General features: G+C 68.4%; 98 protein-coding genes and 1 tRNA gene (2 of these 99 only partly in view). 51 read left to right on the forward strand and 48 right to left on the reverse strand.

Going from position 1 to position 115343, the window contains the following annotated elements; all coding sequences use genetic code 11:
* The 7 genes from rimM to ASF43_RS13980 form a co-directional block, all read left to right on the forward strand.
* Nucleotides 1–406: the 3' portion of a ribosome maturation factor RimM gene (gene rimM / locus ASF43_RS13950; protein ID WP_056181967.1), read on the forward strand. Its footprint begins 173 nt before the window's first position; 406 of the gene's 579 nt are visible here — the last part of the coding sequence; its start codon lies off the left edge, out of view; its stop codon occupies nt 404–406.
* Nucleotides 407–410: 4 nt separating this feature from the next.
* Nucleotides 411–1169 carry a tRNA (guanosine(37)-N1)-methyltransferase TrmD gene (gene trmD / locus ASF43_RS13955; protein WP_056181970.1) on the forward strand — a complete coding sequence of 253 codons (759 nt, stop codon included), beginning with the start codon at nt 411–413 and terminating at the stop codon, nt 1167–1169.
* 115 nt (nt 1170–1284) lie between these two features.
* The gene (gene rplS / locus ASF43_RS13960; RefSeq protein ID WP_056181972.1) at nt 1285–1674 is read left to right on the forward strand and encodes a 50S ribosomal protein L19; all 390 of its coding nucleotides are present in this window, start codon (nt 1285–1287) and stop codon (nt 1672–1674) included.
* 83 nt (nt 1675–1757) lie between these two features.
* Complete coding sequence (locus tag ASF43_RS13965) at nt 1758–2459, forward strand: CoA pyrophosphatase (RefSeq protein WP_235578248.1); 702 nt, start codon at nt 1758–1760, stop codon at nt 2457–2459.
* A 33-nt stretch (nt 2460–2492) separates the two neighbouring features.
* Nucleotides 2493–3479 (forward strand): CobD/CbiB family protein, encoded by a 987-nt coding sequence (locus ASF43_RS13970; protein ID WP_056181974.1) that lies wholly within the window; start codon nt 2493–2495, stop codon nt 3477–3479.
* Nucleotides 3476–4543, forward strand: coding sequence for a histidinol-phosphate transaminase (hisC, locus tag ASF43_RS13975; RefSeq protein WP_056181977.1), 1068 nt, complete (start codon nt 3476–3478; stop codon nt 4541–4543). The genes ASF43_RS13970 and hisC overlap by 4 nt, the downstream gene beginning before the upstream one ends.
* 184 nt (nt 4544–4727) lie before the next feature.
* Nucleotides 4728–6497: a methyl-accepting chemotaxis protein gene (locus ASF43_RS13980; RefSeq protein WP_082497854.1), complete on the forward strand. Its 1770-nt coding sequence runs from the start codon at nt 4728–4730 to the stop codon at nt 6495–6497.
* Here the strand turns inward: ASF43_RS13980 and ASF43_RS13985 are convergent.
* From ASF43_RS13985 to ASF43_RS14000, 4 genes are read right to left on the reverse strand one after another with little or no spacing between them, the layout of a single operon-like run.
* Nucleotides 6494–7102, reverse strand: a complete 609-nt coding sequence (locus ASF43_RS13985) for a 3'-5' exonuclease (protein ID WP_056181980.1) — start codon at nt 7100–7102, stop codon at nt 6494–6496. The two genes, ASF43_RS13980 and ASF43_RS13985, sit on opposite strands and share 4 nt — an antisense overlap.
* Before the next feature lie 9 nt (nt 7103–7111).
* Complete coding sequence (rsgA, locus tag ASF43_RS13990) at nt 7112–8029, reverse strand: ribosome small subunit-dependent GTPase A (RefSeq protein ID WP_056181982.1); 918 nt, start codon at nt 8027–8029, stop codon at nt 7112–7114.
* Nucleotides 8030–8032: 3 nt separating this feature from the next.
* Complete coding sequence (locus ASF43_RS13995; RefSeq protein WP_200932536.1) at nt 8033–8374, reverse strand: 4a-hydroxytetrahydrobiopterin dehydratase; 342 nt, start codon at nt 8372–8374, stop codon at nt 8033–8035.
* 16 nt (nt 8375–8390) lie between these two features.
* Nucleotides 8391–9689: a M48 family metallopeptidase gene (locus ASF43_RS14000; RefSeq protein ID WP_056181988.1), complete on the reverse strand. Its 1299-nt coding sequence runs from the start codon at nt 9687–9689 to the stop codon at nt 8391–8393.
* A 37-nt stretch (nt 9690–9726) separates the two neighbouring features.
* Here ASF43_RS14000 and orn point away from each other — a divergent pair, with 37 nt between their 5' ends.
* The 7 genes from orn to ASF43_RS14035 all read left to right on the forward strand — a co-directional run bounded on the left by orn (nt 9727) and on the right by ASF43_RS14035 (nt 21128).
* On the forward strand, nt 9727–10308 hold the full coding sequence (gene orn, locus ASF43_RS14005) for an oligoribonuclease (protein WP_056181991.1): 582 nt from the start codon (nt 9727–9729) through the stop codon (nt 10306–10308).
* 228 nt (nt 10309–10536) lie between these two features.
* On the forward strand, nt 10537–12276 hold the full coding sequence (locus tag ASF43_RS14010) for a DEAD/DEAH box helicase (RefSeq protein ID WP_056181995.1): 1740 nt from the start codon (nt 10537–10539) through the stop codon (nt 12274–12276).
* Nucleotides 12277–12627: 351 nt separating this feature from the next.
* Nucleotides 12628–14004: a TIGR03013 family XrtA/PEP-CTERM system glycosyltransferase gene (locus ASF43_RS14015; RefSeq protein WP_056181997.1), complete on the forward strand. Its 1377-nt coding sequence runs from the start codon at nt 12628–12630 to the stop codon at nt 14002–14004.
* A gap of 48 nt (nt 14005–14052) precedes the next feature.
* Nucleotides 14053–16164, forward strand: a complete 2112-nt coding sequence (prsK, locus tag ASF43_RS14020) for an XrtA/PEP-CTERM system histidine kinase PrsK (protein ID WP_056182000.1) — start codon at nt 14053–14055, stop codon at nt 16162–16164.
* On the forward strand, nt 16164–17528 hold the full coding sequence (gene prsR, locus ASF43_RS14025; protein ID WP_056182002.1) for a PEP-CTERM-box response regulator transcription factor: 1365 nt from the start codon (nt 16164–16166) through the stop codon (nt 17526–17528). The genes prsK and prsR overlap by 1 nt, the downstream gene beginning before the upstream one ends.
* A gap of 19 nt (nt 17529–17547) precedes the next feature.
* Nucleotides 17548–20340: an XrtA/PEP-CTERM system TPR-repeat protein PrsT gene (gene prsT, locus ASF43_RS14030; RefSeq protein WP_235578249.1), complete on the forward strand. Its 2793-nt coding sequence runs from the start codon at nt 17548–17550 to the stop codon at nt 20338–20340.
* A gap of 11 nt (nt 20341–20351) precedes the next feature.
* Nucleotides 20352–21128 carry a serine protease gene (locus ASF43_RS14035; RefSeq protein WP_156373311.1) on the forward strand — a complete coding sequence of 259 codons (777 nt, stop codon included), beginning with the start codon at nt 20352–20354 and terminating at the stop codon, nt 21126–21128.
* Nucleotides 21129–21146: 18 nt separating this feature from the next.
* Here ASF43_RS14035 and aspS read toward each other — a convergent pair whose 3' ends face one another.
* The 10 genes from aspS to ASF43_RS14085 all read right to left on the reverse strand — a co-directional run bounded on the left by aspS (nt 21147) and on the right by ASF43_RS14085 (nt 33901).
* The gene (gene aspS, locus ASF43_RS14040; RefSeq protein WP_056182008.1) at nt 21147–22955 is read right to left on the reverse strand and encodes an aspartate--tRNA ligase; all 1809 of its coding nucleotides are present in this window, start codon (nt 22953–22955) and stop codon (nt 21147–21149) included.
* Between the two features lie 77 nt (nt 22956–23032).
* Nucleotides 23033–23662: a DUF502 domain-containing protein gene (locus tag ASF43_RS14045; protein ID WP_056182010.1), complete on the reverse strand. Its 630-nt coding sequence runs from the start codon at nt 23660–23662 to the stop codon at nt 23033–23035.
* A gap of 11 nt (nt 23663–23673) precedes the next feature.
* A complete protein-coding gene (locus ASF43_RS14050) occupies nt 23674–24024 on the reverse strand; it encodes an FmdB family zinc ribbon protein (protein WP_056182014.1) in 351 nt (116 codons plus the stop codon).
* A gap of 80 nt (nt 24025–24104) precedes the next feature.
* Complete coding sequence (locus ASF43_RS14055; RefSeq protein ID WP_056182015.1) at nt 24105–25550, reverse strand: sodium:solute symporter family protein; 1446 nt, start codon at nt 25548–25550, stop codon at nt 24105–24107.
* A 42-nt stretch (nt 25551–25592) separates the two neighbouring features.
* Nucleotides 25593–27164 carry a ubiquinone biosynthesis regulatory protein kinase UbiB gene (gene ubiB / locus ASF43_RS14060; RefSeq protein WP_056182018.1) on the reverse strand — a complete coding sequence of 524 codons (1572 nt, stop codon included), beginning with the start codon at nt 27162–27164 and terminating at the stop codon, nt 25593–25595.
* 2 nt (nt 27165–27166) lie between these two features.
* Nucleotides 27167–27706 (reverse strand): SCP2 sterol-binding domain-containing protein, encoded by a 540-nt coding sequence (locus tag ASF43_RS14065; RefSeq protein WP_056182021.1) that lies wholly within the window; start codon nt 27704–27706, stop codon nt 27167–27169.
* A 50-nt stretch (nt 27707–27756) separates the two neighbouring features.
* Complete coding sequence (locus tag ASF43_RS14070) at nt 27757–28746, reverse strand: Tim44 domain-containing protein (RefSeq protein WP_056182024.1); 990 nt, start codon at nt 28744–28746, stop codon at nt 27757–27759.
* Nucleotides 28747–28779: 33 nt separating this feature from the next.
* The gene (gene ubiE, locus ASF43_RS14075) at nt 28780–29511 is read right to left on the reverse strand and encodes a bifunctional demethylmenaquinone methyltransferase/2-methoxy-6-polyprenyl-1,4-benzoquinol methylase UbiE (protein WP_056182026.1); all 732 of its coding nucleotides are present in this window, start codon (nt 29509–29511) and stop codon (nt 28780–28782) included.
* A 105-nt stretch (nt 29512–29616) separates the two neighbouring features.
* Nucleotides 29617–30039 carry a gamma-butyrobetaine hydroxylase-like domain-containing protein gene (locus tag ASF43_RS14080; protein WP_056182028.1) on the reverse strand — a complete coding sequence of 141 codons (423 nt, stop codon included), beginning with the start codon at nt 30037–30039 and terminating at the stop codon, nt 29617–29619.
* Nucleotides 30040–30049: 10 nt separating this feature from the next.
* Nucleotides 30050–33901, reverse strand: a complete 3852-nt coding sequence (locus ASF43_RS14085) for an FAD/FMN-binding oxidoreductase (RefSeq protein WP_056182030.1) — start codon at nt 33899–33901, stop codon at nt 30050–30052.
* A 188-nt stretch (nt 33902–34089) separates the two neighbouring features.
* On the opposite strand from ASF43_RS14085, the gene ugpB reads away from it, so the two are divergent.
* From ugpB to ASF43_RS14125, 8 genes are all read left to right on the forward strand, one after another.
* Nucleotides 34090–35400: a sn-glycerol-3-phosphate ABC transporter substrate-binding protein UgpB gene (gene ugpB / locus ASF43_RS14090; RefSeq protein ID WP_056182033.1), complete on the forward strand. Its 1311-nt coding sequence runs from the start codon at nt 34090–34092 to the stop codon at nt 35398–35400.
* A gap of 87 nt (nt 35401–35487) precedes the next feature.
* Complete coding sequence (ugpA, locus tag ASF43_RS14095) at nt 35488–36369, forward strand: sn-glycerol-3-phosphate ABC transporter permease UgpA (RefSeq protein WP_056182035.1); 882 nt, start codon at nt 35488–35490, stop codon at nt 36367–36369.
* A gap of 16 nt (nt 36370–36385) precedes the next feature.
* Nucleotides 36386–37237 carry a sn-glycerol-3-phosphate ABC transporter permease UgpE gene (gene ugpE, locus ASF43_RS14100; RefSeq protein WP_056182037.1) on the forward strand — a complete coding sequence of 284 codons (852 nt, stop codon included), beginning with the start codon at nt 36386–36388 and terminating at the stop codon, nt 37235–37237.
* A gap of 9 nt (nt 37238–37246) precedes the next feature.
* The gene (locus ASF43_RS14105) at nt 37247–38308 is read left to right on the forward strand and encodes a sn-glycerol-3-phosphate import ATP-binding protein UgpC (protein WP_056182040.1); all 1062 of its coding nucleotides are present in this window, start codon (nt 37247–37249) and stop codon (nt 38306–38308) included.
* Nucleotides 38308–39054 carry a glycerophosphodiester phosphodiesterase gene (gene ugpQ / locus ASF43_RS14110; protein WP_056182043.1) on the forward strand — a complete coding sequence of 249 codons (747 nt, stop codon included), beginning with the start codon at nt 38308–38310 and terminating at the stop codon, nt 39052–39054. Before ASF43_RS14105 ends, ugpQ begins: the two co-directional genes overlap by 1 nt.
* A 172-nt stretch (nt 39055–39226) precedes the next feature.
* Entirely contained in the window at nt 39227–41035 is a 1809-nt protein-coding gene (locus ASF43_RS14115; protein ID WP_082497856.1) for a cyclic nucleotide-binding and patatin-like phospholipase domain-containing protein, read from the forward strand.
* Entirely contained in the window at nt 41023–44952 is a 3930-nt protein-coding gene (locus ASF43_RS14120; protein ID WP_056182047.1) for a non-ribosomal peptide synthetase, read from the forward strand. Before ASF43_RS14115 ends, ASF43_RS14120 begins: the two co-directional genes overlap by 13 nt.
* A complete protein-coding gene (locus ASF43_RS14125) occupies nt 44949–45677 on the forward strand; it encodes a TVP38/TMEM64 family protein (RefSeq protein ID WP_056182049.1) in 729 nt (242 codons plus the stop codon). Before ASF43_RS14120 ends, ASF43_RS14125 begins: the two co-directional genes overlap by 4 nt.
* Here the strand turns inward: ASF43_RS14125 and ASF43_RS14130 are convergent.
* Genes ASF43_RS14130 through ASF43_RS14145 form a run of 4 tightly spaced genes read right to left on the reverse strand, consistent with a single transcriptional unit; the run spans nt 45661 to nt 49641 of the window.
* Nucleotides 45661–46710: a VWA domain-containing protein gene (locus ASF43_RS14130; protein WP_056182050.1), complete on the reverse strand. Its 1050-nt coding sequence runs from the start codon at nt 46708–46710 to the stop codon at nt 45661–45663. The genes ASF43_RS14125 and ASF43_RS14130 overlap by 17 nt on opposite strands.
* 25 nt (nt 46711–46735) lie before the next feature.
* Nucleotides 46736–47716 carry a DUF58 domain-containing protein gene (locus tag ASF43_RS14135; RefSeq protein WP_056182053.1) on the reverse strand — a complete coding sequence of 327 codons (981 nt, stop codon included), beginning with the start codon at nt 47714–47716 and terminating at the stop codon, nt 46736–46738.
* Nucleotides 47697–48707, reverse strand: a complete 1011-nt coding sequence (locus ASF43_RS14140; RefSeq protein ID WP_056182056.1) for a MoxR family ATPase — start codon at nt 48705–48707, stop codon at nt 47697–47699. The genes ASF43_RS14135 and ASF43_RS14140 overlap by 20 nt, the downstream gene beginning before the upstream one ends.
* Nucleotides 48708–48738: 31 nt before the next feature.
* Nucleotides 48739–49641, reverse strand: coding sequence for a S1C family serine protease (locus ASF43_RS14145; protein ID WP_056182059.1), 903 nt, complete (start codon nt 49639–49641; stop codon nt 48739–48741).
* 150 nt (nt 49642–49791) lie between these two features.
* On the opposite strand from ASF43_RS14145, the gene ASF43_RS14150 reads away from it, so the two are divergent.
* From ASF43_RS14150 to ASF43_RS14175, 6 genes are all read left to right on the forward strand, one after another.
* Nucleotides 49792–50649, forward strand: a complete 858-nt coding sequence (locus tag ASF43_RS14150; protein WP_056182060.1) for a TatD family hydrolase — start codon at nt 49792–49794, stop codon at nt 50647–50649.
* Between the two features lie 56 nt (nt 50650–50705).
* Complete coding sequence (locus ASF43_RS14155; RefSeq protein ID WP_056183405.1) at nt 50706–51512, forward strand: hypothetical protein; 807 nt, start codon at nt 50706–50708, stop codon at nt 51510–51512.
* Nucleotides 51513–51516: 4 nt separating this feature from the next.
* The gene (locus ASF43_RS14160; RefSeq protein WP_056182063.1) at nt 51517–53286 is read left to right on the forward strand and encodes a GspE/PulE family protein; all 1770 of its coding nucleotides are present in this window, start codon (nt 51517–51519) and stop codon (nt 53284–53286) included.
* A 126-nt stretch (nt 53287–53412) separates the two neighbouring features.
* On the forward strand, nt 53413–53901 hold the full coding sequence (locus ASF43_RS14165; protein WP_056182066.1) for a tripartite tricarboxylate transporter TctB family protein: 489 nt from the start codon (nt 53413–53415) through the stop codon (nt 53899–53901).
* 10 nt (nt 53902–53911) lie between these two features.
* Nucleotides 53912–55423 (forward strand): tripartite tricarboxylate transporter permease, encoded by a 1512-nt coding sequence (locus ASF43_RS14170; protein ID WP_056182068.1) that lies wholly within the window; start codon nt 53912–53914, stop codon nt 55421–55423.
* Nucleotides 55424–55531: 108 nt separating this feature from the next.
* The gene (locus ASF43_RS14175; protein ID WP_056182070.1) at nt 55532–56329 is read left to right on the forward strand and encodes an SDR family oxidoreductase; all 798 of its coding nucleotides are present in this window, start codon (nt 55532–55534) and stop codon (nt 56327–56329) included.
* Between the two features lie 138 nt (nt 56330–56467).
* Here ASF43_RS14175 and ASF43_RS14180 read toward each other — a convergent pair whose 3' ends face one another.
* Nucleotides 56468–57379, reverse strand: coding sequence for a DMT family transporter (locus ASF43_RS14180; protein WP_056182073.1), 912 nt, complete (start codon nt 57377–57379; stop codon nt 56468–56470).
* 83 nt (nt 57380–57462) lie between these two features.
* On the opposite strand from ASF43_RS14180, the gene ASF43_RS14185 reads away from it, so the two are divergent.
* Together ASF43_RS14185 and ASF43_RS14190 are read left to right on the forward strand one after the other, a co-directional pair.
* Nucleotides 57463–58455, forward strand: a complete 993-nt coding sequence (locus tag ASF43_RS14185) for a quinone oxidoreductase (protein WP_056183407.1) — start codon at nt 57463–57465, stop codon at nt 58453–58455.
* Nucleotides 58452–59318, forward strand: coding sequence for an NUDIX domain-containing protein (locus ASF43_RS14190; RefSeq protein ID WP_235578250.1), 867 nt, complete (start codon nt 58452–58454; stop codon nt 59316–59318). Before ASF43_RS14185 ends, ASF43_RS14190 begins: the two co-directional genes overlap by 4 nt.
* A gap of 3 nt (nt 59319–59321) precedes the next feature.
* Here ASF43_RS14190 and ASF43_RS14195 read toward each other — a convergent pair whose 3' ends face one another.
* The 4 genes from ASF43_RS14195 to ASF43_RS14210 form a co-directional block, all read right to left on the reverse strand.
* Nucleotides 59322–60986, reverse strand: a complete 1665-nt coding sequence (locus tag ASF43_RS14195; RefSeq protein WP_056182076.1) for a Na/Pi cotransporter family protein — start codon at nt 60984–60986, stop codon at nt 59322–59324.
* A gap of 35 nt (nt 60987–61021) precedes the next feature.
* The gene (gene lspA, locus ASF43_RS14200; protein ID WP_056182078.1) at nt 61022–61525 is read right to left on the reverse strand and encodes a signal peptidase II; all 504 of its coding nucleotides are present in this window, start codon (nt 61523–61525) and stop codon (nt 61022–61024) included.
* The gene (gene ileS, locus ASF43_RS14205) at nt 61525–64350 is read right to left on the reverse strand and encodes an isoleucine--tRNA ligase (protein ID WP_056182081.1); all 2826 of its coding nucleotides are present in this window, start codon (nt 64348–64350) and stop codon (nt 61525–61527) included. Before ileS ends, lspA begins: the two co-directional genes overlap by 1 nt.
* Nucleotides 64351–64455: 105 nt before the next feature.
* On the reverse strand, nt 64456–65502 hold the full coding sequence (locus tag ASF43_RS14210; protein WP_056182085.1) for a bifunctional riboflavin kinase/FAD synthetase: 1047 nt from the start codon (nt 65500–65502) through the stop codon (nt 64456–64458).
* Between the two features lie 174 nt (nt 65503–65676).
* On the opposite strand from ASF43_RS14210, the gene ASF43_RS14215 reads away from it, so the two are divergent.
* Nucleotides 65677–66234 carry an HNH endonuclease gene (locus tag ASF43_RS14215; protein ID WP_056182088.1) on the forward strand — a complete coding sequence of 186 codons (558 nt, stop codon included), beginning with the start codon at nt 65677–65679 and terminating at the stop codon, nt 66232–66234.
* A gap of 66 nt (nt 66235–66300) precedes the next feature.
* On the opposite strand, the gene ASF43_RS14220 is transcribed toward ASF43_RS14215, so the two are convergent.
* Nucleotides 66301–67416, reverse strand: coding sequence for an acyl-CoA dehydrogenase family protein (locus ASF43_RS14220; RefSeq protein ID WP_056182090.1), 1116 nt, complete (start codon nt 67414–67416; stop codon nt 66301–66303).
* A gap of 13 nt (nt 67417–67429) precedes the next feature.
* Complete coding sequence (locus ASF43_RS14225) at nt 67430–68608, reverse strand: acyl-CoA dehydrogenase family protein (protein ID WP_056182092.1); 1179 nt, start codon at nt 68606–68608, stop codon at nt 67430–67432.
* Nucleotides 68609–68716: 108 nt separating this feature from the next.
* On the opposite strand from ASF43_RS14225, the gene purN reads away from it, so the two are divergent.
* The 5 genes from purN to ASF43_RS14250 all read left to right on the forward strand — a co-directional run bounded on the left by purN (nt 68717) and on the right by ASF43_RS14250 (nt 73454).
* The gene (gene purN, locus ASF43_RS14230; RefSeq protein WP_056182095.1) at nt 68717–69319 is read left to right on the forward strand and encodes a phosphoribosylglycinamide formyltransferase; all 603 of its coding nucleotides are present in this window, start codon (nt 68717–68719) and stop codon (nt 69317–69319) included.
* Nucleotides 69320–69343: 24 nt separating this feature from the next.
* Nucleotides 69344–70618, forward strand: a complete 1275-nt coding sequence (locus ASF43_RS14235; protein WP_056182097.1) for an RsmB/NOP family class I SAM-dependent RNA methyltransferase — start codon at nt 69344–69346, stop codon at nt 70616–70618.
* 122 nt (nt 70619–70740) lie between these two features.
* A complete protein-coding gene (locus tag ASF43_RS14240) occupies nt 70741–71955 on the forward strand; it encodes a fatty acid desaturase (protein WP_056182100.1) in 1215 nt (404 codons plus the stop codon).
* Between the two features lie 174 nt (nt 71956–72129).
* A complete protein-coding gene (locus tag ASF43_RS14245) occupies nt 72130–72522 on the forward strand; it encodes a hypothetical protein (protein WP_056182103.1) in 393 nt (130 codons plus the stop codon).
* A complete protein-coding gene (locus ASF43_RS14250) occupies nt 72519–73454 on the forward strand; it encodes a succinylglutamate desuccinylase/aspartoacylase family protein (protein ID WP_056182104.1) in 936 nt (311 codons plus the stop codon). The genes ASF43_RS14245 and ASF43_RS14250 overlap by 4 nt, the downstream gene beginning before the upstream one ends.
* A gap of 2 nt (nt 73455–73456) precedes the next feature.
* On the opposite strand, the gene ASF43_RS14255 is transcribed toward ASF43_RS14250, so the two are convergent.
* The 6 genes from ASF43_RS14255 to ureE form a co-directional block, all read right to left on the reverse strand.
* Nucleotides 73457–74272, reverse strand: coding sequence for a transglutaminase family protein (locus ASF43_RS14255; protein WP_056182107.1), 816 nt, complete (start codon nt 74270–74272; stop codon nt 73457–73459).
* 127 nt (nt 74273–74399) lie between these two features.
* Nucleotides 74400–74487: transfer RNA gene (locus ASF43_RS14260), tRNA-Ser, on the reverse strand.
* 27 nt (nt 74488–74514) lie between these two features.
* Nucleotides 74515–75177, reverse strand: a complete 663-nt coding sequence (gene ureG, locus ASF43_RS14265) for an urease accessory protein UreG (protein WP_056182110.1) — start codon at nt 75175–75177, stop codon at nt 74515–74517.
* A 17-nt stretch (nt 75178–75194) separates the two neighbouring features.
* Complete coding sequence (locus tag ASF43_RS14270; RefSeq protein WP_056182113.1) at nt 75195–75884, reverse strand: urease accessory protein UreF; 690 nt, start codon at nt 75882–75884, stop codon at nt 75195–75197.
* A complete protein-coding gene (locus ASF43_RS14275; RefSeq protein ID WP_056182115.1) occupies nt 75881–76711 on the reverse strand; it encodes an SHOCT domain-containing protein in 831 nt (276 codons plus the stop codon). Before ASF43_RS14275 ends, ASF43_RS14270 begins: the two co-directional genes overlap by 4 nt.
* Before the next feature lie 50 nt (nt 76712–76761).
* On the reverse strand, nt 76762–77316 hold the full coding sequence (ureE, locus tag ASF43_RS14280; protein WP_056182118.1) for an urease accessory protein UreE: 555 nt from the start codon (nt 77314–77316) through the stop codon (nt 76762–76764).
* Nucleotides 77317–77388: 72 nt separating this feature from the next.
* Between ureE and ASF43_RS14285 the strand changes: the two genes are divergently transcribed.
* Together ASF43_RS14285 and ASF43_RS14290 are read left to right on the forward strand one after the other, a co-directional pair.
* Nucleotides 77389–77613: an AbrB/MazE/SpoVT family DNA-binding domain-containing protein gene (locus tag ASF43_RS14285; RefSeq protein WP_056182121.1), complete on the forward strand. Its 225-nt coding sequence runs from the start codon at nt 77389–77391 to the stop codon at nt 77611–77613.
* Nucleotides 77610–78011 carry a type II toxin-antitoxin system death-on-curing family toxin gene (locus tag ASF43_RS14290; RefSeq protein ID WP_056182124.1) on the forward strand — a complete coding sequence of 134 codons (402 nt, stop codon included), beginning with the start codon at nt 77610–77612 and terminating at the stop codon, nt 78009–78011. Before ASF43_RS14285 ends, ASF43_RS14290 begins: the two co-directional genes overlap by 4 nt.
* A 3-nt stretch (nt 78012–78014) precedes the next feature.
* Here ASF43_RS14290 and ureC read toward each other — a convergent pair whose 3' ends face one another.
* Genes ureC through ASF43_RS14310 form a run of 4 tightly spaced genes read right to left on the reverse strand, consistent with a single transcriptional unit; the run spans nt 78015 to nt 80973 of the window.
* Nucleotides 78015–79733, reverse strand: a complete 1719-nt coding sequence (ureC, locus tag ASF43_RS14295; protein ID WP_056182127.1) for an urease subunit alpha — start codon at nt 79731–79733, stop codon at nt 78015–78017.
* 2 nt (nt 79734–79735) lie between these two features.
* Nucleotides 79736–80041: an urease subunit beta gene (locus ASF43_RS14300; RefSeq protein ID WP_056182129.1), complete on the reverse strand. Its 306-nt coding sequence runs from the start codon at nt 80039–80041 to the stop codon at nt 79736–79738.
* Nucleotides 80042–80050: 9 nt separating this feature from the next.
* Nucleotides 80051–80647: a HupE/UreJ family protein gene (locus tag ASF43_RS14305; protein ID WP_056182132.1), complete on the reverse strand. Its 597-nt coding sequence runs from the start codon at nt 80645–80647 to the stop codon at nt 80051–80053.
* Nucleotides 80648–80670: 23 nt separating this feature from the next.
* Nucleotides 80671–80973, reverse strand: a complete 303-nt coding sequence (locus tag ASF43_RS14310; protein WP_056182134.1) for an urease subunit gamma — start codon at nt 80971–80973, stop codon at nt 80671–80673.
* A gap of 220 nt (nt 80974–81193) precedes the next feature.
* Between ASF43_RS14310 and ASF43_RS14315 the strand changes: the two genes are divergently transcribed.
* Both ASF43_RS14315 and ASF43_RS14320 read left to right on the forward strand, forming a co-directional pair.
* Entirely contained in the window at nt 81194–84709 is a 3516-nt protein-coding gene (locus ASF43_RS14315) for an ATP-binding protein (RefSeq protein WP_082497857.1), read from the forward strand.
* The gene (locus ASF43_RS14320; RefSeq protein ID WP_056182137.1) at nt 84690–85700 is read left to right on the forward strand and encodes a response regulator transcription factor; all 1011 of its coding nucleotides are present in this window, start codon (nt 84690–84692) and stop codon (nt 85698–85700) included. The genes ASF43_RS14315 and ASF43_RS14320 overlap by 20 nt, the downstream gene beginning before the upstream one ends.
* 112 nt (nt 85701–85812) lie before the next feature.
* Here ASF43_RS14320 and ASF43_RS14325 read toward each other — a convergent pair whose 3' ends face one another.
* Nucleotides 85813–87282 (reverse strand): glycosyltransferase family 39 protein, encoded by a 1470-nt coding sequence (locus ASF43_RS14325; RefSeq protein ID WP_200932529.1) that lies wholly within the window; start codon nt 87280–87282, stop codon nt 85813–85815.
* 202 nt (nt 87283–87484) lie between these two features.
* Between ASF43_RS14325 and ASF43_RS14330 the strand changes: the two genes are divergently transcribed.
* Nucleotides 87485–88513, forward strand: coding sequence for a glycosyltransferase family 2 protein (locus tag ASF43_RS14330; RefSeq protein ID WP_056182143.1), 1029 nt, complete (start codon nt 87485–87487; stop codon nt 88511–88513).
* A complete protein-coding gene (locus tag ASF43_RS14335; protein WP_235578251.1) occupies nt 88510–89511 on the forward strand; it encodes a lysylphosphatidylglycerol synthase transmembrane domain-containing protein in 1002 nt (333 codons plus the stop codon). The genes ASF43_RS14330 and ASF43_RS14335 overlap by 4 nt, the downstream gene beginning before the upstream one ends.
* Nucleotides 89512–89557: 46 nt before the next feature.
* Here ASF43_RS14335 and ASF43_RS14340 read toward each other — a convergent pair whose 3' ends face one another.
* Both ASF43_RS14340 and ASF43_RS14345 read right to left on the reverse strand, forming a co-directional pair.
* Complete coding sequence (locus tag ASF43_RS14340; RefSeq protein WP_056182148.1) at nt 89558–91240, reverse strand: phosphoethanolamine transferase; 1683 nt, start codon at nt 91238–91240, stop codon at nt 89558–89560.
* Entirely contained in the window at nt 91237–91944 is a 708-nt protein-coding gene (locus ASF43_RS14345) for a phosphatase PAP2 family protein (RefSeq protein ID WP_056182152.1), read from the reverse strand. Before ASF43_RS14345 ends, ASF43_RS14340 begins: the two co-directional genes overlap by 4 nt.
* A gap of 63 nt (nt 91945–92007) precedes the next feature.
* Here ASF43_RS14345 and ASF43_RS14350 point away from each other — a divergent pair, with 63 nt between their 5' ends.
* Together ASF43_RS14350 and ASF43_RS14355 are read left to right on the forward strand one after the other, a co-directional pair.
* Nucleotides 92008–92691: a response regulator transcription factor gene (locus ASF43_RS14350; RefSeq protein WP_056182155.1), complete on the forward strand. Its 684-nt coding sequence runs from the start codon at nt 92008–92010 to the stop codon at nt 92689–92691.
* A complete protein-coding gene (locus tag ASF43_RS14355; RefSeq protein WP_056182158.1) occupies nt 92688–94028 on the forward strand; it encodes a histidine kinase dimerization/phospho-acceptor domain-containing protein in 1341 nt (446 codons plus the stop codon). Before ASF43_RS14350 ends, ASF43_RS14355 begins: the two co-directional genes overlap by 4 nt.
* 25 nt (nt 94029–94053) lie before the next feature.
* Here the strand turns inward: ASF43_RS14355 and ASF43_RS14360 are convergent, their stop codons facing one another.
* From ASF43_RS14360 to ASF43_RS14390, 7 genes are all read right to left on the reverse strand, one after another.
* Nucleotides 94054–95337: a phosphatidylserine/phosphatidylglycerophosphate/cardiolipin synthase family protein gene (locus ASF43_RS14360; RefSeq protein WP_056182160.1), complete on the reverse strand. Its 1284-nt coding sequence runs from the start codon at nt 95335–95337 to the stop codon at nt 94054–94056.
* Between the two features lie 185 nt (nt 95338–95522).
* A complete protein-coding gene (locus ASF43_RS14365; protein ID WP_056182163.1) occupies nt 95523–98333 on the reverse strand; it encodes an EAL domain-containing protein in 2811 nt (936 codons plus the stop codon).
* A gap of 68 nt (nt 98334–98401) precedes the next feature.
* Nucleotides 98402–100039: a FecR domain-containing protein gene (locus ASF43_RS14370; RefSeq protein ID WP_056182166.1), complete on the reverse strand. Its 1638-nt coding sequence runs from the start codon at nt 100037–100039 to the stop codon at nt 98402–98404.
* A gap of 98 nt (nt 100040–100137) precedes the next feature.
* Complete coding sequence (locus ASF43_RS14375) at nt 100138–100614, reverse strand: DUF6152 family protein (protein ID WP_056182171.1); 477 nt, start codon at nt 100612–100614, stop codon at nt 100138–100140.
* 23 nt (nt 100615–100637) lie between these two features.
* Entirely contained in the window at nt 100638–101060 is a 423-nt protein-coding gene (locus tag ASF43_RS14380) for a hypothetical protein (RefSeq protein WP_056182173.1), read from the reverse strand.
* A 2-nt stretch (nt 101061–101062) separates the two neighbouring features.
* Nucleotides 101063–101995: a response regulator transcription factor gene (locus ASF43_RS14385; protein ID WP_056182175.1), complete on the reverse strand. Its 933-nt coding sequence runs from the start codon at nt 101993–101995 to the stop codon at nt 101063–101065.
* Nucleotides 101977–105363, reverse strand: coding sequence for an ATP-binding protein (locus tag ASF43_RS14390; RefSeq protein WP_056182178.1), 3387 nt, complete (start codon nt 105361–105363; stop codon nt 101977–101979). Before ASF43_RS14390 ends, ASF43_RS14385 begins: the two co-directional genes overlap by 19 nt.
* 117 nt (nt 105364–105480) lie before the next feature.
* Here ASF43_RS14390 and xth point away from each other — a divergent pair, with 117 nt between their 5' ends.
* Nucleotides 105481–106251, forward strand: a complete 771-nt coding sequence (xth, locus tag ASF43_RS14395) for an exodeoxyribonuclease III (RefSeq protein ID WP_056182179.1) — start codon at nt 105481–105483, stop codon at nt 106249–106251.
* 47 nt (nt 106252–106298) lie between these two features.
* On the opposite strand, the gene ASF43_RS14400 is transcribed toward xth, so the two are convergent.
* From ASF43_RS14400 to ASF43_RS14410, 3 genes are all read right to left on the reverse strand, one after another.
* Nucleotides 106299–107753: a VWA domain-containing protein gene (locus ASF43_RS14400; protein WP_056182182.1), complete on the reverse strand. Its 1455-nt coding sequence runs from the start codon at nt 107751–107753 to the stop codon at nt 106299–106301.
* Nucleotides 107754–107809: 56 nt separating this feature from the next.
* Nucleotides 107810–108625 (reverse strand): AAA family ATPase, encoded by an 816-nt coding sequence (locus ASF43_RS14405; RefSeq protein WP_235578252.1) that lies wholly within the window; start codon nt 108623–108625, stop codon nt 107810–107812.
* Between the two features lie 73 nt (nt 108626–108698).
* On the reverse strand, nt 108699–109736 hold the full coding sequence (locus tag ASF43_RS14410) for an aliphatic amidase (protein WP_056182185.1): 1038 nt from the start codon (nt 109734–109736) through the stop codon (nt 108699–108701).
* A 164-nt stretch (nt 109737–109900) separates the two neighbouring features.
* Between ASF43_RS14410 and urtA the strand changes: the two genes are divergently transcribed.
* The 6 genes from urtA to fmdA all read left to right on the forward strand — a co-directional run.
* Complete coding sequence (gene urtA, locus ASF43_RS14415) at nt 109901–111154, forward strand: urea ABC transporter substrate-binding protein (protein ID WP_056182187.1); 1254 nt, start codon at nt 109901–109903, stop codon at nt 111152–111154.
* 124 nt (nt 111155–111278) lie between these two features.
* Nucleotides 111279–112193, forward strand: coding sequence for an urea ABC transporter permease subunit UrtB (urtB, locus tag ASF43_RS14420; protein WP_056182189.1), 915 nt, complete (start codon nt 111279–111281; stop codon nt 112191–112193).
* Between the two features lie 156 nt (nt 112194–112349).
* A complete protein-coding gene (gene urtC, locus ASF43_RS14425; protein WP_056182192.1) occupies nt 112350–113558 on the forward strand; it encodes an urea ABC transporter permease subunit UrtC in 1209 nt (402 codons plus the stop codon).
* A 17-nt stretch (nt 113559–113575) separates the two neighbouring features.
* The gene (gene urtD / locus ASF43_RS14430) at nt 113576–114319 is read left to right on the forward strand and encodes an urea ABC transporter ATP-binding protein UrtD (RefSeq protein ID WP_056182195.1); all 744 of its coding nucleotides are present in this window, start codon (nt 113576–113578) and stop codon (nt 114317–114319) included.
* A 13-nt stretch (nt 114320–114332) separates the two neighbouring features.
* On the forward strand, nt 114333–115022 hold the full coding sequence (gene urtE, locus ASF43_RS14435; protein WP_056183415.1) for an urea ABC transporter ATP-binding subunit UrtE: 690 nt from the start codon (nt 114333–114335) through the stop codon (nt 115020–115022).
* Between the two features lie 22 nt (nt 115023–115044).
* Nucleotides 115045–115343 carry the 5' end (the start) of a formamidase gene (gene fmdA, locus ASF43_RS14440; RefSeq protein ID WP_056182198.1) on the forward strand. It continues 931 nt past the right edge of the window, so the window shows 299 of its 1230 coding nt (coding positions 1–299); its start codon is at nt 115045–115047; the stop codon falls past the right edge of the window.

The following is a 115343-nucleotide window of genomic DNA, read 5'->3' on the forward strand; positions in this document are numbered from 1 at the left end:
GCCTTTTGCCGGCACCTTGCTGCTGCGCGTACGTGAGGCCAGGGAACACGGCGGTGGCGTGGTGGCCTCGATCGATGGCATCGACGACAAGGACGCAGCCGACGCACTGAAGGCCTCGCGCCTGTTCGTGTCGCGCACCAGCTTCCCGACGGCCGACCAGGACGAGTACTACTGGGTCGACCTGATCGGCCTGGACGTGGTCAACCGCGAAGGCGTGGCGCTTGGCACGGTGCGCGAGCTGCTGGCCACCGGTCCGCAGACCGTTCTCGTGCTGGATGCCAGCGAGGCAACGGCCGATGGCGCCACTAAGACCGTCGAGCGCATGATTCCCTTCGTATCGGCCTTCGTCGATGGCGTGGACCTGCCTGCGCGGCGCATCACCGTGGACTGGCAGCCCGACTACTGAAGCCATGCGCTTCGACGTCGTCACTTTGTTCCCTGAGCTTTTCGCGCCGTTTTTGTCGAGCGGCGTGACGCGCCGCGCGTTCGAGTCCGGCCAGGTCGAGCTGCGGTTATGGAACCCGCGGGACTGGGCCGAGGGCAACTACAAGCGCGTGGACGACCGCGCCTTCGGTGGTGGCCCGGGCATGGTCATGATGGCCGAGCCGCTGGCCCGTTGCCTGGACGCCATCGCCGCCGACCGGCGCGACGTTGCGCCGGTCGTCCTGTTCGCGCCTGTCGGCGAGCCGCTGCGCCACGCCGCGGTGGCCCAGTGGTCGGCCAGTGCCGGTGCCGTGTTGCTATGCGGCCGCTACGAGGGCATCGACCAGCGGTTGGTCGACCGCTACGTGACGCACTGCATCAGCCTGGGCGACTTTGTTCTTTCGGGTGGCGAGATCGCTGCGCTGGCCTTGCTGGACGCGGTGGCGCGACTGCAGCCCGGCGTGCTGAACGACCAGGACAGCCACCAGTTCGACAGCTTCCACCCCGCGCTCGACGGGCTTCTCGACTGTCCGCACTACACGCGGCCCGAAGACTGGCGCGGCGCCGCCGTGCCCGAGGTGCTGCTGTCGGGCCACCATGGCCGCATCGCGCGCTGGCGCCGCGACGCGCAGCTGCGGCTGACGGCCGCGCAGCGCCCCGATCTGCTGGCCGCGGCCCGGGCAGCGGGGCGGCTTACGAAGCAGGATGAAGCCGTTTTGGCGCAAGCGCCCACAGCCGGGCTATAATCGCGGGCTTTTCGATCCTCTGGCCGGCCGCCTGCGCATGTCGCTGCAGGCAAGTGCGAAAGCCACGCGGCAGTCTTTGCCGCAACGAGCGCGGACATGATCGGGCAAGGAAAACATGAACCTCATCCAAACTCTCGAGCAGGAAGAAATTGCTCGCCTTGGGAAAACCATTCCCGCATTCGCACCTGGCGACACCGTGATCGTCAGCGTCAACGTGGTCGAAGGCGCACGCAAGCGTGTCCAGGCCTACGAAGGCGTGGTCATCGCCAAGCGCAACCGCGGCCTGAACAGCGCGTTCACCGTGCGCAAGATCTCCAGCGGCGAAGGCGTGGAGCGTACGTTCCAGACCTACAGCCCGTTGATCGCCGGCATCGAAGTCAAGCGCCGCGGTGATGTGCGCCGCGCCAAGCTGTACTACCTGCGTGAGCGCAGCGGCAAGTCGGCTCGTATCAAGGAAAAGCTGGTGCTCAAGAGCGCCGCTCCCAAGGCCGCCGCAGCCCAGTAAGCCACCGACCTTCCGGTCGCCAGGCTCCAGCCGCTACCAGCTTGATGCTTGTGGCGGCTTTTCTTTTTCCGACGTGAGCGCCTGTGTCTGATCTTCCCCTGACGCCTCTGTCCAAGATCCCGAACTTCGACCCGCGCCACGCGCCGTCGCTCGGCACGGACGCACATCTGCCGGCCGTGCCGGCGGACCGTCTGACGCCGCAGGCCCTGCGCCAACGGTTTCGCATGCCGCCGGTCTGGGAGCCCGAAGTGCGCCAGGAGCCGCGCTTCATCGACCGTGCGCCGGCGCGCGCCGCCGTGTTGATCCCCATCGTGCAGCGAGGCGATACGCCAACCGTTCTGCTGACCGAGCGCTCGCTGCAGCTGGCCAACCACTCGGGCCAGATCGCGTTCCCGGGCGGGCGCATCGACAGCACCGACGCCGACGCCGAAGCGGCTGCACTGCGCGAGGCCGAGGAAGAGGTCGGCCTGGCGCCCGCATTCGTCGAGATCATCGGCGCCCTGTCCAACTACGTGACGGGCACGGCGTTCGTGGTGACGCCAGTCGTGGCACTCGTGCGGCCCGGCTTCACGTTGACGCCCAACCCGGACGAAGTGGCCGATGCCTTCGAGGTGCCGCTGGCCTATCTGATGGACCCGGCCCACCACCACAGGCACATGCTGGACTGGGAAGGCCAGCGCCGCCAGTGGTTCTCCATGCCGTTCCAAGACGGCGCCGCCGAGCGTTTCGTGTGGGGCGCAACCGCCGGGATGCTGCGCAATTTCTACCGTTTCCTGCTCGCCTGAGCGCGGCGGGGGCGCCGCTATGATGGGCGCCCCATGAGCTTCTTCGCCATATTCAGCGCGCTGCTGCTGGAGCAGGTTCGGCCACTGGCACGCGACAACGCGATCCACACCTGGCTGCGCTCGTGGGTGCGCTGGACCAGCACCAACTTCGATGCCGGCAAGCCGTCGCACGGATGGGTGACCTGGGGCCTGGCCGTGCTGCTGCCCTCGCTGCTGACGCTGGGCCTGCACTGGCTGTTGGTCTGGGCCATGGGCTGGCCGGTGGCCGTGCTGTGGAGCGTGGCCGTCCTGTACGCGACGCTCGGCTTTCGCCAGTTCAGCCACCACTTCACCGAGATCCGCAATGCGCTGGACGCGGGCGACGAAATGCAGGCGCGCGAGTCCCTGGCGTCGTGGCAGCGCGTCGATGCGAGCGAGCTGCCGCGCAGCGAGATCGTGCGCCATGTCATCGAATATTCGGTGCTGGCCGCGCACCGCCACGTGTTTGGCGTGCTCGCCTGGTTCTCGGTGCTGGCCGCCTTCGGCTTCGGCCCCGCCGGTGCAGTGTTCTACCGCTTGAGCGAGTTTGCAGCCCGCTACTGGCGCCATCGCAGCCGCATGCAGCAGCAGCCCGCCAGCACCGCGCTGCAGCAGGCCGCGGGCGCGGCCTGGACGGTGATCGATTGGCTGCCGGCGCGTGCCACCGCCATGGGCTTTGCCATCGTCGGCAGCTTTGAGGACGCGATCGACAGTTGGCGCCACCATGCGCAGCAGTTCCCCAACGACAACGATGGCGTGATCCTGGCCGCGACCTCGGGCGCGGTGAATGTGCGGCTGGGGGGCGAGGCGCTCAAGGCCAAGCCGGCGCCGAACGCGGTGCAGACCTTCCAGGCCGATGTGGAGCAGCTCGATTCCCTGGCCACCCCGGGGCGCGAGCCCGAACTGGGCCATTTGCGCAGTGTCGTGGGCCTGGTGTGGCGGACCGTCGTCATGTGGCTGGGCCTGCTGGCGCTGCTGACGCTGGCGCGGCTGCTCGGATGAGCTTCACGAGTCCGCACGTGCAGGGCCTGGCGCCCTACACGCCAGGCGAGCAGCCAGCCATCGAAGGCCTGGTCAAGCTCAACACCAACGAGAACCCGTACCCGCCGTCGCCACGCGTGCTGGCGGCCATCGATGCGGCGATGCGCAGCGGCCTGCAGCTGTACCCCGACCCGGCATCGCACGCGCTGTGCGCCGCCATCGCGCGCACCCACGCGGTGGCAACCGACCAGGTGTTCGTCGGCAATGGGTCGGACGAGGTGCTGGCCTTCGCGTTCGACGCCTTCTTCCGGCACTGCGCACCACTGCTGCTGCCCGACATCACGTACAGCTTCTACGCTTCTGTGTGCCGGCTCTACGGCATCACGGCGCAGACCGTGCCGGTCGATGCCGGCCTGCGGCTGGACCTGCCGGCCTTCGCGGCCACGGCCGGGCAGGACGTGGCCGGCATGGTCGTCGCCAACCCGAACGCGCCGACCGGCATCGCGCTGCCGCTGGCGGACATCGAGCAGCTGGCCCGACTGCATCCACAGCGCGTGCTGCTGGTCGACGAGGCCTATGTGGATTTCGGTGCGGCATCGGCCATCGCGCTCATCGATCGCTGCCCCAACGTGCTCGTCGTCCAGACTCTGTCCAAGTCACGCGCGCTGGCCGGGCTGCGCGTGGGTTTCGCCATCGGCCAGCGTCCGCTGATCGAGGCGCTGGAGCGCGTGAAAAACAGCTTCAATGCCTATCCTTTGGACCGACTGGCCCAGGCCGGCGCCATCGCCGCGTTCGAGGACCAGGCGTACTTCGAGCAACAGCGCCAGGCTGTCATGCACACCCGCGAAGGCCTGCTCCTGCAATTGGAGGACCTGGGCTTCGAGGTGCTGCCCTCGCAGGCCAACTTTCTGTTCGTGCGCCACCCCGCGCACGACGCGGCCGCGCTGGCCACCGGCCTGCGCGCGCACAAGGTGCTGGTGCGGCATTTCGCGCAGCCGCTGCGCATCGCGCAGTACCTGCGCATCAGCATCGGCACGCCGGCGCAGTGCGAGCGCCTGCTGCAGGCTCTGGCCGCCATCGTCTGAAAACCGGGGCCTGCGCGGCCTGTGCGCCCGACGATCTGGGCACCCACACGGGGCGATAGGGCCGACCGCCTGTAGGCCCAACCCGACCGGCAAGCGGCTGCGGTGCCCAGGCTGGCAGCAACGCGCCTATTCTGAATCCGGCTCGTGCCCGGGGATGGCGTGGGCGCAACCACCGGGGACGGACATGAACAACATCAAGATCGTCACGCGCCTTAACCTGATCATCGGCTTCATGGCCACCTTGCTGATCGGCATCGGACTGACCGGCATCCTGGCGCAGCAGCGCTCGAATACGGCCCTGAGGACCACCTACGAAGACCGGCTGGTCCCGCTGGGCCAGATCTCGGACCTGGGGCGTGGCACCGACAGCAACCGCATCGCCGTACTCACGGCGCTGGCGTCACCGGGTGCCGACAATTTCAAGCGCGCCGCCGATACGCTGGCTGCCGAGCAAGGTACCGGAGACAGCCTCTGGAAGGCCTACATCGCCAGCTACCTCACGCCGACCGAGGCCGAACTCGTCAAGCGGCTGGAGCCTTTGCGCGAGCGCTACCACCGCGAGGTGCAGCAGCCACTGATTGCCGCGCTGCGTGCGCAGGACGCCGCGACGGTGCAGACCCTGTTCGCGGCCAGCAGCACAGTGGGCAACGCATTGCGCACCACATTGAACGACCTGGAGGACCTGCAGCTCAGCGTGGCCAAGGAAGAGTACGAGGCGGCCACGCAGCGCGCGGCCAGAATGCTGCTGATCTTCGCCATCGTCATCACGCTGGGCGTGGCGCTGGCCGTCGGCATGGGCTGGATGCTCGCACGCGGGCTGTCGCGTTCCATGGCGCAGGCCCTGGGCGCCGCGCGCGAGATCGCGGGTGGCAACCTGGCCATCGAGATACCGGTCCAGGGTCGCGACGAGATCGCGCAGGTGCTACGCGCGCTGGCCGACATGCGCAGCAGCCTGGCCACCGTGGTGGCCGGCGTGCGCAGCAATGCCGAGGGCGTGGCCACCGCCAGCGCCCAGATCGCCAGCGGCAACAACGACCTGTCGGCACGCACCGAGCAGCAGGCCAGCGCGTTGGAGGAGACGGCCGCATCGATGGAACAGCTCAACGCCACCGTGCGCCAGAACGCCGACAACGCGCAGCAGGCCAACCAGCTCGCGATGCGCTCGGCCAGCGTGGCCGAGCAGGGCGGTGCGGCCGTCACCGATGTGGTGGCCACCATGCGCGAGATCCATGCCAGCAGCGGCAAGATCGTGGACATCATCGGCGTGATCGACGGCATCGCGTTCCAGACCAACATCCTGGCGTTGAACGCGGCCGTGGAGGCGGCTCGCGCCGGCGAGCAAGGCCGGGGCTTTGCCGTCGTGGCCAGCGAGGTGCGCAACCTGGCGCAGCGCAGCGCCGCCGCGGCCAAGGAGATCAAGGCCTTGATCACCGAGAGCGTGGGGCGCGTGGGCGCAGGCACGCAACGCGCCGACGGCGCTGGCGCCACCATGCAGGAGACGGTGGACGCGATCCGCCGCGTGAACGACATCATGGCCGAGATCAGTGCGGCCAGCCGCGAGCAATCCGCCGGGGTCAACCAGGTCGGCGAGGCCGTGACGCAGATGGACCAGATGACGCAGCAGAACGCCGCGCTGGTAGAGCAGATGGCCGCGGCCGCCAGCAGCCTGAACCAGCAGGCGCAGGACATGGTGCAGGCCGTGGCCGTGTTCAGACTGTCGCCCGGCGTGGCCGCTGCACCTGCTGCCGCTCACGCGACGAGCCAGGCGCCCACCCCCAAGCCTGCGCCCGCGGCGAAGAAGCCTCCCGTGTCGCCGCCGCCCAAGCGCGTGGTGCGTGCGGCGTTGGCGCCGGCACGCCAGCTGGCTGGTGCAGCGCTGGCCACCGCCGGTGTGACCACCACGGCAGGCGCCATGCGTCCCAAGGCGGAAGAGGGCGACTGGGAGGCGTTCTAGCGTGCGCCGCTGACCAGGCCCAGCGCCTGTGCCACGCGGATCGCCGCCCACGCGTCGTTGGCGGCGTAGCGCAGCTGGCCCTCGCTGAGCATGCGGTTGGCCCAGTTGGAGGTGCTCTGCTTGTGCGACTTGGTGAAGCGCTGGCCGAACACGATGGCCACGGCAGTCTTCACGCCCACACTCTGGCGATAGCCGCGCTGGCGGAACACGATGCCCAGGTCCAGCACCGACTGCGGCTCGATGCCCAGCTTGGCGCGGATCTGCGTGCGGTCGCCATCCAGGCCGAAGCCCACCTTGGTCACGTCCGCCTGGGCCAGCAGCTGCGCGGCCACGGCGCGGCATTGCGCGTCGTGCAGCTGGAACACCCAGGCCCGCTCCAGCGTGGCCAGTTGCAGCGTGTGCGGGCCGGTGGAGACTTCATTTTTCACGAACGTGGGCTTGGACTCGGTATCGAAGCCCAGCCAGCGCTCGGATGCGAGCAAGGGCAGGACGCGCGTGGCGTCGGCGGCGGTCGCCACCAGTTCGATCTGCGGCGCCTGCAGGCCCGCGAACAGCGGGAGCAGCGCGATGGCTTCGCGACTGGGCGGCAGGAGGGGGGCTGGCATGGGCGCGCTTCAGTACCGCGGCGGCTGGCTCAATTCGTCGAACAGCTCGCGGTAGATGGCGTGGCGCCGCGGTGCGATGGATGCATGCTCGCCGACCGCTGCCAGCACGGCGCAGCCGGGCTCGTGCAGATGCGTGCAGTTGTAGAAGCGGCACTGGTCCGCGTGGGTGGCGATGTCGGGCATCAGGCCGGCCAGCTGGCGCGGCTCGATCTGGTGCAGGCCGAATTCCTGAAAGCCCGGCGAGTCGATCAGGGCGGTCTCTCGGGCCGTGTCGACCCAGTACCAGGTCGTGCTCGTCGTCGTGTGCTTGCCGGATTTCAGCGCGTACGAGATCTCCTGCGTCAGCGCCGCGGCGGCTGGCACCAGGCTGTTGACCAGCGTGCTCTTGCCAGCGCCGGACGGGCCCATGACCAGGGTGGCCTTGCCCTGCAGCGCCGGTGCCAGCCCGGCAGCGCGGTCGACGCGCAGGTTGGCGCCCACGACCGGGTAGCCCATGGCGCGGTAGGGCGCCAGGCGGGCCCAGGCGCGCGCATACGGCTCGGCCAGGTCGCTCTTGTTCAGCACGATCAGCGGCGCGATGTGCTCGGACTCGGCCGCGATCAGCACGCGCGCGAGCTGGCTTTCGGACATCTCGGGCTCGGCCGCGACCAGTACCAGCACCTGGTCGAGGTTGGCGGCGAACGATTTGGTGCGGATTTCGTCCTGCCGGTGCAGCAGGTTGCGGCGCGGCTGCACGGCCTCGATCGTGCCCTCGTCGCTCTGGCCGGGCGCGCCGGCGAGCCAGCGCACGCGGTCGCCAACGACGGCCTGGCTCTTCTTGCCGCGTGGATGGCAGATGCGGCGGCTGCCGTCCTCGGACTCGACCAGGCAATGCCGGCCATGGGCTGCGACGACCAGGCCCGACTGCAGCGCGATCGCCGCGCTCATGGGTTAGACCAGCAAGGCATCGAAGCGCGCCGCACAGTCGAAGTCGGTCTCGGAGATGCCGTGCACGTCGTGCGTGTTCAGCGCCACGACGCAGTGGTCGTACTTCACCAGCAGCTCGGGGTGGTGGTCCTGTCCGTGCGCGACGAAGGCCACGGCGTTCACGAAGGCCATCGTCTCGAAATAGTTGGCGAAGCGGTAGGTCTTCTCGATGGCCACCTTGTCCCCATCGCCGCGCAGGGTCCAGCCCTCCAGTTGCGCGAGCCGGGTCACGATCTCGGTGGCGCGCAAGGCGCTGCGCGTGGCGGTGGACCAGTCCCTGGTCTTGAGCATGCTGGGCATAGGAATCTCCTGCGCGGTTGGTTCAGGCGGCAGCCTGCTGCATGCGCGCCAGTCGCTCGGAGGCCGGCGGATGCGAGTAATAGAACTGCACGAACACCGGGTCGGGCGTCAGCGTGGAGGCGTTGTCTTCATAGAGCTTGAGCAGCGCGGCCGACAGGTCGGTGCCGCTGGTCTGCGCGACGGCGAAGGCGTCGGCCTGGAACTCGTGCTTGCGCGAGAGCTGGGCCGACAGCGGCGAGACGAAGAAGCCGAACACCGGGACCACCACCATGAACAGCAGCAGCGCCAATGCGTCGTTCGGCGTGGGGCGACCGTCGGGCAGCACGGCCAGGTTGGGCCCCACGCCGAGGCCGGTGTAGAACCAGGCCTGCCCCGACAGCCAGCCCAGAAGTGCGAAGCCGGCCAGGCTCAGCGCGAACATGGTGACGATGCGCTGCAGCACATGCTTGTGCTTGAAATGCCCTAGTTCATGGGCCAGCACGGCGTCGACCTGCGGTGGCGACAAACGGGCCAGCAAGGTGTCGTAGAACACCACGCGCTTGGCCGCACCGAAGCCGGTGAAGTAGGCGTTCGCATGGGCGCTGCGCCGGCTGCCGTCCATCACGAACAAGCCCTTGGCGGCAAAGCCGCAGCGCTGCATTAGAGCTGTGACGCGGGCCTTCAACGTCTCGTCGTCGAGCGGCTGGAACTTGTTGAACAGCGGCGCGATGAAGGTCGGGTAGACCATGAGCAGCAGCAGGTTGAAGCCCATCCAGGCGGCCCAGGCCCACAGCCACCAAAGTCGCCCGGCCGAGCCCATCAGCCAGAGCATCAGCGCGGCGATCGGCAGGCCGATCAATGCGCCGACCAGGCTGGACTTCAGCAGGTCGCCCAGCCACAGGCGCCAGGTCATCTTGTTGAAACCGAAGCGCTGCTCGATCACGAAGGTCTGGTAGAGCGTCATCGGCAAGTCCAGCAGACCGCCGACCAGTGCGAAGGCGGCCAGCAACGCCAGCTGCTGCCACATGCCCGCGCCGAGCCACGCCAGCAAGGCGTGGTTCAGTGTGTCCAGGCCACCCAGCAGCGTCCAGCCCAGCAGGACAGCGGCGCCAAAGGCCGACTCGAGCAGGCCGAAGCGCGTCTTGGCGATCGTGTAGTCCGCCGCCTTCTGATGGGCAGCCAAGGGAATGGTGGCGGCAAAGACTTCGGGCACCGACTGGCGGTGCCGGGCCACGTGGCGGATCTGGCGGCTGGCCAGCCAGAATTTGACGACCAGGCCCAGGACCAAGACCAGGGCGAACAGCGCGGTAAAGAGGTCCGCGGCGGGCAGGGCAGAAGGCATGGCCGGGCAGTGTAGGCCATCGGTGACAATCGCCGACATGGACGCTGTGAACACCCCCGAGCCCGTCGTACTGGGCAAATCCGACAAGAATCTTGTGTGGCTGGACTGCGAAATGACCGGGCTGGACCCGGAGGTCGAGCGCCTGATCGAGATCGCCGTCGTGGTCACCGGCCCGAATCTGGAGCCCCGCGTTGAAGGCCCGGTGCTGGTGATCCACCAGTCCGACATCCAACTCGACAAGATGGACGCCTGGAACAAGGGCACGCATGGCCGCAGCGGCCTGATCGACAAGGTGCGCGCGTCGACGACGACCGAGGCCGAGGCCGAGACCGCGATCCTGGAGTTCCTGGCGCGCTACGTGCCCAAGAACACGGCGCCCATGTGCGGCAACACCATCGGACAGGACCGGCGTTTCCTGGTCAAGTACATGCCCAAGCTGGAAGCCTTTTTCCACTACCGCAGCCTGGACGTCAGCACGCTCAAGGAGCTGGCCAAGCGCTGGCGGCCCGAGGTCTATGCCGCGTTCAAGAAGCAGCAAAAGCACACGGCCCTGGCCGACGTGCACGAGTCCATCGACGAACTGGCGCACTACCGGAAGCACTTTCTGCGGCTCGATTGAGCACCATTGCACGCTGCGGTGCAGCATGAATGGCGCAGGCATGCCATAATCGCGGGCTTGGCGCACCTGGACGTGCAGCCAAGTTTGTGCATCTCCCCTCACACTTTGGGCCCCGCGAGTAGGGCCCTCCGGCAATCAGATTGCCGGTTTCGTTTGAAGGTGGATGTTTGTTCCACCGATTACGAAAGGCGTTTGGCGCTTCGCGCCAGCCTTCGTGTGAGAGAACCGATGACCGACTCTTTTGAAGACCGGGCCGACGCGCCCATGCTTGCTCCCCAGGAAACTACGAGCTTCGACGAAGCCATGACGCCAGCCGCGCCCGCCGGAGCCGCATTCGCAGCGCTGGGCCTGGCCGACGCGCTCGTGCGCGCCGTGGCCGACATGGGCTACACCGAGCCGACGACCGTGCAGCAGCAGGTCGTGCCGCTGGCCATGGGCGCCAATGCCGACGGCAGCCAGCGCTCGCAGTTCAACGACCTGATGGTCTCCAGCCAGACCGGCAGCGGCAAGACAGCAGCCTTCCTGCTGCCGGTGTTGCACACCCTGATCCGCCGACAGGAGGAAGCCGAAGCCCAGGAGCGCGCCGAGCGCGACCGCCTGGTTGCCGAGGCTATCGCCCGCGGTGAAGAGCCACCCAAGCGTCCGAAGCGCAAGGACCCGACCAACGCGCGCCATTTCAAGGCAGCGACGCCCGGCGCGCTGGTGCTGTGCCCCACGCGTGAACTGGCCCAGCAGGTGGCGCACGATGCCATCGAGCTCGTCAAGCATTGCCGTGGCCTGCGCATCGCCAGTGTGGTGGGCGGCATGCCTTATCAGTTGCAACTGGCCAAGCTGCAAAACGCCGACCTGGTCGTGGCCACGCCCGGCCGTCTGCTGGACCTGCAACGCTCCATGCAACTCAAGCTGGACCAAGTGAAATTCCTGGTCGTCGACGAAGCCGACCGCATGCTGGACCTCGGCTTCTCCGATGATCTGGCCGAAGTCAACCAGCTGACCATCGAGCGCCAGCAGACCATGATGTTCAGCGCGACCTTCGCGCCGCGCATCCAGCAACTGGCCCGTCGCGTGATGCGCGAGCCGCAGCGGGTGCAGATCGATTCGCCGCAGGAAAAGCACCAGAACATCAAGCAGGTGCTGTTCTGGGCCGACAACGCCCAGCACAAGCGCGCGCTGCTCGACCACTGGCTGCGTGACACCACGATCCAGCAGGCGATCGTGTTCGCGAGCACCCAGATCGAGTGCGACGGTCTGGCCAACGACCTGCAGCAAGCCGGCTTCGATGCCGTCGCGCTGCATGGCGCACTGAGCCAGGGTCTGCGCAACCGCCGCCTGATGGCGCTGCGCCAGGGCCACGTGCAGATTCTGGTCGCCACCGACGTCGCCGCGCGCGGCATCGACGTGCCCAGCATCAGCCACGTCTTCAACTTCGGCTTGCCGATGAAGGCGGAGGATTACACGCACCGCATCGGCCGCACTGGCCGTGCTGGCCGCGACGGCCTGGCCGTGACCTTCGCCGAGTTCCGCGACAGCCGCAAGATCATGGACATCGAGCAGTACAGCCAACAGCCTTTCAAGGCCGAGGTGATCGCCGGCATGGAGCCGCGCGGTCGCGTGCCCGAGTTCCGCAAGCCGGCCTTTGGCCGTGGCGGTCCGCGCGAACGTGCGGGTGGCGGCGGCTTCGGCGCTGCCCGTGGCCGGGGTTTCGGCGCGCCGCACGGCGGCGACCGTGACCGTGGATTCGGCGGTTCGGGCGGTGGTGACCGCGGCGAACGCGGTGGGTTTGGCGCCTGGCAGGGCAATGAACGCGGCGGTTTCGGCAGCCAGGCACGTCCTGCGCCTGCGGAAGGCCGTCGTCCGCCGATGCGCGCGGGCGCCGTGGCCGGCCCGGGCGCTGGTCGCCCCGCCGGTGGCGGCAAGGTGTTCGTGCCGCGCGACGCCAAAAAGCGCGTCAACAAGACCGTGCGCTGAGTCGTCGCGTTCTGCTCGGGCCTGCGTCGTGGGCTCGGGCAGACGGTGCTTGCAGGCGCGCCAAGTCCGCGCGTCTGCGAAACCCAGAATTGCTCGAATTTTTTAGTGAAATATGTTTTATTTCGTCCAGAATTTGAACAAATAAGGATTCCTGGAGTGGGCGCGCGCGATGTACCAGGGTCGTCGCGTCGTACAGTCGCCCAGGGAACGCTATCACCGGGAATTTCGGATGAGTCGACTTCGAGGAGTGAAGAGGGAAACGCGAGACGTCTTGGGGCTGGCAGCAGCAACGCTGCGTGGTCGCTTGGGCACAATTCCGGCTGACGGAGGCCTTGCCTTCAACGCGCTCGCATGATCAAGATCTTCAACCACTATCTGCACAGACGGACGCTGTTGCAGATATTTCTAGACTTTTCAATCGTGGTGGCGGCCGTCATGGCCGAACTGGCATGGCGCCGTGCCGAGCTCACGTCCATCGTCCCGGTTCTGGGCTATGCCGCGTTGCTTGCCTCAGGCATGCTGGTCATCAACACCAGCATGGGTTTCTACCAGCGGGTGCACAACCGCTCGCTGAACCAGTCGCGCGCCCGTGCGGTGCTGGCCATCGTGATGGCAGTGCCTGTCACCTACGCGGTGTTCGGGCTGCTCCCCTTGGGCATCGATGGGCGCCAGTCGCTGGCGCTTGCGGCCATGGTGGGCCTGGTGCTGGCGGTGTTGCACCGCATCTATGTCGCGCACTCGACTCCGCAGTCCATGATGCGCCACCGGGTGCTCGTGTTCGGCACGGGCCCCCGTGCTGCATTGGTGGGGCGCACGCTCAAGAAGGACGACCCGCACGTCGACGTGGTGGGCTACTACGCCAGCCCCAACGAGGCGGAAGCGGAGGTCTCGGCCTGGGGCATCCTGTCCAAGAACAAGTCGCTGACGGATACGGCGCTCGAGCTGGAGGTCGACGAAATCGTCGTGGCGCTGGTCGAGCGGCGTGGCGGCAGCATGCCCTTGCGCGAGTTGCTGGACTGCAAACTGCACGGCGTGCGGGTCGTGGACATCGCCACCCATTTCGAGAAAACGAAGGGCCAGATCCGGCTGGATTCCGTGTCGGCCGGCTGGCTGGTGTTCGGCGATGGCTTCAGCCAGGGCGGCTTGCGCACCATCGTCAAACGCATCTTCGACATCATCTGCGCGCTGATCCTCATCGTCATTTCGTCGCCGGTCATGTTGATCACGGCCGCGTTGATCAAGATGGAAAGCAAGGGGCCGGTCTTCTACCGGCAGGAGCGTGTCGGCTTCAACGGGCGGCTGTTCAATGTCGTGAAGTTCCGCAGCATGCGGACCGATGCTGAAAAGAACGGGCCGCAGTTCGCAGCCGCCAAGGACGACCGTGTGACACGCGTCGGACGTTTCATCCGCAAGGTCCGCATCGACGAGCTGCCGCAGTTGTTTTCCGTGCTCAACGGGGACATGAGCCTCGTCGGCCCCCGGCCCGAGCGCCCTTTCTTCGTCGACCAGCTGACCCGCGAGATCCCGTATTACGCCGTTCGCCAAAGCGTGAAGCCTGGCGTGACGGGTTGGGCGCAGGTCCGCTACCACTATGGCGCGACGCTGGAAGACTCGGCGGAGAAACTGCAGTACGACCTGTACTACGTCAAAAACCACTCCCTGTTCCTGGATCTCGTGATTCTGTTCGAGACTGTCAGTGTGGTGCTGATGGCCAAGGGTGCGCGGTGAGCCGCGCTGCGGCGATGAAGATGAAGGTCCGCTTGCGGTGAGCTGGCCTTGGAACATCCCAACTTCCTGCTGACCGTCTGGGGCTACGCCCTCGCAGGACTGGCATTCGTCCTGTTCGCCGTGGTTCTGGTACGTCGGCGTGCCCTGTGGGTTGCGGACGAGGGCTCTTCCCCCCTGATGCTGGGCGCCGTGGTGAGTTCTGCGGCCTGGGCCTGGCTGGGTCTGGCTGGCTTGTTCAACCCCAGTACTTCGGTCCTGCAATTGGCCGCGAGTCTTGCGGACTGGCTGCGTTATGCCTGCTGGATCGGCGTGCTGCTGTTGCTGTGGCGGCCTCGCACGGGCCAACCGCTGCTGCGCCGCCTGGGCTCGACGGGCTGGGTTGCGGTCGGGCTGGTCGGCGGCAGCCTGGTGGCGCAGTTGCTCAACTTCTTCGATCCGCGCTGGGCCGAAGCCACGGGCCCCTGGGTGTTGCTGGGCGCCATGGCCATGCCGGTGCTCGCGCTGTTCCTGTTGGAGCAGGTCTACCGCAACGTTGCGGAGGACGCACGTTGGAGCATCAAGCCTCTGTGCCTGGGGCTGGCCGGCAGCTTTCTGTTCGACCTCTATCTGTTCTCGCAGGCAGTGCTGTTCAGCCGCCTGGACCTGGATGCCATGAGCGTGCGCGGCCTGGCGCACGCCTTGCTCGTGCCGCTGCTGTGGTGGTCGGTGACGGGACGCGGCGATTGGATCACCAAGGTTCGCGTGTCGCGCACGGCCGCTTTTCATTCGGCAACCTTGCTGCTGGCCGGCATCTACCTGATCTTCATTTCGGCGGTCGGCTATTACGTACGCTACTTTGGGGGTGACTGGGGCCGCGCGCTGCAGGTGGGCCTGGTGTTCCTGGCCTCCGTCGGGCTGATGATCCTTGCGATGTCGGGCGTGATGCGTTCACGGCTTCGCGTCATGGTAGGCAAGCACTTCTTTCGCTACCGCTACGACTACCGCGAAGAATGGCTGCGCTTCACCCAGACCCTGTCGGATCGACAGTCGACGCAGGGCATGGGGCAGCGCGTGATCCGCGGCCTGGCGGATATGCTGGAAAGCCCGGCCGGGTGCCTGTGGGTCCGCGAGCCGGGTGAGTCAGACCTGCGTTGCGCTGCCACCTGGAACATGCCGTCGACCGAAGACAAGGAGGCCGCCGACTCTGCGTTCTGCCGCTTCCTGTCGGACAGCGGATGGGTCATTAACCTGGAGGAGTACCGGTCGTTCCCCCAGCGCTACGGCGATCTCGTCCTGCCTGCCTGGTTGCACGAGGTTCGCCAGGCCTGGCTGGTGGTGCCGCTGACCGTTGGTGACGGCTTGACGGGTTTCGTGGTGCTTGCGAGCGCGCGGGCCGAGGTCGACGTGAACTGGGAGGTCAACGACCTGCTCAAGACCGCCGGGCGCCAGGCCGCCAGCTTCCTGGCCCAGATGCAGGCGACGGAAGCCTTGCTGGAGGTGCGCAAGTTCGACGCGTTCAACAAAATGTCGGCCTTCGTCGTGCATGACCTCAAGAACATCGTGACCCAGCTGTCGCTGATGATGAAGAACGCCAAGCGCCTGCACGGCAATCCGGAGTTCCAGCAGGACATGCTCATGACCGTGGAGAATTCCTTGGACAGAATGCGACAGCTGATGCTCCAATTGCGCGAAGGCGCGACGCCAACGGGAACCGTGCATGGCGTGGACCTGGCGGCGATCGCCCAGCGCATCGCCCGCGTGGCTGAAGGCCGCGATCGGCACCTGCAACTCCAACTGACGGAACATGTCGTGGCCCGGGGGCACGAGGAACGGCTGGAGCGCATCATTGGTCACATGGTCCAGAACGCGTTCGACGCGACGGACGCACCCGGCCGCGTCTGGCTCACGTTGGGTCGCTCCGCCGGGATGGCATTGGTCGAGGTGGGTGACACAGGGCGCGGAATGTCCAAGGATTTCGTGCGAGACCGTTTGTTCAAGCCCTTCCAGACCACCAAGCAGGCGGGCATGGGCATCGGAGCCTACGAGAGCTTTCAATATGTACAGGAACTGGGTGGGAAAATTGTGGTGGACAGCGAACTTGGCAAGGGAACGGTGATCAAGATCCTGTTGCCCCCGTTTGGTGTTCACAAGACGTCCGACCTGCACGCCGTGGAGAACTGATGAGCACAGAAAAGATGCGCGCCTTGTTGATCGTCGAAGACGATCCTGCGCTGCAAAAGCAGATCAAGTGGTCGCTGGACCGGTTCGAATCGGTGACGGCCCTGGACCGCGAGAGCGCGCTCGTGCAAATGCGCCGCCACATGCCCGCCGTGGTGACCATGGACCTTGGCCTGCCACCGGACGCCGACTCCGTGTCCGAAGGGTTCAAGCTGCTCGAGCAGATCCTGGCCGTGGAGCCGGACACCAAGGTCATCGTGCTCACCGGGCAGAACGACCAGGCCAATGCGCTGCGTGCAGTGGCACTCGGGGCTTACGACTTTTTCGCCAAGCCGTTCGAGCCCGACCTGCTGAACCTGACGGTGGACCGCGCTTTTCGGCTGTTCGAACTCCAGAAGGAGAACCGGCGCCTGCAGTCCATGCAGCAACCGAACGCGCTCGCCGGCTTGATCACACGCGATCCTGAGGTGCTGCGCATCTGCCGGACCATCGAGAAGGTGGCTTCCAGCACCGCCACCGTCATGCTGCTGGGCGAGAGCGGCACCGGCAAGGAGGTGCTGGCGCGCGGCGTGCACCAGGCCTCGCCACGGCGCAACGGCAAGTTCGTGGCCATCAACTGCGCTGCCATTCCGGAGAACCTGCTCGAAAGCGAGCTGTTCGGGTACGAGAAGGGTGCCTTCACGGGCGCAGCCAAGACGACGCTGGGCAAGATCGAGACGGCCAATGGCGGCACCCTGATGCTGGACGAGATCGGCGACTTGCCGTTCCCGCTGCAGGCCAAGCTGCTGCGCTTCCTCCAGGAGCGCACGATCGAGCGCGTCGGCGGCCGCCAGGAAATCCCCGTGGACGTGCGCATCGTGTGTGCCACGCACCAGGACCTCAAGGCCCTGAGCAAGGAAGGCCGCTTCCGCGAAGATCTGTACTACCGGCTTGCCGAGATCGTCGTCAACATCCCGCCACTGCGCGCCCGCATCGGCGACGCGGCCCTACTGGCGCATGCTTTCGTGCGGCGCTTCGCGCAGGAACAGAACCGTGGTTCCATCAGCCTGGGCGAGGACGCCGTGCGCGCGATCGAAGCCCATCCGTGGCCCGGCAACATCCGCGAGCTGGAAAACTGCATCAAGCGCGCCGTGATCATGGCCGACGGCAACCAGATCGTGCGCGACGACATCGGTCTGCCCCCGGTCGAGGACGACGAGGCGCTGGATCCGTCGCTGGATTTGCGCACCGTGCGCGACAAGGCCGAGCGCATCGCCATCATTGCGGCGCTGGGCCGCGTCAACGGCAACATCGTGCGCGCTGCCGAGTTGCTCGGTGTCAGCCGCCCGACGCTGTACGACCTGATGCACCGCCTCGGGCTCAAGTAAATAACGTTCAAGACCCTCGATGGGAACCGCCACCATGTCACTTAAGAACATCCCTTTTGCCGCCACGACGGCCGCTCTCGCGACCGCCCTGTTGCTCGTGGCTTGCGGCGGCGACGACCCGCAGACGCTGCTGGCATCGGCCCGCGAGTACATGGCCAAGAACGACCACAAGGCTGCGGTCATCCAGGTCAAGAACGCGCTGCAGAAGCAGCCTGATTCCCCTGAGGCACGCTTCCTGCTCGGCTCGGCATTGCTGAGTTCCGGCGACGTGGCCGCAGCGGAGATCGAGTTGCGCAAGGCGCGCGACCTGAAGCATCCTGACGACCAGGTGGTGCCAAAGCTGGCGCAGACGCAACTGCTGCAGGGCAGGTTCAAGAAGCTGATCGAGGAATTCGGCAACACCAAGCTGTCCGCGCCCGCCGCGGTGGCGGAACTGCAAACCGCTTTGGCCAGCGCGTATGCCGTCGAAAACAACCAGGCGGCGTCCCAGGCCGCGCTGAAGACGGCGTTGGAGGCCGATCCGAACAACTCGGCCGCCACGCTGATCCAGCTACGCCAGAAGCTCGTGCAGGGTGACATCGACAGCGGGACGGCGCAGCTGGACGCGCTGATCGCGCGCGACCCCAAGAACGCAGAGGCCTGGAAGCTGCGCGGCGACCTGCTGCAGTCCGTGAAGAACGCGCCCGACGAGGCGCTGGTGGCGTACCGCAAGGCGTCCGAGGTGCGGCCGGATTTCATCCAGGGCCATATCGGCGCGCTCAACCTGTTGATGCGCCAGGGCAAGCAGGAGGAGGCCGACAAGGAGATGGAGGCGCTGAAGAAGGTCGCGCCCAACCACCCGGAGACCCGCTACCTGGAGACGCAGATCGCCTTCGCTAAGAAGGACTACCCCAAGGCCCGCGAGCTGGCGCAGCAGCTGCTCAAGGTCACGCCGAACAATCCGCGCAGCCTGGAAATGGCTGGCGGTATCGAGCTGGCGCTCAATTCGCTGGTGACGGCCGAGGAACACCTGAGCAAGGCGGTGCAGGCAGCGCCCACGCTGGGCCTGGCACGACGCTGGCTCGCCATGACGTACCTGCGGTCCGGGCAACCGGCCAAGGCGCAGACGGTCCTGGCCAGTGTGGTCAACGACAAGACCACCGACACCAATCTGCTGTCGCTGGCCGGCGAAATCCATCTGGTGAACGGCGACGCGAAGAAGGCCGAGGAGTACTTCGCCCGGGCTGCCAAGCTCGATCCCGACGACCAGCGCAAGCGGACCGTGCTGGCTGTGACGCAGATGGCCAGCGGCCAGTTCGACTCCGGCCTGGCACAGCTGCAGGACATTGCGGCCTCCGACAAGGGCACCTCGGCCGACCTGGCGTTGATCAGCACGTACATGCGCAGGAACGACCTCGACAAGGCGCTCAAGGCCATCGACTCGCTGGAGAAGAAAACACCGAACACGCCCATCGCGGGGCAGTTGCGTGGGCGGGTGTACTTCGCGCGCAACGACCTGGAAGGAGCGCGCAAGAGCTTCGAGGCTTCGCTGGCCACGAACCCCAATTACTTCCCGACGATTGCGAGCCTGGCCGGCGTCGACGTCGCCATGAACAAGCCCGACGATGCGCGCAAGCGTTTCGAGGATCTGCTGTCGCGCGAGCCGAAGAACGCCCGGGCGATGATCGCACTGGCAGAACTGCGCGTGCGGGAGGCGGGCGACCACAAGAAGGAAGTCGTGGACCTGCTGTCGCGCGCGATCGCGGTCGACCCGAACGAGGTGGCGCCGCGCGTGATGCTGGTGGATTACCTGTTGCGCCAGCAGGACGCCACGCAGGCGGCGTCCGTCGGCCAGGCCGGTGTGGCCGTGCTCGGCAACAATGCGCAGATGCTGGACGCGGCAGGCCGTGCGCAGATGGCAGCAGGAGACACCAACCAGGGGCTGACCACGCTGGCCAAGTCGGCCTCGCTGCAACCGCAGGCCTGGGCCCCGCTGCTGCGGCTGGCCGATGCGCAACTGGTGGCCAAGAACGCGACGGCGGCCGAGCAAAGCCTGCGCAAGGCACTGGACCTGCAATCTGACCTGGTCGACGCGCAACGCCGTCTGATCGGCATCCGTTTGCAGCAGGACAGGCTCAATGACGCCGTGGCCCTGGCGCGCACCGTCCAGAAGCAGCGCCCCAAGGAGCCCATCGGTTTCCTGCTGGAAGGCGACGCCCGCATGGACAAGAAGGACCTGGACGGCGCTGTGGCTGCGTTCCAGGCCGGGCTCAAGACCGTCGCGTCGCCCGACCTGCTGATCCGCTCGCACGTGGCGCTGCGCCAAGCAGGCAAAAATGCCGAGGCCGACCGGGTGATCGGCAACTGGCTGCAGACCCAGCCCAAGGATGTCGCGGTCCCGATGTATCTGGCGGACCAGGCGCTGAACGACAAGAAGTTCGCGGAGGCCGAGAAGCAATATCTGCACGTGGTGAAGGTGCAGCCGAACAATGCTGTGGCCTACAACAACCTGGCCTGGGTCACGTCTGAGCTCAAGAAAGACGGTGCGATTGCGTATGCCGAGAAGGCGAACCAACTCGCGCCGAACCAGGCCGCGTTCATGGACACCATGGCCATGTTGCTGGCTGAGCAGAAGGAATACAAGAAAGCCATCGAACTGCAGGGCCGCGTGGTGGGCCTGCAGGCCAATCCGCTGTTCAAGCTCAACCTGGCCAAGATCTACGCCAAGGCAGGCGAGAAGGACAACGCCCGCAAACAGCTCGATGAGATCGCGAAGCTGGGCGACAAGTATGCCGGCCAGGCCGAGGTCGAAAAGCTGCGCGCCACGCTCTGATGTCGTCTCGCATGCGGCAACGGCTCGCCCTGGCGTGCTGCGCGCTGGGGCTGTTGGCGTCTGAGGCCCGGGCGCAGTTCATCGAGCTGATCGAGAAGACCAAGCCGTCGATCCTGATCGTCGGCACCTACAAGGCGACGAACAGCCCCCGCTTCGCGTTGCGCGGCACCGGCTTTGTCATCGGCGACGGCAATCTCGCGATCACGAACGCCCATGTGCTGCCGCAGCCCGGCGAGGCGTCCGATGGGTCCGACCTCGTCGTGCAGGTCCGCCGCGGCAGCGACTTACAGATGCGCGCCGTCACGGTGCTGGAGATCGACCGGCCGCGTGACCTGGCAGTGCTGCGTTTCGACGGTGCACCGGCGCCCGCGCTGGCATTGGGGGACTCCGACGCGGTCAAGGAGGGGCAGACCATCGCGTTCACGGGCTTCCCGATCGGTGGCGCACTCGGTTTCTCGCCGGTCACGCATCGGGGCATGGTGTCGTCGATTACGCCCATCGTGCTGCCGGCGGCCAACGACCAGCGGCTCAGCGCGCGCTCGATCCGCAGCGTGCGCGAGGGCGCGTTCAACATCTTCCAGCTGGACGGCACGGCCTACCCGGGCAACAGCGGCGGGCCGGTGTTCGACCCGCAGACCGGAGCCGTCATCGGCGTCATCAACATGGTGTTCGTGCGCGGCAGCCGCGAGACGGCACTGACCCAGCCTTCGGGCATCACCTACGCCATTCCGGCCAACTTCATCGGCCCATTGCTGCAACGCCAGCAAGGGCAAGGCCAGCCGCGCTGACCCTGCCCGGCGGCCGTGTCAGGCGGTCGTCGTGCCCAGCGGGTTGCGCAGCCGGATGTGCAGCTCGCGCAGCTGCTTCTCGTCCACCGGTGCCGGGGCCTGCGTCAGCAGATCCTGGGCGCGCTGGGTCTTGGGGAAGGCGATCACGTCGCGGATCGACTCCGCGCCGGTCATCAGCGTGACGATGCGGTCCAGGCCGAAGGCCAGGCCGCCATGCGGCGGGGCGCCGTACTGCAATGCGTCCAGCAGGAAGCCGAACTTCTGCTGGGCTTCCTCGGCACTGATCTTCAGCGCGTCGAAGACCTTCTGCTGCACGTCGGCACGGTGGATACGGACCGAGCCGCCACCCATCTCCCAGCCGTTCAGCACCATGTCATAGCCCTTGGAGATGCACTTCTCGGGCGCGGTCACCATCCAGTCCTCGTGGCCGTCCTTGGGCGCCGTGAAGGGGTGGTGCACTGCGGTGTAGCGCTGGGCTTCTTCGTCGAACTCGAACATCGGGAAGTCCACCACCCACAGCGGTGCCCAGCGGCTCTCGAACAGGCCGGTCTTCTTGCCGAACTCGCTGTGGCCGATCTTGATGCGCAGCGCGCCAATCGCGTCGTTGACGATCTTCTCCTTGTCGGCGCCGAAGAACAGCAGGTCGCCGTCCTGTGCGCCGGTGCGCGCCAGCACTTCCTGCAAGGCCTTGTCGTGGATGTTCTTCACGATGGGCGACTGCAGGCCGTCGCGGCCCTTGGCCAGCTCATTGACCTTGATGTAGGCCAGGCCCTTGGCGCCATAGATCTTCACGAACTCGGTGTAGCCGTCGATCTCGCCGCGCGACAGGCCGCTGCCTTCCCTGGCGCCACCGGGCACGCGCAGGGCCACGACACGGCCGCCCTTGGCGTTCGCTGCCGCCGAGAACACCTTGAAGTCCACATCGCCCATCACGTCGGTCAGCTCGGTGAACTCCAGCTTGACCCGCAGGTCAGGCTTGTCGGAGCCGAAGCGCCGCGCGGCTTCCTGGTAGGTCATGACCGGGAACTCACCCAGGTCAACGCCCAGCGTGTTCTTGAACACCGTCACGATCATGTCCTGGAACATGGCCCGAATGTCCTCCTCCGTCAGGAACGAGGTCTCGATATCGATCTGCGTGAACTCGGGCTGGCGGTCGGCGCGCAAGTCCTCGTCGCGGAAGCACTTGGTGATCTGGTAGTAGCGGTCGTAGCCGGCCACCATCAGCAGTTGCTTGAACAACTGGGGCGACTGCGGCAAGGCAAAGAAATGGCCGTCGTGCACGCGGCTCGGCACCAGGTAGTCGCGCGCGCCTTCGGGCGTGGACTTGCCCAGCATCGGCGTCTCGATGTCGATGAAGCCGTTGGAGTCCAGGAACTTGCGCACCTCCATCGCCACGCGGTAACGCAGGATCAGGTTCTTCTGCATGTAGGGCCGGCGCAGGTCCAGCACGCGGTGCGTGAGGCGCGTGGTCTCGCTGAGGTTCTCGTCGTCGATCTGGAAGGGCGGGGTCACGGACGGGTTCAGCACCGTGAGCTGGTGGCACAGCAACTCGATCTTGCCGCTCTGGATGGTGTCGTTGGTCGTGCCATCGGGCCGTGCGCGCACCAAGCCAGTGACCTGGATGCAGAACTCGTTGCGCAGGCCCTCGGCAGCCGCGAACATCTCGGGACGGTCCGGGTCGCAGACCACCTGCACATAGCCTTCGCGGTCGCGCAGGTCGACGAAGATCACGCCGCCATGGTCGCGGCGACGGTTGACCCAGCCGCACAGGGTGACGGTCTGGCCCATCAGGGTTTCGTTGACGAGGCCGCAATAGGTGGTGCGCATTTGAGATTTCATATCGAGGCTGGTGGTCGGGGCGCCTGGGGTGGCGCCGGTTTCAACGGTGGCGCCGGCGGTCAGGCTCAGCGCAGGGTGGGCTTGGGGGCCGGGGGCGTCGCTGGCGCCACCACACCCATGGAGACGATGTACTTGAGCGCATCGTCCACGCTCATGCGCAATTCGACGCAGTCGCTGGCCTTGACCAGCACGAAGTAGCCGCCGGTGGGATTGGGCGTCGTCGGCACGTAGACGCTCAGGTACTCATCCGGTGGCAGATGGTTGGCCGTGTCGCCGCGCGGCGCCCCTGTCACAAAGGCGATGGTCCACATGCCGGCATGCGGCCACTGCACGAGCACGGCCGTACGGAAGGCATTGCCGTTCTCGGAGAACACGGTGTCCGAGACCTGCTTTACGCCCGAATACACCGAGCGCACGATCGGAATGCGGTGCAGCAGGTGGTTCCACCAATCCACCAGCTTGCGGCCAAAGAAGTTGCTGGCCGCGGCACCCACGGTCAGCAAGATGCCAAGCGCCAGCAGCACGCCGAAACCGGGCACGTGGAAGCCTAGAAGACGGTCCGGGTGCCACGCGGCGGGCAGGATCAGCAGGGTCTGGTCCAGCGTACTGATCACCCATTCGAGCACCCAGGCGGTGATCACCGCGGGCACGACGACGAGCAAGCCGGCAACCAGCCATTTGCGCAAGGCGGTCATGGATCGGTGGGTCAGCTGGTGCCGGAGGAGGGGGTGGGGCTGGCGGCAGGCGCGGCCGCCGCGGGTGCGCTGCTGCCCTCGGGCTTGGCCGTGGAGTCAGCCGGCTTGGTGGCTGCGCTGTCCGCGGCGGCCGGGGCCTCCTTGCCAGCGTCCGTCTTGGGCGCGGGCGCGCCACCGTTGTTGTTGCGAAAGTCCGTCACGTACCAGCCCGAGCCCTTGAGCTGGAAGCCGGCGGCGGTGACCTGCTTGCGAAACGAGGCCGCGCCGCATTGCGGGCAATCGCTCAGCGGGGCGTCGGAGATCTTCTGCAGCACGTCCTTGGCGAAGCCGCAGGACTCGCATCGGTAAGCGTAAATTGGCATGGCGAAGAGGTGTTGCGTGGGCTCGGAAAAACCCTCGATTATAGGCCGCGGCCTGCGCCGGCCGGGCTTGCGCCGCAGGATCAGGCGCTCGTCACGAGCGGGTGGTGTGCGGCATGCCGGTTGGCGATCCACTGAGGTGCGAGCGATCCGATCAGCATGCCAGCCAGCGAGGCCAGCACGCCAGCTAGCTGGGGCGGGAAGACCTCTGCCGCCGGCGTGTACATGACCAGCAGCCAAGTGCCGATGCCGGCCACGATGGCTGCGATCGCACCCTGGGTGCTCGCGCGTTTCCAGTACAGGCCGAACAGCAGCGGGATGAAGGCGCCGACCAGTGGCACCTGGTAGGCGCCGGACACCAGTTCATAGATCGAAGTGCCTTCCATGGCAATGGAATAGGCCAGCACGCAAGCGCTGAACACCAGCACCGTGATGCGCATGGTCAGCAGCTCCTGCTTGTCGCTGGTACGCGGCACGAACTGGCGCCAGATGTTCTCGGTGAAGGTGACCGAGGGCGCCAGCAGCGTGGCCGAGGCCGTGGACTTGATGGCCGACAGCAAGGCGCCGAAGAAGAGCACCTGCATCACGAACGGCATCTTCTCCATGACCAGCGTCGGCAGGATCTTCTGCGGGTCGTCCGCCAGCAGCGCCTGGGTCTGCTCCGGCATGATGATCAGCGCGCTGGCGACCAAAAACATGGGCACGAAGGCGAACAGGATGTAGCAAGCGCCGCCGATCACCGGCCCCTTGGTCGCAGCCGACACGCTGTTGGCCGACATCACGCGCTGGAACACGTCCTGCTGTGGGATCGAGCCCAGCATCATGGTGATGGCCGCTGCAAAGAAGAACAGCATGTCGTGCAGGCTGGGCTCGGGCCAGAACTTGAACAGGTCGCGGCTGAGGGCCAGGTCGATGACCTTGTCGGCGCCACCGGCCATCTGGCCCGCGAACACGGCCAGGATCGCCAGGCCGGCGACCAGGATGATCATCTGGATGAAGTCGGTCACGGCCACGGACCACATGCCGCCGAACAGCGTATAGGCCAGGATGGAGACCACGCCGATGACCATGCCCATCGCCACGCTGATGGCCCCGGCCGACAGCAGATGGAACACCAGGCCCAGCGCCGTGACCTGGGCCGAGACCCAGCCAAGGTAGCTCAGCATGATGATGAGCGAGCAGGCCACCTCGACCACGCGGCCATAGCGCTCGCGGTAGTAGTCGCTGATGGTCAGCAGGTCCATCTTGTAGAGCTTGGCGGCAAAGAACAGACCGACCAGGATCAGGCAACTGCCGGCACCGAACGGGTCTTCGACCACGCCGTTCAGCCCGCCTTCGACGAACTTGGCCGGGATGCCCATCACGGTTTCCGAGCCGAACCAGGTCGCGAAGGTCGTGGTCACGATCATGACCAGCGGCAGGTTGCGCCCGGCGACGGCGAAGTCCGCGGTGGTCTTCACGCGGCGCGCGGCCCACAGGCCGATGGCAATGGTGGCAAGCAGGTAGACAAACACCAAGGTCAGCAGCACGATCCCATCTCTCCCATCAACAGTGCCCGCACGCGGGCGATTTCAGAACAGCCGGATCCTGAACCACAGCTGCATGGCCAGCAAACCCAAAGCAAAACCGATGCCGCCGTAGATGATGGCCTGCAGAAGTCGATTGGTGCGCCGTTGCTCGGCGAGCAGCAACTGCATCTGCTGGTCGTTGCGCTGGGACCGGCTGCCCTGGCGCAGGAACTCGACCAGCAGCCGCGGTATTTCGGGCAGGAGCTTGGCGTAGCGCGGTGCCTCGTCGCGCAACTGGCGCAGCAGCGCCTGCGGCCCGATCTGGTTCATCATCCACTTTTCGAGGAATGGCTTGGCCGTGCTCCACAGGTCCAGCTCCGGGTCCAGGTCGCGGCCCAGGCCCTCGATGTTGAGCAGCGTCTTTTGCAGCAGCACCAATTGCGGCTGGATCTCGACCTGGAAGCGTCGCGAGGTCTGGAACAGCCGCATCAGCACCATGCCCAGCGAGATCTCGCGCAGCGGCCGGTCGAAGTAGGGCTCACACACGGCGCGGATCGCAGCCTCCAGCTCATCCACGCGCGTGTTGCGCGGCACCCAGCCTGACTCGATGTGCAGCTCGGCCACGCGCTTGTAGTCGCGCCGGAAGAAGGCCGTGAAGTTCTGCGCCAGGTACTCCTTGTCGTGCTCGGTCAGCGTGCCGACGATGCCGAAGTCCAGCGAGATGTAGCGGCCGAAGGTCGCGGGCTCCAGGCTGATCTGGATGTTGCCGGGATGCATGTCGGCATGGAAGAAACCGTCGCGGAACACCTGCGTGAAGAAGATGGTCACGCCGTCGCGCGCCAGTTTGCGCATGTCCACGCCGGCCTCGCGCAGGCGCGCGGTCTGGCCAATCGGGACGCCCTTCATGCGCTCCATCACGATGACCTCGGGCGTGCAGTAGTCCCAGAACATCTCGGGGATCAGCACCAGGTCCAGGCCCGCCATGTTGCGGCGCAGTTGGGCCGCGCTGGCCGCCTCGCGCACGAGGTCGAGCTCGTCGTGCAGGTACTTGTCGAATTCGGCCACCACTTCCAGCGGCTTCAGGCGCTTGGCCTCGGCAGAGGCCCGCTGCACCCAGCCCGCCAGCATGCGCATCAGCGCCAGGTCTTGCTCGATGGTGGGCAGCATGCCCGGGCGCAGCACTTTAACGGCGACCTCGCGTTCGCCGCCCTTGCGGTCACGCAGCACGGCGAAGTGCACCTGGGCAATGGACGCGCTGGCCACGGGCACCTGGTCGAACTGCACGAAGATCTGGTCCAGCGGTTTGCCGAATGCGCGCTCGATGCTGGCCACGGCCACGGCGGACGGGAAGGGTGGCACACGGTCCTGCAGGCGTGCCAGTTCGTCGGCGATGTCGGCGGGCAGCAGGTCGCGCCGTGTCGACAGAACCTGGCCGAACTTCACGAACAGCGGCCCGAGCCGCTCCAGCGCCTCGCGCAGCCGCTGGCCGCGCGGTGCACTCAAATCCCGGCCCAGCGACAACAGACGCGTCAGGGCGCGCAGCCAGGGTTGGCGAAAGCTGGAGAGGACGAGTTCGTCGAGGCCGTAGCGCAGTCCGATCCAGACGATGGTGACGCCGCGCGCCAGACGCCGCATGTCTAGAGCCGGCCGCGCCGGCCCGCGGCCAGCCCGACGAATTTCTGCAAGGCCTCGGAGACGGTGCGGGCGACCTGGCCGATGGCGTGGGCCGGTGCATCGCCGACCAGCCGGGACAGGTCTTCCTCCAGGTCCCAGCGCACATGCTCGGCCAGCCAGTTCACGTCGGCGGCCAGTTGCACATCACCTTCGATGCGCACGCCAGGCTTGTCGCCGCGCAGTGCGGCCTGCGCCAGCGCGGCGAGCGATTCCTCGGCGACCGTCAAGGTCAGGTCGGGCAGGACGCCGGCCGGAGCCAGGTCCACCAGGCCGGCGGGCGTGGCCTGCAGGCGCAGCGTGAACTGGCGCCACTGCAGCAGCACCGTGCGGCCCTGGTGGCGCAGCAGGCGCTCCATGGCCTCGGGCTCCTGCATGAGCACATGGTTCAGCAGCAGGACGAGGCGTTGGTGGAACTCCTGCACGGCCCAGGCCGGGGGTTGCAGCGATCCGCCGACACGGCCCGCGAGGTCGCCGAGAAAAGAAAAAGGGGACGATGTTGCCATGGTCCCCGATTATTCCTGCAATGCGGCTTGCGCCGCCGCTTGCTGAAAGCTTATTGCAGCGCTTGCACGCCTGCGACCAGCCAGCCCACGTTGCCACTCTTGGGCTTGGTCATGTTCCAGACTTCGCGGAACGGGCTCGGGCCGGCCGAGGGCTCCTCGCGGATCATGCCGGAGAACTCCACGCTGGCCATGTAGTCGTCGCCTAGGTCCTCGATGCCCAGCAGCTTGGCGTCCAGCATCACGACGTCGGTCTTGTTGGACGGGCCGCCGGTGTGGGCCTCGCGTTCCTTCAACTGCGCCTGGATTTCGCCCAGCATCGTGTCCGTCATCATGGCGCGCAAGGATGAGATGTCGGCGCGGTCCCAGGCGGACTGCAGCGTCACGAAGTTGCGCTTGGCTGCGACGAGGAAGCCATCGGTGTCGAAGCCTGCGGGGATGCCCCAGTTCTGCGAACCCGTCAGCCCCGAGCCGATCATGCTGCCGCCCGTGGCCGTGCTGTCGAACGCCGTGGCGCTGCGCTCCCAGGGCCGGGCCGAGGCATCGTTGCCGACGTTCTCAGGGCGATAGGACGGCGGCACCCGCGGCGTGGCTGCCGTGCCGGCGGCCGCACCCTGGAATGCGAACGGGCTGTTGCCAGCCTGCGCCGGCTGCGCGCGTCGACGCATGAACCAACCGATGGCGACCATCGCGACGAGCACCAGCAAGGCGATCAGCATGAACTGGCCGAAGGCCTCGCCCAGGCCCAGCGACGATGCCAGCCAGGCCAGGCCCAGGCCGGCGGCCAGCCCGCCCAGCATGGCGCCCCAAGGGCGCTTGGGCGCAGCAGCTGCCGCATTGGGCGCGGCCGCAGCCTTGCCCGGCACGGCGTTATTGGCCGACTGCGCGGGGGCGGCCGGTGCCTGCGGCGCGGCCTCGCGCTGCGTCACGTTGTTCGACTGCTTGCCGAAGGACTTGCCGCCACCCATGCGGCGCTGGGCGTCGGCGTCCGTGCCCAGCGTGAGCATCAGCGCGCCAGCCAAAAGAAATGTCCAGATCTTCATCGAGGTCTCCTGTCAGTAATCAGATCGAAGTCGTCAGCATTTGATGCCGACATGCAGCGCCACAAGGCCGCCCGTCATGTTGTGATAGTCCACGTGACCGAATCCCTGTGCCTGCATCAGGCCTTTGAGCGCCTGCTGGTCTGGGTGCATGCGGATGGATTCAGCCAGGTAGCGGTAGCTGGCATCGTCGCCGGCCACGGCCTTGCCAAGTTGCGGCAACACCTTGAAGGAATACCAGTCGTAGGCCTTCTCGAGCGGCTTGGCCACCTTGGAGAACTCCAGCACCAGCAGCTTGCCGCGTGGCTTGAGCACACGGCACATCTCGGCCAGCGCCTTGTCCTTGTGCGTCATGTTGCGCAGGCCGAAGGCCACGCTGACCAGGTCGAAGCTGCCGGACGCGAAGGGCAGGGCCTCGGCGTCGCAGACCATGCTCGGCACCACGATGCCTTCGTCGAGCAGCCGGTCACGGCCGGTGCGCAGCATGGCTTCGTTGATGTCGGTGTGGACCACGACACCGGTCTTGCCGGCCTTGCGCGCGAAGGCGCGCGTGAGGTCGCCGGTGCCGGCCGCGATGTCCAGCACACGGTGGCCTTCGCGCACGTTGGCCACCAGGGTCGTGTAGCTCTTCCAGACCCGATGCATGCCCATGGACATCAGGTCGTTCATGAGGTCGTACTTGGGCGCGACCGAATCGAACACGCTCTTGACGTGCCGGGCCTTGTCCGCTTCATCGACCGACTGAAAACCGAAATGGGTGGAAGACATGATTGCGTCCGATGCTAGGGCTAAAGCGGTGTACAGGCGGGCACAACCCTGCGCCTGTTCAGGGATTGTGTGGGGGTTCGCGCAACAGCGCGGGCGGGCGCGAGGCTAGTGGCTGGCGCAGCCGTGGCCGCCATGCCCACCCTTGGGCGGCATGGGCGTGTCGCGGTTCACGCCGGCGGCCTGCAACCGGGCCGTGTAATCGGCCCACAACTGCTCCTGTTCCTTGCCCAGGAAGTACAGGTATTCCCAGGTGAAGATTCCAGAGTTGTGGCCGTCGGAAAAATCCGGCTGCACGGCGTAGTTGCCGACCGGGTCCAGCCCCAGCAGCGTCACCTCGCGCTTGCCGGTCTGCAGCACTTCCTGGCCTTGCCCGTGTCCCTGCACCTCGGCCGACGGCGAATACACGCGCATGAGTTCGAAGGGGATGCGAAAGCGCGCGCCGTCGGAGAACGCGATCTCCAGCACCCGCGAGTGCCCGTGCACGGTGATGTCCTCGGGCGTCGGCGATCCGGGCTTCAGGCCTGCCATGGGGTTCCTCTCAAACGAGCACGCGCTCGATGCCGCCGCCGTTGGCGGCGGTCACATAAGTCTGCAGCCAGTCCTCGCCCAGGATCTTGCGCGCCATCTCCACCACGATGTAGTCGGCCTCCAGCAGGCCACTTTGCAGATCGTTCTGGTAGCGCGACAGGCCTTGCAGGCAGCTCGGGCAGCTGGTCAGGATCTTGAGGTCGCCTTGCGCGCCCGCGGCGCGCAAGGCGACCTCGTTCTTCTGCAGCTCCTCTTCCTTGCGGAAGCGGATCTGCGTGGAGATGTCTGGCCGCGTCACGCCCAGCGTGCCGGACTCGCCGCAGCAACGCGCGCTCTGCGTGACCTGGTCGCCGAGCAGCGCCTTCACGGTCTTGATCGGCTCCTGCTGCTTCATGGGCGTGTGGCATGGGTCGTGGTACAGGTAGGCGCCGGCCTGGCCGAGCGTGATGCCCTTTTCCAGCAGGTATTCGTGGATGTCGACGATGCGGCAGCCCGGGAAGATCTTGTCGAACTGGTAGCCCTGCAACTGGTCATAGCAGGTGCCGCAGCTCACCACCACGGTCTTGATGTCCAGGTAGTTCAGGGTGGTGGCCACGCGGTGGAACAGCACGCGGTTGTCGGTGATGATCTTCTCGGCCTTGTCGAACTGGCCCGAGCCGCGCTGCGGGTAGCCGCAGCACAGGTAGCCCGGCGGCAGCACGGTCTGGACACCGGCATGCCACAGCATGGCCTGCGTCGCCAGGCCCACCTGGCTGAACAACCGCTCCGAGCCGCAACCCGGGAAGTAGAACACCGCCTCCGAATCCGTGGTCGTGGACTGCGGATTGCGGATGATGGGCACGTAGTCCTTGTCCTCGATGTCCAGCAGTGCGCGCGCGCTGCGCTTGGGCAGGCCGCCCGGCATCTTCTTGTTGATGAAGTGGATGACCTGCTCCTTGACCGGTGCCGGGCCCACGGTGGCCGGCGGCGCCTTGGTCTGCTTGCGCGTGAATCCGCGCAGCAGGTCGTTGGCCAGGCGCTGCGCCTTGAAGCCCACGTCGACCATGGCCGAGCGCATGAACTTGATGGTCTGCGGATTGGTCGCGTTCAGCATCAGCATCGCGGCCGCGTTGCCAGGCCTGAAGCTCTTCTTGCCCATCTTGCGCAGCAGGTTGCGCATGTTCATGGTCACATCGCCGAAGTCGATCTTGACCGGGCAAGGCGTCAGGCACTTGTGGCAGACCGTGCAATGGTCGGCCACATCCTCGAACTCGGCCCAGTGCTTGATGCTGATGCCGCGCCGCGTCTGCTCTTCGTACAGGAAGGCCTCGATCAGCAGCGAGGTCGCCAGGATCTTGTTGCGCGGGCTGTAGAGCAGGTTGGCGCGTGGCACGTGCGTGGCGCAGACCGGCTTGCATTTGCCGCAGCGCAGGCAGTCCTTCATGCTGTCGGCAATCGCGCCGATGTCGCTTTGCTGCAGGATCAGCGACTCGTGGCCCATGAGCCCGAAGCTCGGGGTGTAGGCGTTCGTCAGGTCGGCATGCAGCGTGGCGTCGCGCAGCAGCTTGCCCTTGTTGAAGCGGCCTTCCGGGTCCACCCGGCGCTTGTAGTCGGCAAACGGCGCGACCTCGTCCTCGGTCAGGAACTCGAGCTTGGTGATGCCGATGCCGTGCTCGCCCGAGATCACGCCGTCCAGCGCGCGTGCCAGCTGCATGATGCGCGCCACGGCCTCGTGGGCGGTCTGCAGCATCTCGTAGTTGTCGCTGTTGACCGGGATGTTGGTGTGCACGTTGCCGTCGCCCGCGTGCATGTGCAGCGCCACCCAGACACGGCCCTTGAGCACGCGCTGGTGGATGGCCGAGCATTCCTTGAGGATCGCGGCGAACGCGCTGCCGCCGAAGATCGCCTGCAGCGGCGCGCGGATCTGCGTCTTCCAGCTGGCGCGCAGGCTGTGGTCCTGCAGCTGCGGGAACAGCGCGTCCACGTTCTGCAGCCAGCCCTGCCACAGGCCCCGCACGTCGCGCAGCAGCGTCAGCGCCTGCGCGACGCGGTCTTCCAGCAGTTCGGCCGAAGGGATGTCCGCCGCGTCGTCGCCCTTGCCCAGCGGCAGCTGGCCGGCGCTGAAGAAGTCGGTCAGCGCATCGCACAGCGCCAGCTTGTTGCGCAGCGACAGCTCGATGTTGATGCGCTCGATGCCGTCCGTGTACTCGGCCATGCGCGGCAGCGGGATCACCACGTCTTCATTGATCTTGAAGGCGTTGGTGTGCCGGCTGATCGCGGCGGTACGCTTGCGGTCCAGCCAGAACTTCTTGCGCGCCTCCGGGCTGATCGCGATGAAGCCTTCGCCGCTGCGCGAGTTCGCGATGCGCACCACCTCGGATGTGGCCCGCGCCACGGCGTCGGCGTCGTCGCCGGCGATGTCGCCGAACAGCACCATCTTGGGCAGGCCCTCGCCATGCGCCTTGGACTTGGTCGCATAGCCGACCGCCTTGAGATACCGGTCGTCCAGGTGTTCCAGGCCGGCCAGCAGCACGCCCGAGCGCTTCTGCTCGGCGAACATGAAGTCCTTGATCTCCACGATGCTGGGCACGGCGTCCTTGGCGTTGCCGAAGAACTCCAGGCACACCGTGCGCGTGTGCTGCGGCATGCGGTGAACGATCCAGCGCGCGCTGGTGATCAGGCCGTCGCAGCCTTCCTTCTGGATGCCGGGCAGGCCCGACAGGAACTTGTCGGTCACGTCCTTGCCCAGGCCTTCCTTGCGGAACACGCGGCCGGGGATGTCCAGGCGCTCGGTGCGCACGGGCGTCTTGCCATCGGCCTCGAAGTAGCGCAGCTCGAAGCTCGCGCGCTCGGCGTCGTGGATCTTGCCCAGGTTGTGGTCCAGCCGCGTGACTTCCAGCCATTGCGCGTCGGGCGTCACCATGCGCCAGGAGGCCAGGTTGTCCAGCGCCGTGCCCCAGAGCACGGCCTTCTTGCCACCGGCGTTCATCGCCACGTTGCCGCCGATGCACGAGGCCTCGGCCGAAGTCGGATCCACCGCGAACACGTGGCCACCGCGCTCGGCCGCGTCGGCCACGCGCTGCGTGACCACGCCGGCCTCGGTCCAGATGGTGGCCACGGGCTCGGCAACGCCGGGCAGGGTGACCATCTCGACCTCGGTCATCGCCTCCAGCTTCTCGGTGTTGATGACGGCACTGTTCCAGGTCAGCGGGATCGCGCCGCCGGTGTAGCCGGTGCCGCCGCCGCGCGGGATGATGGTCAGCTTGAGCTCGATGCAGGCGCGGACCAGGCCGGCCATCTCGGCCTCGCTGTCCGGGGTCAGCACCACGAACGGGTATTCCACGCGCCAGTCGGTGGCGTCGGTCACGTGCGACACGCGCGAGAGGCCGTCGAACTTGATGTTGTCCTTGGCCGTCAGCTTCTGCAGCACGCGCCGCGCGCGGCGGCGCAGTGCGGCGATTTCGCTGAAGTCGGCATCGAAATTGGCAACGGCCTGGCGTGCCACGTCCAGCAGCTCGCCGACCAGCACGTCGCGCGTCGGGTCGGCCTGCGGCGTGCGCCGGCTCTCGGCTGCCGCCAGCCGGTGCTGCATGGCCTGCACCAGCAGCGCGCGGCGCTTGGGGTTGTCCAGCAGGTCGTCCTGCAAATAGGGGTTGCGCTGCACGACCCAGATGTCGCCCAGCACCTCGTACAGCATGCGGGCCGAGCGTCCAGTGCGGCGTTCGTCCCGTAGCGACTGCACGAGATCCCACGCGCGCGCGCCCAGCAGGCGCACCACGATTTCGCGGTCGGAGAAGGAGGTGTAGTTGTACGGAATCTCGCGCAATCGCTGCGTCGGGTCCGCAGGGGCGAGCAGTTGGTTCAGCGTGGTGGGGGCGTTCATCGGGGTGGAGCTCTGTGGCGGCCGGCCCTCGGACGCGGGCGGGCGTGGATGTTACCGCAGCGCAACAATCGGCGAGGGGAGTAGCGCGCAGGGCGGCCCATGGAAACCCGCATACCGGCATGACAGTCATTGGGCTTAAATCAAAATGTCATATTCGACGTCTAGCCTGTCGAGTTTTTGGAGAACCAATGAAACTGAACGTCCGCAGCCTCGCCATCGCAGCTGCCATCGCCGCCGCGCTTCCCGCGCAGGCGCAAACAGAGATCCAGTGGTGGCACGCCATGAGCGGCCCGCTTGGCGAATGGGTCAACGACCTGGCCAAGCAGTACAACGCCAGCCAGAGCGAATACAAGGTGGTGCCTACCTACAAGGGCCAGTACGACGAGACGCTGACCGCCGGCGTCGCCGCCTTCCGCTCGGGCAATGCGCCGCACATCCTGCAGGTGTTCGAGGTCGGCACGGCGACCATGATGGCGTCCAAGGGTGCGATCAAGCCGGTCGGCGAAATCATGAAGGAGGCTGGTGTCAAGTTCGACCAGAACGCCTACATCTCCGCCGTCGCCGGTTACTACACGGCACCCAACGGCCAGATGCTGAGCTTCCCGCTGAACAGCTCCACGACCATCTTCTATTACAACAAGGACGCCTTCAAGGCCGCCGGCCTGGACCCGAACAAGGCGCCGACCACCTGGCCCGAAGTCGCGGTCGCGGCAGCCAAGCTCAAGGCCAGCGGCCACAAGTGCCCTTTCACCACCAGCTGGGTGAGCTGGACGCAACTGGAGAGCTTCTCGGCCTGGCACAACACGCTGTACGCCACGCTGAACAACGGCTTCGGCGGCACGGCCACGCGCCTGGCCTTCAACTCGCCGCTGCATGTGCGCCACTTCGAGAACCTGGCCAACATGTCGCAGCAGGGCCTGTTCGTCTACAAGGGCCGCAACAACACCCCCGATGCCTCGTTCCCCGCGGGTGAGTGCGCCATGATGACCGGCTCCTCCGGCCTGTACGCGCGTGTGGCCAAGGACGCCAAGTTCGCCTACGGCATCGCACCGCTGCCGTATTACCCCGATGTGCAGGGCGCACCGCAGAACACCGTGATCGGTGGCGCCAGCCTGTGGGCCATGGGCGGCAAGAAGCCGGCCGAGTACAAGGGCGTGGCCAGCTTCTTCAGCTTCCTGTCCAACGCCGAAGTGCAGTCGGCCAGCCACAAGCGCACGGGTTACCTGCCGGTCACCATGGCCGCGTATGAGCTGACCGAGAAGTCCGGCTTCTACAAGCAGAACCCTGGCACCGACGTGGCCGTCACGCAGATGATCCGCAAGACCACGGACAAATCGCGCGGCATCCGTCTGGGCAACTTCCTCCAGATCCGCACCATCGTGGACGAGGAAGCCGAGCAGATCTGGAGCGGAAAGCAAAGCGCCAAGCAGGCGCTGGACAACGCCGTCAAGCGCGGCAACGAACAGCTCGAGCGTTTCGAGAAAGCCAACAAGGGCTGATTGCGGACGGGGCCGCCGCGCCCTGTACACTCGCCCGCCGCGGCGCCTGGGGGGCCGCGGCTGATCCTTCCTAGAACACACAACACCATGGAAAAACGCGTCCTCTTCCGCTCGGCCTGGCTGCCCTGGCTCCTGGTCGCGCCGCAGATGGCCGTGGTGCTGGTGTTCTTCTTCTGGCCTGCCAGCCAGGCCATCATCCAGTCGCTGCAGAGCGAGGACGCATTCGGCACGTCCACCACCTGGGTCGGGCTCGCCAACTTCGTGACGCTGTTCGAAGACGCGGCCTACATCGAATCCTTCAAGATCACGGCGCTGTTCTCCGTGCTCGTTGCCGGCCTGGGCATCGCGGTGTCGCTGGTGCTGGCCATCTTCGCCGACCGCATCCTGCGCGGCGGCCTGGTCTACAAGACCTTCCTCGTCATTCCGTACGCCGTGGCCCCCGCTGTGGCCGGCGTGCTGTGGGTGTTCATGTTCTCGCCCAGCATCGGCATCGTGGCCTACGGGCTGCGCGGCATGGGCTTCGACTGGAACCATCTGCTGAACTCCAACCATGCGCTGACGCTGATCGTCGTGGCCGCGGTCTGGAAGCAGATCTCCTACAACTTCCTGTTCTTCCTGGCCGGGCTGCAGTCCATTCCCAAGGCGCTGATCGAGGCCGCCGCCATCGATGGCGCCGGCCCGTTGCGGCGCTTCTTCTCGATCCAGCTGCCGCTGCTGTCGCCCACCACCTTCTTCCTGCTGGTCATCAACATCGTCTACGCCTTCTTCGACACCTTCGCCATCGTGCACGCCACCACTGAAGGCGGCCCAGGACGTGACACCTCCATCCTGGTCTACAAGGTCTGGCACGACGGCTTCAAGGCGCTGGACCTGGGCGGCTCGGCCGCACAGTCGGTGGTGCTGATGTTCATCGTCGTGGTGCTGACGGTGATCCAGTTCCGCTACGTCGAGAAAAAAGTCAACTACTAACTGAGCACGTCGCACCATGGTTGAACGCCGCCCCCTGCTGACGCTGCTGTCGCACCTGGTCCTGGTGCTGGGCATCCTGATCGTCGCCTTCCCGATCTACCTGGCCTTCGTGGCCTCCACGCACACGCGCGACGAGATCGTGCAGGTGCCCATGCCCATCACGCCGGGCGCGCACATGGTGGAGAACTACAAGGCCGCCCTCACGGGCAGCGGCTCCACCCAAGGCTCGGCTGCGCCGGTCGGCCGCATGATGTGGGTCAGCCTGGTCACGGCGCTGGTCATCAGCCTGGGCAAGATCGCCATCTCGCTGCTCTCGGCCTTCGCCATCGTCTACTTCAAGTTCCCATTCAAGAAGATCGTCTTCTGGATGATCTTCATCACCTTGATGCTGCCGGTGGAGGTGCGCATCCTGCCCACCTACAAGGTCCTGTCGGACCTGAACATGCTCAACACCTACGCCGGGCTCACGGTGCCGCTGATCGCCTCGGCCACGGCCACCTTCCTGTTCCGGCAGTTCTTCCTGACCGTGCCGGACGAGCTCGTGGAGGCCGCCCGCATCGACGGCGCCGGGCCGATGCGCTTCTTCAAGGACATCCTCGTGCCGCTGTCGCAGACCTCGATCGCGGCGCTGTTCGTGATCCAGTTCATCTACGGCTGGAACCAGTACCTGTGGCCTCTGCTGGCCACGACCACCGAAGACATGTACCCGATCGTCATCGGGATCAAGCGCATGATCGCCAGCGGCGACGCCGCGACCGACTGGAACATCATCATGGCCACCGCCATCCTGGCCATGCTGCCGCCGACGCTGGTCGTGGTGCTGATGCAGAAATGGTTCGTCAAGGGCCTGGTCGACACCGAAAAATAAGCAGCAAGCATGGCTTCCATCTCTCTTCGCAAAGTCCTCAAGCAGTACGGCCACGGCCCCAAGGCCGTGCAGGTGATCCACGGCGTGGACGCCGAGGTCAAGGACGGTGAATTCGTCGTCATCGTCGGCCCGTCGGGCTGCGGCAAGTCCACGCTGCTGCGCATGGTCGCCGGTCTGGAGGAAATCAGCGGCGGCGAGATCGCCATCGGCCCGCGTGTGGTCAACGACGTGGAGCCGGCCGACCGCGACATCGCGATGGTCTTCCAGAACTACGCGCTGTACCCGCACATGACGAACTTCGAGAACATGGCCTATGGCCTGAAGATCGCCAAGGTGCCCAAAGACGAGATCCGTGCGCGCGTCGACAAGGCCGCCAAGATCCTGGAGCTCGGCCACCTGCTGGACCGCAAGCCGCGCCAGCTCTCCGGCGGCCAGCGCCAGCGCGTGGCCATGGGCCGCGCCATCGTGCGCCAGCCCCAGGTGTTCCTGTTCGACGAGCCGCTGTCCAACCTGGACGCCAAGCTGCGCGCCCAGACCCGCCTGGAGATCCAGAAGCTGCACCGCGAATTGGGCATCACCTCGCTGTTCGTCACGCACGACCAGGTCGAGGCCATGACGCTGGCGCAGCGCATGATGGTCATGAACGCTGGCCGCATGGAGCAGTTCGGCACGCCCGACGAGGTCTACCACCGTCCCGCGACGACCTTCGTCGCCAGCTTCATCGGCTCGCCGCCCATGAACCTGCTGGAAGGCACGGCCCAGGGCAACAGCTTCACCGTGGCCGGGCAGACCCTGCCGCTGCCGCAGGGCGCACCGCGCGAAGGCGCCCTGGTCATCGGCCTGCGCCCCGAGCATGCCGAACTGCGCAGCGACGGCGGCTGGCCTCTGACCGTGGAAGCCGTCGAGATGCTGGGCGCCGAGCGCCTGGTCTACGGCCGGGTGGGCGATGGCCTGTTCACCGTGCGCCTGGACGCCATGCTGCCCGCGCCCCAGGTGGGCGACCGCGTCATGGTTTCGGCACCGCCGGCGCAGCTGCACTGGTTCGACGCCGCCACGCGGCAGCGCCTGTAATGGCCGCCGCGCGCGACTGGCCATACCCGGCCTGGGTCGCGCACCGTGGCGCCGGCAAGCTCGCACCCGAGAACACGCTGGCCGCCTTCCGCCTCGGCGCCAGCTTTGGCTACCGCATGTTCGAGTGCGACGCGAAGCTCAGCGCCGACGGCGTGCCCTTCCTGCTGCACGACGCGACGCTGGAGCGCACCTGCAACGCAAGTGGCGTGGCTGGCGAGCGCGACTGGGCCGAGCTGGCGCGGCTGGACGCCGGCTCCTGGCATTCGCGCGCCTACGCGGGCGAGCCCCTGGCCACGCTGGAAGGCGTCGCTCGCTTTTGCCAGGCCAACGCCAGCCTGCTGAACATCGAAATCAAGCCCACCCCGGGCGCCGAGGCCATCACCGGCGCCACGGTGGCCGACCATGCGGCCCGCCTCTGGGTCGGCCAGGCCGTGCCGCCGCTGCTCACCTCGTTCCAGCCTGCTGCGCTCGCGTCAGCGCAGGCGGCCCAGCCCGGGCTGCCTCGCGGCCTGCTGCTGGACAGCCTGACCGAGGGCTGGCTGGCGTCGGCGCAAACCCTGGGCTGCGTGGCCGTCGTGTGCCGCCATAGCCTGTGGACGACGGACGTGGTGGCCCAGGTGCGCGCGGCGGGCCTGCGCATGCTGAGCTACACCGTCAATGACGCGCCGGAGGCACAGCGCCTGCAGGCGTTGGGCACGGACGCTGTCATCACCGACCGCGTCGATCTGTTCGCACCCGGCCGCTGACGCTCGCGCCACGCGACCCCGTTGCCAGCGATGGCAATGTGCATTTTTCCGCACAAAAGATTGCTAGTATTTGCTAAGGTCCGCAAGCAGATGGGGCGCACAACCAGGGCGGACGCTTAGCCAATCCCTGTGATCTGCGCTGCCTGGCGATCTGAGAAATGGATGGGCCTGCATGGTAGTAGCCGCAAAATTCCGGACCCGCGCCTTGCAGGTGCTGCGCGACAGCCGTGTCTTCGGCCAGCTGGACGAGTCCGTGCTGAACGACCTGGCTGGCTTCTTCGAGTTGCAGGATGTCCGCGGTGGGCTGCAGGTGCTGCGCGAGGGCGACCCCTCGGACAGCATGTTCTTCGTCCTGAGCGGGCGCCTGCGCGTGTCGCGCCGCAATCCCGATGGCAGCCTGCTGCTCTACAACGAGATCAGTGCGGGCGAGAGCGTGGGCGAGACCGGCATGATCCTGCACCAGCCGCGCACGGCCGATGTGACGGCGGTGCGCGATTCCACGCTGGCTGTGCTGCACCGTGCCAACTTCGAGACGGTGCTGCGCCTGCAGCCGCTGGCCGTGAACCGCGTGTTCTCGCAGGCCATCTACAACCACCTGCGCCATGGGGCGCAGATCGCGCAGCAGCATTACGCTCTTTCCTTCGTGGTCGTGCCCTTGCACGTGGGCGCCGGTGCCGACGTGGTCGCACGCGGCCTGGCCAAGGCCCTGGGGAACAGTGGGCGCGTCCATCTGCTGCCGCCCAGTGAGGCACAGGCGCACAGCGGGCTGGGCAGCCTGGATGCAGGCGACGACGACATCGGCCGGCGCAATGACGACCTGGAGGAGCAGTTCGACTATCTGGTCTACGAGGCCGAGCCGGTCGCGTCCTCGTGGACGCGGCGTGCCTTCCGCCAGGCCGACCAGGTGATCTTCGTGGCCAACGCCGGTGCTTCGATGGAGGTGGGCGAGCTGGAGCAGCGGCTCACGCGCGAACCCGGCTTTGCGATGAAGCGCAAGCACCTGGTGGTGCTGCATCCGGCCAACACGCCCAAGCCGCACGAGGTGCGGCGCTGGCTGCAGGGCCGCAGCTGCGAGCGGGTCTACCCGCTGCGCACGGGCCATGACGGCGACTTCGGCCGGCTCGGCCGCTTCCTGACGGGCACCGCGACCGGCGTGGTGCTGGGCGGCGGCGGCGCGCGTGGCTATGCGCACCTGGGCGTGCTGCGCGCGCTGTCCGAGGCCGGCATTCCGATCGACATGATCGGCGGCAACAGCATGGGCGCGCTGGTCGGCGCCCAGTACGCCTGCGACGTGCCGCTGGACGAGATCAGGCGGCGCACCCAGGCCTTCGCGGCGGGCGGCGAGACCATCACCGTGCCCCTGATCTCGCTGGTGGCCGGCCGCCGGGTCGAGCGCGACCTGCAGAAGATGTTCGGCGACATCGCGGTCGACAGCCTGTGGCGGCCATTCTTCGCCGCGGCCTGCAACCTGTCCAAGGGCTGCACCACGGTGCAGGACTCCGGGCCGCTGTGGCGCGCCGTGCTGGCCAGCAATTCGCCGGCCGGCCTGTTCCCGCCGGTGCTGTACAAGGGCGACCTGCTGGTGGACGGGGCCATCCTGGAAAACGTGCCGGTCAGCGCCATGCGCATGCGCCTGGGCACGCCGCTGGAGAAGCGGCGCGGCAACGGCACCATCATCGCGATCGACGTGGATGTGCAGGACGACCTGGGCGTCGACCCCGCACTGGCGCGCCTGTCGCGCCGCACCGCGCTCAAGGGCCTGCTGACGCGCAAGCGCATCACGCCGGGCATCACCGAGATCCTGTACCGGGCCGGCCACATCGGCGGTTTGAACCAGCGCGCCAGCACGATCGCGCAGGCTGACCATTATCTTGAGCCGCCAGTTGCCGATTACTCCATGATGGAACACAAGAGCGCTGCCGAGATCGTGGAACGCGGCTACCAGCATGCCGTCAAGGAGATCGCCAAATGGCCGCGTTGACGGCTGCCACCCCTACGGCACATGGCCAGGCGCCGGCCGAACGCCTGGCCCTGTCGCTGAGCCAGCGCGAGGTCTGGCTGGACCAGCGGGCCTGGCCCGGCAGCGCCCACCTGAACATCGGCGGTGGCGCCTTCCTGGTCGGGCCGCTGGACCTCACCATCTTCCGCCGGGCGCTGGCGCGGCTGGTCGCCGAGAACGAGGCCCTGCGCCTGGCGCCCTTGGCCGATGGCAGCCAGCGCTTGCTGCCGGTGGCCGACCCGGCGCTGGAAGTCATCGACTGCAGCACTGCCGACGACCCCAAGCAGGCCATGCGCGACTGGTGGCAGCAGCGCATGACCGAGCCCTTCGTGCTCGATGGCCGGTCGCCGTGGCGGTTCGCGCTGTTGCGTGCGTCGGACAACTTGCACGGCCTGACCATCCAGTTCCACCACCTGGTCATGGACGGCTGGGGCACCTCCCAGGTCATGCGGCGCTGGAGCGAGATCCACAACGCGCTGGCCCGCGGCGAGGAGCCCGGCCGCTCCGACGTGCCGGGCTACAGCGCATTTATCGAAGAGTCCAATGCCTACCGTGCGTCGGCCGGTTTCGAGCGCGACGCGCGCTACTGGCGCGAGCGCATCCCCACGCTGCCCACACCGATGATCGAGCGGCGTTTCAGCCAGGCCCGGCCCGACTCGCTGCCCTCGGCCAGCCTGGCCTTCCACCGCGTGCCGCGCGTGGACTACGAACGGCTGCGGCGCTATGCCGTCGAGCAGAACCAGACCGTGTTCAACCTGGTCCTGGCCGCGCTGGTGCTGTATTTCGCGCGCATCGGTGACCGGCGCGAGGTGGTGGTCGGCGTGCCCAGCCTGAACCGGGGCGGGCGCCGCTACACCGACACGCTGGGCATGTTCGTGGGCGTGGTGCCGATCCGCATCGAGGTCGCGCCGGACATGCCGCTCAACGAGCTGCTGTCCGGCGTGGGCACGGCCATGCGCGCGGCGCTGCGGCACCCGCGCTACCCGCTGAGCGAGCTGGGGCGCGAACTGCAGATGATCCGCGCCAACCGCGACGGGCTGTTCGACGTGCTGCTCTCCTTCGAGCGGCAGGACTACGCCGTCGCCTTCGGCCAGGCCCAGCTGGTCGAATCACGCCAGCTGTTCTCGGGCGTCGCGCGCTTTCCGCTGGGCGTGACGGTCTGCGAGTTCCATCCCGAGCAGGACGTGGAACTGGCGCTGGAGGCCAGCGCCGCCTGTTTCGAGGCCGGCGAGGTGGAGTTGCTGGGCCGCCGGCTCTGGCATCTGGTCGAAGGGCTGATGGACGCGCCGGCCGGCACCAGCGTGGGCGACGTCGAGCTGCTGCCGCCCGAGGAGCGCTGGCACGTGGTGTCGGGCCAGCACCAGGACGTGGCCTGCCACGACGTCACGCTGCCCTTCGTGAGCCTGTTCGAGTACCAGGCCTCGCTGCGGCCCGACGCCGTCGCCCTGGTCTGGGACGGCGGCACCATGGATTACCTGGGGCTGGACCGCCGTGCCAACCGCCTGGCCCGCCAGCTCGTGCTGCAGGGCGTGGGCCGCGACACCGTGGTCGCCATGGCGGTGGACCGCTCGCCCGAGCTGGTGCTGGCGCTGCTGGCGATCGCCAAGGCCGGCGCTGCGTTTCTCCCGCTGGACGTGGACGCACCGCTGGCCCGCCTGGCGGCCATCCTGCAAGAGAGCGCGGCCGCGGCGCTGGTGATCCCGTCGCGGCACGCCGATCGGCTGGGCGGCCTGCATGCGGGCGCCGTGGTGCTGCCACCGCTGGCCGTCGAGGCCTTCGACCCCACCGTGCCCGACCTGCCGCCGGCCCAGCCCGCGCCGGGCGACCTGGCCTACGTGATCTTCACATCCGGCTCCACCGGCCGGCCCAAGGGCGTGATGATCGAGCACGGCATGCTGGCGCGGCGGCTGATGTGGCTGTCGCGCGCCTACGACGTGGACTGGCGCGACCGCTCGGGCCAGGGCACGCAGGCCACGTTCGACCCCTCGCTGATCGAGCTGCTGCTGCCGCTGACCCACGGCGCCAGCATCGCGCTGCCGCCGCCAGGCCGGCTGCTGCCCGAGTCGCTGGCCGACTTCGCCGTGCGCCACGGCGTCACCTTCATGGCCTTCGTGCCGTCCACGCTGGGCCGCTTCCTCGACGCGGCGGCGGGCCGGCCCGGGCTCAAGCTGCGCGTGGCCTGCTGCGGCGGTGAGGTGCTGGCGCCCGAGCTGGCGGCTCGCTTTTGCGCGCAGACCGGCGCGCGGCTGTTCAACGTCTACGGCCCGACCGAGGCCACCATCTTCGCCACCGCCTGGGAGTGCGAGACGCACCGCCACCACTCGGCGCTGCCGATCGGCCGGCCGATCGATGACACCCGCATCTACGTGCTGGACACGGCGCAGCGCCCGATGCCGCTGGGCGTGCCCGGCGAGATCTTCATCGGCGGCGACGCGGTCGCGCGCGGCTACCTGAAGCGGCCCGACCTGGATGCCGTGGCCTTCCTGCCGGACCCGTTCAGGCCCGGCGGGCGCATGTACCGCACCGGCGACCGCGGCTGGCTGGGCAGCGACGGGCAGTTGCATTTCATCGGGCGGCTGGACCGCCAGGTCAAGCTGCGGGGCTATCGCATCGAGTTGGGCGAGATCGAGTCGGCGCTGCTGGCCATCGACGGTGTGGCCCAGGCCGCGGCACAGCTGTGCGAAGTGCGCGGCAAGCCCACGATCCATGCCTGGGTCGGCGCGCCCGATCAGCGCGCCGCCCGGCCGCCCGAAGGCGCTCAGCACCGCAGCGCGCAGCGCGAAGGTACTCCAGTGAGCGCCGAGCGTCTGCACGCCCAGCTACGCGCGCGCCTGCCCGACTACATGCTGCCCTCGGGCATCAGCGTGCTGCCCGAGTTGCCCAGCAGCAGCGTGGGCAAGACCGACTACGCGCGCCTGCCCGAGCCCGTGGCCGCGCCGGCCGCCGTCTCGCGCGCGCCCATGAACCAGATCGAACGCGACCTGCTGGCGCTGTGGCAGGACGTGCTGGCCGTGGCGACGCTGGGCGTGCACGACAACTTCTTCGACCTGGGCGGCGACTCGCTGGCCGCCGTCAACATGATGGCCGGCCTGGAAAAGCTGCTCGGGCGCAAGGTGCCGCTGTACCTGATCACCGAGCACCCGACGATCGAGGGCCTGGCCATCGCGCTGCAGCAGCACAGCGGTGCGCCTGGGCTGCTGCGCCACCTGAGCACGGAATCGGCCCGCGTGCCGCTGTACCTGGCGGCGTCCGGCCACGGCGACCTGCTGCGCTTCCAGAGCCTGGCCAAGGCCATGGGCGATACGGGCAACCTGTACATGCTGCAGCCGCCGCTGCAGACCAGCATCCAGACCATCGTGGAGCTGGCCGAGCTGTACGCCGACCGCATCCAGGCGCAGGCCGTCAGCAGCGGGCACGAGGGCGGCTACGTGGCCGGCTTCTCGGTGGCCGGCATGGCGGCGCTGGAGACGGCGCGGCTGCTGCAGCAGCGCGGCTGGCCGGTGCGCGGCCTGATCCTCTTGGACACCACCTTTCCGAGTTCGCTGCTGGGCGGTACGGCCGCCTGGCGCGCGCTGGGCTGGGTGGTGCGGCACTTCCATATCCAGGACCTGAGCATGAACGGCCGCCGCCTGGGCGCCATGTTCAACGACCCGGGCTTGCTGAGCCAGGTCATGGCGCTGCGCGGCTACAAGCCTGTGGGATTCGACGGGCCGACGCTGCTGGTGCGCTCGACCGGCCTGGGCGCGTGGGACCGCTGGCTGTTCCGGCCCTGGCGCCAGCTCATGGGCAGGCAGCTGACCGAGGTGCAGGTGCCCGGCATGCACGGCACCGTGTTCGACGCCCAACATGTGCGCGAACTGGCCGGCGCACTGGCCCGCGGCACGGGAACCATCGCATGAGCGCAGCGCCGGCCGACGACGCGCGCAAGGCGCTGCGCGGCCGCCTCGTCTGGCTGGTGCTGGCGCTGCTGGCCCTGGTGGCGCTGGCCGCGGCCTGGACCTGGTCGCCCATGCGCGCATGGCTCGACGTGGACCGCATCGTCGACACGCTGCAGCGCCTGGGCCAGGCGTTCGGGCCGGTCGCGGCCGTGGCCGGGTTCGGCCTGGCCGTCACGCTGGCCGTGCCGCTGACCTTCCTGTCGCTGGTGACCCTGGTGGCCTTCGGGCCCTGGGCCGGCTTTACCTGCTGCATGCTGGGCGCGCTGATCGGCGCAGCGGCCAGCCATGGCCTGGGCCGGCTGCTGGGCCACGAGGTGGTGCAGCGCCTGGGCGGGCCGCGCGTGAACGCCATCAGCCAGCGCTTGGCCAGCCATGGCCTGCTGGCCGTGATCGCCATCCGCGTGGTGCCGGTGGCGCCGTTCGCCATCATCAACATGGTGGCCGGCGCCTCGCACATCAGCCTGCGCGACATGCTGCTGGGCACGGCGCTGGGCATGGCGCCGGGCACGCTGGTGATGGCGTTCTTCGTCGATCAGATCGTGGCCGCACTGCGCACGCCCGGGCCGCTGACCTACGCGCTGCTGGGGCTCACGCTGTTGCTGCTCGTGGGCGCTGGCTGGGGCGCCAGGCACTGGGTGCGGCGCGTCGAGGCGCAGCGCGCGGCTGCTGCTAAAGGATCCGGTTGAACCAGGCCAGCGACAGCCCGGCCGAGAGCAGGGCCAGCGCGGCGCCGGCCAGCGCCAGCAGGGCGGAGATTTCCGTTTCCTTCTTCACCACCGTGAGCCGCGAACTCAGGGTCTCGTAGACCTTCTTGAGGTTTTCGGCCGTGCCGGCGTAGAAGTACTCGGCCTGGGTGCGCGTGGCCACGGCCTTGAGCGTCTCCTCGTCCAGCCGCACGCGCATGGACCAGCCCTCGAAGCCGATGGTCTCGCCGTCCACCGTGCCCACGCCCACGGTGTAGACGCGCACGCCACGGTCGGCGGCCATCTTGGCCGCCTCCAGCGTGTCCACGCCGGTGGTGCGCTGGCCGTCGGTCAGCAGGATCACGGCGGCCGAGGTGTAGGAGCCGGGGGCCACGGGCACGAATTCCTTCTTCGGCTCCTTGTCGGTGCCGGCCTTGTCCAGCGCCACGCCGCGCGGGCGCTCGCGGCCGTAGGTCATGGCGCCCACGTCGATGCCCGCGTCCGGGAACAGCTCGGCCAGCGACACCACGATGGCGCTGCCGATGGCGGTGGCACGTTGCAACTGGAACTTGTCGATGGCCGTGACCAGATCCTCGCGGCTCAGCGTGGCCGGTTGCACGACCTGGGCCGTGCCGGCAAAGGCCACGATGCCCACGCGCACGTTGCGCGGCAGATCGGCGATGAAGGCCTTGGCGGCGTTCTGCGCGGCCACCAGCCGGTTCGGCTGCACGTCGGTGGCGCGCATGCTGCCCGACACGTCCATGGCCAGGATGATGGTCTCCTGCTGCGACGGCAGGCTGATCACGGCCATGGGCCGCGCGGCCGCCACGATCAGCGCCGTCAGCGCCAGCAGGAACAGCACGGGCGGGATGTGGCGCTTGATGCTCTGGCCGGTGCCCATGGCTTCGCGCACGATGGACAGGCTGGCATAGCGCAGCGCCGCCTTCTTCTTGCGCCTGAGCAGCCACACATAGAGCAGCACCAGCAGCGGCGCGAGCAGCAGCAGCCAGAGGAATTCGGGCCAGAGAAAGTGCATGGATGCTCTCCTTTCGCTCAGCCGGTCAGGCCGCGCGGGCGGTGGCCGGTTGCAGATGGGTGGGCAGGCCGCCCGCGCCGCTGGACAGCTGGCTGCGGCGCTTGCGCAGGTCGGCAAAGCGCATGATGGCATCGACCAGGTCGGCGTCGGTCGACAGCTCCAGCGTGTCGACGCCGGCCTGTGTCAGCGACTGGCGCAGCTCGGCCTCGCGCTGGGCGGCGATGCGCGCGAAGCGCTTGCGAAAGCCCGGGTCCGAGGTGTCGACCATGAGCTGCTCGCCGGTCTCGGCATCGCGGATCGGGATCAGGCCCAGGTCGGGCAGTTCCAGCTCCATCGGGTCCAGCAGGCGCACGGCCAGCACCTCGTGGCGCTGCGCCAGTTGCGCCAGCGGCTTTTCCCAGCCGGGCTCGCTGATGAAGTCGGACACCACGAACACCGTGGCGCGCCGGCGCATCAGGTTGCCGGCGGACTGCAGCAGCTCGTGCAGCCGCGTCACGCTGCCGGCCTGGTCCACGGCTTGCGGGCGCTGCTGGATCATGTGCAGCAGCTGCAGCACGTGCAGCCGGCCGCTGCGCGCGGGCAGCACCTGGTCCACGCCCGCGCCGTACAGCATGGCGCCCACGCGGTTGCCGTGCCGCGTCAGCAGCCGCGCCAGCACGCCGACGAAGCCGGCGGAGACCTCGCGCTTGCGCTGCTCGCCGGAGCCGAAGTCCACCGAGGGCGACAGGTCCAGCAGGAACCAGGCCGCCATCTCCCGGTCTTCGGTGAACACGCGCACATGGGGCTGCCGCAGTCGGGCGGTGACGTTCCAGTCGATGTGTCGCACGTCGTCGTGGTGCTGGTACTCGCGCAGGTCGGCCAGGTCCATGCCGGTGCCGCGCATCAGCGTGCGGTAGTCGCCCTGCAGCAGGCCATCCAGCCGGCGGATGACGGTCCATTCCAGGCGCCGCAGCACCTGGTCGGCGCGCGGTGCTGGCGTTGCAGGTTCAGGCGGCGAGCTTTTCATGTTCCAGCGGCTTGGGTGGCGGCGGGATCTTGGCCATGATCTTGCCGATCAAGGCGTCGCCGCTCATGCCTTCGGACAGCGCCTCGTAGGACAACGCCACGCGGTGGCGCAACACGTCGGGCACCAGGTCGGTCATGTCCTCGGGCAGGGCATAGGTGCGCCCGCGCAGCATGGCCAGCGCGCGCGCGCCTTCGGTCAGGTTGATCGTGGCGCGCGGGCTGGCGCCGAAGGTGATGAAGCGGCCCAGGTCCTTGAGCCCGTGGGCCGCCGGGTTGCGCGTGGCCGATACCAGCTTGACCGCGTACTGGATCAGCGAGGGGTCCACATAGACGCGCCGGCATTCCTTCTGCAGCACGGCCAGCTGCTCGGTCGTGGCCACGCGCGAGACCTGTACCGCCGGGCCGATCACGCGTTGCACGATCACGAACTCTTCTTCGTCGGTCGGGTAGTCGACCAGCACCTTCATCATGAAACGGTCGACCTGGGCTTCGGGCAGCGGGTAGGTGCCCTCGGTCTCGATCGGGTTCTGTGTGGCCATCACCAGGAACGGCGAGGGCACGCGGTGCGTTTCGCCCGCGATCGTGACCTGGCGCTCCTGCATCACCTCCAGCAGCGCGCTCTGCACCTTGGCCGGCGCGCGGTTGATCTCGTCGGCCAGCAGCAGGTTGGTGAACACCGGGCCCAGCGAGGTGCCGAACTCGCCGGTCTTCTGGTTGTAGATGCGCGTGCCGACCAGGTCGGCCGGCACCAGGTCGGGCGTGAACTGGATGCGCTTGAACTGGCCCTGGATGGTCTCGGCCAGCGTCTTCACCGTCAGCGTCTTGGCCAGGCCCGGCACGCCTTCGACCAGCAAATGGCCCTGGGCCAGCATGGCGACCATCACGCGTTCCAGGAAGCGGTCCTGGCCGACCACGACGCGCTTGACCTCGTACAGGATCTGTTCCATGAGTTGCGCGGTGTCGGCGGGCAGGGTGCTGCTGCTGTCGGTCATGCGGGATCCTTGTCAGAGGTGGAGGCGGGGTTCAGAACGGATGCAGTCCCACGGCGGACGCCGCGTTCTCGATGGGCACAGCAAAACCAATGCCGATGAAGGTGCGCTGCTGAGTGGGGTTCAGGATGGCGGTCACGATGCCCACGACCTGGCCGTCCATGGTGACCAGCGGGCCGCCCGAATTGCCGGGGTTGGCGGCGGCGTCGAACTGGATCAGGTTGGTGAGCTGCTGCTTGCCCTCGGGCGAGCGGAAGGCCCGGCCCAGGCCGGAGACCACCCCGGTGGAGGCCGACGGACCGATGCCAAACGGAAATCCCACCGCCAGCACCTCGTCGCCCGGCAGCAGGTCGGCCGTGGAGCGCATGGTAGCGGCGATCATGTCGTCCGGGATCTTGTGCGCCTGCAGCACGGCCAGGTCGTTCTCGGGCTGCATGCCGGTGATGGAGGCGGTGGTCTCCAGCCCGTCGGAGAAGGTGACCTTGATGGTCTCGGCGCCAGAGACCACGTGCAGGTTGGTCAGGATGATGCCCTTGTCGACGATGACGACGCCCGAGCCGACGCCATGCTCCACGTCTTCCTTGCCGGCCTTGTCCTTCACGAAGCCCATCACGCGCACCACCGACGGGATGATCGCGCCATAGGCCTTGGATGCGGGCGAGGGCAGCACGTTGGTGCTCAGCGTGCGCAGCACGGCGGCGTCGATGTCCTTTTGCGTCAGCTGCTGGGGCAGGCTGCGCGTGGCCAGCGTGCCCATCGCCAGCAGGGCTGCGGCCAGCAGCGCGATGCAGCCCCACAGCAGGCGCGGGTCGCGCCACGACAGGCCGCGCCAGCCGCGGCGCGGCGCCGGTGTGCTCTCGGGGGAGGGGGATGCGGCAGGCTCTGGCGGCTCCGCGGGAGCACGTTGCGCACTGCTGTAAAGAGCCGTTCTTCGCATCGCATCACCTGTGATTCGTGAGTTTTCGGATCTGTCGAATGACGGTACCACGGTTCATCCGACACTGCATCTGCGCGGGCGTTCGCTCCCTTACATCTTGGCGGGTCGGCTGCACCGGGGCGGTGCCAGGGTGCGCGCTACAGTGGTGCCATGCCCTGGATCGACACGCACTGCCACATGGACGCGCCGGAATTCGGCGCTGACCACGCGCAGGCGCTGGCGGCGCGCGCGCTGGCCGCCGAGCGCGGCGTGCAACTGTGTGTGCTGCCGGCGGTGGGCGTGTTCGACTTCGACAGCGTGCGCACGCTGGCGCACCGCATGGGCGATGCCTACGCGCTGGGCATCCACCCGCTGCTGGTGCCACGCGCCGACGACGGTGACCTCAATCGGCTGGACGCCGCACTGACGGCCCATGCCGGCGACCCGCGCCTGGTGGCGGTCGGCGAGATCGGGCTGGATTTCTTCGTGCCCGAGCTCAAGACGCCGGCCATGGTGGAGCGGCAGACGCACTTCTTCCGCGCCCAGCTGCAGCTGGCCAAGCGCCACGGCCTGCCGGTGGTGGTGCACACGCGCCGCAGTGTGGACCAGACGCTCAAGCACCTGCGTGCCGTGCGGCCCGGTGGCGGCTGGCGGGGCATCGCCCATGCCTTCAGCGGCAGCCTGCAGCAGGCCGAAGCCTGCCTGGCACAGGGCCTGAAGCTCGGCTTCGGCGGCGCCATGACCTTCGACACCGCGCGCCAGCTGCGCAACCTGGCCAGCACGCTGCCGCTGGACGCCATCGTCATGGAGACCGACGCGCCCGACATCCCGCCGCAGTGGGTCTATGTGCCGCAGGCCGAGCGCGCTGCCGGCCGGCCGCAGGGCGTGAACACGCCGGCCGAGCTGCCGCGCATCGGCGCCGTGCTGGCGCAGTTGCGCGGCCTGGCGCCGGCCGACGTCGAGGCCGCCACCACGCGCAACGCGCTGGCCGCGTTGCCCCGGCTGCGCGGCCTGCTGCCCGCGGATTGACGCCACAATCGCCGCTGGCCGCGACGGCGGTGTCGCGGCATCGCTGAATGGAATGGATGTTGGACAAGACTTCGCACGAACCCTCGACCAAGCCCGGCCGGCGCGCCCGGTCCGCCGCCAAGCCAGCCCTGCCCGAAGTGCAGTTCGCCGACGACGGTGACGTGCGCACCCTGCACCTGGGCACGGAATGGGTGCAGGGCTCGATGCTGATCGACGCACCCTACGAGATCGAGCTCGAATACGTGCAGCGCATGATGGCCTGGCTGCTGTTCGTGCCGCCCACCGGCATCACGCAGCGCCACGCGATGCAGCTGGGTTTGGGCGCCGGCACGCTGACCAAGTTCTGCCACAAGAAGCTGCGCATGCGCACCACGGCGATCGAGCTGAACCCTCAGGTGATCGCGGCCTGCCGCGGCTGGTTCAAGCTGCCGCCCGACGATGTGCGCCTGCAGGTGCGGCTGGCCGACGCTGCGCTGGCCGTGCTGGACGGCACGCTGCACGGCACGGTCGACGCCCTGCAGGTCGACCTGTACGACCACGAGGCCGCCTCGCCCGTGCTCGACAGCGCCGACTTCTATGCCGACTGCCGGCGCCTGCTGACCGAGGACGGCGCCATGACGGTGAACCTGTTCGGCCGCTCGTCCAGCTACGAGCAGAGCCTGGCCAAGATCTCCGCCGCGTTCGGCGAGCGCGCCGTCTGGTCGTTCCGCCCCACCCGCGAGGGCAACACCGTGGTGCTGGCGCAGCGCGAGCCGACCCGGCCCACGCGGGCCGAACTGCTGGCTGCCGCCGAGAACATCCAAACGCGCTGGGGCCTGCCCGCGGCCAAGTGGCTGCGCGTGTTTCACCCCGTCGCGGCCTGACGCCATGGCGCCCGCCACGCCCGCGCACGTCGGTCCCATCCACTGGCGGCTGCTGGTCGACTGGCTGGCCGCCGACGGCATGATCTCGCCCGAGGAATTCCAGCGTACCGTGGCGCGCTGCTCGCAGGCCGAGAGCAGCCAGCCGGCGCTGGCGCGGCTGGCCAGCGTGGCCATGCAGCGTGCGCGCGACGGCAAGCCATTGGACATGGAGATGCTGGCCGAGTGGCTGGCGGGCCGCGCCGGCCTGCCCTACCTGCGCATCGACCCGCTGAAGGTGGACGTCGGCAAAGTCGCCGACACCATGAGCGCCGTCTATGCCGAGCGCCACAAGGTGCTGCCGCTGCAGGTCGGCCCGACGGAAGTGATGGTGGCCACGGCCGAGCCCTTCGTGACCGACTGGGTCGGCGAGGTCGAGCGCCAGTCGCGCCGCAGCGTGCGCCGCGTGGTGGCGAACCCGCAGGACATCCAGCGCTACACGGCCGAATTCTTCGCGCTGGCCAAGTCGGTGCGTGCGGCGCAGAAGTCCGGCAGCGGCGCGGCGCCGGCCAGCTTCGAGCAACTGGTCGAGCTGGGCAAGACCAACAAGCAGCTGGACGCCAACGACCAGGGCGTGGTGCAGGTGGTGGACTGGCTCTGGCAGTACGCCTTCAACCAGCGCGCCAGCGACATCCACCTGGAGCCGCGGCGCGACCAGGGCGTGATCCGGTTTCGCATCGACGGCGTGCTGCACCCGGTCTACCAGATGCCCATGGGCGTGATGAACGCGATGGTCTCGCGCGTGAAGCTGCTGGGCCGCATGGACGTGGTGGAAAAGCGCCGCCCGCAGGACGGCCGCATCAAGACGCGCAACCCCAGGGGCGACGAGGTGGAGATGCGCCTGTCCACGCTGCCGACCGCTTTCGGCGAGAAGATGGTCATGCGCATCTTCGACCCCGACACGGCCGTGAAGGACCTGGACGCGCTGGGCTTCTCGCAGCACGACGCCACGCGCTGGGAGGCGCTGGTCAAGCGCCCGCACGGCGTGATCCTCGTCACCGGTCCGACCGGCTCGGGCAAGACCACCACGCTGTATTCCACGCTCAAGCGCGTGGCCACCGAAGAGCTCAACGTCAGCACGGTCGAAGACCCGATCGAGATGATCGAGCCCTCGTTCAACCAGACCCAGGTGCAGCCGCAGCTGGACTTCAACTTCGCCGAAGGCCTGCGTGCGCTGATGCGGCAGGACCCGGACGTGATCATGGTCGGCGAGATCCGCGACCTGCAGACGGCCGAGATGGCGATCCAGGCCGCGCTCACGGGGCACCTGGTGTTCTCCACGCTGCACACCAACGACGCGCCCTCGGCCTTGACGCGGTTGATGGAACTGGGCGTGCCCTCGTACCTGCTCAACGCCACCGTTCTCGGCGTGCTGGCCCAGCGCCTGGTGCGCACGCTGTGCAGGCAATGCCGCGCGCCCGACGAGAGCCTCACGCGAGAGGCACTGAACCAGGTCATCGCGCCCTGGCGCATCACGGGGAACTGCACGCCCTACAAGCCCGTGGGCTGCGTCGACTGCCGCATGACGGGCTTCATGGGCCGCATGGGCCTGTATGAGCTGCTGGCCGTCAGCGAAGCCTTCAAGGAAAGGCTGCACCAGAACGGGCAGCCGGGCGGCCTGCGCAAGCAGGCGCTGGTCGATGGCATGCGCCCGCTGCGGCTGGCCGGCGCGCTGCGCGTGGCCGAGGGCCTGACGACGGTCGATGAAGTGCTCAGCACGACGCCACCGCTCGACTAGAAGACGCCCGACATGCGGGCAGGGCTGGTCAGGCGCTCGTCAGCGATGGCGTAGGTGGAATCCACATCTTCCGCCAGCGTGAACCCCTCCACAATCGCGCCACCTTTTGTTAGAGGAGGCATTTTTGTGAAGATCAAAAGTCAAAAAGACTTTTTCTCGGGACTGATGTTCACGGGAGTCGGGGTCGCTTTCGCCTGGGGCGCGACCACCTACACCGTGGGCAACGGCGCCCGTATGGGTCCGGGGTATTTCCCGTTGATGCTGGGTGTGGTCATGGCCTTGATCGGCGTGCTCATCATCTTCAATTCGCTCGTGGTGGAGACACCCGATGGCGCACCGATCGGCAAGTGGGCGTGGAAGCAACTCTTCTTCATCCTGGCCGCCAACTTCGCGTTCGGCATCTTGCTCGGCGGCCTGCCGAGCATGGGCGTTCCTGCGATGGGCATGATCGTCGCGATCTATGCGCTGACCATCATCTCCAGTGCGGCTGGCCACGAGTTCAAGCTCAAGCAGGTGCTGGTGCTGGCGACGGCGCTGGCCATCGGCAGCTACGCAGCGTTCATCTGGGCACTGAAGCTCCAGATCCAGGTCTGGCCGACCTTCATCACGGGCTGAAGAAGACACCATGGATCTGATCAACAACCTCTCCCTCGGTTTTGGCGTCGCATTCACGGCGACCAACCTGCTGTACTGCCTGGTCGGCTGTATTTTGGGCACGCTGATCGGCGTGCTGCCGGGCATCGGCCCGGTGGCCACCATCGCCATGCTGCTGCCGGCGACCTACGCACTGCCTCCAGTCTCCGCACTCATCATGCTGGCCGGTATCTACTACGGCGCGCAGTACGGGGGTTCGACCACCGCCATCCTGGTGAACCTGCCTGGCGAATCCTCGTCGGTGGTGACCGTGATCGACGGCTACCAGATGGCGCGCAAGGGCCGGGCTGGGCCGGCGCTTGCGGCGGCTGGCCTGGGCTCGTTCTTCGCCGGCTCCGTCGGCACCCTGATCCTGGCGGCGTTCGCGCCTCCGCTGACCGAGGTGGCGTTCAAGTTCGGCCCGGCCGAGTACTTCTCGCTGATGATCCTGGGCCTGATCGGTGCCGTGGTGCTGGCATCGGGCTCGCTGCTCAAAGCCATCGCCATGATCGTGCTGGGCCTGCTGCTCGGCCTGGTCGGTACCGACGTGAACTCGGGTGTGGCGCGCTTCAGCTTCGACATCCCGGAACTGACCGACGGCATCGGATTCGTGGCCATCGCCATGGGCGTGTTCGGCTACGGTGAAATCATCACCAACCTGTCCAAGCCCGAGGACGAGCGTGAAGTGTTCACCGGCAAGGTGACGGGCCTGTTCCCGACCAAGGAAGACTTCAAGCGCATGCTGCCCGCCGTGCTGCGCGGCACCTCGCTGGGCGCAGCGCTGGGCATCCTGCCCGGTGGCGGCGCGTTGCTGGCAGCCTTCGCGGCCTACACGCTGGAGAAGAAGACCAAGCTGCATCCGGGCGAAGTGCCCTTCGGCAAGGGCAACATCCGCGGCGTGGCAGCTCCCGAGTCGGCCAACAACGCCGGTGCGCAGACCTCCTTCATCCCGCTGCTGACGCTGGGCATTCCGCCCAACGCCGTGATGGCGCTGATGGTCGGCGCGATGACGATCCACAACATCCAGCCGGGTCCGCAGGTCATGACCAGCAACCCCGAGCTGTTCTGGGGCCTGATCGCCTCGATGTGGATCGGCAACGCGATGCTGGTCATCCTGAACCTGCCGCTGATCGGCATGTGGATCAAGCTGCTGACGGTGCCCTACAAGTACCTGTTCCCGTCCATCGTGCTGTTCTGCGCGATCGGCGTGTACTCGACCAACAACAACACCTTCGACATCTGGATGGTGGGCGGGTTCGGCTTCATCGGCTACCTGTTCAACAAGCTCGGCTGCGAACCGGCTCCCTTGCTGCTCGGCTTCATCCTGGGGCCGATGATGGAAGAGAACCTGCGCCGCGCGCTGCTGCTGTCGCGTGGCGACTGGAGCGTGTTCGTCACGCGTCCGATCTCTGCCGGCCTGCTGATCGCCGCCGCCGTGCTCGTGATCGTCGTGCTGCTGCCCGCCGTGAAGAGCAAGCGCGAAGAGGCTTTCGTCGAAGACTGACGCGTCGATTCCCGCACACCAGGAACGGCGCCTTCGGGCGCCGTTTTTGTTCGCGGGGCTGCGACGTATCATCCCCGCGCATCAACCGACCAACGCAAGGAACACGTCATGGATCTGGGTATCGCAGGCAAGTGGGCGCTCGTATGCGGCGCGAGCAAGGGGCTGGGCTACGGGTGTGCGCTGGCGCTCGTGCGCGAGGGCGTCAACGTGCTGATCGTGGCACGTGGTGCCGACGCATTGCAGGCCGCGTCCGAGCGGCTGCTGGCCGAGCCGCTGCGCGCCGCCGAGGTGCAGGTGCAGAGCGTCGCGGCCGACATCACGACCGCCGAAGGCCGCGCGGCCGTGTTCGCCGTGCGCAAGGACTTCGACATCATCGTCACCAACGCCGGCGGCCCGCCGCCCGGCGACTTCCGCGACTGGGACCGCGACACCTGGGTCAAGGCCCTGGACGCCAACATGCTGACGCCCATCGAGCTCATCAAGGGCGCGGTCGATGGCATGGCCGCACGCGGCTTCGGTCGCATCGTCAATATCACGTCCAGCTCGGTCAAGGCGCCGATCGACGTGCTGGGCCTGTCCAACGGCGCGCGCAGCGGGCTGACGGGCTTCGTGGCCGGCGTGGCGCGCACGACCAAGCTGGCTTCGGCCAACGTGACCATCAACAACCTGCTGCCCGGCGTGTTCGACACCGACCGCATCCGCGCGACGGTGGAGGGCGCGGCCAGGAAGACCGGGCAGTCGGTGGAGTCGGTGATCGAGGCGCGCAAGCAGAACGTGCCGGCGCGGCGCCTGGGCACGCCCGAGGAATTCGGTGCGGCGTGCGCCTTCCTGTGCAGCCAGCAGGCCAGCTACATCACGGGCCAGAACATCCTCACCGACGGTGGTGCCTACCCCGGCACGCACTAGAGAACAACCCCCCAGGCGGCTTCGCCGCTCCACCCTTGTGCTGCGCGAAGGGGGGCACCCCAGCGGCCTGGCAGAGCCAGTTCCGCGGGTGTCCACGAAGGGGCCTTGCCTCACTAGCCGGTGGTCGGCTCTCTCGTGTCAGGTGGCTGCGCGCGCCCGCTGCGACGAGACCACGATACCGCCTGCGATCAAGGCGAAGGCCAACGCGTGGAACAGCCGTGGCGGCTCCTTGAGCACGAGGCCGGAGAGCAGCACGGCGAACAGCGGCGTCAGGTTGGCGAAGAAGCCGGCCGTGCTCGGCCCCACGCGGCGCACGCCCGCGCCCCAGCACAGGTAAGCCAGCAGCGACGGGCCCGCGGCCAGGTACAGCAGCGTGGCCGCCAGCGGCCAGCCCCAGGCGATGGGCACGGTGGGCAGCAGGGCCGCCTCGGCGCCCGCGAAGAGGCCGGCCGACACCACGCCAAACACGACCTGGGCCTGCAGGAAGCTCGCCCAGTGCCCGCGCAGTGTTTCGGGGTAGCCCGGGCGCGTGAGCAGCCAGCTGTACAGCGACCAGGCGATGGTGGCCAGCAGCATGTACAGATCGCCGGGCACGAGCTGCAGGTGCAGCAGCTGCTGCCAGTCGCCGCGGCTCAGCACGACCAGCACGCCGAGCATGGAGAGCAGGGCGCCGAGCAGCTGGCGGCGCGACACCGTGGCGCCGAACAGCAGCCCGATGGCCAGCATCCACACCGGCATGCTGGAGCCGACCAGGGTCACGTTGATCGGCGTGGAGGTCTGCAGCGCCAGGTACTGCAGCGCGTTGTAGCAGCCCACGCTGAGCACGCCGATGGCCAGCAGGCGCCAGCGGTGTTCCCACAGGCCGCTGCCGCGGCGCAAGATGCCGTGCGTGAGCGGCAGCAGCAGCAGGAGCACCAGCACCCACCGCATGAAGTTCAGCATCACGGGCGGCACCATGCCCGCCACCAGCCGGCCCACGATGGCGTTGCTGGCCCACAGCAACGGAGGTGTCGCAAGCAGGGCGATGGTCGACGGGGTGAGGCGTTGCATGAAGTGGAGGACTTTACCAAGCACATCCCGTGCGAATTCGTGGCAGCATGCGCGCCAGCGAACGCACGAACACAAGGATCAACATGACGACGACGAGCAAGGCCATCCGCATCGAGCGGCATGGCGGACCCGAGGAAATGCAGATGGTGCACGTGCAGGTCGGCGACCCGGGCCCAGGCGAGATCCGCATCCGCCATAAGGCGGTGGGCCTGAACTTCATCGACGTCTACCAGCGCAGCGGGCTCTACCAATTCCCGATGCCGCTGCAGCTGGGCATGGAGGCCTCGGGCGTGGTGGAAGCGGTGGGCGAGGGCGTCACGCACCTGCGTGCCGGCGACCGCGCCGCCTATGCCAGCCAGCCGCCCGGCAGCTACAGCGAATGGCGCGTGATGCCGGCCAGGACGGTCTGCAAGCTGCCCGATGCGATCGACTTCGAGACCGGCGCGGCGATGATGCTCAAGGGGCTGACCGCGCAGTACCTGCTCAAGAAGACGCTGCCGCAGGGCGGCCTGCAGGCCGGCGACCATGTGCTGTTCCATGCTGCGGCCGGCGGCGTCGGCCTGATCGCCTGCCAGTGGGCACGGGCCCTGGGCCTGCAGCTGATCGGCACGGCGGGCTCGCCGGAAAAATGCGCGCTGGCGCTCGAGCACGGCGCCGCCCATGCCATCGACTACAAGCGCGAGGACTTCGCCGCGCGCGTGAAGGAGATCACCGGCGGCAAGGGTGTGAAGGTGGTGTACGACTCCATCGGCAAGGACACCTTCGACAAGTCGCTGGATTGCCTGCAGCCTTTCGGCCTGATGGCCAGCTTCGGCAATGCCTCGGGGCCGGTGGCGCCGTTCGCGCCCGGCATCCTGGGCAACAAGGGCTCGCTGTACCTGACGCGTGCCACGTTGTTCACGCACATCGCCACGCGCGAGAGCACGCAGGCCATGGCCGACGACCTGTTCGATGTCGTGGTGCGCGGCGACGTGAAGATCCGCATCGACCAGCGCTACCCGCTGGCCGACGTGCAGCAGGCGCACCGCGACCTGGAAGCCCGCAAGACCACGGGCTGCACCATCTTGACCCTGTGAACGCCGCCCTGTCGCGCGCGGGCACGCCGCGCCGCAAGGCCCGCTCTGCGGCAACGATGCCTGCGCGCCCGGCGCTGGACCCGGCGTGGCGCGAGGCCTTGATGCTGCGCACCACCGAGGCACCCACCAGGCCACGCGCGCCCCTGATGTGGCAAGGACGGCAGATCGGCTCCATCGAGCCCGGCATGCTGCCGGCGCTGGACGGCGTGCGCGGCGCCGATGGTGGCGCACTGCTGTGCCGCGAGGGCGTCGCCTGGGTCGTGCATGGCGCCCTGGACGACGGCTTGCGCCGCCTGGCCTTGCGCCTGCGCGAGGTGGGCCTGGCCCATGCATGGCGCGACGAGGCCCTGCGCGTGTGCGACGGGCATGGCGTGCCCCTGGCCAGCGTGGAGCGCGGCGCCGTGCGCGTGCTGGGCATTGCCACGCGGGCCGTGCACCTGGTCGGCTTCGACGTGCGTGGCCATGTCTGGCTGCAGCAACGCGCGCTGACCAAGCCCAACGACCCGGGCTTGTGGGACACGCTGATGGGCGGCATGGTGACGGCCGCCGACACGCTGGACAGCGCGCTGGACCGCGAGACCTGGGAGGAGGCCGGCCTGCGCGTGGACGAGCTCGTCGACGTGCACGTGGGTGGCTGGGTGCACCTGGAGCGGCCGGCGAACGACGGCACGCGCCACGGCTACATGGTGGAAGACATCTGCTGGAGCCGCTGCACCGTGCCCGAGGGCATGCGGCCGGAGAACCAGGACGGCGAGGTCGACTGTTTCGAATGCCTGCCGCCCGATCGGGTGGTGGCGCGCATGCAGCGCGGCATGTTCACCGACGAGGCCGCGCTGGTCCTCGTGCAGGCGCTGGACCTGTAGCCGTCAGCCCAGCTCGTCGAACTTGGATTCGCGGATCCGGCTCGGCGCCAGTGCGCCGGCCGAGTCCAGGATCGGGTAGGCGATGGAGCAGATGTGCGAGTTGATGCGCTTGAGCTCGGAGAGCAGGTCGATGTGCAGCGAACTGGTCTCGATGCTGGAGACAGTGTTCTCCGACAGCCGCGCCAGGTGCGTGCGCGCGTAGGCGCGCTCCAGGTCGCGGAAGCGGGCCTTCTCTTCGAGCAGCTTCTTGGCGTCGTGCACCGTGCCGTTCAGGAACACGCTCATGCCCAGGCGCAGGTTGTCCAGGAGGCGCTCGTGCAGCTCGCGGATCTCGGCCATGCCGGCCTCCGAGAAGCTGCGGCCGGCGCGGATCTTCTTGTCCTCGATGTCGATCAGCACGCGCTCGATGGTGTCGCCGATCTGCTCCATGTTGATCGTGAAGCTGATGATGTCGGTCCAGCGCCGGCTTTCTTCCTCGCCCAGGGCTTCACGCGAGATCTTGGTCAGGTAGTACTTGATCGACGAGTACAGCGTGTCGACCGTGTCGTCCAGCTTGCGCAGGTCTTCGGCCAGGCGCAGGTCGTTGCGCACGATCACGTCGAGCACGCCGCGCAGCATGGTCTCCACGATGTCGGCCTGGTGCAGCGCCTCGCGCGCCGCGCACGAGATGGCCAGCGAAGGAGTGGCCAGGGCGGACGGGTCCAGATGCTGCGGGCGCGAGAGGGGCGTCGACTGGCCGGGCTTGGCCGAGGGCAGCAGGCGCTCGATCCAGCGCGCCACGAATTGTGTGAGGCCGATGAACACCGTGGCCACGACGATGTTGAAAGCCAGGTGGAACAGCACGACCAGCGTGGCGGTGTCGGGGATGTAGGGCCGCACGGCGCTGATCCACAAGCCGACGAAGGGCGCTGCCAGCGCGACGCCCAGCAGCTTGAAGATCAGGTTGCCCATGGGCACCTGGCGCACCTCGACAGCCGAGCGCAGCGTGGTCAGCACCGCCAGCAGGCCGCTGCCCAGGTTCGCGCCCAGCACCAGGCCAATGGCCACCTCGGCCGGGATTACGCCGGATGCGGCCAACGTGGCCGTCAGCAGCACGATGGCCAGGCTGGAGTAGGAGACGACGGCCAGCAGCGCGCCGACCGTGACTTCCAGCAGCAGGTCGCTGGACAGCGAGCCCAGCAGCGTCTTGATGGCCGGTGCCGTGGTCAGCACGGCGGTGGACGCAGTGACCAGCCGCAGCGCCAGCAGCATCAGGCCCAGGCCGATCAGGATGCGGCCGAAGCGGCCGACATTGCTGGTCTGGCGCGCGATGAAGAGCACCACGCCGACGAAGATCAGGAGCGGCGACAGCCAGGACAGGTCGAACGAGAACACCACGGCCATCAGGCTGGTGCCGATGTCCGCGCCCAGCATGACGGCAAGCGCCGCCGGCAGCGCGACCAGGCCCTTGCCCACGAACGAGGAAACGATCAGCGCCGTGGCCGTGCTGGACTGCACCAGCGCTGTGACGCCCAGGCCCGAGGCCATGGCCGTGAAGCGGTTGCCCAGGCTGTGCGACAGCGTGGTGCGCAGGTTGGCGCCGAACACGCGCAGGATGCCGGTGCGCACCATGTGCGTCCCCCAGACCAGCAGCGCCACGGCTGCCAACAGATTCAACAAATGCTTCATCGGATGAGGCGGCGACTATACGCCGCTGCCTCAGGCTACTTTGCGCTGCGCACGCGCCGCAATTCGTCCAGGATCAGCAGCGCGGCGCCCACCGTGATGGCGGCATCGGCCACGTTGAAGGCCGGGAAATGCCAGCCGGCCCAGTGCAGATCCAGGAAGTCGACCACGTAGCCGTGCTGCAGGCGGTCGACCACGTTGCCGATCGCGCCGCCCAGGATGCAGGCCAGCGAGAACGAGAACAGACGCTGGCCGGCATGGGCGCGCAGCATCCAGACGATGAAGATCGCCGCTGCGACACCGATGCCCGTGAAGAACCAGCGCTGCCAGCCCGAGGCCCCGGCCAGGAACGAGAAGGCCGCGCCGGTGTTATGGGCCCGCACGATGTTGAAGAAGCTGGTGATGACGGTGGCGTCGCCCAGCTGGTAGCGGGCCAGGATCCATTGCTTGGTCACCTGGTCGGCCACGAACAGCACAAGGGCCAGGCCCAGCCAGGGCCACCAGCGGGCCGGCGCGCTGCCGAAAGTGCGCTTGCCGGCCATCAGGCGAAGCTCCGCGTTTCGCCTGCGCCGAACAGGTTGCTCGTGCAGCGGCCGCACAGCGTGGGGTGGGCGCTGTCCACGCCCACGTCCTCGCGGTAGTGCCAGCAGCGTTCGCACTTGGGCGCGCTTGCCGGGGTGACTTCCACTGCAGGGATGCCTTCGGCGAGCTGCGCAGCCGAGGTGATCAGCGCGAAGCGCAGGTCTTCGCCCAGGCTGGCCAGCAGCGCATGGTCGGACGGCTCCACCGTCACGGCCACGTTGGCCTGCAGCGACGAGCCCAGCCGGCCCTCGCTGCGAACGGTCTCGATCTGCTTGTTGACCAGCTCGCGCACGGCGCGGATGCGCGACCACTTGGCGAGCAGCGCCTCGTCCGGTGCGGGCAGCGGGCTGTAGGTCTCCATGAAGATGGATTCCGAGGTGCCGACGAGCTTCCAGGCTTCCTCGGCCGTAAAGGAGAGGAAGGGAGCCATCCAGCGCAGCATGGCCTGGGTGATCTGGTGCAGCGCGGTCTGCGCGCTGCGCCGGGCCAGCGAGCCGGGTGCAGTGGTGTAGAGCCGGTCCTTCAGGATGTCCAGGTAGAACGCGCCCAGGTCTTCGGAGCAATACACCTGCAGCTTGGCCACCACCGGGTGGAACTCGTAGACCTCGTAATGCGCCAGGATCTCGGCCTGGAATTGCGCGGCGCGGGCCAGCGCGTAGCGGTCGATCTCCAGCAACTGGTCGGCCGGCACGGCGTCCTTGGCGGCGTCGAAGTCGCTGGTGTTGGCCAAGAGGAAGCGCAGCGTGTTGCGGATGCGGCGGTAGGCATCGACCACGCGGGCCAGGATCTTGTCGTCGCCCGCGATGTCGCCGGAGTAGTCGCTGGCCGCCACCCACAGGCGGATGATCTCGGCGCCCAGCTTCTTGTTGACCTCCTGCGGGTCGATGCCGTTGCCGAGCGACTTGCTCATCTTGCGGCCCTGGCTGTCCACGGTGAAGCCGTGCGTGAGCAGGCCGCGGTAGGGCGCGCGGCCCTCCAGCGCGCAGGCGATCAGCAGCGAGCTGTGGAACCAGCCGCGGTGCTGGTCGTGGCCTTCCAGGTACAGGTCGGCCTCGGGGCCTTCTGCGTGGAAGCCCGGCGCATGCGTGCCGCGCAGCACATGCCAGAAGGTGGAGCCGGAATCGAACCAGACTTCCAGAATGTCGGTGCTCTTGGTGTACTGCGGTGCGTCGTCGGCACCGAGGATCTCCTCGGCCGTGACGCGGCTCCAGGCTTCGATGCCGCCCTGCTCGACGATGGCCGCGGCCTCGTCCAGGATCTCCATGGTGCGCGGGTGCAGCTCGCCCGAATCCTTGTGCAGGAAGAAGGGGATCGGCACGCCCCAGCTGCGCTGGCGCGAGATGCACCAGTCCGGCCGGTTGGCGATCATGTCGTGCAGGCGTGCCTTGCCGTTCTCGGGGTAGAAGCTGGTCTGCTCGATGGCCGCCAAGGCGGTCTGGCGCAGCGTCCGCGGGGCCTTGTCTTTGGTGAACACGCCAACGCCTTCGTCCATGCGGATGAACCACTGCGCGGCGGCGCGGTAGATCACCGGCGTCTTGTGGCGCCAGCAGTGCGGGTAGCTGTGGGTGATGGCCTCGGTGGTCATCAGGCGGCCGGCGCTGCGCAGCGCGTCCAGCACCACCGGCACGGCCTTCCAGATGTTGAGGCCGCCGAACAGCGGGAAGTCGGCTGCGTAGCTGCCGTTGCCTTGCACCGGGTTCAGGATCTCGTCCGTGCGCACGCCGTGGGTGATGCAGGAGTTGTAGTCCTCCACGCCGTAGGCCGGGGCGGAGTGGACCAGGCCCGTTCCGTCGTCGGCCGTGGCGTAGTCGGCCAGGTAGACCGGCGACAGGCGGCGGTAGCCGGCGTCCACGTCGTACAGCGGGTGTTCGAACTCCAGGCCGCCGAGCTTTTCGCCCTTGACCGTGGCCAGCACCGTGCCGTCCAGCGCATAGCGCGTCATGCACATCTCGACCAGCGAGGCGGCCAGCACCAGCAGGCCGCGTTCGGTGTCGACCAGCGCATAGTCCAGTGCCGGGTTCAGGTTGATGGCCTGGTTGGCGGGGATGGTCCAGGCGGTCGTGGTCCAGATCACCGCAAAGGCTTCCTTGGCCAGCGAGGGCAGGCCGAAGGCAGCGGCCAGGGCAGCGGGGTCGTGCGCCTTGAAGGCCACGTCCAGCGTCTGCGACTTCTTGTCGGCGTACTCGATCTCGAACTCGGCCAGGGAAGAGCCGCAGTCGAAGCACCAATACACGGGCTTCAAGCCCCGGTACACGAAGCCGCGCTCGATCACGCGCTTGAACGCGCGCAGCTCGCCGGCCTCGTTGGCGAAGTCCATGGTCTTGTAGGGATGGGTCCACTCGCCCAGCACGCCCAGGCGCTGAAAGTCGCCCATCTGCTGCGCGATCTGCTCGGTGGCGAAGGCGCGGCTCTTGGCCTGCATGTCGTCGCGGCTCAGGTTGCGGCCGTGCTTCTTCTCGATCGCGTTCTCAATCGGCAAGCCGTGGCAGTCCCAGCCCGGCACATAGTGCGCATCCAGGCCTTCGAGCTGGCGCGCCTTGACGATCATGTCCTTCAGGATCTTGTTGACGGCGTGGCCCATGTGGATCTGGCCGTTGGCGTACGGCGGGCCGTCGTGCAGGATGAACTTGGGCGCGCCGGCGCGGGCCGCGCGCAGGCGCTTGTACAGGCCTTGTTCGTTCCAGTCCTTGACCCAGCCCGGCTCGCGCTTGGTCAGGTCGCCGCGCATGGGAAAGGGCGTGTCGGGCAGGTTCAGGGTGCTGCGGTAGTCGGTCTTGTCGGTCATGGTGGGGGCAGGGCGTCACGAAGGCGGCGCCGCAGTCGCATGGGAGGGTGGGGTGCCCCCGGCCGTGGCAGCAGGGGCGCGCGAGGCAGTGGGCGAAACCGCCCGCTAAATTCGGTCGCGCGTCGTCTGCCGGCGGGTTTGCGCATGGCCGGCGGCCAGCCATGCGCGCGCATCGTCGCAGTCCCTGGCGATGCCGGTTTTCAAGGCATCGAGGCTGTCGTACTTCAATTCGTCGTGCAATTTGTGCAGCAGTTCCACGCGGACGATCTTACCGTAGCCCCCCTCCGGCCCCAGGGTGGCGGGCCAGTCCAGGCAATGGGTTTCCAGCAGCACGCGGCCGCCGTTCACGTCGTCCGGGTCCAGCGAAGGCCGCACGCCCAGGTTGGCCACGCCGGCCACGGGCCGGTCCGCCAGGCCGTGGACCTCCACCACGAAGATGCCGGACGCGGCAGGCTTCCAGTGCGAAAAGCGCAGGTTGATGGTGCGAAAGCCGAGCTCGCGGCCCAGCCGGCGGCCACGCACGACATGGCCGCTGATGCTGTAGGGCCGGCCCAGTAGCCAGGCCGCGTCCAGCATGCGGCCCTGGCTCAGGGCCTCGCGCACGGCCGAGCTGGACACGCGCAGGCTGCGCCGCTCTGCATCGTTGCCCGCGGCCTGCGGCATCACGACCTCGTAGCTGTTCATGCGGGCCACGTCGAAACCCTGGGCGTTGCCGGCCGCGGCCAGCATGGCGTAATCGCCGCTGCGCCGGGCGCCGAAGCGGAAGTCGTCGCCCACCAGCACGTAGCGCACGCCCAGGCCGGCGACCAGCACGTCCTGGATGAAGGACTCGGCACTCTTGGCGGCCAGCGATTCGCGGAACGGCAGCACGATGATCTGGTCCGCCCCGCAGCGCGCCAGCTCGGTCAGCTTGTCGCGCAGCGTGCCGATGCGGGCCGGTGCGATCTCCTTGCGGCCCGTGGCCTGTGCGAAGTAGTCGCGTGGGTGCGGCTCGAAGGTCATCACGCAGCTGGGCACGCCACGGTGCTGGGCCTCGCTGTGCAGCAAGGCCAGCATGGCCTGGTGGCCACGGTGCACGCCATCGAAGTTGCCGATGGTCAGGGCGCAGGCCGGTGCGATGCCGCCGTAATGAAAGCCGCGAAAGATCTGCATGTCGGTGTTATCTTTTTGCTAGCGCGAGGTGCGCGCCGGGTATGCCGCCGTCACATGGGCGCCCTTGGAACCCTGTATATTGTGACGCGGCGCACCATCTCCAGGGGCGCCACCGAGGCTCAGACGTTTGCAATCCCGTGTCGTTGGTCGCAAGACCTTTGCAGGAGGCGTGTCTTGAAGGTTTTGAAGCTGTCGGGGCAGGGGCTGCCCCAGTCCTGGATCTCGCTGGAACAGGCGGTGCTGCACTACGCCGCCGAGGAGGTGCGCTGGGAGTCCGGCGCCGAGATTGCAGTGTTCCGTGGCGGCACCAATGCCGTGACGGGCCGCCAGTCGATGATCGCGATCAGCAGCATCATCGGGACCAAAGGCGTGCCCAACATCAACCCGTTCCGGCTCAAGCCCAGCCTGACCAACAGCAAGCTGTTCGTGCGCGACCGCAATGTCTGCGCCTACTGCGGCTGCCAGGCAGCGCTGGAAGACCTGACGCGCGAGCACATCGTGCCACTGGCGCAAAAGGGGCAGGACCACTGGATGAACGTGGTGACGGCCTGCCGGGCCTGCAACCACCGCAAGAGCAACCGCACACCAGAGCAGGCGCGCATGCCCTTGCTATATGCGCCGTACGTGCCCAGCCTGTGGGAAGACTTCATCCTGCGCAACCGCCGCATCCTGGCGGACCAGATGGAGTTCCTGATGGCGCACGTGCCCAAATCCTCTCGGCTGCTGGCCTGAAGCCGCACGCTGCCCCCTTCAACGACAAACCCCGCCGAAGCGGGGTTTTGTTTTGGCGCGGTCCGGTCAGGCGAAGACGCCGGCCTTGTCCTGCATGCGGCTGGACACCTCGCCGAGCTGGTGCAGCGTGTCGCCGAACTGCATCTCCATCTGCGTGAGCCGCTTGAAGTAGTGGCTGACGATGTATTCCTCGGTCACGCCGATGCCGCCGTGCAGCTGCACCGCCTCCTGGCCGACGAAGCGCGCCGACACGCCGAGCTGGTATTTGGCGCGCGCCATCGCGCGGCGGCGTTCATCGGCCGGCGCGTTGAGCTTGAGCGAAGCGTAGTAGCTCATGGAGCGGCCCAGTTCCAGCTTCATCTTCATGTCGGCGATGCGGTGACGCAGCGCCTGGAAGCTGCCGATGGTCACGCCGAATTGCTTGCGCGTGTTCAGGTACTCGGCTGTCACGGCGACCGTCTTTTCCATGGCGCCGACAGCTTCTGCGCACAGGGCGGTGATGCCGATGTCGACGGCGTGCTCCAGGGCCGTCTGCCCGTCGGTGGTCACCAGGGTAGCGGCCGCATCGCTGAAAACGAGCTCGGCGGCGCGCGAGCCGTCTTGTGTGGCATAGCCGCGTGCGCTGACGCCGGAGGCGGCACGCTCCACAAGGAACAGCGCAGTCTTGCCCTCGACCGTGGCCGGCACCAGGAATGCATCAGCCTGGTCGCCGGCCGGCACGACGCTCTTGTGGCCGCTCAACTGCCAGGCGTCACCGTTGCGAACGGCGTGGGCGGCGCACACATCCAGGCGGTAGCGCGCCGCGCGCTCCTGGTAGGCCAGCACGACCAGCGCCTCGCCCGCCGCGATCTTCGGCAGCCATTGCGTTTGCAGGGCCGCATCGGCATACGTCGACAGCACGCCGCTGGCGATCAGGGTCTGGCCCAGCGGCTCCAGCACGATGCCCCGGCCCAGTTCCTCCATCGCGATCATGCCCTCGACCGGGCCCATGCCCATGCCGCCGTGCTCCTCGGCGATGTACAGGCCGGCCAGGCCCAGCCCTGCCAGGCCCTCGTAGTCCTGCCGCGAAAAGCCCCCGGCCTTCACGACTGCGCGGCGGTGATCGAAGCCGTAGCCCTTGTCGACCCATTTGCGCACGGCGTCGCGCAGCTGTTCCTGGTCGTCGCTGAAATTGAAATCCATGTGCGTCTCCTGCTCAGCCCAGAACGGTCTGGGCGACGATGTTGCGCTGGACCTCGTTCGATCCACCGTAGATCGTGGTCTTGCGCATGTTGAAGTAGGTCGCGGCCAAAGGCGCACAGTGCGCGGCGCCCACGTGGTCACCCTGCCAGCCGGCCTCCATGGCCTCCTGAATAAAGGGCAGGCTGTAGGGGCCCGCGGCCAGCATCATGAGTTCGGTGTAGCGCTGCTGCATCTCGCTGCCGCGGATCTTCAGGAGGCCGGCCACGTCCAGCGAGTTCTTGCCGGACTTCTCGGCCGACAGCACGCGCAGCACCATCATCTCCAGCGCGACGACGTCCACCTCCAGCTTGGCGATCTCGTCGCGGAAGCGGATGTCCTCGTACACGCCCTCGGCCTGGGCGATGCGCTTGAGGCGCTCCAGCTCGCGCTTGGCGCGGTTCACGTCGGCGATGTTGGTGCGCTCGTGCGACAGCAGGTGCTTGGCGTAGGTCCAGCCCTTGTTCTCCTCGCCGATCAGGTTCTCGACCGGCACCTCGACATCGTCGAAGAACACCTCGTTCACCTCGTGGCCGCCGTCCAGCATGATGATGGGCCGCACGCTGACGCCCTTGCTCTTCATGTCGATCAGCAGGAAGCTGATGCCGGTCTGCGGCTTGCCTTCGTTGCTGGTGCGCACCAGGCAGAAAATCCATTCGCCGTACTGGCCCAGCGTGGTCCAGGTCTTCTGGCCATTCACGATGTACTTGTCGCCGCGCCGTTCGGCCCGGGTCTTGACCGAGGCCAGGTCGGAGCCCGAGCCCGGCTCGCTGTAGCCCTGGCTCCACCAGACTTCGCCGCTGGCGATACCAGGCAGGAAGCGCTTGTGCTGCTCGGCGTTGCCGAAGGCCATGATGACGGGCGCCACCATGACGGGACCGAAGGGCACGATGCGCGGCGCACCGGCCAGCGCGCATTCCTCTTCGAACAAATGCTTTTGCACGGCGTTCCAGCCGGGGCCGCCGAACTGGGTCGGCCAAGCGTAGCCCAGCCAGCCCTTGCTGCCCAGGATCTTGGCCCAGCGCTGCATATCGTCGCGCGTGAGGTGCAATGCGTTGTGCACCTTGTGCGAGATCTCGGCCGGCAGGTTGGCATGCACCCAGGCACGCACGTCTTCCCGGAACTGTTGCTCTTCGGCTGTGAAAGCCAAATCCATGGTGGTCTCCTCGTTGCATGGCGGCCGCTCAGCGAACGGCGCCGTGCTTTGTAGCACGCCTGCCTGCGCCCGGCTGTCACCTGCGGGTGGGGATAATCCCGCCCGCTGATGAAGAACCTCGTAATCCTGATTTCCGGCAGTGGCTCCAACATGCAGGCCATCGTGCAGGCCGCACAGCGCGACGACTGGCCGGGTTGCCTGCACGCGCGCATCGCGGCCGTGGTCAGCAACCGGCCCGACTGCGCCGGCCTGGACAAGGCCCGCGCGCTGGGCATCGCCACGGAGTCGCTGGACCACCGCGCCTTCGCCAATGCGCCCGAGCCACGCGCGGCCTTCGACGCGGCGCTGGCCGACCTGCTCGACCGCCACGCGCCGGACCTGATCGTGCTGGCCGGCTTCATGCGCATCCTGACGCCCGGCTTCGTGCGCCGCTACGCAGGGCGCATGGTCAACATCCACCCCTCGCTGCTGCCGGCCTTTCCGGGCCTGCACACGCATCGGCGCGCGATCGAGGCCGGCTGCCGGGTCGCCGGCGTGACCGTGCACCGCGTCACCGAGGAACTGGACCACGGTCCGATCCTCGACCAGGCGGTCGTGCCGGTGCTGCCGGGCGATGACGAAACGCGCCTCGCCGCGCGCGTGCTGGCCCAGGAGCATTTGCTGTATCCGCGTGCCATCGAGCGGCTGCTGCGGGAGCAGCTGCCGCCCTGAAGCGGCGGCGTGGAACAATCCCGCATGCATCCCAAAGCCCTCCTGGACACCTGCGCCGAACTGATCCGCCTGGCGCTGCTCTTCGACCAACCGTCCGACGCCGTCGCCGCCCGCTTCTTCCGCGACAACCGTGGGCTTGGCCCGCGCGAGCGCGCCACGCTGTCCGAAACGCTGTACGCCGTGCTCCGGCGCAAGCAGTTGTTCGAGCATTTCGCGCCGTCGGGTTCCGGTTCCCGGGAGCGGCGCTTGGCGATCCTGGGCTTCAGCGGCCCGCGCGAGCTGCTGAACGGCGCTCTGTCGGACCAGGAAAAGGACTGGCTGGACCGCTGCCAACGCGTCGAGACGGCCGATCTGCTGGAGCGGCACCGCCACAACCTGCCCGAATGGCTGGCCCAGCCGCTGCGCGCGCAAACGGGCGATGACTTCTGGGCGCTGGCAGATAGCCTGATGACGCCCGCGCCGCTGGACCTGCGCGTGAACATCCTGAGCGCCAAACGTGCGGATGTGCGGCAGGAGCTCGCCGCTGCCGGCATCGTGGCGGCCGACACACCGTATTCGCCATGGGGCCTGCGCGTGCAGGGCAAGCCGTCCCTGGCCCGTGCCGAGGCGTTCACGCGCGGCGCGATCGAGATTCAGGACGAGGGCTCGCAACTGCTGACGCTGCTCCTGGATGCCAAGCGCGGCGAGATGGTGGCGGATTTCTGCGCTGGCGCGGGCGGCAAGACTCTGGCCATCGGCGCAAGCATGCGCAACACCGGGCGGCTGTATGCCTTCGACACTGCGGCGCATCGCCTGGATGGGCTGAAGCCCCGGCTGGCGCGCAGCGGGCTGTCGAACGTGCATCCGGCGGCGATCGCGCACGAGCGCGACGACCGCATCAAACGCCTGGCCGGCAAGATAGACCGTGTGCTCGTCGACGCGCCATGCACCGGCACGGGCACCCTGCGTCGGCACCCGGACCTCAAATGGCGCAACACGCAGGCGAGCGTCGACGCCATGGCCCAGACGCAGGCCGCTGTTCTTCAGGGCGCGGCATGTCTCGTCAAGCCGGGCGGTCGCCTGGTGTATGCCACCTGCAGCCTGCTGGCCCAGGAAAACGAAGACATCGCGGCGGCGTTCTCGGCTGCCAATACCGGCTTTGAGGCGCTGGACGCTGCCGATCTACTGGCGCAGTCCAGGATCCCCGCAGCCGAGACACTCTGTGCCGGACCGCTCAACGGCCGCGAATTCCTGCGCCTTTGGCCACATCGGCATGGAACGGACGGCTTCTTTGCGGCGATTTGGCGAAAGCAGCCATAGCAAAAGGTTGTTTTGACCCCATATCCTAAAGAAGGGCAGCGTCCTACAATACGCTGTTCCGCCTAGGGGTGCGTCTGTGCTACGCGCCGCGACAGGCTGACGGAGAAGGAGCTGATTCTTATATGTTGTTACCGGATTGGGCTGTCTTGAACGCTGCTGTGGACTGGCTCGCCAATGGTCTGTGGAATTTGTCGTGGTGGCAAATCGCCCTGTATGCGCTGTTCACCACGCACATCACCATTGCCAGCGTCACCATCTACTTGCACCGCCACCAAGCCCACCGTGCAATGGATCTGCATCCTCTGCCGGCGCACTTCTTCCGTTTCTGGTTGTGGCTGGCCACGGGCCAAGTGACCAAGGAGTGGGTCGCCGTGCATCGCAAGCACCACGCCAAGTGCGAGACCAAGGACGACCCGCACAGCCCGCATGCGCACGGCATCGAGACCGTGTTCTGGAAGGGCGCGGAGCTGTACCGCAGCGAAACCAACAACAAGGAAACCATCGCGAAGTTCAGCTTGGGCTGCCCGACCGACTGGATCGAGCGCAATCTGTACTCGCGTTACAGCTGGCAGGGCGTCGGCCTCATGCTGATCCTGAACTTGGCCCTGTTCGGCGCTGCCGGCCTGGTGGTTTGGGCCGTGCAGATGGTCTGGATCCCGTTCTGGGCGGCCGGCGTCGTCAACGGCATCGGCCACTACTGGGGCTACCGCAATTTCGAGGCGCCGGACGCCAGCACCAACATTTCGCCGTGGGGCATCATCATCGGCGGTGAGGAGTTGCACAACAACCACCACACCTACCCGACCTCGGCCAAGTTCTCGGTCAAGCCCTACGAGTTCGATGTGGGCTGGTTCTACATCAGCATCATGCAGCGCCTGGGCCTGGCCAAGGTCAAGAAGACGCCGCCCAAGCTGCAACTTGGTCAGGTCAAGCCCGTGGCAGACGAGAAGACGCTGGAAGCTCTCATCGCGAACCGCTACGAGGTCATGGCCGGCTATGCACGCGAGCTCAACCGCGCCTGCAAGGCTGAAATTGCCGCGCTGAAGGCGCGCCAGGCCGACGCGTCCGTGCTGGTCGCCGCTCGCCGCTGGCTGCACCGCGACGACGAGCGCGTGCCGGCTTCCGTGCAGCCCAAGATCGCACAGGCCCGCGCCGCCCACCCGGTGCTGGACAAGATGGTCACCATGCGCGAAGAGTTGCGCCAGATGTGGCTCAGCACCTCATCCTCGCGCGAGCAGCTCACTGCCGATCTGCAGGCTTGGTGCCACCGTGCCGAGAGCAGCGGCATCGCTGCGCTGCAGGAGTTCTCCATGCGCCTGCGCTCTGCCCACGTCTGACGCCTCGCGACCGGATTGACTGACACCCCGCTCACCCCGGGGTGTTTTTGTTTGTGCGTTCCGGTGTCGGCGGTGGGATGTCGCTTTTGTCAGCCCTATCCAATTGCCTGGGTTGGCCCGCCGGCAGCGCCGGCCGCACGCCATACTCAGGCATCAACACATCGGGAGCACATCATGGTCAAGCTGCAGGTACTAGTTGCAACCGCCGCCATGGCGCTGGCGAGCGGCCCGTGGAGCGTCTCCATGGCCCAGACCTCTCCCGCCGCGGCGGCGGCGGCCGCCGGCACCAGCACCACGGCCAACGGCGGCACAGGCGGCGTGGGCCTGGGCGGATCGGGCCCAGCGGTGGGTGTCAGGCCTGACGGCGTCGGCGGGGCTGGCAATTTCGAGCTCGGCAAGCCTACTGGCAACGGCGCTCTGGTCGGCCCGCGCGCGCGCAGGGAGGCCGACGCGCTCCTGTCGGAGAAACCGGCCCTGCAGGAGCAGGCACCGCGCAACACCGGCCAGCGTACGCTGATGCTGGACCGCGAGCAACGGCCGGCCGCAATGCCCCAGCCCGCGAAGTGACCAGCCAGCTGCGCGTCCATGCCGTCACGGCGCTGCAACCAGGGCCGCGACTCATCGTGCTTGGAGGTGTCCACGGCGACGAGACCTGCGGCACACAGGGCATCGCACAGCTGATCGAAGAGCTCGATACCGGCGCTTTGGTGCTTCGGCGTGGCCAACTGACCCTGGTTCCAGTGGCCAATCCACTTGCGCGCGAGCGCATGCAGCGCGAGGGTGAGCGCAATCTCAACCGGTCCTTCCGCCCCAGCGCGGCCCCCGCGGACTACGAGGCACGGATCACGAACGTGCTGTGTCCCTTGCTGGCGGCGCATGACGTGCTGCTGGATCTGCACTCTTTCCAGAGTGCCGGTGAAGCCTTCGCCATGATCGGCCCGCGTGACAACCGCGAGGCGCTGGAGCCCTTCCAGCGCGCGCGGGAGGAGGGGCAACTGGCCCTGCACCTTGGCACGCCCTGCGTCGTCGAGGGTTGGCTCGACATCTATGCGGCAGGCATCGAGCAGCGCGGCCTGCCGTTGACGGACGAAGCACTGGCCTATGGCTGGGGCACGAACGAGTACATGCGCAGCCAGGGCGGGTATGCCGTCACCTTGGAATGCGGCCAGCACGGGGACCCTGCGGCACCCGTGGTTGCGCACCGGGCCATCCACGCGGCCTTGCAGACGTTGGGCATGGTGGACCAGGCTGCGCCGCTTGTGCCGAAGCCGCGCCTGCTGAAGCTCGTGTCAGCGGTCGACCGCAACGCGCCAGGTGACCGTCTACTGCGCGAATGGGCCACATTCGATGCCGTACAGCAGGGGCAGGCCATTGCGATGCGCGAGGGCGGCTCGGTGCTCGTCGCGCCGGGCGACGGCTACATCGTGTTCCCCAACGCACAGGCCGCGCTGGGCACCGAGTGGTACTACTTCGCGGTCGACAGCGACCGCGTGCTATAGAGCTACAGGACCTCGTCGGTCACGACTTCGAAGCGTGTCAGCGTGTTGGCGCCGAACACCATCGTGATCGGAACGTCCGCCGCGTCGCGCCCGCGTGCGATCAAGATGCGCCCGATGCGCGGCGTGTTGTGCCGGGCATCGAAGGTATGCCATCGGTCCCCGAGGTAGACCTCGAACCAGGCACTGAAATCCATGGGATAGGGCACGGGCGGAATGCCGATGTCGCCCAGGTAGCCCGTCACATAGCGCGCCGGAATGTTCATGCACCGGCACAGGGCCACGGCCAGATGCGTGAAGTCGCGGCATACACCGACGCGTTCGCGGTACGCGTCCAGCGCGGTGCGCGTGGGGCGCGCGCTGCCATAGTCGAAGCGCAGGTGGTTGTGCACGAAATCACAGATCGCCTGCACGCGCTGCCAGCCCGGAGGGCTGAAGCGGAATTGGTTCCACGCGAACGCCAGCAGTTCGCCTTCGAAATCGCAATACCGGCTGGGCAAAAGGAATTGGAGCGTCTCGACCGGCAGGTCGGCCGGGGCATGCTCGATCGCGAAGTAGTCGACCGGATCGGGCAGGCCGCTGTCATACACGGTTGCATCGTTGCGGATGCGCACCTGGGTGACGCCGACGGGAATGTGCACGCGGGCGCATTGGTTGTCGAAGCTGTCCCGGTAGAAGTCGGTCCACAGGCCCGGCGTGATGGTGATGTTCTCCGGTGCCACGAGGTCGTGGGCCCGAGAGGGATGGGTTTGCAGCATGTAGACCAGGGCGGTCGGTGCTGCCACATCGAGCGCGATGTCGTAGCCGATGCGGATCAGCATGTGATCAACGCGCTGTGGTGCGTGTAGGAAGTGGGGGCGATCATGCAGGCATGGTATGCAAGATCCACGCCTCGATTGCCAATGGGCGCCCCGAATACGCGTAGGCCAAGGCGCCATGGGCCAGTGCTGGCGGAAGCTCAGGGATTCGAACCCTGGAACCCTTGCGGGTTGCCGGTTTTCAAGACCGGTGCAATCGACCACTCTGCCAAGCTTCCCAGGGCGCGGATTCTAGCCGTGCGGGTTCACCGGGCCTGGAGCATGCCCTTGGCCTCGATGAAGCGCACCACATCGGCCAGGCCGTCGTTGGTCTTAAGGTTGGTCATGACGAAGGGCTTGAGCACGCCCTGGCCGTTGGTGCGCATGCGGCGCGTGTCCGCATCCATGACGCCGAGGTCGGCACCCACATAGGGCGCAAGGTCGGTCTTGTTGATCACAAACAGGTCGCTCTTGGTGATGCCCGGTCCGCCCTTGCGCGGGATCTTCTCGCCCGCCGCCACGTCGATCACGTAGATCGTGAGATCGCTCAGTTCGGGGCTGAATGTCGCGGCCAGGTTGTCGCCGCCGCTCTCGACGAACACCACGTCGGCATCGGGGAAGTCCTCCAGCATGCGGTCGATGGCCTCCAGGTTGATCGATGCATCCTCGCGGATCGCCGTGTGCGGGCAGCCGCCGGTCTCCACGCCCATGATGCGTTCGGCCGGCAGCGCACCGCTGACGGTCAGGAGGCGCTGGTCTTCCTTGGTGTAGATGTCGTTCGTGATGGCCACCAGGTCATAGCGCTCGCGCATGGCCTTGCACAGCATCTCCAAGAGCGTGGTCTTGCCCGATCCGACCGGGCCGCCGATGCCCACGCGCAAGGGTGGCAGCTTCTTGGTGCGGTGGGCGATGTGGTGCAAAGCGGACATGTGAGAAACCTCGAGGACTAGGAACGGAATAACCGCGAGTACTGGGTCTCGTGGCGCGAAGACAAAATGGCCAGCATGGGCGAGAACGATTGGCGCGCATCGGGTGGCAGGGCCAGCGCCTGGTCCACGGCAGCAGGGATCTCCAGCGCCAGCCGGCCCAGCATGCGCTGGCCATCGCTCTGGCCCAGCGGCACGGCCTTGACGGCGGCAGCGACCATGTTCTCGGCCCAGCCGAACGCAAAGGCCAGGCAGGCGTCGTGTGGCGTGGCACCGGTCCGGTGCGCGGCGAAGGCGTAGGCGATGGGATAGCAGGGCGTCAGCCCGGCGAAGGCATCGGCCGCATCGGCGTGGTGCAGCTTGATCCACTCCAGCATCGACCGGCCCATCTGCTCGGTCTGCAGCACGAACTCGGCCGACTCGCGCGTGCTGCGCAGCCACAGGTCCAGCGCTGCGAGTTCGGCGCGGTCGTCGGCGCCCCAGGCTTGCAGCGCCGCGCCCACCACGGCCAGGTCGCTGCGCGCGAAGGCCAGGTGCAACTGGTCGACGATCCAGTCGCCGGCCTGCTGCGCGTTGCCGGCATGGCCGGCGTCCACGGCTGCCTCCAGGCCTTCGGAGTAGCTGAAGCCGCCGATCGGCAAGGCGGGCGATGCCAGCCAGATCAGCCCGAGCAGGGTGGCCGCTGGCGCCGCGGCGCGGGTCGCACTCAAAGGCGGCTCAGCAACTCGGCCTTCTTGGCCTGGAATTCCGCCTCGTCCAGCACGCCCTTGCTGCGCAAATCGGCCAGCTTCTCGATCATGCCGAAGATGTCCTGCGGGGGTGCGGTGTTCACGGGCGGCGGTGCGTAGTAGGGCCCGGGCGCAAAGCTCGGCGCCGGCGCTTCGTACGAGGCCGGGCCGTTGACGGAGACCACCGGCAGGCTGGCGACATCGATGAGGCCGTACTGGCTGTTGAAGCTCAGCGTACCGCCATAGGACTGCTGCTGCGAAAAGCCGCCGATCTGGTGGTCCAGCGTGTCGTAGATCGTGACCTGCCCATTGGCCTCGATCGCCAGGCGGCGGGCCTGCGAGAAGTAGGCATAGCGCACGCCGTTCTGCGCACCCGTGCTGTTGGGCCAGCGCAGGTCTGGTCCCCACCAGTCGACCGGCGGCGGCACGAAGAGGCTGGCGTTGCTGCCGGTGTCGCTGTCGTAGCGGTTGCCATAGCTGCCGTTGAACTGCTCCTGGCCGTTCTGGCTTTGCGACTGGAAGCTGCCCGTGCGCAGCAGGTCGGGCTGGCTGGCCACGAGGTTGGCCAGCTCGTAGCACAGTGCATCCACGCGCCCCTTGAGCTGGTTGTTGAACATGTCCGACACCATGGTCATGCCGCCGCGCATCCACTGGCCGGAGCCGGCGAACTCGGGGTGGCTGAACTGCGCCATGCTGCCGTTGCCGCGGATCACCGCGTCCAGCATGCTGACCGTGGCGTCCACGCTGATGCCGTGGCGACGGGCGATGTCATCGATGATCTGCTGTCCGGCTTGGGAGAGTTGTGCCATGGGAGCTGCTCACGAAACGAAAAAGAGGGAGGCGATTCTGTCAGTTCGGTTCAGTGGTCGTGGTGACCGTGGTCATGCCCATGACCATGCGCATGGCCGTGGGCATGGTGGTGCTCGCGGTGGTCGTGGCCAGCACCATGGCCATGCGCCTGCGCCTGGTAGGCGCCGCCCTCGGGCTCGAACGCCAGGCTGTCCTTGCGCACGATCAAATGCATGGCGCGCAGCATGTCGGCCAGCACATGGTCCGGCTCGATCTTCAGGTGGTCAGGCTTGAGCTCGATCGGCACATGGCGGTTGCCCAGATGGTAGGCCGCACGCACCAGGTCGAACGGCGTGCCGTGCGCGCTGCAATGCGTGATCACCAGCACCGGCTGCGGCGCGGCCAGCACGCGCACCAGCGAGCCGTCCTCGGCCACCAGCACGTCGCCGCCGCGCACCAGGGTACCGCGGGGCAGGAACACACCCAGCTGGCGGCCTTGCGAATCGGTGCCGTCGAAGCGGCTCTTCTGGCGCACGTCCCAGTCCAGTTCGATCGTGGCGGCGCGCTTGAGCAGGACCGGGGCGAGGCCCTGGCCCTGGAGCATGAGTTTGCTTGCGGTGAGCATGGTGGACTTGTCTGTGGTCGAATGGGTTGGTAATATAACGTTTGTTATAACTTCGCACCACCAGGAGCTTCCATGACCGCCATCAAATTGACCCAGATTGGCAACTCCGTGGGTGTGATCCTGCCCAAGGAAATGCTGGCACGGATGAAGCTCGAAAAAGGGGATACGGTATACGCCACAGACCTGGAAAACGGCATCGCTTTGCGTCCGCATGATCCTGCGTTCGAGGCACAGATGACAGCGGCGCGCGCGGTCATGAAGCGACGACGCAGTGTGTTGCGTGAGCTGGCGAAATGACGGCCGCCAATGACCCGTGGACCTGGCTGCTGCCGGAGGTGCTGGTCGCCGTGCACGAAGAGCAACTGGCCGAACACGGTGGTGGCGCCGGGACGCGCGATGTTGGATTGCTGGAATCGGCCTTGGCGCGGCCCCGCCAGCTTGCCCACTACGGGCAGCCCGACGCCGCAGCGCTGGCTGCCAGCTACGGCTTCGGCATTGCCCGCAACCATCCCTTTGTCGATGGCAACAAGCGCACGGCCTTCGTCGCGGTCGAACTGTTTCTGGAGCTCAATGGCTTCTCGCTGTCGGCGGGCGACGGGGACTGCGTGCTGACCATGCTGAAGCTGGCAGCGGGCGGCCTCGAAGAATCGCACTTCGCCGATTGGATTCGCAGCCATCTTCATCCGCACGGCTGACGCTCAAAACAGGAAATACCGCTGCGCCATCGGCAACACCGTCGCCGGGGTGCAGGTCAGCAGCTGCCCGTCCGCGCGCACCGCATAGGTCTGTGGATCGATCTCCATCTTCGGCAGCGCCCCGTTGTGGACGAGGTCCTGCTTGCGCACGCTGCGGATGTTCTTCACCGCGCTCAGCGTCTTGCGCAGCCCGAAACGTTCCCCGATGCCGGCCTGCAGGCCGGCCTGCGACACGAAGGTCAACGAGCCCCTGGCCAATGACCCGCCAAAGGCGCCGAACATGGGCCGGTAGTGCACGGGCTGCGGTGTCGGGATCGACGCATTCGGGTCGCCCATGGCCGCCATCGCGATGCTGCCACCCTTGATGATCGTGAACGGCTTGACGCCGAAGAAGGCCGGCTTCCAGACCACGATGTCGGCCCACTTGCCGACCGCAAGGCTGCCCACCTCGTGGCTGATGCCGTGTGCGATCGCCGGGTTGATCGTGTACTTGGCGATGTAGCGTTTGGCGCGGAAGTTGTCGTGCCGCGCGCTGTCCTCGGACAGCGTGCCGCGCTGCTGCTTCATCTTGTGCGCCGTCTGCCAGGTGCGCATGATGACCTCGCCGACGCGGCCCATGGCCTGGCTGTCGCTGCTCATCATGCTGATCGCGCCGATGTCGTGCAGGATGTCCTCGGCCGCGATGGTCTCCTTGCGGATGCGCGACTCGGCGAAGGCCAGGTCCTCGGCGATGCCCGCATCCAGGTGGTGGCAGACCATCAGCATGTCCACGTGCTCGTCCAGCGTGTTCACGGTGTAGGGCATCGTGGGGTTGGTGGAGGAGGGCAGGAAGTTCGCCTCGCCCACCACGCGCAGGATGTCGGGCGCATGCCCGCCGCCCGCGCCCTCGGTGTGGAACGCGCACAGCGCGCGGCCCTTGGTCGCGGCGATGGTGTCTTCCACGAAGCCCGACTCGTTCAGCGTGTCCGAGTGGATCGCCACCTGCGTGTCGGTGGCGTCGGCCACGTCCAGGCAGTTGCTGATGGCGGCCGGCGTCGTGCCCCAGTCCTCGTGCAGCTTCAGGCCGATCACGCCGGCCTCGATCTGCTCGTGCAGCGCCTCGGGCCGGCTCGCATTGCCCTTGCCCAGGAAGCCCAGGTTCATCGGGAACGCGTCGGCCGCCTGCAGCATGCGCTCGATGTGCCAGGGGCCTGGCGTGCAGGTCGTGGCGAAGGTGCCGGTCGCCGGCCCCGTGCCGCCGCCCAGCATGGTCGTCACGCCCGAGGCCAGCGCCTCCTCGATCTGCTGCGGGCAGATGAAGTGGATGTGGCTGTCGATGCCGCCGGCCGTCACGATGTTGCCCTCGCAGCTGATGATCTCGGTGCCCGGGCCGATCACGATGTCCACGCCGCTCTGCACGTCCGGGTTGCCGGCCTTGCCGATGGCGGCGATGCGCCCGTCCTTCAGGCCGATGTCGGCCTTCACGATGCCCCAGTGGTCCAGGATCAGCGCATTCGTGAGCACCGTGTCGACGGCGCCGGCCGCGCGCGTCATCTGGCCCTGCGCCATGCCGTCGCGGATGGTCTTGCCGCCGCCGAACTTCACCTCTTCGCCATAGCCGCCGGCGCGCAGCGTGTAGTCCTCTTCGACCTCGATCACGAGGTCGGTGTCGGCCAGCCGCACGCGGTCGCCCACGGTGGGGCCGAAGATCTCGGCGTAGGCGCGTCGTCCAATGGTTGCCATGGTCAAAGTCTTCCTTGCACGAGGCCGCGAAAGCCGTAGACCACGCGGTCGCCGGCGAAATCCACCAGTTCCACCGTGCGCTGCTGCCCGGGCTCGAAGCGCACGGCCGTGCCGGACGCGATGTTCAGCCGCATGCCGCACGCGGCCTCGCGGTCGAAGCCCAGCGCGCCATTGGTCTCGGCGAAGTGGTAGTGCGAGCCGACCTGGATCGGCCGGTCCGCGGTGTTCTGCACGACCAGCGCCAGCGTGCGCCGGCCGGGGTTCAGTGCATGGTCGCCGTCGTCGACCAGCAGTTCGCCTGGCGTCATGGCCATGGCTCAGACCACCTGGGCCAGCATGGCCGCGCCGAACACGGCGACTGCTGCGCCCGCGATGCGCGGCCCCCAGCTGTAGCGCGTGCGCAGCGCCCAACCCAGGGCCAGGCCGGCGCCATGCAGCACTGCCGTGGCCAGCACCATGCCGGCCAGCGCCGCGGCACCACCGGTCTCGCCTGCCAGCTCCACGCCATGCGCCACGCCATGGAAGGCGGCAAACGCCCCGACCAGCACGGCCGCCACGGGCGCCGGCAGCCGCAGCCGCGCCAGCACGAGCAGGCCCAGCACCAGCAGCGAGGCCGCGATCATGGGCTCCACCGCCGGCAGCGCCACGCCGGCCAGGCCCGCCAGCGCACCGGCCAGCAGCATGGCTGCGAACGCGAGCGGCGCGGCGGCCATGTCGCGCGGCTGGCGCGCCGTCAGCGCGCTCCACACGCCCACGGCCAGCATGGCGGCCAGGTGGTCCAGCCCCGTGAACGGGTGGGCCAGGCCATCACTGAAGCCGACGTGCGCATGTGCGCTGCCATCGGCGCCCACATGGGCCAGAGCGGCCCATGGGGCGGCCAGCAGCACGGTCAGAAGAGCAGGGCGGATACGCATGAAACAGTCTCCATCGCAAAAGGTCAGACGATCGGTTGGTGCACGGTCACAAGCTTAGTGCCGTCGGGGAAGGTGGCCTCGATCTGGATATCCGGGATCATCTCGGCGATGCCGTCCATCACGTCGGCGCGCGTCAGCACGTCGCGGCCCTCGCTCATGAGCTGCGCCACGGTCTTGCCGTCGCGCGCGCCCTCCATCACGGCGGCGCTGATCAGCGCAATGGCTTCGGGGTAGTTCAGCTTGAGCCCGCGCGCCTTGCGGCGCTCGGCCAGCAGGGCGGCCGTGAAGATCAGCAGCTTGTCTTTTTCTCTGGGCGTCAGTTCCATGGGCGGTGTCTCGATCTCGAATGTTGGGTCATGTCAGCGGCGATGCGTGGTGCCTCCAGCCCGCCCAACGCAGTGGAGCAGACCATGCCAGGGCACCCGCGGACCTGGCGTTGCCAGGCCGCTGGGTGCGCCCCCTTCGCGTCGCAGAAGGGGGTTGGCGGAGCGCGCAGCGCGAAGACTGGGGGTTGCCTGCTCTCTCTAGCACGCACCGTGCCGGCCCATGGCACGGAATCTGCGCTGCACGGTGGTGCATACGCCCAACCAGCCAGCCGACCCTGAAGCCGACGACAAAACCGACGCGCACCGCGCCGCGCTGGACGCCGCGCCGCAACGCATCGTCAAGGTTCGGCGCGACTACAACAGCTGGGTCGCTCGAGAGACCATGGAGGATTACGCGCTGCGCTTCACGCCGCAGCGCGCGCGCAAGTGGTCCGAATGGCGTGTGGCCAACACGGCCTTCGGGGCTGCGTCCTTCCTGATCCTGGAGGCCGTGGGCGCCACGCTGCTCGTGCAGTACGGCTTCATCAACGCCTTCTGGGCCATCGTCGCGACAGGGCTCATCATCTTCCTGGCCGGCCTGCCGATCAGCATCTACGCCGCGCGCTACGGGCTGGACATGGACCTGCTCACGCGCGGCGCGGGTTTCGGCTACATCGGCTCCACGCTGACCTCGCTGATCTACGCCAGCTTCACCTTCATCTTCTTCGCGCTGGAGGCCGCTGTCATGGCCTACGCGCTGGAACTGGCGCTGGGCATCCCGCCGACCTGGGGCTACCTGGTCTGCGCGGTCGTCGTCATCCCGCTCGTCACGCACGGCGTGGCCGCCATCAGCCGGCTGCAGGTGTGGACGCAGCCACTGTGGTTGGTGATGCTGGTCGTGCCCTTCGTCTACGTGCTGATGCGCGATCCTGGTGCGTTCGCGGGCGTCACGCACTATGTCGGGGACAAGGCCAGCCACCTGGGCTTCGATGTGAACCTGTTTGGTGCAGCGCTCACGGTCGGCATAGCCCTGATCACGCAAATGGGCGAGCAGGCCGACTACCTGCGCTTCATGCCGGTGCGCACGGCCGCCAACCGGCGCAAGTGGTGGTTCGGCGTGCTGGCCGGCGGGCCGGGCTGGGTGGTGCTGGGCGTGGTCAAGATGCTGGGCGGCGCGCTGCTGGCCTACCTGGCGATCACGCACATGGTGCCCAAGGACCGCGCCGTCGACCCGAACCAGATGTACCTGGCTGCCTACGAATACGTGTTCCCGCACTACGGCTGGGCCGTGGCGGCGACCGCCGTGTTCGTCGTGGTCTCGCAGCTCAAGATCAACGTGACCAATGCCTACGCGGGCTCGCTGGCCTGGTCCAACTTCTTCTCGCGCGTGACGCACAGCCACCCGGGCCGCGTGGTCTGGGTCGTCTTCAACACCCTGATCGCGTTCATGCTCATGGAGATGAACGTGTTCCAGGCGCTGGGCGAGGTGCTGGGCCTGTATTCCAACCTGGCGATCGCCTGGATCATGGCCGTGGTGGCCGACCTGGTCGTGAACAAGCCGCTGGGCCTGTCGCCGCAGGGCATCGAGTTCAAGCGCGCGCACCTGTACGACATCAACCCCGTGGGCGTGGGCGCGATGGCGCTGGCCTCGGTGCTGTCGATCTCGGCCTACCTCGGGGCGTTCGGGCCCACGGCGCAGGCCTTCTCGGCGCTGATCGCGCTGGGCACGGCTTTCGTGGCGTCGCCGTTGATCGCCTGGGCCATGAAGGGCCGCTACTACATCGCGCGCACATCGGACGCGACCGGGCACCGGGCCCGCCACTGCGTGATCTGCGAGCGTGAATACGAGGGCCCGGACATGGCGCACTGCCCCGCCTACCAGGGCCCGATCTGCTCGCTGTGCTGCACGCTGGACGCACGCTGCGGCGACCTGTGCAAGCCCAGGGCCTCGCTGTCCTGGCAGTGGTCCACCGCGCTGCGCTGGCTGCTGCCGCGCCGCATCTGGCCCTATCTGGACACGGGCCTGGGCCACTTCCTGCTGCTGATGCTGGTGGTGGTGCCGCTGCTGGCGGCCGTGTTCGGCCTGCTCTATAGCCAGGAGACGGCGGTGGTGGAAGACGCCGCCCTGCGCCTGGCCGAGGACGCACTGCGCTCGGGCTTCGTGAAGGCCTACATGGCCCTGCTGCTGATCGCCGGCATCGTCGCCTGGTGGTTCGTGCTGGCGCACAAGAGCCGGCAGGTGGCGCAGGAGGAGTCGAACCGCCAGACCCACCTGTTGATGCGCGAGATCGAGTCGCACCGCCAGACCGACGCCGCGCTGCAGCAGGCGCGCCAGGTGGCCGAGCGCGCGCGCCAGCAGGCCGACCAGGCCAACCAGGCCAAGAGCCGCTACATCAGCGCCATCAGCCATGAGCTGCGCACGCCGCTCAACAGCATCCTGGGCTACGCGCAACTGATGGGCGAGGACCAGGCCGTGCCGCCGCACCGCAAGCATGCCGTGCATGTGATCCGCCGCGGCGGCGAACACCTGCTGCAGCTCATCGACGGCACGCTGGACATCGCGCGCATCGAGTCCGGCAAGCTCACGCTGACCATGAAGCCGCTGGCCTTCGCCGACACGGTGAACGAGGTGGCCGCGCTGTTCGAGTTGCAGGCGCAGGACAAGGGCCTGGCCTTCCACTTCGAGGCCGAGGGCGCGCTACCCGAAGTGGTACGCGCCGACGAGAAGCGGCTGCGCCAGATCCTCATCAACCTGCTGGGCAACGCCATAAAGTTCACGGCCGCCGGCCACGTGCGCTTTCGCGTGCGCTACCAGCGCGAGATGGCCGTGATGGAGATCGCCGACACCGGCCCCGGCATCGCGCCCGACGCGCTGGCCCGCATCTTCGAGCCCTTCGAGCGCGCCGCCCATGTGGCCTCGCCCGGCCCGGCCGCGCCCGGCGCCGGCTTGGGCCTCACCATCGCCAAGATGCTGACCGACCTGATGGGCGGCGAGCTCACGGCCAGCAGCCAGCCCGGCGAGGGCTCGGTGTTCAAGGTGCGCTTGTTCCTGCCCGAGCTGCACGGCACGGCCGGCCGCCCGGTTGCCAAACCCGCGCCTGTCGCGCCGCGCCGCGGTTACGCGGGCACGCGCCGCCGCATCCTGGTCGTCGACAACGAAGAGGCCGACCGCGAACTGCTGGTGCACCTGCTGGAGCCGCTGGGCTTCGAATTACGCATGGCCGCCAGCGGCCACGACTGCCTGGACCTGCTGGTCGCCGGCTACCGGCCCGACGCCATCCTCATGGACCTGGCCATGCCCGGCATCGACGGCTGGGAGACCGTGCGCCGCCTGCGCGCGCTGCTGCCCGAGCCGCCGCGCGTGGCCATCGTCTCGGCCAACGCCTTCGACAAGGGGCTGGAGAACGACGTCGGCATCCGGCCCGAAGACTTCATGGTCAAGCCCGTGCGCCATTCCGAGCTGCTGGACTGGCTGGGCCGGCAGCTGGCGTTGACATGGCTGGAGCAGCTGCCCACGCCGGCCTCGGCCGCGGCGCCGCAAATCGCCGCGCTGGTCTACCCCGCGCCCGCACACCTCGATGCGCTGCAGGGCGCGGTCGACCTGGGCTTCGTGCGCGGCATCGCCAACCAGCTCGACCTCATCGCGCGCGAGCAGCCCGAGTGCGCGGGCTTCACCGAAAAGATGCGCGCGCTGGCGCGACAATTCCAGTTCGAGGCCATGGGCCGACTCCTGAACGATGCACCCCGATCCGCTTGACCAGACCCTGGACCGCGCCAACAGCGACGTGGTGCTGATCGTCGACGACGTGCCCGACAACCTGTCGGTGCTGCACGATGCGCTCGACGAGTCCGGCTGCACGGTGCTGGTGGCCACCGGCGGCGAGATGGCGCTGCAGCGCGCAGCGCAGGCCCTGCCCGACATCGTGCTGCTGGACGCCATGATGCCGGGCATGGACGGCTTCGAGGTCGCGCGCCGGCTCAAGGCCAGCCCGGCCACCGCCCACATCCCCATCATCTTCATGACCGGCCTGACCGAGACCGAGCACCTTGTCGCGGCGCTGGAGTCGGGCGGCGTCGACTACGTCACCAAGCCGATCAAGCCCAAGGAGGTGCTGGCCCGCATGGGCGTGCACCTGCAGGGCGCGCGCGAACGCCGCCAGGCGCAGCGCCAGGCCGGCCAGGCGCGCAACGCGCTCGACGCGTTCGGCTACGCCAGCATCACCGTGCGCGCGAGCGACGGCCGGCTGATGTGGCAGACGGCACTGGCGCGCGAACTGCTGCAGCGCTACTGCGGCGGCCCAACGCCGCCCGGCAGCGCCAGCCTGGCACCCGCGGTGGTGATGGACTGGCTGCGCCTGCATCTTGCCGATGCCGAGCGCCAGATCGAGCCGCCGCCGCTGGCCCTCGAACACGGCGCGCGCCGGCTCACGTTCCGCCTGCACCAGCAGACCGGCGACAGCGAGGGCGGCGGCGACTGGCTGATCGTGATGCGCGAGGAATCGGACGCCGCCGTGATCGAGGCCATGAGTCTGTCGTTCCGCCTGACCGCGCGCGAGGCCGAGGTGCTGTACTGGCTGGTCAAGGGCAAGACCAACCGCGACATCGGCGACATCCTGGGCGCGAGCCCGGCCACCGTGAAGAAGCACCTGGAGCGCGTGTACGTGAAGATGGGCGTGGAGACCCGCACGGCCGCCGCGTCGATCGCGATGCAGCGGGTGCGGCAGCTGCAGCCGCAGTTTCAGGGCTGAGGCGGCGCGACGACGGCCCGCCCGCGCAGGGCGTCCGCCTGCGTCCATCCATGAGCGACCGGGCTTCGTGCAGTTGCTGCCGTCCCCGGCGCGGGCCGACCAGGCGCCGCTGTCAGGGCAGCAGGCCGTAGCGGTAGCACGCCGGCGCCAGCGCCGCGTCGCCGAACGCGTAGGGCAGGGCGATTTCCCTGATCGGCGCGCGCGTTCCCAGCAGTCGCAGCGCGCCGGGATGCTGGGTGGCGTCCGACGCCGCGGCCTCCGTCATCGTCCCGCAGCGGCTGGTGCTGTCGATCGCGAGCACAGGGCGGCCCAGCGGCGATGCCGTCGTGCCCGTCACCAGTTCCACGCGGGCGGCCGGAAACGCCAGGCGCAGGATGCCGCCGAGTGTCGGATCGGACGTCAGGATGGTGCCGCCACCGTTGTAGCCCTGCACGCGCAGCGCGCGCACGAGCTCACGCGCAGGGACATTGAGTTCATCGGGGCGATTGCGCATGGCGTGGAAGGGCACACGCAGCGTCAGCAGCACCAGGGTCAACAGCGCCACGACCAGCAGCACGCGCCGCAGCCATGGCAGCCGCGGATGCTCGGCCAGGTGCAGCCGGCTGCTGAACAGCATCAGCGGCGCACAGAACAGGAAGGGCAGCATCCAGCGGTCCTTGAAGTGCGTGACGCCGCCGAACAGCACCATGCCCAGGAAGGCCAGTGCCAGTGCAACCGCATAGCGGCGCCAAAACGCCACGATGTCCAGGGCCGGCGCAGGGCCGGGCCCGCGCGGCCAGCCGGGTGCAGGACGCCACAGCGCGCGGCCGAACAGCGCCAGCATCACCAGCGCCCAAGGCGCCACGAACGCCGCCAGCGCCAACGGCAGGCTGGCCAGTCCGCGCCCGATGCCGCCTGCGGCGCCGGCCAGTTTGTGGACGGTGCCCTGCGTGGCCTGCTGCCAATGCGTCAGCAGCCACAGCGCGTGGGGCGCCACGACCAGCAGCGCGACCGCGGCGGTCGCCAGCAGCCAGGGGCTGCGCAGCATGCTGCGCGTGTCACGGCCGGTGGCCACGGTCAGCAGCAGCAGCACGACGAAGGCCGCGTAGCTGTATTTCGACAGGGCCCCCAGGCCGATCACGAGGCCCAGCAGCAGATACAGCCATGGCGACGGGCGGAACTGCAGGCGCAGCACCACGTACAGCGTGGCCGCTGCCATCGTGGTCAGCAGCACAGAATGCGTCAGATCGCGCGACGACTCCCAGCCGATCTGGGGCAGCAGCAGCATGCAGGCCGAAGCCACCGCAGCCAGGCCCGCCGGCATGAGCAGCCGGCCCGCCAGGAACACGAGGACGTAGGTCAGGCCCAGCAGGGTGTTCTTCAGCAGCGAGAGCGAGAACACCGAGGCACCCAGCAACTGGAAGGTGGCCCATTGCAGCCAGGTGTAGAGCGGCGGCTGCGCGCCATAGCCGCTTTGCAGCTGCTGGCTCCACAAAGCCTGCTCGGCCTCGTCCAGTTCCAGTGCCGGCGACACCAGTGTGCGGCAGACCACGTGGGCTGCGAAGTACAGCAGCAGCCATGACCAGCCGGACCTATCCAACACGCTGCGCGCGGGCGCTACGGCATGGGAGACGGGGTTCGTGGGGGACGGTGCGTTCACAGCTGGAAGCAAGGCGCGCGCATTATGGCTCGCAATTGTTCCTGTGTTCCGAAGCCCCTCGCATCGATTCAGGCCATGGGCGTCGTCTACGATCGGGGCCCAGAATGCCTCCCCCTCAAGCCCCACCGCGCCCTGCGGCCCGCCCATGCAGACCTTGCACCATACCGAAGCCTCCGCTCCCGCCGCGTCGTCCGCGCCCGATGTCTCCATCGTCGTGCCCATGTATGACGAGGCCGACAGCGTGGGTGATCTTGTCGATCGCGTCGAGCAGGCGATGCGGCCGACAGGGCGCAGCTTCGAGTTGATCGCCGTCGACGATGGCTCGCGCGACGGCACGCCCGACCTGCTGCACCAGCTGGCCGGCAGCCGCCCGTGGCTGCGGCCCGTGTGCCTGGCGCGCAACTACGGGCAGTCGAGCGCCTTGCAGGCCGGGTTCGACCGCGTGCGTGGCTGCTACGTCGTCACCCTGGACGCCGACCTGCAGAACGATCCACTGGACATCCCGGCCTTGCTGGACCGCCTGGACGCCGACCCCGGCGTCGACATGCTCTCGGGCTGGCGCCAGCAGCGCAAGGACAAGGCGATGTCGCGGCGCCTGCCCTCGTTGCTGGCCAACCGGCTGATCTCGCGGTCCACCGGGCTGGTGCTGCACGACTACGGCTGTGCGCTCAAGGCCTACCGGCGTGTCATCGTGGACAGGATCCGGCTCTACGGCGAACTGCACCGCTTCCTGCCGCTGCTCGCGCACGATGCCGGCGCGCGCGTGGCCGAGGTGCCGGTGCGGCACCATGCGCGCGCCAAAGGCCAGTCCAAGTACGGCATCGACCGCACCTTTCGCGTGGTGCTGGATCTCGTGTTGATCCTGTTCTTCCTGCGGTACCGGCAGCGCCCCCTGCACGCATTCGGCGGCCTGGGGCTGTGGCTTGCACTGCCCGGGTCGGTGGTGCTGCTCTACCTGCTGGCCCTGAAGCTGGGTGGCGAAGCGATCGGCGGGCGGCCCTTGCTCCTGGCGGGCGTGATGCTGCTGCTGGTCGGCATCCAGCTCATCGTCGCCGGCCTGATCGGCGAGATGATGATGCGCATCTACTACGAGCGCAGCGGTGGCGTGCAGTACCAGGTGCGTGAGCGTGTGGCCGAGCCCGTGCACCCGCAGACGATGGCGCGCCGGGCTTGAGCGCTCGCCGGCGCATTCCGGGCTGGGCGCGCGTGCTGTGTGCGCTCATGTTGATGGCCGCGGTGCTGTGGGCCGCCGATCTTCCTGCCGTGGCCGACCGTTTGCGCCAGGCCCGCACGCCGTGGATGCTGGCTTCGCTGGCTTGCGCCGTCGCGGGCAACCTGATCTCGGCGTGGCGCTGGCGCTCGATCGCGCGCTGGCTCGGCCATGAGATGCCGCTCGGGCAGGCCGCACGGGTCTATTTCCAGGCCGTCGCCCTCAATGCGCTGCTGCCAGGCGCCGTGGTCGGCGGCGACGTCTACCGCGCCGCGGCACTGCGCCGGCGCGGCCTGGGCATGCTGGAGGCTGGCCTTTCCGTGCTGCTCGATCGCCTGAGCGGCCTGTGGATCCTGGCCGTGCTGGGCCTGTTGGCCGCCGCGTGGGGCTTGGTGGCCGCACCGGGCGCCGCGCAGGCGCTGGCCGCCATGGGCCTGCCAGCGGTGCCTTTCGGCGTCGTGGCGGCGCTGGCCCTGGCACTGCTGGCCGCGCCGGCCCTGGCGATCCTCGCCGCGCGGCGCGCCGCGGCCAAGGCTGCCCCAGGCAGCGCGCGGTGGGCGCGCGTGGCAACGGTGGTCCGTCGCCCGCAGTGGGGCCGCGAATACGGCAGGCAGGTGCTCGGCTCGGCCGTCGTGCAGATCCTGTCGGTGGCTGCGCTCGCCTGCGCGGCGCTTGCGCTGGGCCTCGATCTGCCCTACTGGGCCTGGCTGGTGTCGGCCGTTCCGATCTTCGTCATGGCGACCTTGCCCATCAGTTTCGGTGGCTGGGGCACGCGCGAGGCTGCTGCTGCGCTGACGCTGTCGGCGTTCGGCGTTGCGCCGTCGGCCGGCGTGGCCGTCGGGATCCTGGTGGGATTGCTGGGACTGGTCCAGGCCTGCGCCGGCGCGGTGCTGCTCGTGCTGGACGCCGCGCCCAGGCAGGACGATGCATCGCGCGGCGAGCGGGGTGCGCCAGAGCGCTGACGCATGGGCCGGCCCGCAGCCACAGGCTGCAGGCGCGGTGCGTCCTTCAGGTCGGCGCGCAGGATGCGTAGGCATCGAGGTCCTGGCGGTAGACCTGCGTCTGCACCCCCGCCAGGCCCAGCATGGAATGGAACAGGTGGTCGTGCGTGATGTGCGCGCCGGCCTGGGCGCGCAGGCAGTCCATGGCCACGCCGCGGCGTGCCTGGAAGCCGGGCGACAGCCAGGTGATCCAGGGCACGTGCTTTTGCACGTCGGGCGCCATGGCGTAGGGCAGGCCGTGCAGATACAGGTTGTTCTCACCCAGCGACTCACCGTGGTCGGCCACGTAGACCATGGCCGGGTCGTACTGGGCGGTCTGCGTCTTGAGCCAGCCGATCGCGCCCGCCAGCACCTCGTCGGTGTAGGCGATGGAGTTGTCGTAGGCGTTCACGATGGCCTCGCGCGCGCAGTGCTGCAGGTCGTTGCCGATGCATTCGGGCGTGAAGCGCTTGCTGGCGGCCGGTGAGCGCTCGGCATAGGCTGGGCCATGGCTGCCCATCTGGTGCAGCACCAGCACCACGCCGCGCGCGCGGCGCTCGGCCGGCATCGCGGCGATGCGCGCGTCCAGGTCCTTGAGCAAGATGCCGTCCAGGCACTGGCCGCCCTTGCACAGCAACGGGTCGGCGAGGCCGGCCGTCTCCACATGCGGCACGCGGGCGCACACCCCCTTGCAGCCGGACTGGTTGTCCAGCCACAGCACGGCTAGCCCGGCGCGCTGCAGCACGTCGAGCAGGTTCTCGTGCTCGCCGCTGCGCGCCTCGAAGCCCTGCTTGCCCAGGTGCGAGAACATGCAGGGCACGGACGCGGCGGTGCTGGTGCCGCATGACCAGGCGTCGCGAAAGCTCGCCACGTCCTCGCGCGCCAGGGCCGGCGTGGTGTCGCGGGCGTAGCCGTTCAGGCCGAAGTTGCCGGCGCGGCCGGTCTCGCCCAGCACCAGCATCACGAGCGGCGGGCGGGCCAGGGGCGGGGCCAGGTGCGCGTCCAGCGCCACGGCCTGCAGCGGCCCGGGCGGGCGGCGCAGGGGCTGCACCGCCAGCGCGCCGGCGGCATAGACGGTGTTGAGCGGGTTGATCAGGTAGCGCAGCTGCTTGTGGTTGCGCCAGTTCGAGGCCAGCGGCTGGTAGCTGGCCAGCAGCGTGCCGCCCAGCACCGCCAGAGCGGCCAAGGCCAGCAGCAGGTTGCGCCCGGCGCGGCGCGGCCAGCGGCCGTACTGCACGGGCCAGCGCCAGACCGCCCAGGCCGGCAGCACGCCCAGGCCGCCCAGCGTCATCAACAGCGGCCAGGACGCGAGGTCGGCGGCCTCGTGCGGGTCGGTCTGCAGCACGTTGGTCAGCATGCTGGCGTCGATGGCGATGCCGTAGCGCCACATGAAGTGGCAGCCGATGGCCGAGACCATCAGCAGCGCGATCAGCGCCGGCTTGAAGGTCCAGCGCCACGCCAGCAGGCTGCCCAGCAGCACCAGGATGGCCGTGACCGCCAGGCCCAGCGCCCCGGCGAAGAACAGGCCGCCCGGCGCCTGCAGGATGGACACGGTGCGCAGCTCGCGCCACAGCGCCGGGTTGGTGGCCGCGGCCATCCACAGGCTGGCGATCACCAGCACGGCGCCGGGCGTGCGCAGCCAGGCGGGCACGGAGCTGCGGGCCGGCTCGGCCCGCGGCGCCGTCAGGACGGGGGGCCAGACGGCGCTCACGACTGCACCCCCATCGCGGCAGACGGCGCACCGCGCGCGTTGCGCCAGCGCACGGTGTCCACGGCCAGCGCCGCCGCGCAGGCGATCCAGCCCGACCACAGCGTGTGGCTCATGAAATGTGCGCCGCGCAGTTGCTGGCCCACGCCCAGCAGCAGCCCGGCGCCCAGTGCGGCCGCCAGCCAGATGCGCGCCAGGCGCGGCTCCTGGTCGCGGAACACCCAGTAGCCGCCCACGAAGCAGAAGCCGGCCATCGCATGGCCGGCCGGGAAGCAGTGCCCGCGCGCGCCGCCGGAGGCCAGGAAGTCCAGCCAATGCGACTGGTAGGGCGTGATGCCGCCGAACTCGGCCAGGCTCCAGGGACAGCTCGTGCCGCTTTGCGACTTGAGCAGGCCGACCAGCGCCGTGATGACCATGGGTGTCACGGCCAGCTGCAGCCGGCGCGCGTAAGAAAGGCGCTGCAGCGCGCCGACCGGCCACCACACTGCCAGGACCAGGGCCAGTGCCAAGGCCCAGGCGATGGCGCGCCCGCCCTGGTGCAGCACGGTCGTCAGCAGCCAGTGCTCGCGCAGTGCGAAGCCCGCGGCCGTGCCGGCGGCATGCGCCAGCGTGAGGTCCAGGCCGGACAGGTCCCAGGCGGCGAGCAGGGGCAGCGCGGCGAGCAGCGGCCACAGCGGCGCGCGCGAGGGGAGCGATGGGGTGTGCATGGCCGGCACTGTCCGGCCGCGTGCTTAAGGCTTTCTTAACCGACGGCGCGCCACAATGCCGGCATGCGAGTACTGGTGGTGGAAGACGACGAGGGCATTGCCGCCGGGCTGCGCGCGCACCTGGCACGCCAGGGCTGGGCGGTGGACCTGTGCGACAGCGTGGCCGCCGGCTGGGCGGCGCTGTGCGCCGAGCCCTTCGACCTGGTGCTGCTGGACCTGGGCCTGCGCGACGGCGACGGCACCGACCTGCTGCGCCGCCTGCGCCAGGGCCAAGCCCGCTGCGCGTCGGACACCGCCACGCCGGTGCTCATCATGACCGCGCGCGACCAGATCGCCTCGCGCATCGCCGGGCTGGACCTGGGCGCCGACGACTACATGACCAAGCCCTTCGACCCGGACGAGCTGGCCGCCCGCATGCGCGCGCTGCGCCGGCGCGCGGCCGGGCGCGCGCAGACGCTGGTGCGCTGCGGCGCCCTGGCCATCGATCCGGCGGCCCGCACGGTGCTGCGCGACGGCGAGCCGGTGGACCTGTCGGGCCGCGAGTTCGGCGTGCTGCTGGCCCTGGTCGAGGCGCGGCCGCGCGTGTTGTCGCGCGCGCAGATCGAGGCCAAGCTGTACACCTGGAACGAGGTGCTGGAGAGCAACGCCATCGAAGTCCATGTGCACCATCTGCGCAAGAAGCTCGGCGAGGGCGTGATCCGCACGATGCGGGGCGTCGGCTACTTCATGCCGGAAGATCCTGCGTGAATCTGTTGCGCCGATCCCTGCTGCGCCATCTGCTGGGCTGGACGCTGGGCGCCCTGGTGCTGGTGTGGGCCAGCTTCATCGCGCTGGGCTACATGACGGGCGAACGCGAGGCCGACGAGCTGACCGACGGCCACCTGGCCAGCGTCGCGTCGCTGCTGCTGGCGCAAAGCGGCTGGCAGTTCAGCGCGCGCAACCCGGCCACTGCCATGCCCAGCATGGGCGAGCTCAAGAGCCACGATTACCAGCAGTCGCTGAGCATCGTGGTCTGGGACGCGCAGGGCCGCGTGCTCACACGCACGGGCGAGGCGCCGCCGCCGCCGTTCACGCAGGCCGAGGGCTTCGAGACCTTGCAGCTCGGCGCGCCGCCCGCGCCCTGGCGCGCGTTCTCGCGCTGGGACCGCACCGAGCACAAGCGCAAGGTCATGGTGCTGCTGAGTGTGCGCGAGCGCGACGACCTGGCCGAAGACATCGCCGAGCAGGTGGCCGGCCCCGGCGTCTGGCTGCTGCCGGTGGTGGCGCTGGCGCTGGGCCTGGCCATCCGCCGCGGCCTGCGCCCGCTGTACGCCCTGTCCGAGGACGTGGATGCGCTGGACATCCACGAAGCCGCACCGCTGCGCCATAGCCACCCCGAGCAGGAGTTCAAGGCCGTCGTGGCCTCCATCAACCTGCTGACCGAGCGCTACCAGGCTGCGCTGGCCAGCGAGCGCGAGCTGGCCAGCGAGCTGGCGCACGAGATGCGCACCCCGCTGACCTCCGTCACGCTGCAGGCGCGCGGCGTGCGCGAGACCCACGATCCGCAGGAACGCGCCGCGCTGCTGGCCCGCCTGGAGCACGACGCGCAGCGCGCCGCCCAGGTGCTGGCCGAAGTGCTGGCCCTGGCGCGCGCCAGCCGCGCGCAGTGGGGCGAGGTGGCGGTCCCACTGGAACTGGGCGCCCTCGCGCGCGACGTGGTCGCCGGCTTCGCCACCGAGGCGCAGCGCACCGGCCACGAGCTGGCGCTGCAGGCCGAGCACGCCATGCCGGTGCTGGGCCACCCCCTGCTGCTGGAGCTGCTGCTGCGCAATCTCATTGAGAACGCGCTGCACCACACGCCGGCCGGCACGCTGGTGGAAGTGCAGGTCGACGCGCACGCGCGCTCCCTGCAGGTCTGCGACAACGGCCCGCGCGTGCCCGGCACGGTGGCCAGCGGGACGATCGCAGGCCTCGGGCTGGGCCATCGCGTGGTGCGCAAGATCGCCGAAGTGCACGGCGCGCAGTTCGACCACGCACCGGCGCCGCAGGGCTTCACGCGCTGCTACCGCGTGCGGTTCGGGCCGGCGGCGGCGCTGCCGCATTGAGGCGCGCCGGCGCGTCGCGCCCCCGTCACAGCTGGGCCGACAGCAACGACGCCAGGCGTTCCATCGCCTTCTCGCGCAGCGGGCGCTCCTGCCAGGCCTGCAGCGTGATGCGTTGGGCGTTGCGCAGGTCGGCTTCGAACTGCTGCGTCTGTTCCGCCGCGAAGCGCGCGTCGTAGATGTTCAGGTTGGACTCGTCGTTCAGCCGGAAGGATCGGTTGTCGAAGTTGGTCGAGCCCACCGAGACCAGCAGACCGTCGACGACGAAGATCTTGCAATGGAACATGGTCGGCTGGTATTCGCTGATCTGCGCGCCGGCCTCCAGCAGCGGCCCCCAGCTGGCGCGCGACGCCGCGCGCACGGTCTGCGCGTCGATGATCGGCCCCGGCGTGATGATGCGCAGGCGCACGCCGCGGCGCATCGCCGCCACCAGGGCCTGCACGGTCAGATCGTCCGGCACGAAGTACGCACTCGACAGATCGATGGTCTTGCTGGCCGCCGCGATCGACAGCAGGTACATGAGGTGCATGCTCTCGCTGCCACCCGAAGGCGAGCTGCTGAACACCTGGGCCCGCCCCTCGCCGACCGCGGGCAGCGCCGGGAAGTAGCGCGCACCGTGCAGCACCTGGCCCGAGGCCTTGATCCAGTTGTCCATGAACACGGCCTGCATCTGCGCGACCACCGGCCCTTCGACCTTGAAGTGCGAATCGCGCCAGTGCCCCGGGTCCTGCGCGTTGCCGGTCCATTCGGGGGCGATGCCCACGCCGCCCGTGAAGCCGATACGCCCGTCGACCACCAGCAGCTTGCGGTGGGTGCGGTTGTTCAAGCGGGCCAGGTCGTACCAGACCGGCTTGTGGAACTTGCGGATGTGCACCCCGGCCGCCTCCATCTCCTCCAGGAATTTCTCGTCGATCTTGGCGCTGCCCACCCAGTCCAGCAACACATGCACGGGCACGCCCTGGCGCGCGCGCTCGGCCAGGGCATCGGCGAAGTCGCGGCCGACGTCGCCCGACCAGTAGATGTAGGTCTCGAAGGTGATGCTGTGCTGCGCTGCGCGGATGGCGGCCAGCATGGGCGGGAAGATCTGGTCGCCGTTGTGCAGCGCCTCGAAGCGGTTGCCTTCCAGGATGGGCGGGCCCAGCAGCACGCCCAGGGCGCGCTGGTACTGGGCGTCGCTGAGGGCGTAGGCACGTTCGACCTTCTGGTCCAGCTTCTTCTCGCCGCTCGTGAAGTTCAGGACCACCAGGGTGGCGACGACGGTCAGAAGGGCGGTCAGGGCGACCAGGAGAAGGGGGCGGCGCGCTGGCTGCATGGCGGTGCTCCTGATGGTTGTTGTTCTTGTCCGCGCGGGCGGGCCTTGGCCGCGCTGCCGGCGTTCGGCACCACGCGGTCGCCCGTCATGCGATGGGATGGAATCAGAGTGGAAGGCCTGCACGCGGGCTGCGTCGTCGGCCGGCACGCTGACCGCGCGCAGGACAGGGCCGCAACATGCTGCGCTTACCGCAGCAGCCCTGTCGTTTCCCCGGCCGACCGTGCGCCGCCGTAAAGATGGCCCTGCGCGCTGTGGCAGCCACGCGCGGCCAGGAAGCGGTTTTGCGCCTCGGTTTCCACACCCTCGGCCACGACCTGCAGGCCCAGGCCGCGTGCCAGCGCGATGGTGGCGTGCACGATGGCCGCATCGTTGCGGCTGTCGGGCAGGGCGCCCACGAAGCTGCGGTCGATCTTGATCTCGTTCAGCGGGAAGTGCTTGAGGTAGGCCAGCGACGAATAGCCCGTGCCGAAATCGTCCAGCGACAGCCCCACGCCCAGCGCGCGGATCTCGCGCAGCAGGCCGATCACATGGTCGCCGTCGGTCATGGCGGTGGTCTCGGTGATCTCCAGCTTGAGCAGCTGCGGCGGGATGCCCGTCTCGCGCAGGGCCGCGCGCACGACCTGCACGATCTCGTGGTTCAGGCACTGGCGGCCGGAGATGTTGACCGCGACCGGCGGCGGCTGCAGCCCGGCGCCCAGCCAGGCGGCAATCTGGCGCGCCGTCTGCAGCACGGCCCAGCCGCCCATGTCGATGATCAGGCCCGACTCCTCGGCGATGTGGATGAACTCGGCCGGCAGCACCAGGTGGCCGGGCCCGCGCTGCCAGCGCATCAGGGCCTCCATGCCGACCAGGCGGCGCCGGTCCAGCGCGTACTGCGGCTGGTAGTGCAACAGCAGCTGGCCTTCCTGCAGCGCCTGGCGCAGGTCGACCTCCAGCGCCAGGCGGTCGTGCAGGCCCGCGTCGATGTCGCTGGCCCAGATGTGGAAGCTGGCCTTGGGCTGGGACTTGGCGCGGTACATGGCCATGTCGGCCTTGGACATCAGGTCTTCGATCTGCGTGCCGTCGCGCGGCACCAGCACCACGCCCACGCTGCCGGCGCTGGGCAGGCGGCGGTCGTTGAAGTCGGGGCCCAGCGCGATGTCCCAGGACAGCGCCTCGACGATCTTGGCCGCGGCCATGGCGGCGCCCTCGGGGCTGCCCACGTCTTCGAGGATGAGCACGAACTCGTCGCCGCCCCAGCGCGCCACGGTATCGGTGTCACGGCACGTGTCGCGCAGCCGCTGCGCGAGCACCTTGAGCACCTCCTCGCCGGTGCGGTGGCCCAGGCTGTCGTTCACATGCTTGAAGCGGTCCAGGTCCACGAACAGGATGGCCGCCATGCTGCCCTGGCGCTGCACGCGCGCCAGCGTGCGTTGCAGCCGCTCGTGCAGCAGCGCGCGGTTGGGCAGGCCTGTCAGCGTGTCGTGCGTGGCCGCGTGCTCGCGCTCGCGCGCGGCAGCCAGCGCGCTGGTCACGTCGGCGAAGACCAGGACCACGCCGTCGATGCGCCCGTCGGCGCTGCGCAGCGGGCTGGCTGTGGCGCGCAGGCTGCGCGGCCCGTCGGGGGCCCGCAGGTGCAGCAACTCCAGCACGTGCACGCTGTGGGCCTGGGCCAGGCAGGTCGTGATGGCGGCCTGCAGCGGCTCCAGGCTGTCCTCGGTCAGCGGGTAGGCGTCGGCCAGGCGCGCGCCCTCCAGCACCTGGGGCGATGCCTGCAGAAGGGCCGTGGGGTTGGCGAAGCGGATGGTCTGGTGCTGCGCGTCCAGCGTGATCACGGCGTCGTCGATGGCCTGCAGCGCGGCCTGGGCGTGCTGGCGCGAGCGCTGCAGCTGGCGGTTGATCGCGCGCAGCTTGCCGGCTTCGCGGAAGGCCAGCGCCACGGCCAGCGCCAGCATCGACAGCGCGGGCGGCAGCCAGAGCCGCTGCAAGGCGAGCAGCCCGGCGCTGGCCAGCAGCGGCAGGCACAGCACGGTGCCGCCCAGCAAGACGCGCGCGGGCAGTGGCCCACGGCCCTCGCCGCGCGGCCACAGGGCCAGGCTGCTGATGGCCAGCAGGGCGAAGGCCAGCGCCAGCGGCGCCGACACGCGCGCGATCAGCGCGTCCGTCTGCAGGGCCTCGAAGGTCTGGGCATGGAACACGATGGCGGGCAGGGGCGTGTGGGCCGCAGGCGCCAGCGGCGTGGCCAGGTAGGCGCCCAGACCGCTGGCGGTCACGCCGATGAAGACGCTGCGCCCGCGCACGGCATCGGCCAGCGCCGGGTTGTCCAGCGCGTCGGCGAACGACAGGCGCGGCAGGCCTTCCATGCGCGGCGGGAAGGCTTCGTCGCGCCGCACCCATGCCACCTGGTCGCTGGCCGCGGGAGGCGTCAGCAGCGGCGGAGCCGCCGACTGGTCGTGCGTGGGCGCGGCGAGTTCGTGCACCGCCAGGGCCAGGGCCGGCAGGCTGGGCGCGTTGAGCCCGGCGCGCAGGAACAGGCTGCGCGACTGGCCGTCCAGGTCGATCTCCACGTCCACGTGGCCCAGCCAGTAGGCGAGCGGGCCATCGCCCAGGCGCGGCTGCAGCAGCTCGCGCGCGATGCTGCCGTCCGGTTGGCGCGAGGGCGCGACGGCCAGCGCCACCCGGCCATGGCGTGCGATGGCCGCCTGCAGCGCGGCGTCGCCGGCGGGGTCGCGCCGGTCGGGTTCGGCAAACAGCACGGCGATGCCGATGCTGCTGGCACCCGCTTGCGTCAGCTGGTCCAGCATGCGCGCATGCAGCGCGCGCGGCCAGGGCCAGCTGCCCAGGCGGGCCAGGCTGGCGTCGTCGATGGCCAGCACCATGGGCGCCCGGGCCGAAGGCTTGCTGTCGGGCAACAGGAGGTCGTAGGCCAGCAGGTCCAGGCGCTGCAGCCCGGGTGGATGCCACCAGGCCAGCAGCAGCACCGTGGCGGCGCCCGCCCACCACCAGGTGGCGCGCACGAATGCCCTGGCCAGTCGACGCAGCAGCGGTGCGCGGGGCGGCGGGGCGTTGGAGGCGATCAGGAAGCTCAGAGCAACACCAAGGGGAGCAGCAACATCAGCCAGGGCCAGCGCGACCCGCGCGGCTCGGCCACGGTGAAGGTGTGCGTGCCGCCCCAGGCGCCGGTCTCCCCGGTCGTGGCGATGGCCTGCACGCGCACGTAATAGATGCCGGGTGCCAGCGCAGTCAGCCCGTACTGTGGCGCTTCGCTGAGCACGTCGAGCTCCGGCTGCTCGAAGCGCGCGTCGCGCGCGACCTGCAGCCGGTAGCGCGCGGCCTCGGTCTGCGCGCTCCAGCGCAGTCGCAGGCCGTCGTCGTCGCTGGCCGTTTGGGTGTCAGGGCCGGGCAGCGTGCGGCGAAACGCCTGGGCATCGCTGAACGGGCCCTGGCCCCGCGCGCCATCGATGCTGGCCACGCGCCACTGGTAACTGCCCGGCGCCAGGTCCTGCGCGGGTGTGGCCCGGCCGCCGTCCACCACCTGTTCGACGATGGGCTCGAACCGGCCGGCCCGGCTGAGCTGCAGCCGGTAGGCGCCGTCGGCGGCGCGCTCGGTCCAGCGGAACTGCGGGCGCGCGTCCGCCGTGACGGCACCGGGCACGGGCTCGATCAGCAGCGGCGGCTCGGGCCGCGCGTGCAATTCGAGCCGGCGTTCCTGCGGCAGGCCTTCGAGTCCCTGGGCGTCGATGGCGCGCACGCGCAGCATGTAGTGGCCGTCGGCCAGTTCGCGCACGCCCAGGCGCGGTGCGCGGGTGGTGGCGTCGGCGATCGTCACGTCGAAGGCCGGCCCGGGCGCGATCTGCACGCGGTAGCTGGTGGCGCCGTCGAGCGCCGGGAAAAACAGGTCGAAGGGCAGGCGTTCGACGCGCGTGGGCACGCAGGACAGGTCCGGCGGGGGCAGCAGCGCCACCGGCGGCTGCGGCGCCAGCCGCACGCGCACCACACTGCCCTGGGCTGCCTCGGCCGTCACCTGGCCGTCCGAGTTGAACAGCCGCACCGCACCGGTCAGCACCTCGGCGCGGGTCTGCAGGGCATCGCCAACGTCCGCGTGCACCCGAAAGCGCGTGCCACGCACCGCCGCGACCGCCGCGGGCGTGCGGATCTCGAAGCGCCCGCCCTGCGGCTTGCGCGGCTGCACGTCGTTCTCCAGCCCGCCGCGCAGCAGCTCCAGCGTGACCATGCCGGCCTGGTCCACGAGCCGGGTCAGGCTGTCGTGCAGCCGCAGTTCCGAGTCGCGCAGCACCATGACGTGCGAGCCGTCGCTGAACTGCAGCTTGGCGCTGCCGCCGGGGCCGGTGCGCAGCACGGCCGGTGCCTGCAGCCACTCGCCCGCCACGGCCGCCCGCAGGCCGGCCGCGGGTGTCTCGATGCTGACCTCGCCCACCAGCGCGGCCAGTTGCACGCTGGCCGTCTGCAGGCGCAGCCACTGCTGCGGGATGTGCAGGCGGGTGCCGGGCTGCAGGCGCCGCGCGTCGGCGATGTGGTGGCGGCGCAGCAGATCCAGGGCCTGCGTGGGCCGCTGCAGGTAGCGCTGCGCGATGTTCCAGAGATGGTCGCCGGGCTGTACGACGTAGACGAATTCGGCAGCGCGGGCCGGGGCGCTCCACAGCAGTGCCCAACACAGCAAAGCCCACGCCAGAGGGATGAGGCACGGGAAGCGGATGGGCATGCGGTTGTCTTGTCGTGATTCTTGTCCTGTATGCGATTCTAAATAGCGTGAATATTCGAGCGCACGGTTTGCGTGCGTACAAACTTAACCGACTGGCATCACGCCGGGCTGGAGCGCAGCCCGTAGGTCTGGTCGTCCACGAACAGGTATTCCACACGCATGACGGCCTCGCCTTTTTCGTCCTTGAAGGTGAATCCCACCGCCGCGATCTGGGCGCCGGCCCTGATCTCCTGCACCTTCCAGGCCTGCATGCGCGTGAGCGGCGCAAGCTCCAGCTCCCAGCGCCGGTCCTTTCGCGTGGGCACCACGGCCTTGCCCAGCAGTGCAGCGCCGTCGACGCCGGCGCTTTGGGCCGGCAGCGCGCGCTGCTTCAGGTCGGCCGGCAGGGCCAGCGCGGCAGGCGTCTCCACGACGAGCTCGGCATGCGGGTTGCGCCACTTGCTCTCGATGACCTTGCCCTCCAGGTAGATCGGCCGGTCCTGGTCGAAGCTGCTCCAGCCATGGTGGGCGAAGGCGTGGGGCGCGAGCGGGCCGAGCGCGGCGGCGGCGACCAGCTGGCGGCGTGAAAGAGTCATGGCGGTTCTCCTTGGGTAAGAGGTCAGTAGGCGATCCATCGGCCGCAGACGACGACCGTGAGCCAGATCGCAGTGGACAGCAGCATCTGCACTCGTGCAAGCCGGTCCAATTTCCTCAGCGAATCCCGGCCATGGAACCAGCCCGCGTTGCAGCCCGCCAGCGCCAGCAGGCCCATCTTCACCACGAAGAAGCGGTTGGCGATCAACTCCAGCGGCTGCGTGGCGAACATCAGCAGCCCGCTCGCTGCGGCCAGGCCGAAGCCGGCCAGCGCCAGGCCCAGCGACAGCCGAGCCAGCGCCTCGGCCGGCAGGGCGGCGGCGAAGCCGAACACGCGCATTTCCAGCGCCACCAGGTTGCCCAGCAGCAGCGCGATGCCCACGATGTGCACGGCCTCCAGCGCGGGGTAGGCCCAGGGATGGCTAGCCAGCGGAGCGAAGAAGTCCATGCTCAGCCCGCGGGTGGCAGCACGCCCTCGCGCGACATCAGCGCGGCGGCCGAGGCGCGCGTCTCCACGCCCAGCTTGGCGTAGACATGCTCCAGGTGCTTGTTCACGGTGCGCGGCGACAGGCCCAGGATCTCGCCGATGTCGCGGTTGGTCTTGCCCTTGGCCAGCCAGGACAGCACCTCGATCTCGCGCCGCGTGAGGTCGGCCTCGCGCACGCGCGTATCGGCCACCGGCCGCACCTGCAGCAGCGCCATGGCCTCGCCCAGGCCGCTCTCGCCGATCCAGTGCAGGCGCAGCTCGTCGCTGCCGCGGGCGCCCAGCAGGGCCGAGCCGCTGCCGGCGGCGCGCAGCGGCGCGGCCAGCGGCTGCAGGTGGGATGGCAGGCGCTCGGCCGGCAGGTCGACGAACTGGCGCAGCCAGTCGGCCGCGCGCGGCGAGCGCCAGGCGATGCGGTACTGCGCATCGAGCACCAGCACGCCCATGCCGCCCACGTCCATGGCCTCGCGCGCCAGCCGCGACACGCGCGCATTGCGCACATGCGTGGCCAGCCGCGCCAGCACTTCGTCGATCTTGACCGGCTTGACCACGTAGTCCACGCCGCCGGCCTCGAAGCCGGCCACGATGTGCGCCGTCTCCGACAGCGCGGTCATGAAGATGATGGGCACGTGGGCGCGCTCGGGCAGGGCCTTGATGCGCTTGCAGGTCTCAAAGCCATCCAGCCCCGGCATCAGCGCGTCGAGCAGGATCGCGTCGGGGATCACCCATTCCAGGCTCTGCAGCGCGGCCTCGCCGCTGCGCGCGACCAGCACGCCGTAGCCCGCGGCCTCCAGCGCGTCCACCAGGAAGCCCAGCGTGTCCGGCGCGTCGTCCACCACCTGGATCACCAGGCGCGGCGGCTCGGCCGCAGGCGTCGTCGTCACTCCCGTTGCAACCATCTCAACAAGCTCTCCAGATCGACCCGCGCGACCAGCGTGCGCAGGTAATTGCATTCATGGTGGGTGGCGGCGTCGGCCGCCTCGATGCGCGCGATGCCGCGCTTGAGTGAGCCCAGGTCGCCGATGCGGGCGAGCCAGATCAGCTCGGCCGTGGCCTCGTTGGACAGTGTATGTTCCAGTGGCGGCGCCGGGCCTGCCCTTGCGGGCGTGGGGGGCTCTTCGTGCACCCACTCCAGTTGCAGCTGGCGCTCCAACTGCCCCAGCAATTCGGACTCGGCCACGGGCTTGGTCACGAAGCCGTTGCAGCCGCTGCCGGCCAGCTGCTCGGGTGCATGGAACACGTTGGCCGACACCATCACCACCGGCAGCTGCGCATCGCCGTCGCGCAGCTGGCGGCAGGTGGCCCAGCCGTCCATGACGCCCATGTTCACGTCCAGCAGCACCATGTCGGGCCGGCGCTGGGCCACGGCCTGCAGGCATTCAGGGCCGCTGGCGGCCTCCTGCACCGAAAAGCCCAGCGGGATCAGGATCGCGGCCAGCAGCTGGCGCTGCTCGGGCTGGTCGTCCACCACCAGCAGGTGCCGGCGCGCGCCGGTGTGGCCGATGATGCGGCGGTGGTTGTCCACCGCGTGCTCGTCGATGGCGGTCAGCTCGCGCATGTACAGCCGCAGCTTGAAGCGGCTGCCCACGTCGACCTCGCTCTCCAGCGAAATTTCGCCGCCCATCAGCTCGGTCAGGAGCTGCGTGATCGCCAGGCCCAGCCCGGTGCCGGGCTCGTGCGCCTGCCGGCCCGAGGCGCCGCGCTCGAACGGCAAGAAGATGCGCGTGAGGTCGTGCGGCGCGATGCCGGCGCCCGTGTCCTCCACCTCGAAGCGCGCCACCTCCATGCGGTGCGACACGCGCAGCACCACGTGGCCGCGCACCGTGAACTTGATGGCGTTGCTCAGCAGGTTCAGCAGGATCTGCCGCAGCCGCTTGGCATCGGCCTGCACATAGGCGGGCAGGCGCTTGGGGCATTCCAGCCGGAACGCCAGCCCCTTGGCCTGCGCCTGCGGCTCCACCATCTTCACGATGTCGTCCAGGAAGTCGCGCAGCGAGATCGCGGCCGTCTCGATGCGCATGCGGCCAGCCTCGATGCGCGCCAGGACCAGCATGCCGTCGATGAGGCTGGACAAATGCTGCCCGCTGCGCTGGATGGTGAGCACGGGCACGCGCACGGCCTCGGTGTCGGCATTGCGCAGCAGCACCTGCGAATAGCCCAGGATGCTGTTGAGCGGCGTGCGGAACTCGTGGCTCATGCCGGTCACAAAGCGGGTCTTGGCCAGGTTGGCCGCCTCGGCCACTTCCTTGGCTTTTTGCAGCGCCGCGTCGGTGCGCTTGTGCGCGTCGATCTCGCGCAGCAGCAGCTGGTTCTGGTGGTTGGACTCGTCCTGCGCCACCTGCCGGCTCTCCACGCCCAGCACGATCCACCAGGCCGCCACGGCCAGCACCAGCAGCAGCAGCGTGTAGCTCTTCTGGAAGCCCTGCCACAGCCCGGCGCGGGCCGCGTCGTCCAGCCCCGCGGCCATGCCCTCCTGGTAGTAGACCAGCCCCATCACGGTGGTCAGCAGCAGCACCAGCGCGCTCAGCACCACGAGGTAATGCGTGAGCCGGAAGTTGATGCGCAACGCCAGCTTGCCGGGCAGCAGCTTGTGCAGCAGGTCCTGCGTCTGCTCGGCCGCGCTGGAGCGCGTCTTGCAGCGGTCGTGGCAGCGCGATTCCAGCGTGCAGCACAGCGAGCAGATGGCTGCGCCATAGGCCGGGCAGAAGGCCATGTCCTCCGCCTCGAAACGGTTCTCGCAGATCGAGCAGGCCACGGTCTCGCCGGGCTGCCACAGCGGCGGGCTCTGCCGCGCGATGTACCAGCGCCCGCGCGTGGCCCAGGCCAGCAGCGGCGAGACAGCCAGCGCGGTCAGCAGCGCCAGCAGCGGCGAGAAGGCGCGCGCCTGCGGGCCCAGCGCGCCCGCATAGCCCGCCACGCCGACGATGGCGGCCAACAGCGTCGCGCCCACGCCCACGGGGTTGATGTCGTACAGATGCGCGCGCTTGAACTCGATGCCCTTGGGCGAGAAGCCCAGCGGCTTGTTGATGACCAGGTCGGCCACCAGCGCGCCCACCCAGGCGATGGCCACGTTGGCGTACAGGCCCAGCACTTCTTCGAGCGCGCGGAACACGCCCAGCGTCAGCAGCAGGATGGCGATCACCACGTTGAACACCAGCCAGGCCACGCGGCCCGGGTGGCTGTGCGTGAGCCGCGCGAAGAAGTTCGACCAGGCCAGCGAGCCGGCGTAGGCATTGGTCACGTTGATCTTGATCTGCGAGACCACGACGAACAGCACCGTCACGGCGATGGCCCAGGCCGGGTCGCGAAACAGGTAGCCGAAGGCCGCCAGGTACATCTGCGTCGGGTCCAGCGCCTTGTCCAGCGGCAGCTGGAGCTGCAGCACCAGGTAGGCCAGCAGCACGCCGCCCAGCATCTTGAGCATGCCCGGCACCACCCAGCCCGGCCCCGCGGCCAGCACCGCGCCCCACCAGCGCCAGCGGTTGGCGGCCGTCTTCTCCGGCAGGAAGCGCAGGAAGTCCACCTGCTCGCCCACCTGCATCACGAGCGCGAAGGCCATGGTGGCGGCCGAGCCGAACATCAGCCACGAGAAGCTGCTCTCGCCCGAGGTGAAGCCCGACAGCCCGGGCAGCTGCGCGAACACGCCCGGGTTCTGCACGAGGATGGCGATGTAGGGCGCGATCAGCAGCACCAGCCACAGCGGCTGCGTCCACGACTGCAGCCGGCTGATAAAGGTGATGCCGTAGGTGACCAGCGGGATGATGATCAGCGAGGACAGCAGGTAGCACACCACCAGCGGCCAGCGCGTGAAATACAGCTGCAGCGCCGAGGCCATGATGGCCGCCTCCAGCGCGAAGAAGATGAAAGTGAAGCTGGCGTAGATCAGCGAGGTGATGGTCGAGCCCAGGTAGCCGAAGCCCGCGCCGCGCGTGAGCAGGTCCATGTCCACCGCGTAGCGCGCGGCGTAGTAGCTGATGGGCAGGGCTGTGAGGAAGGTCACCACGCCGACCAGCACGATGGCCCAGACCGCGTTGGCAAAGCCGTAGTTCAGCGCCATGGCCGCGCCGATGGCCTCCAGCGCCAGGAACGAGACCGCGCCCAGCGCCGTGTTGGCCACGCGGAACTCCGACCAGTGCCGCCGCGCGCGCGGCGTGTAGCGCAGCGAGAAGTCCTCCATGGTCTCGTTGGCCACCCAGGTGTTGTACTCGCGGCGGATGCGGAAGATCTTCTGGGCGGGGGCTGGGGCGGCGGCCTCGGGGTGGTGCATGAGGGCCAGGGCTCATGCAATAAGCGTACCCCTGCAACGCACGGCGTCGGACAGCCAGCGCGGCGCATGGGCCTGCGGTCCGACGCGCCGGGCCGCCCGCGCGGGCCATGATGGCGCATGCGCATCGCCAGCTTCAACATCAACGACATCCGGCGCCGCCTGCCGCTGCTGCTGGCCTGGCTGGACGTGACGCGGCCCGACGTCGTGGCCCTGCAGGAGCTCAAGGCGACCGAGGCGCAGTTCCCGCATGAGGAGATTCGGCAGGCCGGCTACGAAGGCCTGGTGGTGGGCGAGAAGACCTGGAACGGCGTGGCGCTGCTGGCGCGCGGCGCGGCGCCGCTGGAGATCCGGCGTGCGCTGCCGGGCGATGCGCAGGACCGCCAGGCGCGCTATCTGGAGGCTGCTGTGCAGGGCCTGGTCGTCGCCGCGCTGTATGTGCCCAACGGCAACCCGCAGCCCGGTCCCAAGTTCGACTACAAGCTGGCCTGGTGCGAGCGCCTGCGCGTGCACGCGCGCGAGCTCAAGAAGACCGGCCACCCCGTGGTGCTGGCCGGCGACTTCAACGTGGTGCCCAAGGACGTGGACATCTACGACCCTGCGCACTGGCAGGACAACGCGTTGCTGCAACCGCAGGTGCGCGCCGCCTACGCGCGGCTGCTGCGCCAGGGCTGGACCGATGCGCTGCGCGCCACGCACCCACGCGAGCGCATCTACACCTTCTGGTCCTACATGCGCAACCGCTGGCCGCGCGATGCCGGGCTGCGCATCGACCACCTGCTGCTGAGCCCCAGCCTGAAGCCGCGCCTCACGGGGGCGGGCGTGGACCGGGAACTGCGTGGCTTCGAGAACGCCAGCGACCATGCGCCGGTGTGGGTGGAGTTGGGGTAGGGCCTGCTGCTGCGCCCGGACGCCCGCCCCCGGTCAGCGCGGGCAACCTAGCGCCCCAGCACCGTGCGCTGCAGCCGCTCCGCGGTCGTCACGGCGCCGAGCAGATGCAGGCAGGCCGCGCCGAACACAGGGCACAGCTCCGCCCAGCCGCTTGCATCCGGCGTGACGCAGCGCGCGTGCACACCGGCCGCGCGCAGCGCGTCCACGGCGTGCCGCGCATCGTGCAGCAGGTGGCCGGCTTCGTAGACGTCGATGTCCCAGGGCTGCCCGTCGCTGAACAGCAGCAGGCTGCGGCGTGGGCCGGGCTCTGCGGCCAGCAGCGTGTGGGCATGGCGCAGGGCTGCGCCCAGGCGCGTGGAGTGGCGCACCGGCAGGGCGGCCAGGGCTTGCGCGTCGCAAGGTGCGCCGAAGGCTACGGCGCGCCAGTAGGCGACCGCCGCCCGCCCGTTCGACGAGAAGCCGTGCACGGCCACGCGCGCGCCCTGTGCCGCGAGCTGGCGGGCCAGCCGCAGCGCGGCCTGCTGCTGGGCCGCCTGCACGGTCTGCCGGCCGGCGCCCCAGGGCGCCAGGGTGGATTGCGACAGGTCGAGCAGCAGCAGCACGCTGGCGCGCGTGGCGCGGGCCGGGCGGTGGAACAGGCGCGTGTCCCAGGCCTGGGCGCGGCGCCGGTCCACCAGCGCGGCCACGGCGGCCTGCAGGTCCAGCGTCTCGCCTTCGGTACCGAGCGCGGGCCGCGCGCGGGGCGGCGCTGGTGGGCGCGCGTGCAGCGTGCGCTCCTGCACGCGGCACCAGTCCGGGCGCCACAGGCCCGCTCGCGCGTGCCATTCGCCATACGGCAGTTCGCGCAGGACGGCGGCGGTCGGCGCGGCAGGGGCTTGCACGGCGGCGCCAGCCTGCGCCGGCAGCGGCTCGGCGTCCGTGCAGCGGCCGTGGTCCCACAGGTAGCTGTGGTCGTCGCGGTAGGCGGCCTGCGGGCGGTAGGCCGTGTCGAAGGGCACGCGCATCTGGCCCAGCATGTTGGCCAGCACCAGCGCGCACTGGGCGAAGTCGGCCGCCGGCGCCCCGGCAGGCAGCGACCAGAACGCCTGTTGCGCGCGCTGCACCCAGTGGTGGCCGTCCCGGGCCTGCGGGTCGGCCAGCACACGGTCGAGCCGGTTCATCAAGGCCGTGAAGCCCAGGCCCTGCGGGGCCTCGCGCGGCAGTCCGGCGGCAAACCAGCGGCGCACGCCGGGCAGGGCGGCGACCAGCAGCCGTTCGACGCGCGCGTCCTCGACGGCGGACAGCACGGCCAGGGCCAGCGGCTTGCGGCCGCGTGCGTCCTGTCCGGCGCGTGAATGCAGCAAATGCGCCGCGGCGTGGGCGATGGCGGCCTGGCGCTCGGCGGGTGCGGCGCTCGCTGGCAGCAGCAACTGCGTGGGCGCCAACACGGGCTGGGCCAGGCCGGCGTGTTCGGCGACCGGCGTGTCGCGCCCTGCCAGCGCGCGCAGCAGCAGGCAAAGCATCTCAGGCCTGCCTTGCTCCCTCTCGCACAGGGCGGGGGGCCGCATCGCGCCGCCACTCACGGATACAACGCATCCACCAGCGCCCGCAGCGCCTGCACGCGCTCGGGCGCATCGGACCAGGCCTGCACCAGCGCCAGCTCGCAGGCCCAGCGTGGCGCCAGGCCCTGCACCATGAGCTGTGCCGTGCGCACCAGCATGCGCGTGGACAAGGCCTCGGCCGCCTCGGCGTCCAGCGCGCGCGTGCGTTCGGCCAGGCCCACCAGGCGCATGGCGGCCTCGTGCGCCAGGCCCGACTCGTGCACCACGATGGCGACCTCGGCCACGACGGGCGGGGGCGTGAAGGCCAGCGCCACCAAGCGCTGCCGCGTGGCCGGCCGCAGGTCGCGGCCTGGCTGCGGGTTGTACGAGACCACGAGCTGGAAGCGCGGATGCGCCGCCAACAGCTCGCCGTTGCGCTCCAGCGGCAGCACGCGCCGCGTATCGGCCAGCGGGTGCAGCACGGTCAGCGCATCGGGCCGGGCCTCGATGAGTTCGTCCAGGTAGCACAGGCCGCCGTGACGCACGGCCAGCGTGAGCGGGCCGTCCTGCCAGCGCGTGCCATCGGCGTCGATGAGCCAGCGGCCCAGCAGGTCGCCGGCCGTCATGTCCTCGTGGCAGGCCACCGTGACGAGCGGCAGGCCCAGCGCATGCGCCATGTGCTCCACGAAGCGCGTCTTGCCGCAGCCGGCCGGGCCCTTGAGCAAGAGCGGCAGGCGCAGCGCATGGGCCGCGCGGAACTGCGCCACCTCGTCGCCCACGGCCAGGTAGTAGGGCGCGCGCGCCACGCGCCACTCGGCCAGCGCGTCCGCCTCCACTTCGGCCAGCGCGCTCACGGTTGCACCCTGCGGCCTGCGGCCCGTCCTGCCAAGCGGGAGCGCGCTGGCCTGGGGCGGCCCGGCGCGGCGCTCAACGGTGCTCCGGCAGGCTGTGCGGAATGCCCTCGATCGGGCATTCCGGCGTGCCCGGCGTGCCGCGCGTGAAGGCCTCCACCTTCTTGCGCGTGCCCTCGGGGTCGTTGATCCAGTCCGCGTAGAAGCCATACGGGCAGGCTGCCACGCCGTGCATGTCCTCGCCCGAATTTATCTTGCCGGTATAGCCGCGGTGCAGCAGCTTGTAGAGGTGGTTCTGCGACTGGCCGTTCCTGCGCGCGTCGCGGATCAGGTGCATCGACAGCTCGGCGTAGTTGATGCCCATCTCTTCCTCGCCGCACTCGCCCAGCGTGCGGCCGTCGAAGCCGATCAGCGCCGAGTGGCCGAAATACGAGTACACGCCGTCGAAGCCCGTGGCGTTGGCCACGGCCACGTAGCAGTTGTTCATGAAGGCCATGGCCTTGGCCACCAGCACCTGCTGCTCCTTGGCCGGGTACATGTAGCCCTGGCAGCGCACGATGAGCTCGGCGCCCTTCATCGCGCAGTCGCGCCAGATCTCGGGGTAGTTGCCGTCGTCGCAGATGATGAGGCTGATCTTCAGGCCCTTGGGGCCGTCGCTCACGTAGGTGCAGTCGCCGGGGTACCAGCCCTCCACCGGCACCCAGGGCATGATCTTGCGGTACTTCTGCACGATCTCGCCCTGGTCGTTCATGAGGATCAGGGTGTTGTAGGGCGCCTTGTTCGGGTGCTCTTCATGGCGCTCGCCGGTCAGCGAGAACACGCCCCACACCTTGGCCTGGCGGCAGGCCGCGGCAAAGATCTCGGTCTCTTCTCCCGGGATCGTCGCGGCGGTCTCGTACATCTCCTGGGCGTCGTACATGATGCCGTGCGTCGAGTACTCGGGGAACACCACCAGGTCCATGCCCGGCAGGCCGCGCTTCATGCCGACCAGCATCTCGGCGATCTTGCGCGCATTGGCCAGCACCTCCGCCTTGGTGTGCAGCCGCGGCATCTTGTAGTTGACGACGGCCACGCCGACGCCGTCCTTGCTGCTCGAAATGTCGCCGTGGCGCATGCGTGACTCCTGCGGTTGAGATCGGGCAGCCAGTGTTGGGCCGCGCGCTGCAAAGCGCACTACGTTGAATGACGTATTCGTCCGACGCGCCGCACCGCATACCTTCTGTTGCACCGCAGCACACCACCTTCCGTGCTGCCCCGTTCAACCAAAGGAGTGTGTCGATGTCCGCTGATTCCCGTCCCGATTCCGTCCTGCGCCGGCGCATGCTGCAGATGGCGGCCATGTCGCCGCTGGCCGGCCTGTCGGCTGCCGCGCTCGCGCAGCAGTTCCCCACGGCCAAGGTCAACACCACCAAGCTGGCCGTCACCGACACCGAGGTCACCGTCGGCCAGCTGCATTCGGCCAGCGGCACCATGGCGATCTCCGAGACCGGCTCGATCCAGGCCGAGCAGCTCGCCATCGACCAGATCAACGCCATGGGCGGCATCCTGGGCCGCAAGATCAAGGTGATCAAGGAAGACGGCGCGTCCGACTGGCCCACCTTCGCCGAGAAGAGCAAGAAGCTGCTCGTCAACGACAAGACCGCCTGCGTCTTCGGCTGCTGGACCAGCGCGTCGCGCAAGGCCGTGCTGCCGGTGTTCGAGAAGGAGAACGGCCTCCTGTACTACCCCACCTTCTACGAAGGCCTGGAGCAGAGCAAGAACGTGATCTACACCGGCCAGGAGGCCACGCAGCAGATCATCTGGAGCCTGGACTGGGGTGCGAAGGAGAAGAAGGCCAAGACCTTCTTCTTGGTCGGCTCCGACTACATCTGGCCGCGCACCTCGATGAAGATCGCGCGCAAGCACATCGAGACGGTGGGCAAGCTGGGCAGCGTGAAGGGCGAGGAGTACTACCCGCTGGGCCACACCAACTTCAACTCGCTGATCAACAAGATCAAGGTGGCCAAGCCCGACTGCATCTTCGCGGCCGTGGTGGGTGGCTCCAACGTGGCCTTCTACAAGCAGCTCAAGGCCGCCGGCATCACGGGCGACAAGCAGTTCCTGCTGACGCTGTCGGTCACCGAGGACGAGATGACCGGCGTGGGCGGCGAGAACTTCGCCGGCTTCTACTCGTCGATGAAGTACTTCCAGTCGCTGGACAACGAGAACAACAAGAAGTTCGTCGAGGCCTTCAAGGCCAAGTACGGCAAGGACGCCGTGATCGGTGACGTGACGCAGGCCGGCTACCTCGGCCCCTGGCTGTGGAAGGCCGCGGTCGAGAAGGCCGGCAGCTTCGACGTGGACAAGGTCGTCGCCGCATCGCCCGGCATCGAGCTCAAGACCGCGCCCGAAGGCTACGTGAAGCTGGACGCCAACCACCACCTGTGGAGCAAGGCGCGCATCGGCCAGGGCCAGAAGGACGCGAGCTTCAAGGTCGTGGCCGAGTCGTCGGAGCTGATCAAGCCCGATCCCTTCCCCAAGGGCTACCAGTAAGCACCGAGACCCTCACCCCGACCCTCTGCCGCGAGCGGGAGAGGGAGCGACTCCAGAATCCTCGCCCCCTCGGGGGAGAGGGCAGGGTGAGGGGGCAGCCCCGCCAACCGACAGAGATCCACACATGACCCTTTCCGACATGTTCAACATCGGCCTGATGCAGGGCTTCGCGGGCCTGTCGCTGTTCGCCGTGCTGCTGCTGATGGGGCTGGGCCTGGCCATCATCTTCGGCCAGATGGGCGTCATCAACATGGCGCATGGCGAGTTCATGGCGATTGGCGCCTACACCATCTACATGGCTTCGACCTTCACCGAGAGCCACTGGCCCGGGGCCATCGCGGTGTACTTCCCGATCGCCATCGTGCTGGCCTTCTTCGTCGCCTTCTTCTTCGGCTGGATCATGGAATGGGCCCTGATCCGCCACCTGTACAAGCGCCCGCTGGACACGCTGCTGGCCACCTGGGGCGTGAGCCTGGGCCTGCAGCAGTGCTTTCGCACCTTCATCGGCCCCAAGGAGGTCAGCCCCACGCTGCCCGAGTGGCTGATGGGCGCCTGGGCCCCCATCGAGGGCGTGGACATCCCGCTCAACGGCCTGTTCGTGCTGGCGCTCACGGCGCTGGCCACGGGCGGCGTGCTGCTGGCCATGCACAAGAGCCGCTGGGGTTTGCGCGTGCGCGCCACGGTCAGCAACCGCGTGATGGCCAACGCCACGGGCATCGACACCATGAAGACCGACCGGCTCACCTTTGCCATCGGCTGCGGCATCGCCGGCGTGGCGGGCGCGGCCTTCACCACCATCGGCTCCACGGGGCCGACCTCTGGCTCGCTCTACATCGTCGACGCCTTCCTGGTCGTCACCTTCGGCGGCGCGGCCAGCCTGTTGGGCACGGTGGTCTCGGCCTTCGGCATCGCGCAGACGCAGTCCATCACCGAGTTCTTCATGACCGGCTCCATGGCCAAGGTGCTGACGCTGTCCTTGATCGTGCTGATTCTGATGATGCGGCCGCAGGGTCTCTTCGCTTCCAAAGTCCGTCGGTAGCCATGACCCACCCTCGTTTCTTGCGCACTGCGTGTAGCCGAATCCTCCCCCAGGGGAGCAACACCAGCGGCCCGGCAAAGCCGCTTCCGCGGTGTTCTCCGCATGGCTCGGCTGTGTGGTCCATGCCGTTTCCTTTGATCTGAATTGGAGCCACAGATGGACTCTCTCAAAGCACTGATCCACCGCTACCAGCTCGGCAGCGTGCTGTTGCTCACGCTGTTCCTGGCGGTCGTGCTGCCGCTGTCGCTGGACATCTTCCGGCTCAACCTGGTCGGCAAATACCTGACCTATGCCTTCGTCGCCGTGGGCCTGGTCATGGTCTGGGGCTATGGCGGCGTGCTGAGCCTGGGGCAGGGCGTGTTCTTCGGCCTGGGCGGCTACGCCATGGCCATGTTCTTGAAGCTCGAAGCCTCGGACCCGGAGACCACCAAGATCCAGTCCACCCCCGGCATTCCGGACTTCATGGACTGGAACCAGATCACCGAGCTGCCGCTGATGTGGCTGCCGTTCAAGAGCCTGCCGCTGACCTTGATCCTGGTCGTGGCCGTGCCCATGGCGCTGGCCTGGCTCATCAGCTTTGCGATGTTCAAGCGGCGCGTGGGCGGGGTCTACTTCGCCATCATCACGCAGGCCGTGGCGCTGATCCTCACGGTGCTGATCGTGGGCCAGCAGGGCTACACGGGCGGCGTGAACGGCATGACCGACCTGAAGACCCTGGCCGGCTGGGACACGCGCACCGACAGCGCCAAGACCATCCTGTACTTCGTGTGCGTGGCGCTGTTGATCGCCAGCATCGTGCTGTGCCGCTGGATCCAGACCAGCAAGCTCGGCACGCTGCTCCTGGCCATGCGCGACAAGGAAGACCGTGTGCGCTTCTCGGGCTACGACGTGGCCAACTTCAAGGTGTTCACGTTCTGCCTGGCGGCTGCTCTGTCGGGCATCGGTGGGGCGCTGTTCACGCTGCAGGTGGGCTTCATGTCGCCCACGCTGGTCGGCATCGTGCCCTCCATCGAGATGGTGATCTACGCGGCGGTGGGCGGGCGCATGAGCCTGGTCGGTGCGGTGTATGGCGCGATCCTCGTCAACGCCGGCAAGACGCTGTTCTCCGAGAGCTTTCCCGACCTGTGGCTGTTCCTCATGGCAGCCCTGTTCATCGGCGTGACCATGGCCTTCCCGATGGGCCTGGCCGGGCTGTGGGACGAGAAGATCCGCCCCTGGTGGCGCGAGCGCAGTGCGGCGCGCAAGGCCTATGGCGACAAGGTCGTGGCCGCCAAGACGGCGCCGCACGCTGCATCGGTGGCCGCGGCCGTGGCCGTGGCCGAGCAGGCCCAACCCGAAGCCGGCCTGCATGGCCAGCGCGCCTGACCCTCCGAAAGCCCCCCATGAGCAACACCGACTTCGCCCTGGCCGTGGAAGACCTCACGGTCTCGTTCGACGGCTTCAAGGCCATCGACACGCTGACGCTGTACGTGGACAGGAACGAGCTGCGCGTGATCATCGGCCCCAACGGCGCCGGCAAGACCACGCTGCTGGATCTGATCTGCGGCAAGACCAAGGCCAGCAGCGGCAGCATCAAGTTCAACAACACCGAACTCACGGGCATGGCAGAGCACAAACGCGTGCGGCTGGGCATCGGCCGCAAGTTCCAGACACCGTCGATCTACGAGAACCTCACGGTGTTCCAGAACCTGGAGGTGTCCTACCCGTCGGGCCGCTCGGTGTTCGGCGCGCTGGCCTTCCAGTGCACCGACAAGATCAAGGCCGCCGTGCAGGCCGTGGCCGAGGACATCTTCCTGGCCGACAAGCTCGGCACCGAGGCCGGCTTGCTGTCGCACGGCCAGAAGCAGTGGCTGGAGATCGGCATGTTGCTGATGCAGGAGCCCGAGCTCTTGATGCTGGACGAGCCGATTGCCGGCATGAGTTCGCGCGAGCGCGAGCTGACGGCCGAGCTGCTGCAGCGCATCAGCAACAACCGCGCGGTGATCGTGATCGAGCACGACATGGATTTCGTGGCGCAGATCGCGCACAAGGTCACCGTGATGCACCAGGGAAAGATCCTCGCCGAAGGGCCGATGGACCAGGTGCAGGCGGACCCGAAGGTCATCGACGTTTACCTGGGGCATTGACATGACCATTGAAATTCTCAAGGTCGAAGACATCCACACAGCCTACGGCCAGAGCGAGGCGCTGCACGGCATCTCGTTCGTGGGCCACGCCAACGAGACGGTCGCCATCATGGGCCGCAACGGCATGGGCAAGACCACGCTGTTCAAGAGCCTGATGGGCATCCTGCCGCTCAAGAGCGGGCGCGTCGAAGTGGCGGGGCAGGACGTGTCCAAGGACGAGAGCTTTCGCCGCGTGGCCAAGGGCATCGCCTACGTGCCGCAGGGCCGCATGATCTTTCCCACGCTGACGGTGGAAGAGAACATCCAGACCGGCCTGCAGAGCAGCCCCAGCCTGCGCGTGCCCGACGAGATCTACGCGCTGTTCCCCGTGCTGTTCGACATGAAGGGCCGCAAAGGCGGCAACCTGTCGGGTGGGCAGCAGCAGCAGCTGGCGATTGCGCGCGCACTCGTCACCAACCCCAAGGTGCTGCTGCTCGACGAGCCGACCGAGGGCATCCAGCCTTCCATCATCAAGGACATCGCCAAGGCGCTGAACGAGATCCGGCGCATGAAGGGCATCACGATCGTGGTGTCCGAGCAGGTGCTGAGCTTCGCGATGGACGTGGCCGACCGCTTGTTCGTGATCGAGGGCGGCCGACTCGTGCACGAGACCGCGCGCGACAAGACCGACATCGCGCACATCAAGAAATACCTTTCCGTCTGAACGTCAACCAAGGAGAAATGACATGGCCGAAACCCTGATCAAGGTCGACCTGACCCAGCCCGCACCCAGCAACGAGAACGTGCACAACCGCTGGCATCCCGACATTCCCATGGCCTGCTGGGTCAAGCCCGGTGACGACTTCATCCTGGAAACCTACGACTGGACCGGCGGCTTCATCCAGAACAACGACAGCGCCGACGACGTGCGCGACATCGACCTGACGACGGTGCACTACCTGAGCGGCCCGGTGGGCGTGAAGGGCGCGCAGCGCGGCGACCTGCTGGTGGTGGAGCTGCTGGACATCGGCGCCAAGGACGACAG

Source organism: Pseudorhodoferax sp. Leaf267, from assembly GCF_001422405.1.
In the GTDB taxonomy this organism is placed as follows: domain Bacteria; phylum Pseudomonadota; class Gammaproteobacteria; order Burkholderiales; family Burkholderiaceae_C; genus Pseudorhodoferax.

Coding starts and splice junctions, on each gene's coding strand:
- trmD (WP_056181970.1), top strand. CDS start 411: ATGCGCTTCGACGTCGTCACTTTGTTCCCTGAGCTTTTCGCGCCGTTT.
- rplS (WP_056181972.1), top strand. CDS start 1,285: ATGAACCTCATCCAAACTCTCGAGCAGGAAGAAATTGCTCGCCTTGGG.
- ASF43_RS13970 (WP_056181974.1), top strand. CDS start 2,493: ATGAGCTTCTTCGCCATATTCAGCGCGCTGCTGCTGGAGCAGGTTCGG.
- hisC (WP_056181977.1), top strand. CDS start 3,476: ATGAGCTTCACGAGTCCGCACGTGCAGGGCCTGGCGCCCTACACGCCA.
- ASF43_RS13980 (WP_082497854.1), top strand. CDS start 4,728: ATGAACAACATCAAGATCGTCACGCGCCTTAACCTGATCATCGGCTTC.
- ASF43_RS13985 (WP_056181980.1), bottom strand. CDS start 7,102: ATGCCAGCCCCCCTCCTGCCGCCCAGTCGCGAAGCCATCGCGCTGCTC.
- rsgA (WP_056181982.1), bottom strand. CDS start 8,029: ATGAGCGCGGCGATCGCGCTGCAGTCGGGCCTGGTCGTCGCAGCCCAT.
- ASF43_RS14000 (WP_056181988.1), bottom strand. CDS start 9,689: ATGCCTTCTGCCCTGCCCGCCGCGGACCTCTTTACCGCGCTGTTCGCC.
- orn (WP_056181991.1), top strand. CDS start 9,727: ATGGACGCTGTGAACACCCCCGAGCCCGTCGTACTGGGCAAATCCGAC.
- ASF43_RS14010 (WP_056181995.1), top strand. CDS start 10,537: ATGACCGACTCTTTTGAAGACCGGGCCGACGCGCCCATGCTTGCTCCC.
- ASF43_RS14015 (WP_056181997.1), top strand. CDS start 12,628: ATGATCAAGATCTTCAACCACTATCTGCACAGACGGACGCTGTTGCAG.
- prsR (WP_056182002.1), top strand. CDS start 16,164: ATGAGCACAGAAAAGATGCGCGCCTTGTTGATCGTCGAAGACGATCCT.
- prsT (WP_235578249.1), top strand. CDS start 17,548: ATGGGAACCGCCACCATGTCACTTAAGAACATCCCTTTTGCCGCCACG.
- ASF43_RS14035 (WP_156373311.1), top strand. CDS start 20,352: ATGCGGCAACGGCTCGCCCTGGCGTGCTGCGCGCTGGGGCTGTTGGCG.
- aspS (WP_056182008.1), bottom strand. CDS start 22,955: ATGCGCACCACCTATTGCGGCCTCGTCAACGAAACCCTGATGGGCCAG.
- ASF43_RS14045 (WP_056182010.1), bottom strand. CDS start 23,662: ATGACCGCCTTGCGCAAATGGCTGGTTGCCGGCTTGCTCGTCGTCGTG.
- ASF43_RS14050 (WP_056182014.1), bottom strand. CDS start 24,024: ATGCCAATTTACGCTTACCGATGCGAGTCCTGCGGCTTCGCCAAGGAC.
- ubiB (WP_056182018.1), bottom strand. CDS start 27,164: ATGCGGCGTCTGGCGCGCGGCGTCACCATCGTCTGGATCGGACTGCGC.
- ASF43_RS14065 (WP_056182021.1), bottom strand. CDS start 27,706: ATGGCAACATCGTCCCCTTTTTCTTTTCTCGGCGACCTCGCGGGCCGT.
- ASF43_RS14070 (WP_056182024.1), bottom strand. CDS start 28,746: ATGAAGATCTGGACATTTCTTTTGGCTGGCGCGCTGATGCTCACGCTG.
- ubiE (WP_056182026.1), bottom strand. CDS start 29,511: ATGTCTTCCACCCATTTCGGTTTTCAGTCGGTCGATGAAGCGGACAAG.
- ASF43_RS14080 (WP_056182028.1), bottom strand. CDS start 30,039: ATGGCAGGCCTGAAGCCCGGATCGCCGACGCCCGAGGACATCACCGTG.
- ASF43_RS14085 (WP_056182030.1), bottom strand. CDS start 33,901: ATGAACGCCCCCACCACGCTGAACCAACTGCTCGCCCCTGCGGACCCG.
- ugpB (WP_056182033.1), top strand. CDS start 34,090: ATGAAACTGAACGTCCGCAGCCTCGCCATCGCAGCTGCCATCGCCGCC.
- ugpA (WP_056182035.1), top strand. CDS start 35,488: ATGGAAAAACGCGTCCTCTTCCGCTCGGCCTGGCTGCCCTGGCTCCTG.
- ugpE (WP_056182037.1), top strand. CDS start 36,386: ATGGTTGAACGCCGCCCCCTGCTGACGCTGCTGTCGCACCTGGTCCTG.
- ASF43_RS14105 (WP_056182040.1), top strand. CDS start 37,247: ATGGCTTCCATCTCTCTTCGCAAAGTCCTCAAGCAGTACGGCCACGGC.
- ugpQ (WP_056182043.1), top strand. CDS start 38,308: ATGGCCGCCGCGCGCGACTGGCCATACCCGGCCTGGGTCGCGCACCGT.
- ASF43_RS14115 (WP_082497856.1), top strand. CDS start 39,227: ATGGTAGTAGCCGCAAAATTCCGGACCCGCGCCTTGCAGGTGCTGCGC.
- ASF43_RS14120 (WP_056182047.1), top strand. CDS start 41,023: ATGGCCGCGTTGACGGCTGCCACCCCTACGGCACATGGCCAGGCGCCG.
- ASF43_RS14125 (WP_056182049.1), top strand. CDS start 44,949: ATGAGCGCAGCGCCGGCCGACGACGCGCGCAAGGCGCTGCGCGGCCGC.
- ASF43_RS14130 (WP_056182050.1), bottom strand. CDS start 46,710: ATGCACTTTCTCTGGCCCGAATTCCTCTGGCTGCTGCTGCTCGCGCCG.
- ASF43_RS14135 (WP_056182053.1), bottom strand. CDS start 47,716: ATGAAAAGCTCGCCGCCTGAACCTGCAACGCCAGCACCGCGCGCCGAC.
- ASF43_RS14140 (WP_056182056.1), bottom strand. CDS start 48,707: ATGACCGACAGCAGCAGCACCCTGCCCGCCGACACCGCGCAACTCATG.
- ASF43_RS14145 (WP_056182059.1), bottom strand. CDS start 49,641: ATGCGAAGAACGGCTCTTTACAGCAGTGCGCAACGTGCTCCCGCGGAG.
- ASF43_RS14150 (WP_056182060.1), top strand. CDS start 49,792: ATGCCCTGGATCGACACGCACTGCCACATGGACGCGCCGGAATTCGGC.
- ASF43_RS14155 (WP_056183405.1), top strand. CDS start 50,706: ATGTTGGACAAGACTTCGCACGAACCCTCGACCAAGCCCGGCCGGCGC.
- ASF43_RS14160 (WP_056182063.1), top strand. CDS start 51,517: ATGGCGCCCGCCACGCCCGCGCACGTCGGTCCCATCCACTGGCGGCTG.
- ASF43_RS14170 (WP_056182068.1), top strand. CDS start 53,912: ATGGATCTGATCAACAACCTCTCCCTCGGTTTTGGCGTCGCATTCACG.
- ASF43_RS14175 (WP_056182070.1), top strand. CDS start 55,532: ATGGATCTGGGTATCGCAGGCAAGTGGGCGCTCGTATGCGGCGCGAGC.
- ASF43_RS14180 (WP_056182073.1), bottom strand. CDS start 57,379: ATGCAACGCCTCACCCCGTCGACCATCGCCCTGCTTGCGACACCTCCG.
- ASF43_RS14185 (WP_056183407.1), top strand. CDS start 57,463: ATGACGACGACGAGCAAGGCCATCCGCATCGAGCGGCATGGCGGACCC.
- ASF43_RS14195 (WP_056182076.1), bottom strand. CDS start 60,986: ATGAAGCATTTGTTGAATCTGTTGGCAGCCGTGGCGCTGCTGGTCTGG.
- lspA (WP_056182078.1), bottom strand. CDS start 61,525: ATGGCCGGCAAGCGCACTTTCGGCAGCGCGCCGGCCCGCTGGTGGCCC.
- ileS (WP_056182081.1), bottom strand. CDS start 64,350: ATGACCGACAAGACCGACTACCGCAGCACCCTGAACCTGCCCGACACG.
- ASF43_RS14210 (WP_056182085.1), bottom strand. CDS start 65,502: ATGCAGATCTTTCGCGGCTTTCATTACGGCGGCATCGCACCGGCCTGC.
- ASF43_RS14220 (WP_056182090.1), bottom strand. CDS start 67,416: ATGGATTTCAATTTCAGCGACGACCAGGAACAGCTGCGCGACGCCGTG.
- ASF43_RS14225 (WP_056182092.1), bottom strand. CDS start 68,608: ATGGATTTGGCTTTCACAGCCGAAGAGCAACAGTTCCGGGAAGACGTG.
- purN (WP_056182095.1), top strand. CDS start 68,717: ATGAAGAACCTCGTAATCCTGATTTCCGGCAGTGGCTCCAACATGCAG.
- ASF43_RS14235 (WP_056182097.1), top strand. CDS start 69,344: ATGCATCCCAAAGCCCTCCTGGACACCTGCGCCGAACTGATCCGCCTG.
- ASF43_RS14240 (WP_056182100.1), top strand. CDS start 70,741: ATGTTGTTACCGGATTGGGCTGTCTTGAACGCTGCTGTGGACTGGCTC.
- ASF43_RS14245 (WP_056182103.1), top strand. CDS start 72,130: ATGGTCAAGCTGCAGGTACTAGTTGCAACCGCCGCCATGGCGCTGGCG.
- ASF43_RS14255 (WP_056182107.1), bottom strand. CDS start 74,272: ATGCTGATCCGCATCGGCTACGACATCGCGCTCGATGTGGCAGCACCG.
- ureG (WP_056182110.1), bottom strand. CDS start 75,177: ATGTCCGCTTTGCACCACATCGCCCACCGCACCAAGAAGCTGCCACCC.
- ASF43_RS14275 (WP_056182115.1), bottom strand. CDS start 76,711: ATGGCACAACTCTCCCAAGCCGGACAGCAGATCATCGATGACATCGCC.
- ureE (WP_056182118.1), bottom strand. CDS start 77,316: ATGCTCACCGCAAGCAAACTCATGCTCCAGGGCCAGGGCCTCGCCCCG.
- ASF43_RS14285 (WP_056182121.1), top strand. CDS start 77,389: ATGACCGCCATCAAATTGACCCAGATTGGCAACTCCGTGGGTGTGATC.
- ASF43_RS14290 (WP_056182124.1), top strand. CDS start 77,610: ATGACGGCCGCCAATGACCCGTGGACCTGGCTGCTGCCGGAGGTGCTG.
- ureC (WP_056182127.1), bottom strand. CDS start 79,733: ATGGCAACCATTGGACGACGCGCCTACGCCGAGATCTTCGGCCCCACC.
- ASF43_RS14300 (WP_056182129.1), bottom strand. CDS start 80,041: ATGACGCCAGGCGAACTGCTGGTCGACGACGGCGACCATGCACTGAAC.
- ASF43_RS14305 (WP_056182132.1), bottom strand. CDS start 80,647: ATGCGTATCCGCCCTGCTCTTCTGACCGTGCTGCTGGCCGCCCCATGG.
- ASF43_RS14310 (WP_056182134.1), bottom strand. CDS start 80,973: ATGGAACTGACGCCCAGAGAAAAAGACAAGCTGCTGATCTTCACGGCC.
- ASF43_RS14315 (WP_082497857.1), top strand. CDS start 81,194: ATGGCACGGAATCTGCGCTGCACGGTGGTGCATACGCCCAACCAGCCA.
- ASF43_RS14320 (WP_056182137.1), top strand. CDS start 84,690: ATGCACCCCGATCCGCTTGACCAGACCCTGGACCGCGCCAACAGCGAC.
- ASF43_RS14330 (WP_056182143.1), top strand. CDS start 87,485: ATGCAGACCTTGCACCATACCGAAGCCTCCGCTCCCGCCGCGTCGTCC.
- ASF43_RS14345 (WP_056182152.1), bottom strand. CDS start 91,944: ATGCACACCCCATCGCTCCCCTCGCGCGCGCCGCTGTGGCCGCTGCTC.
- ASF43_RS14350 (WP_056182155.1), top strand. CDS start 92,008: ATGCGAGTACTGGTGGTGGAAGACGACGAGGGCATTGCCGCCGGGCTG.
- ASF43_RS14360 (WP_056182160.1), bottom strand. CDS start 95,337: ATGCAGCCAGCGCGCCGCCCCCTTCTCCTGGTCGCCCTGACCGCCCTT.
- ASF43_RS14370 (WP_056182166.1), bottom strand. CDS start 100,039: ATGCCCATCCGCTTCCCGTGCCTCATCCCTCTGGCGTGGGCTTTGCTG.
- ASF43_RS14375 (WP_056182171.1), bottom strand. CDS start 100,614: ATGACTCTTTCACGCCGCCAGCTGGTCGCCGCCGCCGCGCTCGGCCCG.
- ASF43_RS14380 (WP_056182173.1), bottom strand. CDS start 101,060: ATGGACTTCTTCGCTCCGCTGGCTAGCCATCCCTGGGCCTACCCCGCG.
- ASF43_RS14385 (WP_056182175.1), bottom strand. CDS start 101,995: ATGGTTGCAACGGGAGTGACGACGACGCCTGCGGCCGAGCCGCCGCGC.
- ASF43_RS14390 (WP_056182178.1), bottom strand. CDS start 105,363: ATGCACCACCCCGAGGCCGCCGCCCCAGCCCCCGCCCAGAAGATCTTC.
- xth (WP_056182179.1), top strand. CDS start 105,481: ATGCGCATCGCCAGCTTCAACATCAACGACATCCGGCGCCGCCTGCCG.
- ASF43_RS14400 (WP_056182182.1), bottom strand. CDS start 107,753: ATGCTTTGCCTGCTGCTGCGCGCGCTGGCAGGGCGCGACACGCCGGTC.
- ASF43_RS14410 (WP_056182185.1), bottom strand. CDS start 109,736: ATGCGCCACGGCGACATTTCGAGCAGCAAGGACGGCGTCGGCGTGGCC.
- urtA (WP_056182187.1), top strand. CDS start 109,901: ATGTCCGCTGATTCCCGTCCCGATTCCGTCCTGCGCCGGCGCATGCTG.
- urtB (WP_056182189.1), top strand. CDS start 111,279: ATGACCCTTTCCGACATGTTCAACATCGGCCTGATGCAGGGCTTCGCG.
- urtC (WP_056182192.1), top strand. CDS start 112,350: ATGGACTCTCTCAAAGCACTGATCCACCGCTACCAGCTCGGCAGCGTG.
- urtD (WP_056182195.1), top strand. CDS start 113,576: ATGAGCAACACCGACTTCGCCCTGGCCGTGGAAGACCTCACGGTCTCG.